At 60.6% G+C, this 113,657-nt stretch carries 107 protein-coding genes, 1 tRNA gene, 1 pseudogene and 1 riboswitch (2 of these 110 running past the window's edge); of the genes and pseudogenes, 69 read left to right on the plus strand and 40 right to left on the minus strand.

Annotation, left to right across the window (positions count from 1 at the left end; translation table 11 throughout):
• Positions 1–1,184: the 3' portion of a glycosyltransferase gene (locus DXT74_RS14645; RefSeq protein ID WP_194426317.1), read on the plus strand. It extends 136 nt beyond the left edge of the window; 1,184 of the gene's 1,320 nt are visible here — the last part of the coding sequence; its start codon lies beyond the left edge, outside the window; the stop codon is at positions 1,182–1,184.
• Between the two features lie 297 nt (positions 1,185–1,481).
• Here DXT74_RS14645 and DXT74_RS14650 read toward each other — a convergent pair whose 3' ends face one another.
• Positions 1,482–2,042: a C40 family peptidase gene (locus DXT74_RS14650; protein ID WP_019102279.1), complete on the minus strand. Its 561-nt coding sequence runs from the start codon at positions 2,040–2,042 to the stop codon at positions 1,482–1,484.
• Positions 2,039–3,949 carry an ATP-binding cassette domain-containing protein gene (locus DXT74_RS14655; RefSeq protein WP_043631800.1) on the minus strand — a complete coding sequence of 637 codons (1,911 nt, stop codon included), beginning with the start codon at positions 3,947–3,949 and terminating at the stop codon, positions 2,039–2,041. Before DXT74_RS14655 ends, DXT74_RS14650 begins: the two co-directional genes overlap by 4 nt.
• Before the next feature lie 123 nt (positions 3,950–4,072).
• On the opposite strand from DXT74_RS14655, the gene DXT74_RS14660 reads away from it, so the two are divergent.
• From DXT74_RS14660 to DXT74_RS14690, 7 genes are all read left to right on the plus strand, one after another.
• Entirely contained in the window at positions 4,073–4,426 is a 354-nt protein-coding gene (locus DXT74_RS14660; RefSeq protein WP_019102281.1) for a hypothetical protein, read from the plus strand.
• 3 nt (positions 4,427–4,429) lie between these two features.
• The gene (locus DXT74_RS14665; protein WP_194426318.1) at positions 4,430–4,873 is read left to right on the plus strand and encodes a protein YgfX; all 444 of its coding nucleotides are present in this window, start codon (positions 4,430–4,432) and stop codon (positions 4,871–4,873) included.
• On the plus strand, positions 4,870–6,138 hold the full coding sequence (gene folC / locus DXT74_RS14670) for a bifunctional tetrahydrofolate synthase/dihydrofolate synthase (protein WP_043631810.1): 1,269 nt from the start codon (positions 4,870–4,872) through the stop codon (positions 6,136–6,138). The genes DXT74_RS14665 and folC overlap by 4 nt, the downstream gene beginning before the upstream one ends.
• A gap of 7 nt (positions 6,139–6,145) precedes the next feature.
• Complete coding sequence (locus DXT74_RS14675; protein WP_114152927.1) at positions 6,146–6,967, plus strand: SPOR domain-containing protein; 822 nt, start codon at positions 6,146–6,148, stop codon at positions 6,965–6,967.
• A gap of 5 nt (positions 6,968–6,972) precedes the next feature.
• On the plus strand, positions 6,973–7,467 hold the full coding sequence (locus DXT74_RS14680; RefSeq protein ID WP_019102285.1) for a CvpA family protein: 495 nt from the start codon (positions 6,973–6,975) through the stop codon (positions 7,465–7,467).
• A 106-nt stretch (positions 7,468–7,573) separates the two neighbouring features.
• Positions 7,574–9,109, plus strand: a complete 1,536-nt coding sequence (purF, locus tag DXT74_RS14685; RefSeq protein ID WP_081555775.1) for an amidophosphoribosyltransferase — start codon at positions 7,574–7,576, stop codon at positions 9,107–9,109.
• A gap of 270 nt (positions 9,110–9,379) precedes the next feature.
• On the plus strand, positions 9,380–9,778 hold the full coding sequence (locus tag DXT74_RS14690; RefSeq protein ID WP_043631820.1) for a hypothetical protein: 399 nt from the start codon (positions 9,380–9,382) through the stop codon (positions 9,776–9,778).
• A gap of 126 nt (positions 9,779–9,904) precedes the next feature.
• On the opposite strand, the gene DXT74_RS14695 is transcribed toward DXT74_RS14690, so the two are convergent.
• Positions 9,905–10,321, minus strand: a complete 417-nt coding sequence (locus DXT74_RS14695; protein ID WP_196783766.1) for a hypothetical protein — start codon at positions 10,319–10,321, stop codon at positions 9,905–9,907.
• 201 nt (positions 10,322–10,522) lie between these two features.
• Here DXT74_RS14695 and DXT74_RS14700 point away from each other — a divergent pair, with 201 nt between their 5' ends.
• The 21 genes from DXT74_RS14700 (at position 10,523) to DXT74_RS14800 (ending at position 41,372) form a co-directional block, all read left to right on the plus strand.
• Entirely contained in the window at positions 10,523–12,142 is a 1,620-nt protein-coding gene (locus tag DXT74_RS14700; RefSeq protein WP_194426319.1) for a methyl-accepting chemotaxis protein, read from the plus strand.
• Positions 12,143–12,667: 525 nt separating this feature from the next.
• The gene (locus DXT74_RS14705; protein ID WP_162787937.1) at positions 12,668–13,804 is read left to right on the plus strand and encodes a DUF4158 domain-containing protein; all 1,137 of its coding nucleotides are present in this window, start codon (positions 12,668–12,670) and stop codon (positions 13,802–13,804) included.
• A 1,047-nt stretch (positions 13,805–14,851) separates the two neighbouring features.
• A complete protein-coding gene (locus tag DXT74_RS14710) occupies positions 14,852–15,787 on the plus strand; it encodes a type VI secretion system ImpA family N-terminal domain-containing protein (RefSeq protein ID WP_196783767.1) in 936 nt (311 codons plus the stop codon).
• A gap of 30 nt (positions 15,788–15,817) precedes the next feature.
• Positions 15,818–16,345, plus strand: coding sequence for a type VI secretion system contractile sheath small subunit (gene tssB / locus DXT74_RS14715; RefSeq protein ID WP_194426320.1), 528 nt, complete (start codon positions 15,818–15,820; stop codon positions 16,343–16,345).
• A complete protein-coding gene (tssC, locus tag DXT74_RS14720; RefSeq protein ID WP_231138187.1) occupies positions 16,342–17,853 on the plus strand; it encodes a type VI secretion system contractile sheath large subunit in 1,512 nt (503 codons plus the stop codon). Before tssB ends, tssC begins: the two co-directional genes overlap by 4 nt.
• A gap of 247 nt (positions 17,854–18,100) precedes the next feature.
• Complete coding sequence (locus DXT74_RS14725; protein WP_039755389.1) at positions 18,101–18,628, plus strand: type VI secretion system tube protein Hcp; 528 nt, start codon at positions 18,101–18,103, stop codon at positions 18,626–18,628.
• Positions 18,629–18,705: 77 nt separating this feature from the next.
• Positions 18,706–19,152 carry a type VI secretion system baseplate subunit TssE gene (locus tag DXT74_RS14730; RefSeq protein WP_043631825.1) on the plus strand — a complete coding sequence of 149 codons (447 nt, stop codon included), beginning with the start codon at positions 18,706–18,708 and terminating at the stop codon, positions 19,150–19,152.
• A complete protein-coding gene (gene tssF, locus DXT74_RS14735; RefSeq protein WP_194426321.1) occupies positions 19,149–21,011 on the plus strand; it encodes a type VI secretion system baseplate subunit TssF in 1,863 nt (620 codons plus the stop codon). Before DXT74_RS14730 ends, tssF begins: the two co-directional genes overlap by 4 nt.
• The gene (locus DXT74_RS14740; RefSeq protein WP_194426322.1) at positions 21,008–21,985 is read left to right on the plus strand and encodes a type VI secretion system baseplate subunit TssG; all 978 of its coding nucleotides are present in this window, start codon (positions 21,008–21,010) and stop codon (positions 21,983–21,985) included. The genes tssF and DXT74_RS14740 overlap by 4 nt, the downstream gene beginning before the upstream one ends.
• On the plus strand, positions 21,982–24,603 hold the full coding sequence (gene tssH / locus DXT74_RS14745; RefSeq protein ID WP_194426323.1) for a type VI secretion system ATPase TssH: 2,622 nt from the start codon (positions 21,982–21,984) through the stop codon (positions 24,601–24,603). Before DXT74_RS14740 ends, tssH begins: the two co-directional genes overlap by 4 nt.
• A complete protein-coding gene (locus DXT74_RS23145) occupies positions 24,594–27,005 on the plus strand; it encodes a type VI secretion system Vgr family protein (RefSeq protein ID WP_194426324.1) in 2,412 nt (803 codons plus the stop codon). The genes tssH and DXT74_RS23145 overlap by 10 nt, the downstream gene beginning before the upstream one ends.
• A 40-nt stretch (positions 27,006–27,045) precedes the next feature.
• Entirely contained in the window at positions 27,046–29,457 is a 2,412-nt protein-coding gene (locus tag DXT74_RS14755; protein ID WP_194426325.1) for a type VI secretion system Vgr family protein, read from the plus strand.
• Positions 29,457–31,673 (plus strand): DUF2169 domain-containing protein, encoded by a 2,217-nt coding sequence (locus DXT74_RS14760; RefSeq protein WP_196783768.1) that lies wholly within the window; start codon positions 29,457–29,459, stop codon positions 31,671–31,673. Before DXT74_RS14755 ends, DXT74_RS14760 begins: the two co-directional genes overlap by 1 nt.
• Complete coding sequence (locus DXT74_RS14765; protein ID WP_114152919.1) at positions 31,670–32,749, plus strand: pentapeptide repeat-containing protein; 1,080 nt, start codon at positions 31,670–31,672, stop codon at positions 32,747–32,749. Before DXT74_RS14760 ends, DXT74_RS14765 begins: the two co-directional genes overlap by 4 nt.
• Before the next feature lie 8 nt (positions 32,750–32,757).
• A complete protein-coding gene (locus DXT74_RS14770; RefSeq protein ID WP_194426326.1) occupies positions 32,758–33,345 on the plus strand; it encodes a DUF3540 domain-containing protein in 588 nt (195 codons plus the stop codon).
• A gap of 12 nt (positions 33,346–33,357) precedes the next feature.
• Positions 33,358–33,744 carry a DUF4150 domain-containing protein gene (locus DXT74_RS14775; RefSeq protein ID WP_043593253.1) on the plus strand — a complete coding sequence of 129 codons (387 nt, stop codon included), beginning with the start codon at positions 33,358–33,360 and terminating at the stop codon, positions 33,742–33,744.
• Positions 33,744–34,346, plus strand: a complete 603-nt coding sequence (locus tag DXT74_RS14780; RefSeq protein ID WP_194426327.1) for a type VI secretion lipoprotein TssJ — start codon at positions 33,744–33,746, stop codon at positions 34,344–34,346. The genes DXT74_RS14775 and DXT74_RS14780 overlap by 1 nt, the downstream gene beginning before the upstream one ends.
• On the plus strand, positions 34,343–35,704 hold the full coding sequence (gene tssK / locus DXT74_RS14785) for a type VI secretion system baseplate subunit TssK (protein ID WP_043634800.1): 1,362 nt from the start codon (positions 34,343–34,345) through the stop codon (positions 35,702–35,704). The genes DXT74_RS14780 and tssK overlap by 4 nt, the downstream gene beginning before the upstream one ends.
• A gap of 80 nt (positions 35,705–35,784) precedes the next feature.
• On the plus strand, positions 35,785–37,413 hold the full coding sequence (gene icmH / locus DXT74_RS14790; RefSeq protein WP_194426328.1) for a type IVB secretion system protein IcmH/DotU: 1,629 nt from the start codon (positions 35,785–35,787) through the stop codon (positions 37,411–37,413).
• Entirely contained in the window at positions 37,410–40,865 is a 3,456-nt protein-coding gene (gene tssM, locus DXT74_RS14795) for a type VI secretion system membrane subunit TssM (RefSeq protein ID WP_194426329.1), read from the plus strand. The genes icmH and tssM overlap by 4 nt, the downstream gene beginning before the upstream one ends.
• A 129-nt stretch (positions 40,866–40,994) precedes the next feature.
• Entirely contained in the window at positions 40,995–41,372 is a 378-nt protein-coding gene (locus tag DXT74_RS14800) for a DUF6277 family protein (protein WP_196783769.1), read from the plus strand.
• Between the two features lie 61 nt (positions 41,373–41,433).
• Here DXT74_RS14800 and antC read toward each other — a convergent pair whose 3' ends face one another.
• The 6 genes from antC to DXT74_RS14830 form a co-directional block, all read right to left on the minus strand.
• On the minus strand, positions 41,434–42,456 hold the full coding sequence (gene antC / locus DXT74_RS14805) for an anthranilate 1,2-dioxygenase electron transfer component AntC (protein WP_194426330.1): 1,023 nt from the start codon (positions 42,454–42,456) through the stop codon (positions 41,434–41,436).
• Positions 42,457–42,603: 147 nt separating this feature from the next.
• Positions 42,604–43,095: an anthranilate 1,2-dioxygenase small subunit gene (gene antB / locus DXT74_RS14810; protein WP_043634791.1), complete on the minus strand. Its 492-nt coding sequence runs from the start codon at positions 43,093–43,095 to the stop codon at positions 42,604–42,606.
• A gap of 2 nt (positions 43,096–43,097) precedes the next feature.
• Entirely contained in the window at positions 43,098–44,486 is a 1,389-nt protein-coding gene (gene antA, locus DXT74_RS14815) for an anthranilate 1,2-dioxygenase large subunit (RefSeq protein WP_114152913.1), read from the minus strand.
• A gap of 186 nt (positions 44,487–44,672) precedes the next feature.
• Positions 44,673–45,584 (minus strand): catechol 1,2-dioxygenase, encoded by a 912-nt coding sequence (catA, locus tag DXT74_RS14820; RefSeq protein ID WP_043634785.1) that lies wholly within the window; start codon positions 45,582–45,584, stop codon positions 44,673–44,675.
• Between the two features lie 73 nt (positions 45,585–45,657).
• Positions 45,658–45,948 (minus strand): muconolactone Delta-isomerase, encoded by a 291-nt coding sequence (catC, locus tag DXT74_RS14825; protein WP_043634782.1) that lies wholly within the window; start codon positions 45,946–45,948, stop codon positions 45,658–45,660.
• Between the two features lie 35 nt (positions 45,949–45,983).
• On the minus strand, positions 45,984–47,135 hold the full coding sequence (locus DXT74_RS14830) for a muconate/chloromuconate family cycloisomerase (protein ID WP_275888050.1): 1,152 nt from the start codon (positions 47,133–47,135) through the stop codon (positions 45,984–45,986).
• A gap of 93 nt (positions 47,136–47,228) precedes the next feature.
• On the opposite strand from DXT74_RS14830, the gene DXT74_RS14835 reads away from it, so the two are divergent.
• Both DXT74_RS14835 and DXT74_RS14840 read left to right on the plus strand, forming a co-directional pair.
• A complete protein-coding gene (locus DXT74_RS14835; protein ID WP_194426331.1) occupies positions 47,229–48,131 on the plus strand; it encodes a LysR family transcriptional regulator in 903 nt (300 codons plus the stop codon).
• A gap of 130 nt (positions 48,132–48,261) precedes the next feature.
• Positions 48,262–48,957, plus strand: coding sequence for an NAD(P)-dependent oxidoreductase (locus DXT74_RS14840; protein WP_196783770.1), 696 nt, complete (start codon positions 48,262–48,264; stop codon positions 48,955–48,957).
• A gap of 28 nt (positions 48,958–48,985) precedes the next feature.
• On the opposite strand, the gene DXT74_RS14845 is transcribed toward DXT74_RS14840, so the two are convergent.
• A complete protein-coding gene (locus tag DXT74_RS14845; protein ID WP_194426332.1) occupies positions 48,986–50,185 on the minus strand; it encodes an MFS transporter in 1,200 nt (399 codons plus the stop codon).
• A gap of 135 nt (positions 50,186–50,320) precedes the next feature.
• Between DXT74_RS14845 and DXT74_RS14850 the strand changes: the two genes are divergently transcribed.
• Positions 50,321–50,911: a TetR/AcrR family transcriptional regulator gene (locus DXT74_RS14850; protein WP_081555826.1), complete on the plus strand. Its 591-nt coding sequence runs from the start codon at positions 50,321–50,323 to the stop codon at positions 50,909–50,911.
• Positions 50,912–50,957: 46 nt separating this feature from the next.
• On the opposite strand, the gene pcaD is transcribed toward DXT74_RS14850, so the two are convergent.
• Positions 50,958–51,737 carry a 3-oxoadipate enol-lactonase gene (gene pcaD, locus DXT74_RS14855; protein WP_194426333.1) on the minus strand — a complete coding sequence of 260 codons (780 nt, stop codon included), beginning with the start codon at positions 51,735–51,737 and terminating at the stop codon, positions 50,958–50,960.
• Here pcaD and DXT74_RS14860 point away from each other — a divergent pair.
• A complete protein-coding gene (locus DXT74_RS14860; protein ID WP_194426334.1) occupies positions 51,730–52,191 on the plus strand; it encodes a hypothetical protein in 462 nt (153 codons plus the stop codon). The two genes, pcaD and DXT74_RS14860, sit on opposite strands and share 8 nt — an antisense overlap.
• A 67-nt stretch (positions 52,192–52,258) precedes the next feature.
• Here the strand turns inward: DXT74_RS14860 and pcaF are convergent, their stop codons facing one another.
• The 3 genes from pcaF to DXT74_RS14875 are packed head-to-tail and all read right to left on the minus strand — an operon-like array spanning position 52,259 to position 54,802.
• Entirely contained in the window at positions 52,259–53,461 is a 1,203-nt protein-coding gene (gene pcaF / locus DXT74_RS14865) for a 3-oxoadipyl-CoA thiolase (RefSeq protein WP_114152906.1), read from the minus strand.
• On the minus strand, positions 53,458–54,117 hold the full coding sequence (locus tag DXT74_RS14870) for a 3-oxoacid CoA-transferase subunit B (RefSeq protein WP_043634759.1): 660 nt from the start codon (positions 54,115–54,117) through the stop codon (positions 53,458–53,460). Before DXT74_RS14870 ends, pcaF begins: the two co-directional genes overlap by 4 nt.
• The gene (locus tag DXT74_RS14875; RefSeq protein WP_043634756.1) at positions 54,110–54,802 is read right to left on the minus strand and encodes a 3-oxoacid CoA-transferase subunit A; all 693 of its coding nucleotides are present in this window, start codon (positions 54,800–54,802) and stop codon (positions 54,110–54,112) included. The genes DXT74_RS14870 and DXT74_RS14875 overlap by 8 nt, the downstream gene beginning before the upstream one ends.
• Before the next feature lie 164 nt (positions 54,803–54,966).
• Between DXT74_RS14875 and DXT74_RS14880 the strand changes: the two genes are divergently transcribed.
• The 4 genes from DXT74_RS14880 (at position 54,967) to DXT74_RS14895 (ending at position 59,571) form a co-directional block, all read left to right on the plus strand.
• Positions 54,967–55,776, plus strand: a complete 810-nt coding sequence (locus DXT74_RS14880) for an IclR family transcriptional regulator C-terminal domain-containing protein (RefSeq protein WP_043634753.1) — start codon at positions 54,967–54,969, stop codon at positions 55,774–55,776.
• A 104-nt stretch (positions 55,777–55,880) separates the two neighbouring features.
• Positions 55,881–57,356: a PAS domain S-box protein gene (locus DXT74_RS14885; RefSeq protein WP_194426335.1), complete on the plus strand. Its 1,476-nt coding sequence runs from the start codon at positions 55,881–55,883 to the stop codon at positions 57,354–57,356.
• Positions 57,353–57,799: a response regulator gene (locus tag DXT74_RS14890; RefSeq protein ID WP_114152904.1), complete on the plus strand. Its 447-nt coding sequence runs from the start codon at positions 57,353–57,355 to the stop codon at positions 57,797–57,799. Before DXT74_RS14885 ends, DXT74_RS14890 begins: the two co-directional genes overlap by 4 nt.
• 5 nt (positions 57,800–57,804) lie before the next feature.
• Entirely contained in the window at positions 57,805–59,571 is a 1,767-nt protein-coding gene (locus tag DXT74_RS14895) for a bifunctional diguanylate cyclase/phosphodiesterase (protein ID WP_194426336.1), read from the plus strand.
• A 97-nt stretch (positions 59,572–59,668) separates the two neighbouring features.
• On the opposite strand, the gene DXT74_RS14900 is transcribed toward DXT74_RS14895, so the two are convergent.
• Both DXT74_RS14900 and DXT74_RS14905 read right to left on the minus strand, forming a co-directional pair.
• Positions 59,669–60,433, minus strand: a complete 765-nt coding sequence (locus tag DXT74_RS14900; RefSeq protein ID WP_194426337.1) for an EAL domain-containing protein — start codon at positions 60,431–60,433, stop codon at positions 59,669–59,671.
• Positions 60,434–60,718: 285 nt separating this feature from the next.
• On the minus strand, positions 60,719–61,600 hold the full coding sequence (locus DXT74_RS14905) for a LysR family transcriptional regulator (RefSeq protein WP_194426338.1): 882 nt from the start codon (positions 61,598–61,600) through the stop codon (positions 60,719–60,721).
• 96 nt (positions 61,601–61,696) lie between these two features.
• Between DXT74_RS14905 and DXT74_RS14910 the strand changes: the two genes are divergently transcribed.
• The 9 genes from DXT74_RS14910 to DXT74_RS14950 all read left to right on the plus strand — a co-directional run bounded on the left by DXT74_RS14910 (position 61,697) and on the right by DXT74_RS14950 (position 72,316).
• Complete coding sequence (locus DXT74_RS14910) at positions 61,697–63,196, plus strand: NADH-quinone oxidoreductase subunit L (protein ID WP_194426339.1); 1,500 nt, start codon at positions 61,697–61,699, stop codon at positions 63,194–63,196.
• Positions 63,189–65,558, plus strand: a complete 2,370-nt coding sequence (locus DXT74_RS14915; RefSeq protein WP_194426340.1) for a YbcC family protein — start codon at positions 63,189–63,191, stop codon at positions 65,556–65,558. The genes DXT74_RS14910 and DXT74_RS14915 overlap by 8 nt, the downstream gene beginning before the upstream one ends.
• The gene (locus DXT74_RS14920) at positions 65,551–65,883 is read left to right on the plus strand and encodes a hypothetical protein (RefSeq protein WP_194426341.1); all 333 of its coding nucleotides are present in this window, start codon (positions 65,551–65,553) and stop codon (positions 65,881–65,883) included. Before DXT74_RS14915 ends, DXT74_RS14920 begins: the two co-directional genes overlap by 8 nt.
• The gene (locus DXT74_RS14925) at positions 65,835–66,362 is read left to right on the plus strand and encodes a DUF6671 family protein (RefSeq protein WP_317647059.1); all 528 of its coding nucleotides are present in this window, start codon (positions 65,835–65,837) and stop codon (positions 66,360–66,362) included. The genes DXT74_RS14920 and DXT74_RS14925 overlap by 49 nt, the downstream gene beginning before the upstream one ends.
• A 539-nt stretch (positions 66,363–66,901) precedes the next feature.
• The gene (locus DXT74_RS14930) at positions 66,902–67,633 is read left to right on the plus strand and encodes a DUF1120 domain-containing protein (protein ID WP_162787935.1); all 732 of its coding nucleotides are present in this window, start codon (positions 66,902–66,904) and stop codon (positions 67,631–67,633) included.
• Positions 67,634–67,767: 134 nt separating this feature from the next.
• Positions 67,768–68,499, plus strand: a complete 732-nt coding sequence (locus tag DXT74_RS14935) for a fimbria/pilus chaperone family protein (RefSeq protein WP_196783772.1) — start codon at positions 67,768–67,770, stop codon at positions 68,497–68,499.
• A gap of 16 nt (positions 68,500–68,515) precedes the next feature.
• Positions 68,516–69,211 carry a DUF1120 domain-containing protein gene (locus DXT74_RS14940; protein ID WP_194426343.1) on the plus strand — a complete coding sequence of 232 codons (696 nt, stop codon included), beginning with the start codon at positions 68,516–68,518 and terminating at the stop codon, positions 69,209–69,211.
• A gap of 30 nt (positions 69,212–69,241) precedes the next feature.
• Complete coding sequence (locus DXT74_RS14945; RefSeq protein WP_194426344.1) at positions 69,242–71,704, plus strand: fimbria/pilus outer membrane usher protein; 2,463 nt, start codon at positions 69,242–69,244, stop codon at positions 71,702–71,704.
• A gap of 57 nt (positions 71,705–71,761) precedes the next feature.
• A complete protein-coding gene (locus DXT74_RS14950) occupies positions 71,762–72,316 on the plus strand; it encodes a hypothetical protein (protein WP_194426345.1) in 555 nt (184 codons plus the stop codon).
• A gap of 234 nt (positions 72,317–72,550) precedes the next feature.
• On the opposite strand, the gene DXT74_RS14955 is transcribed toward DXT74_RS14950, so the two are convergent.
• From DXT74_RS14955 to DXT74_RS14965, 3 genes are all read right to left on the minus strand, one after another.
• Positions 72,551–72,907 (minus strand): hypothetical protein, encoded by a 357-nt coding sequence (locus DXT74_RS14955; RefSeq protein ID WP_194426346.1) that lies wholly within the window; start codon positions 72,905–72,907, stop codon positions 72,551–72,553.
• Between the two features lie 483 nt (positions 72,908–73,390).
• Positions 73,391–73,924, minus strand: coding sequence for a hypothetical protein (locus DXT74_RS14960; protein ID WP_194426347.1), 534 nt, complete (start codon positions 73,922–73,924; stop codon positions 73,391–73,393).
• A gap of 540 nt (positions 73,925–74,464) precedes the next feature.
• On the minus strand, positions 74,465–74,839 hold the full coding sequence (locus DXT74_RS14965) for a hypothetical protein (RefSeq protein ID WP_194426348.1): 375 nt from the start codon (positions 74,837–74,839) through the stop codon (positions 74,465–74,467).
• A gap of 109 nt (positions 74,840–74,948) precedes the next feature.
• On the opposite strand from DXT74_RS14965, the gene DXT74_RS14970 reads away from it, so the two are divergent.
• From DXT74_RS14970 to DXT74_RS15020, 11 genes are all read left to right on the plus strand, one after another.
• Positions 74,949–76,412 carry a replication initiation factor domain-containing protein gene (locus DXT74_RS14970; RefSeq protein WP_194426349.1) on the plus strand — a complete coding sequence of 488 codons (1,464 nt, stop codon included), beginning with the start codon at positions 74,949–74,951 and terminating at the stop codon, positions 76,410–76,412.
• Between the two features lie 67 nt (positions 76,413–76,479).
• Positions 76,480–76,797: a hypothetical protein gene (locus DXT74_RS14975; RefSeq protein ID WP_194426350.1), complete on the plus strand. Its 318-nt coding sequence runs from the start codon at positions 76,480–76,482 to the stop codon at positions 76,795–76,797.
• A 186-nt stretch (positions 76,798–76,983) separates the two neighbouring features.
• Positions 76,984–77,271, plus strand: a complete 288-nt coding sequence (locus tag DXT74_RS14980) for a major capsid protein (RefSeq protein ID WP_231138188.1) — start codon at positions 76,984–76,986, stop codon at positions 77,269–77,271.
• Entirely contained in the window at positions 77,271–77,585 is a 315-nt protein-coding gene (locus DXT74_RS14985; protein WP_162787878.1) for a hypothetical protein, read from the plus strand. Before DXT74_RS14980 ends, DXT74_RS14985 begins: the two co-directional genes overlap by 1 nt.
• A 55-nt stretch (positions 77,586–77,640) precedes the next feature.
• Positions 77,641–78,996: a virulence factor TspB C-terminal domain-related protein gene (locus tag DXT74_RS14990; protein ID WP_194426351.1), complete on the plus strand. Its 1,356-nt coding sequence runs from the start codon at positions 77,641–77,643 to the stop codon at positions 78,994–78,996.
• Positions 78,993–79,268, plus strand: a complete 276-nt coding sequence (locus tag DXT74_RS14995) for a DUF2523 domain-containing protein (RefSeq protein WP_081549415.1) — start codon at positions 78,993–78,995, stop codon at positions 79,266–79,268. The genes DXT74_RS14990 and DXT74_RS14995 overlap by 4 nt, the downstream gene beginning before the upstream one ends.
• A gap of 2 nt (positions 79,269–79,270) precedes the next feature.
• A complete protein-coding gene (locus DXT74_RS15000; protein WP_194426352.1) occupies positions 79,271–80,317 on the plus strand; it encodes a zonular occludens toxin family protein in 1,047 nt (348 codons plus the stop codon).
• Positions 80,318–80,402: 85 nt separating this feature from the next.
• Positions 80,403–80,639, plus strand: a complete 237-nt coding sequence (locus tag DXT74_RS15005; RefSeq protein ID WP_194426353.1) for a hypothetical protein — start codon at positions 80,403–80,405, stop codon at positions 80,637–80,639.
• Between the two features lie 60 nt (positions 80,640–80,699).
• Entirely contained in the window at positions 80,700–81,344 is a 645-nt protein-coding gene (locus DXT74_RS15010; protein ID WP_194426354.1) for an H-NS histone family protein, read from the plus strand.
• A 275-nt stretch (positions 81,345–81,619) separates the two neighbouring features.
• Positions 81,620–82,084 (plus strand): hypothetical protein, encoded by a 465-nt coding sequence (locus tag DXT74_RS15015; RefSeq protein WP_194426355.1) that lies wholly within the window; start codon positions 81,620–81,622, stop codon positions 82,082–82,084.
• Positions 82,081–82,311 (plus strand): hypothetical protein, encoded by a 231-nt coding sequence (locus DXT74_RS15020; RefSeq protein WP_194426356.1) that lies wholly within the window; start codon positions 82,081–82,083, stop codon positions 82,309–82,311. Before DXT74_RS15015 ends, DXT74_RS15020 begins: the two co-directional genes overlap by 4 nt.
• A gap of 228 nt (positions 82,312–82,539) precedes the next feature.
• Here the strand turns inward: DXT74_RS15020 and DXT74_RS15025 are convergent, their stop codons facing one another.
• From DXT74_RS15025 to DXT74_RS15045, 6 genes are all read right to left on the minus strand, one after another.
• Complete coding sequence (locus DXT74_RS15025) at positions 82,540–83,094, minus strand: DUF2726 domain-containing protein (protein WP_194426357.1); 555 nt, start codon at positions 83,092–83,094, stop codon at positions 82,540–82,542.
• Positions 83,095–83,127: 33 nt separating this feature from the next.
• Positions 83,128–83,514 carry a hypothetical protein gene (locus DXT74_RS15030; protein WP_194426358.1) on the minus strand — a complete coding sequence of 129 codons (387 nt, stop codon included), beginning with the start codon at positions 83,512–83,514 and terminating at the stop codon, positions 83,128–83,130.
• A gap of 317 nt (positions 83,515–83,831) precedes the next feature.
• Positions 83,832–84,386: an alpha/beta fold hydrolase gene (locus DXT74_RS22715; RefSeq protein ID WP_196783773.1), complete on the minus strand. Its 555-nt coding sequence runs from the start codon at positions 84,384–84,386 to the stop codon at positions 83,832–83,834.
• On the minus strand, positions 84,374–84,754 hold the full coding sequence (locus tag DXT74_RS22720) for an alpha/beta fold hydrolase (RefSeq protein WP_196783774.1): 381 nt from the start codon (positions 84,752–84,754) through the stop codon (positions 84,374–84,376). Before DXT74_RS22720 ends, DXT74_RS22715 begins: the two co-directional genes overlap by 13 nt.
• Before the next feature lie 32 nt (positions 84,755–84,786).
• Positions 84,787–85,407 (minus strand): DUF2239 family protein, encoded by a 621-nt coding sequence (locus tag DXT74_RS15040; RefSeq protein WP_194426359.1) that lies wholly within the window; start codon positions 85,405–85,407, stop codon positions 84,787–84,789.
• Positions 85,408–85,510: 103 nt separating this feature from the next.
• Positions 85,511–85,810, minus strand: a complete 300-nt coding sequence (locus tag DXT74_RS15045) for a hypothetical protein (protein WP_194426360.1) — start codon at positions 85,808–85,810, stop codon at positions 85,511–85,513.
• A gap of 313 nt (positions 85,811–86,123) precedes the next feature.
• On the opposite strand from DXT74_RS15045, the gene hpaR reads away from it, so the two are divergent.
• Positions 86,124–86,573 (plus strand): homoprotocatechuate degradation operon regulator HpaR, encoded by a 450-nt coding sequence (gene hpaR, locus DXT74_RS15050; RefSeq protein WP_051002808.1) that lies wholly within the window; start codon positions 86,124–86,126, stop codon positions 86,571–86,573.
• 1 nt (position 86,574) lies between these two features.
• Here hpaR and DXT74_RS15055 read toward each other — a convergent pair whose 3' ends face one another.
• A complete protein-coding gene (locus DXT74_RS15055; protein WP_231138189.1) occupies positions 86,575–87,375 on the minus strand; it encodes a zinc-dependent peptidase in 801 nt (266 codons plus the stop codon).
• Positions 87,376–87,538: 163 nt separating this feature from the next.
• Between DXT74_RS15055 and DXT74_RS15060 the strand changes: the two genes are divergently transcribed.
• From DXT74_RS15060 to nudC, 3 genes are read left to right on the plus strand one after another with little or no spacing between them, the layout of a single operon-like run.
• A complete protein-coding gene (locus DXT74_RS15060; protein ID WP_231138190.1) occupies positions 87,539–88,735 on the plus strand; it encodes a cation:proton antiporter in 1,197 nt (398 codons plus the stop codon).
• Between the two features lies 1 nt (position 88,736).
• Positions 88,737–89,873, plus strand: coding sequence for a YbdK family carboxylate-amine ligase (locus DXT74_RS15065; protein ID WP_231138191.1), 1,137 nt, complete (start codon positions 88,737–88,739; stop codon positions 89,871–89,873).
• A gap of 27 nt (positions 89,874–89,900) precedes the next feature.
• On the plus strand, positions 89,901–90,704 hold the full coding sequence (gene nudC, locus DXT74_RS15070) for an NAD(+) diphosphatase (protein ID WP_043634693.1): 804 nt from the start codon (positions 89,901–89,903) through the stop codon (positions 90,702–90,704).
• Positions 90,705–90,898: 194 nt separating this feature from the next.
• Here nudC and DXT74_RS15075 read toward each other — a convergent pair whose 3' ends face one another.
• The 3 genes from DXT74_RS15075 to DXT74_RS15085 form a co-directional block, all read right to left on the minus strand.
• Complete coding sequence (locus DXT74_RS15075; protein ID WP_194426361.1) at positions 90,899–92,116, minus strand: YncE family protein; 1,218 nt, start codon at positions 92,114–92,116, stop codon at positions 90,899–90,901.
• 209 nt (positions 92,117–92,325) lie between these two features.
• Positions 92,326–92,562: a hypothetical protein gene (locus tag DXT74_RS22725; protein WP_196783775.1), complete on the minus strand. Its 237-nt coding sequence runs from the start codon at positions 92,560–92,562 to the stop codon at positions 92,326–92,328.
• Positions 92,563–93,210: 648 nt separating this feature from the next.
• The gene (locus DXT74_RS15085) at positions 93,211–93,528 is read right to left on the minus strand and encodes a hypothetical protein (RefSeq protein ID WP_162787882.1); all 318 of its coding nucleotides are present in this window, start codon (positions 93,526–93,528) and stop codon (positions 93,211–93,213) included.
• 1,207 nt (positions 93,529–94,735) lie between these two features.
• Here DXT74_RS15085 and DXT74_RS15090 point away from each other — a divergent pair.
• The 3 genes and pseudogenes from DXT74_RS15090 to DXT74_RS22900 form a co-directional block, all read left to right on the plus strand.
• On the plus strand, positions 94,736–96,199 hold the full coding sequence (locus DXT74_RS15090) for an alpha/beta hydrolase (RefSeq protein ID WP_194426362.1): 1,464 nt from the start codon (positions 94,736–94,738) through the stop codon (positions 96,197–96,199).
• A 138-nt stretch (positions 96,200–96,337) separates the two neighbouring features.
• On the plus strand, positions 96,338–96,607 hold the full coding sequence (locus DXT74_RS15095) for a hypothetical protein (RefSeq protein WP_194426363.1): 270 nt from the start codon (positions 96,338–96,340) through the stop codon (positions 96,605–96,607).
• A 67-nt stretch (positions 96,608–96,674) separates the two neighbouring features.
• Positions 96,675–97,476: pseudogene (locus DXT74_RS22900) on the plus strand (IS3 family transposase); the annotation flags it as partial.
• A 168-nt stretch (positions 97,477–97,644) separates the two neighbouring features.
• On the opposite strand, the gene DXT74_RS15110 reads toward DXT74_RS22900, so the two are convergent.
• The 3 genes from DXT74_RS15110 to DXT74_RS15115 all read right to left on the minus strand — a co-directional run bounded on the left by DXT74_RS15110 (position 97,645) and on the right by DXT74_RS15115 (position 99,434).
• The gene (locus tag DXT74_RS15110; RefSeq protein ID WP_194426366.1) at positions 97,645–98,238 is read right to left on the minus strand and encodes a hypothetical protein; all 594 of its coding nucleotides are present in this window, start codon (positions 98,236–98,238) and stop codon (positions 97,645–97,647) included.
• A gap of 424 nt (positions 98,239–98,662) precedes the next feature.
• Positions 98,663–98,797: a hypothetical protein gene (locus tag DXT74_RS23055; RefSeq protein WP_255524768.1), complete on the minus strand. Its 135-nt coding sequence runs from the start codon at positions 98,795–98,797 to the stop codon at positions 98,663–98,665.
• Positions 98,798–99,143: 346 nt separating this feature from the next.
• Positions 99,144–99,434, minus strand: a complete 291-nt coding sequence (locus DXT74_RS15115; RefSeq protein ID WP_194426367.1) for an SHOCT domain-containing protein — start codon at positions 99,432–99,434, stop codon at positions 99,144–99,146.
• 898 nt (positions 99,435–100,332) lie between these two features.
• Between DXT74_RS15115 and DXT74_RS15120 the strand changes: the two genes are divergently transcribed.
• On the plus strand, positions 100,333–100,737 hold the full coding sequence (locus tag DXT74_RS15120; RefSeq protein WP_231138192.1) for a site-specific integrase: 405 nt from the start codon (positions 100,333–100,335) through the stop codon (positions 100,735–100,737).
• Between the two features lie 41 nt (positions 100,738–100,778).
• On the opposite strand, the gene DXT74_RS15125 is transcribed toward DXT74_RS15120, so the two are convergent.
• Both DXT74_RS15125 and DXT74_RS15130 read right to left on the minus strand, forming a co-directional pair.
• A tRNA-Thr gene (locus DXT74_RS15125) sits at positions 100,779–100,854 on the minus strand.
• A gap of 45 nt (positions 100,855–100,899) precedes the next feature.
• Positions 100,900–101,427, minus strand: a complete 528-nt coding sequence (locus tag DXT74_RS15130; protein ID WP_194426368.1) for a hypothetical protein — start codon at positions 101,425–101,427, stop codon at positions 100,900–100,902.
• 200 nt (positions 101,428–101,627) lie between these two features.
• Here DXT74_RS15130 and DXT74_RS15135 point away from each other — a divergent pair, with 200 nt between their 5' ends.
• A complete protein-coding gene (locus DXT74_RS15135; protein ID WP_081555851.1) occupies positions 101,628–102,839 on the plus strand; it encodes a SpoIIE family protein phosphatase in 1,212 nt (403 codons plus the stop codon).
• A 206-nt stretch (positions 102,840–103,045) separates the two neighbouring features.
• Positions 103,046–103,711 (plus strand): epoxyqueuosine reductase QueH, encoded by a 666-nt coding sequence (locus tag DXT74_RS15140; protein WP_194426369.1) that lies wholly within the window; start codon positions 103,046–103,048, stop codon positions 103,709–103,711.
• 12 nt (positions 103,712–103,723) lie between these two features.
• On the opposite strand, the gene DXT74_RS15145 is transcribed toward DXT74_RS15140, so the two are convergent.
• Positions 103,724–104,509, minus strand: coding sequence for a ketol-acid reductoisomerase (locus DXT74_RS15145; protein WP_194426370.1), 786 nt, complete (start codon positions 104,507–104,509; stop codon positions 103,724–103,726).
• Positions 104,510–104,573: 64 nt separating this feature from the next.
• Complete coding sequence (locus tag DXT74_RS15150) at positions 104,574–105,311, minus strand: bifunctional 2-polyprenyl-6-hydroxyphenol methylase/3-demethylubiquinol 3-O-methyltransferase UbiG (protein WP_194426371.1); 738 nt, start codon at positions 105,309–105,311, stop codon at positions 104,574–104,576.
• Between the two features lie 93 nt (positions 105,312–105,404).
• A riboswitch (FMN riboswitch) is annotated at positions 105,405–105,567 on the minus strand.
• Positions 105,568–105,650: 83 nt separating this feature from the next.
• Between DXT74_RS15150 and DXT74_RS15155 the strand changes: the two genes are divergently transcribed.
• Positions 105,651–106,016, plus strand: coding sequence for a DUF5329 domain-containing protein (locus DXT74_RS15155; RefSeq protein ID WP_085951891.1), 366 nt, complete (start codon positions 105,651–105,653; stop codon positions 106,014–106,016).
• Between the two features lie 85 nt (positions 106,017–106,101).
• Complete coding sequence (gene hrpA / locus DXT74_RS15160) at positions 106,102–110,037, plus strand: ATP-dependent RNA helicase HrpA (protein ID WP_194426372.1); 3,936 nt, start codon at positions 106,102–106,104, stop codon at positions 110,035–110,037.
• 214 nt (positions 110,038–110,251) lie between these two features.
• On the opposite strand, the gene DXT74_RS15165 is transcribed toward hrpA, so the two are convergent.
• From DXT74_RS15165 to DXT74_RS15180, 4 genes are all read right to left on the minus strand, one after another.
• The gene (locus tag DXT74_RS15165) at positions 110,252–111,568 is read right to left on the minus strand and encodes an MFS transporter (RefSeq protein WP_194426373.1); all 1,317 of its coding nucleotides are present in this window, start codon (positions 111,566–111,568) and stop codon (positions 110,252–110,254) included.
• A 67-nt stretch (positions 111,569–111,635) separates the two neighbouring features.
• Positions 111,636–112,070, minus strand: coding sequence for a GNAT family N-acetyltransferase (locus DXT74_RS15170; protein WP_194426374.1), 435 nt, complete (start codon positions 112,068–112,070; stop codon positions 111,636–111,638).
• Positions 112,071–112,082: 12 nt separating this feature from the next.
• The gene (locus DXT74_RS15175) at positions 112,083–112,877 is read right to left on the minus strand and encodes a hypothetical protein (RefSeq protein WP_194426375.1); all 795 of its coding nucleotides are present in this window, start codon (positions 112,875–112,877) and stop codon (positions 112,083–112,085) included.
• Between the two features lie 80 nt (positions 112,878–112,957).
• Positions 112,958–113,657 carry the 3' portion of a helix-turn-helix domain-containing protein gene (locus tag DXT74_RS15180; RefSeq protein ID WP_194426376.1) on the minus strand. The gene runs 101 nt beyond the window's last position, so the window shows 700 of its 801 coding nt (coding positions 102–801); the start codon falls outside the window, past its right edge; its stop codon occupies positions 112,958–112,960.

Genomic DNA, 113,657 nt, shown 5'->3' on the forward strand with positions numbered 1-113,657 from the left:
CGTTGCTGATGGCGCCGGCGCTGCAGGAGGAGGCGGTGCGCGCCGCTGGGCTGCCGTATCGGCTGTTCAGCAGCCGCGAACAAGGACAGGCGGTGCTGGACAACCCGGATCTATGGCATGAGCGCAAGGGTTGGGATGTGATCTGGAACGGTTTGATTCCGGACCTGGGCGCTTTGTGCGAGTTGGCGCAAGACCTGCCGGACGCCGAGGATTGCGTGGTGCTGTGCCACCCCCTTCTGGTGCCGATGGCGGCTCTGGCGCGGGCGGCGAGGCCGGGTTTGCGTATCGTGACGGCGTATCTCGCGCCGTCCAATCTATGCAGCCGCCACGATTTGCGCACCATGGGCTCCCTGAGAATTCCCCGCTGCTTGCCGCCGGCCGGGGTTGGCTTGTTGTGGCGGGCGCTGCACCGCTGGTTCAACGCCAGAACGCTGCCCGGTTTGAACGCGGCGCGCGCCCTGCGCGGTTTGCCGGCGGAGCCGCACTTTTTCGAGCATGTGCTGAGGGCGCCCAACGCCTCTGTCAGTCTGTTTCCGCGCTGGTTCGCCGCCATGCAGCCGGACTGGCCGCGTCCGTTCTCGCAGGGCGACTTTGTGCTGCCCGCGGCGGCGGAGGGGCCGGGGCTGTCCCGCGAACTGGAGGCCTTTCTTGCCGCTGGCGACCCGCCCATCGTATTCACGCCGGGTACCGGTCATCGGCACGCGGCGGCTTATTTCGCCGCCGCGCTGCAGGCTTTGAAGCGGATGGGACGGCGCGGGCTGTTCATCACCTCGCATGCGGCTCAGTTGCCGCCGGCATTGCCGGAAAGCGTGTTGTGGCAGGCGCACGCGCCTTTCGCCGCGCTGTTGCCGCGGGCGGCGGCGCTGGCGCACCACGGCGGCGTCAGCACGATGGCGGACGCGATGCGCGCCGGGATTCCGCAGCTGATCGTGCCTTACGCCTACGACCAATTCGACAACGGCCAGCGAGCCAAGAGCCTGGGCGTGGCGGAAGTGTTGCCGGCGCGGCGCGTGTCCGCGGGGAGGATGGAGCGCTTGCTGGGCCGGCTGCTGGCGGAGCCGGGCGTGGGTCGAGCCTGCCGCGAGCTGGCCTTGAGAATGGCGGCCGAGGAGGGCGCGACGCGGGCGCTGGATGAGGTGGAGAAGGCCTTGCTGGGGCAAGCGTCCCATTCAACCTGCTCATAACGAGCCGTCAGTGGTCACTTTTTTCCGCGGCATTGGCCTTTAGAGCCCGTTCAAAGCCTCTCGAGCAAGAGCGAGACAAGGAGAAAACGGCTGAAGAAGCGGAATGTACATACGGTACATGAGCATTCTGAAGCGTTACTCACCGTGCCACGTCTCTCTACGCGCAGCAGATTATGAACAGACTCTAAAAGTGGCTAACAAACCCCTGATGCTGCGTTGCGCCGACTTGCCGTATCAAGTACCGCCTGCGTCGGCGCGCCTTGCCTCAGCCGTAAAACTGATTTCTGTTAGCCGCTCTTAGCTGAACAGCGTGCGCGCGCCTTCGTAACGGGCCGCGAAATAACTGTTGTCCAGCCGCGCCACGCGGATGGAGCTATTGGTGCGCGGCGCGTGCACGAACTTGCCGTCGCCTATGAAGATGCCCATGTGGGAGAACGGGCGGTTCATGGTGTTGAAGAACACCAGGTCTCCTACCCGCATCCGGCTGTCCGGGATGGGGCGCGCCACGCTGGCGATTTCGGCGGCGGTGCGCGGCAGCGTGACGCCGACGGCGTTCTGGTAGATGTAGCCGACCATGCCGCTGCAATCCAAACCGGCCTCGGGATTGGTGCCGCCGAACTTGTAGTCCAGGCCCAGCAGGCCCAGCGTGTAGATCAGGATTTCCCGGCTGGCGCCGTCGGCTTTCAATCCGGAGAGGCTGAGGTCGCCGGAGGGGCGGGGTTTTCGGCCGCCCGCCACCTTGGAGGGCGTGGTGCCGCAGGCGGCCAGCAAGCCGGCCAGCGACAGCAGCGCGGCGCCGCGCAGCAGCGCGCGCCGGTCCAGCGGCGAAGAAGGCGAAGGCGGCAGGGTTTTGCTCATTGTTGCTTTGACTCCAGTTCTTCCCAGCGCGCCAGCTTGTCCATCAGCAATTCGTCGATTTCCTCCACCCGGCGCTGCCAGGCGATGGCCTCCTTGGGCGTGTCGCGGTAGCAGTTGGGGTCCAGCAATTGCTGATTCAGGCTGGCTTGCTCGGTTTCCAGCGCGGCGATCTCGTCCGGCAGCGCGGCGAGCTCTCGCGTCTCATTGTAGGACAGTTTGTTGCGCGCGGATTTGGGCTTGTCCTTGGCCTTTTCCTGCGGAGCGGCGGCTTCCCGGGGCTTTTCCGTGGGTTTCATCGCCGCCATGCGCGCCTTGGTGTCGATCCAGTCCTGGTAACCGCCTGGATATTCTTCCAGCCGGCCGTTGCCTTCGAAGGCGATCACCTGGGTGACCACGTTGTCGAGGAAGGCCCGGTCGTGGCTGACCAGGAACACGGTTCCCGAATATTGAGCGATCACGTCTTCCAGAAGTTCCAGCGTGTCGATATCCAGGTCGTTGGTGGGCTCGTCCAGCACCAGCACATTGGCCGGGCGGGTGAACAGCCGGGCCAGCAACAGGCGGTTGCGTTCGCCGCCGGACAGAGAGCGCACCGGGCTGCGCGCGCGTTGCGGCGAGAACAGGAAGTCTTCCAGATAGCTCATCACGTGTTTCTTCACACCGCCGACTTCCACGAAGTCGTTGCCCTGGCTGATGATGTCGGCCACGCTGCTGTCTTCGTCCAGTTGCTCGCGGAACTGGTCGAAATAGGCGATCTCCAGCTTGCTGCCCTGCTTGACGCTGCCGCTGTCCGCGTCCAGCTGGCCCAGAATCAGTTTGAGCAGCGTGGTTTTGCCGGCGCCGTTGGGGCCGATCAGGCCGATCTTGTCGCCGCGCAGGATGCGGGTGGTGAAGTCGCGGATCAGGGTTTTGCCCTCAAAGCCCTTGCTGACGTGCTCCAGCTCCGCCACCAGCTTGCCGGAGCGCTCGCCGGCGTTAAGTTGGAAGTTGACTTGGCCAACACGCTCCCGCCGCGCCGAACGCTCGCGGCGAATGGCTTCCAGCCGGCGCACGCGGCCTTCGTTGCGGGTGCGGCGCGCCTCGATGCCCTTGCGGATCCACACTTCTTCCTGGGCATGGAATTTGTCGAAGATGCGGTTCTGCTCTTCCTCTATGGCCAGTTCTTCCGCCTTGCGCACATGGTAGCTGGAGAAGCTGCCCGGATAGCTGCGCAGAATGCCGCGGTCCAGCTCCACGATGCGGGTGGCGACGTTGTCCAGGAAACGGCGGTCGTGGGTGATCAGCAGCACGCTGCCGCCATAGCTCTTGATCAGGGTTTCCAGCCATTCGATGGCGGATACGTCCAGGTGGTTGGTGGGCTCGTCCAGCAGCAGCACGTCCGGCTTGGCGGCCAGCGCGCGCGCCAAAGCCACGCGTTTTTTCCAGCCGCCGGACAGTTCGCTGATCCGCGCGTCCGGGTTCAGGTTCAGATGCGAGAGCGTGGAGGAGATCAGCGCGTCGAACTGCCAGCCGCCGCGGGCTTCCAGTTCGTGCTGGATATGCTCCATCCGCGTCAGCGCCTGTTCGTGGTCCGCGTCCGCCTGGGTCAGTTGATGGGTGACCTGATGGTATTCGGTGAGCAGGCTTTTCAAGTCGCCCAGGCCTTCGGCCACGGCTTCGAACACCGTGTGCTCCGGGGCCAGTTCCGGCTCTTGCGGCACATAGGCTACCTTGACGTCGCCCTTGATGTTGACGCGGCCGTCGTCCAGCGCCACCGCGCCGGCCACGCTTTTGAGCAGCGAGGACTTGCCGGCGCCGTTGCGGCCGATCAAGCCGACCACTTCGCCCGGCTCCAGCGCAAAATCGACGTTATCCAGCAATGCGTGGTGACCAAAAGCCAGGCAGGCTTTTTCGACGGTAATCAGAGCCATGGTGCGTGTTGTTTTCTGTATGGAAAAATGCACGGATTGTAACATGCCGGTCACGCTTCCACGCTTAGCGCCGCGCGGTTTGTGCTGTTACAATGCCGGCCAAACTTGAATGAAAGGCATGCTATGTACTTCGTTGACCGCTCGGTGGCCGTGATCAAACCGAAACAACCGTTCCTGGATTGGCTGAACCAGGCTCCGGACAACGACATGGATCTGGCGCTGGACAGCCTGCGCACCGACTGCACCGTGATCCTGCTGCCGGAGTTCGACGAGCCGGAAGAGGGCGTCGCCTACATCGACGAAATCTATGAACAATTGTTCAAGATGGAACTGGCGTCCTGGTACGAGGACGAAGAAACATGGCCCAAGGATCTGTCCTTGAAGGCCTTCTGGGAGTGGTTCGATGTGGAGATCCATTCCACGGTGATAGACAGCGTGGACGCCGATATCAGCAACAACCCGGCGCTGGATCTCTAAGCAATGAGCCGGCGGCAGCGGCTGGAGCCTTTCGGCTTCGAGTTGAGGCCCTCCCGCCTCTGGCTGTCGCTGGCCGCCGCCGCCGGCGTGCTGCTGACCTGGGCGGTGGTCCGCTATCTGCCGACGCCCTGGCTGGCCTTGCTGCCGGTTGCGGCCTTCTTGCTCTGGCGGGCCTTGCACGCCGACGGCTGGGGCGACGCCGGCCGTTTCAGACGGCTGGAAGTGGACAGCCTGGGCCGTTTGACCTTATGGCGCGAGTCCGCGCTGCCGGCTAACCCGCTGGACGACTGCTTCGTCACCCCGTGGCTGACGGTGTTGAATGTGAGCATAGGCGGCCGCCGGCGCGCATTGATGTTGTGGCCGGATTCGGCGCCGGCGGACGGCCGCCGCCGCTTGCGGACTTATTTGCTGTGGTTTCAAGCCTCGGACGATACTGAGACGAAATGACTGGACACAAGACTCTGGCCGAGTGGCTGAGCTGGCAGGAAAGCCTGCACGCCACCGCCATCGATATGGGCCTGGCCCGCGTGGAGCGGGTGCGCGCCGCGATGAAACTGCAACCGTCGTGCCCTGTGGTGATGGTGGCCGGCACCAACGGCAAGGGATCGGTCTGCGCGATGCTGTCCGCGATGCTGCGTTGCGCCGGCTTCAAGGTGGGCACTTACACTTCTCCCCATATCCTGCGCTACAACGAGCGCATCGCCATTGATCTGGCCCCGGCCAGCGACGAGCGCATTGTCGCCAGCTTCGAGGCGATAGACGCCGCGCGCGGCGACACCTCCCTGACGTATTTCGAGTTCGGCACCCTGGCGGCGGTGCACAGCTTCGTTGCGGAAAAGGTGGATGTGATCGTGCTGGAAGTGGGGCTGGGCGGACGCCTGGACGCGGTCAACATCTTCGAGCCGGACGTGTCGGTGGTGGTCAGCGTGGATATCGACCACCAAGCCATCCTGGGCGACAACCGCGAGGATATCGGCTTCGAGAAGGCCGGCATCTACCGGGCCGGCAAGCCGGCCCTGTGCGCGGACCCGAATCCGCCGCGGCGTCTGATCGAGCATGCGCGGGCCATTGGCGCGGATTTGAAGCTGTACGGGCCGGATTTCGGCTATCAGCGCATGGACAACCAGTGGTCCTTCCATATGGGCGACGCCCACCGCCACGCCTTGCCTCTGCCGGCCTTGCGCGGAGGTTATCAGATGATCAACGCCTCCGCCGCGCTGGCGGCCCTGGAGTGCTTGAAGCCTCGTCTGCCGGTGAGCCTGGGCGCGGTTAAGCGCGGTTTGCTGGAGGTGGAGTGGCCGGGCCGCTTCCAGGTGCTGCCGGGGCGACCGGCGGTAGTGCTGGACGTGGGCCACAATCCGCACGCGGTCAAGGCGATGACGGCCAGCCTGAAACAGCTGCCGTTCGCCCGCAACCGGCTGGCGGTGTTCTCCATGCTGGAGGACAAGGATCTGGAGCAGGTGGCGTCTTTGGCGCGGGAGGAGTTCGACGCTTGGTTCGTCGGCGGCCTCGACATGCCGCGCGGGCAGAGCGGCGAGCGCATCGCCGCCAGGCTGGCGGAAATGGGCATCGCGCGGGTGCAATCCTTCGCCACGGTGGCGCAAGCCTGGTCGGCGGCCTTATCGCAGGCGGAGGAGAGTGATAGAATTGTCGTTTTTGGTTCCTTCCACACCGTTGCCGAGGTGATGGAAGCCCGGCAACACCCGGCTTGAGGAAAGCATGGCTTTATCCACACACGAGGAGTTGATCCTGTTGCGCAAGCGCGCCAGACGCCGTCTGGTGGGCGCTGTGGTATTGGTTACCGTCGCCACCGTCGTTTTGTGGAATGTAGTGGGCCGCCTGCCCGAGCAGCAGATGAAGCCGGAATCCATAGAAGTGCTGGGCGCGGGCGCTTCCGCGCCGGCGGCCAATCACGCCGAAGCGCCTGCGGGCGCCGTGCCGCCGCCGGCCCAGCCGGCCTCCGCGGCGCTGGCCGAAGTCTCGCCCGCGTCCAAGCCAGGCGCCACCGAACTGGCGGCCAACCTGTCTTCCGTGACGCCGGCCATGCCGGCGGCGCAACCCGTCCCAGCGGCGAAGCCGGAGCCCAAGCCGGAAGTCAAAGCCGAGCCGAAAGCGGAAGCCAAGCCCAAACCCGAACACAAGCCGGAGCCAAAACCGGCCAAGCCCGAAGCCAAGCCCGAGCATAAAAAGCCTGAGATCAAGCTGGATGAAAAGCCGGCGCGCAAGCCGGACCCGGCGGCCATCCTTGAGGGTCGCTTCGACTCGCTGGACAAGCCCGCGGCGAAGAAAGAGGAGCCCTCCGCCAAGAGCGAGGGTAAATCGGTCATCCAGTTGGCGGCGCTATCGGACCCGGAAAAGGCCGACGCCTTGAAATCCAAGTTGTCGTCGATAGGCGTGTCCGCCCATTTCAGCAAGGTGCAGACCAGCAAGGGCGAAGTGACCCGAGTGCGGGTGGGGCCGTTCAACAGCCGCGCCGAGGCGCAAGCCACTTTGCAGAAGCTGGCCAAGGCCGGCGTTAACGGCATTATCGTGACCAAGTAGCCGTCATGACCATCTTCGACTATATTGCCATCGCCATCATCGCCGGTTCCATTCTCGTGGCGATGATGCGCGGCTTGGTGGCCGAAGTGCTGTCGCTGGGCTCCTGGCTGATCGCTTTCTGGTGCGCCAAGCAGTTTTCGCCTGTGGTGTCGGCGTTTTTGCCCGGCGAACTCAGTTCGGAAGGCTTGCGGCTGGTGGCGGGTTTCGTAGCGGTGTTTTTCCTGGCCTGGCTGGCCACGGCCTTGCTACGGGTCACGCTGACCGGCATGCTGGACAGTGTGGGCCTGGGCGGGATCAATCGATTGTTTGGGGCGGTGTTCGGCCTGGCTCGCGGGCTGGTGCTGGTGACGGCCCTGGTTTTGGTGGGCGGCTTGAGCGATCTGCCGCGACAACCCATGTGGAGGAATGCCGTGCTCTCGGCGCCATTTGAATCGGTGGCCTTATCATTAAGGCCCTGGTTACCGGCGATGCTGGCCGATAACCTCCACTACACCGGGTAGCTGGTGAACAAGGCGGAATATCTTGATATCTTCACTTCAAGATTCCGCCTTTTTCTTTGTCTTGTTTTTTTGTCCGTTTCTTTAGTTGTAGGGAAGAGAGCAAAAGATGTGTGGAATTCTAGGCGTGGTCGGTCAGGCTCCGGTCAACCAGTTGCTGTATGACGGTTTGCAGGTGCTGCAACATCGAGGTCAGGACGCCGCCGGCATCGTGACCACCAATGGCAAGACCTTTCACATGCACAAGGGCAGCGGCATGGTGCGAGATGTGTTCCGCACCCGCAATATGCGCTCCCTGCTGGGCACCGCCGGCATCGCCCACGTGCGCTATCCCACAGCGGGCTCCGCCTCCTGCCTGGCCGAGGCGCAGCCGTTCTACGTCAATTCGCCGTTTGGCATTGTGCTGGCGCACAACGGCAACCTGACCAATACCGAAGAGCTCAAAGCGGACATGTTCCGCCACGATCTGCGCCACATCAACACCAACTCCGACTCCGAGGTGCTGTTGAACGTGTTCGCCCACGAGCTAACCCAGCGGCTCAGCGGCAACGAGTTGAACGTGGACGCGGTGTTCGGCGCCATCGAAGCGGTGCATCGCCGCGTGCGCGGCGCCTATGCGGTGGTGGCGATGATCGCCGGTTACGGCCTGGTGGCCTTCCGGGATCCCAACGGCATCCGCCCGCTGGTGATAGGCACTTGCGTCAACAACGGCAAGACCGAATACATGTTCGCGTCCGAGTCCGTGGCGCTGGACTGTTCCGGTTTCAACCTGCTGCGCGACGTACAGCCGGGCGAGGGGGTGTTCGTCGGCTTCGACGGCGAATTCCACGCCCGTAGCTGCGCCAGCGATACCCGTCACGCGCCTTGCCTGTTCGAATACGTGTACTTCGCGCGGCCGGATTCGGTGATTGACGGCGCCTCGGTTTACCAGGCGCGCATCGTGATGGGCGAGAAGCTGGCGGAGAAAATCCGCCGCGCCTTGCCGGAACTGGATATCGACGTGGTCATGCCCATCCCGGACACCAGTCGCCCCAGCGCTTTGCAGTTGGCCAACCACTTGGGCCTGCCGTACCGCGAAGGCTTCATCAAGAATCGCTATATCGGCCGCACCTTCATCATGCCGGGCCAGGCGGTGCGCAAGAAATCGGTACGTCAGAAGCTCAATCCGGTGGCCTGCGAGTTCAAGGGCCGCAACGTGCTGCTGGTGGACGACTCCATCGTGCGCGGCACCACCTCCAAGGAAATCGTGCAGATGGCGCGCGACGCCGGCGCCAAGAAAGTGTATTTCGCCTCGGCCGCCCCGGCGGTGCGTTTCCCCAACGTCTACGGCATCGATATGCCGACTCGCGCGGAACTGCTGGCAACGGGCCGCAACGAGGCCGAAATCGCGGAAGAAATCGGCGCCGATGCGGTGATCTATCAGGATTTGTCCGCGCTGGAAGAGGCGGTCAGCAGCGTCAATCCCAAGCTGAGCAGCTACGAAACCTCCTGCTTCAACGGCGAGTACATTACCGGCGATATCACGCCGGCCTATCTGGACGCGATCGAGGCCGATCGGCTGGACGGCAAGGCGGGAGCGGAGCGGAGCGGCAGCGAGCAGATGATTGACTTGAACCTGAACGTGGCCGAGCAGAATCTAATGTAATAGGGATTCAATTTCCGAATGGCGGCGGGCATTGCCCGCCGCTTTTTTGTTTGTCGCCGCGACGCAATTTGGCGACAGCCAGGCTGACAATGCCTGAGCCTTGCGGTATTTCGCTTGCCAAACCCGTTTCCCATATTGAATATTTGATGCCATAAGCCGATAAAAACCCGGCGTGATAAAGCAGATGCGTAAACTGGTCTAAATTAATATGTATTTAAAACTGTTTACTTGTTAGTCTGCCTTTGACGCGCCTGATATTGAGGAGTGGATATGGATGACATTCTGGAGATGCTGGTTGCGCGGCAAGCCGCGCTGGAGAGAATCATCGAAGGCCTGGTGCTGACCATGAGCCAAAGCGGCGCCATCAAGTTGCAGGACTACCTGAAAATAGGGCAGCTGATGCGGCTGAACAGCGCGGTCACGGATTCCATCGACGTGGCCGACAGCCTGCGCCGCATCAACGCGCGCTTGCAAACGCATGCTCAGGGTGGGCTGGATTCGATGAACGCCTTGCTGAGGGAGACCATGCTGTTCGCCCAGGCCGCGCCGCCGCAGCGCGACGCGCTGCAACAGGGGCTGGGCGTGAAGGCGTCGCTGGAAATCAGCGCTCAGTTGGAAGAACTATTGCAGCGGCGCGCCAGGCGGCCGCGAAAATCGACTCGGGCCTAGCGCCGCGTCAAACCCGATCTATCGGAACCTGTTTACGATCTGCCGTGCGTTGTGAAACGTGGCGCGCGTCGTTTTCTCAGCCGTTTCCGCCTTGTCTCGGCTTGGCACGAAAAATCGTAAACCGTTCTAGGGGAAACGCGTTGCCGGCGCGTCTCCCGCCGGCGCCAAGCGCAGATAAGAAGCGCGAGACGGATCATGGCGGTCCACCATGATTTCCACTTTCTCGCCTGCTCGCGGCATATTGCCCAAGTCTATCAGTTGTTCAATCGTCAGTTCCCGGCTAAAGCCGTCCTGCCATACTTTCAATTCCAAACGCATCATAGGCACTTGGTTGACCAGCAAGCCGGTTTGGCGGATCGACAGCACGTCGGCATTGAGCCGGATACCGTCTTTCACGCTTTCGCGCTGCCATGGACCGGGCAGGCCGCGCAGTTGCGAGGTCCAGTCGAAAGAACGAAACAGCAGAAAGCCGGTGATGGCCAGCGACAGCACAGTCACTCCTATAGATAGGAGCACGGAAAAACGGATCCAGGATTCAAACATTCGGTTCTCCCTTGAGGCCATGCGTCCGGATGAAACTGACTATATTAATCACTATTGGTGGGGTGAGATTGGTTGGCATGGACAGAAGTTCCCAAATGCATGAATCCGCGTTACCCGTCGGTTTGCCGGCTCAATCGCCTATAGTGATCGCATGGAAGCCGTCCATCCTGGCATGCGCGGTAAAAACAGAGGAGAGCGTTGATGACGATTGTGCAAAGAATAGTAATGCTGCTGTCGGCCAGCTTGCTGGCGGTGCTGGCGGTAGGCGGCTACGGCCTGTGGGAACAACAACAGGCCAAGCATCGTTTCGACGATGCCTTGGGCAATCTGATTCCCAGCGTGCGAGACCTGAACAAGGCGACTAGCGGCTTCATCGATATGCGTAGCGGGATTATCCGCCATGTATTGGCCAGCCGGCCGGAAGACAAGCGGGCGGCCGAGGACATGGTCAAGCAAGCAGACCAGGTACTGGACAGCGCCTTCGACACTTACGGCAAGAGCGACGTTTACGATGAGCGCGACCGCAAACTGCTGGATGAAGACCTTCGCACCTTGGCGCAACTGCGAGAAGGCAGACAGAAATTATTCGCCATCTCCAACACCAATGATATCGCCGCGACCAATAAGGAGTTCATCAGCGGAGCGATAGGGGTGAGCACCAAAGCGTTTCGCAAGGCGATTGACGCGCACGTTGCCTTCAATATGCAAGTGGCCGCCGAAATCCAGAAGGCGAACGAAGCCGCCTCTCAGCGCACACTCTGGATGATGGCCGGTTTCATTGCGCTCGTGGTGGCGCTGGTGGCCTTGTTGGGCGGTCAGGTGCTCTCGGTGATCCGCCGCGGCCTGGCGCAGATACAAGACACCATCCAACTGGTCAGCGCACAGCTGGATTTCACCCGTCGCGCTCCGGTGGCGCGCATGGATGAGATCGGCGTAACCGCCAGCGCCTTCAATGATTTGCTGGGCCGCTTGCAGCAAAATCTCGGCGCCATTCTGTCAGGCGCCCAGGAGGTGGCCGGCGCTTCTCAGGCGCTGAACCAGACTGCCGAGCAAGTGGCCACGGCGGCAGCGTCCCAAAGCAGCTCTTCGGCCAATGTGGCGGCCACCATCGAACAGATGACGGTCAGCGTCAACCATGTGGCCGACCGCGCACAGGAAACCCACAGCTTGGCCAGTTCCGCCGGCACCATGGCGATGGAGGGTTCCACCACCATCAGCCAGACCATCAACGATATCCGTCAAATCTCTCGGGCAGTGGACGAAGCCGCCGGCAGCATTCGCGAACTGGAAAAATTCAGCGGCCAGGTCAATGCCGTGGTCAGTGTGATCAAGGATATTGCCGATCAGACCAATCTGTTGGCGCTGAACGCGTCTATAGAGGCGGCGCGCGCCGGCGAGATGGGGCGTGGCTTCGCGGTTGTGGCGGACGAGGTGCGCATGCTGGCGGAGCGCACCACCAGTTCCACTCAGGAAATTTCCAGCACCTTGTCGGCGATGCAGGAGCGCTCGCGCCAGGCCAGCACCCAGATGCAAACCGCGGAAGATCTTGTGAAAAACAGTGTGGAGAGGGCGGATGACGCGGATACCGCCATCCGTCAGATAGGCGGGGCCACCGGCGACACCGTGCGCATGGTGAGCGAGATTTCCGCGGCGATCAAGGAGCAGGGCAGCGCAACCAACAATATCGCGGTGCAGGTGGAAAGCATTGCCCAGATGTCGGAGGAAGCCAGCTCAGCGGCGCAGGAAACCGCTAGCAGCGCGCAGCAACTGGACCGGTTGGCCAAGGAACAGATCGCCACCCTATCGCAATACCGCTTGTGAGATGCCTGACTCGGCGTTAAAACCGCCAGTCGCACAGCCCGCCGCCGGCGGGTTTTTTCATGGCCTGGCGCTGCTCTGTTAAACCCAATGTCATTTTATTCATGAATAAATAAGTGTCGAATGATTAATACATATCTCGCCATAAGAAAATGGCATAAGTTTGGGAACTCCGCCCGATACTAGCTATCACAAATGTTTGCTTACCATAGAAGAAAGCATATCTTCAAAATGTTTTAATTAGCCCTTTCGTCGCTGGCGTCATGCCCGCGACGGCGGGCGGTAAGAACCTGTTCAAAGGCCCGCGAGCTAGCGCGAGACAAGGCGGAACGGATGAGAATGCGGAGCGTACATCAAGATGCATGAGCATTTCGAAGCGGTTTTTACCGCCGTATCGCAGACGCGCAGCAGGCTTTGAACAGGTTCTAAGGGCTCCATACCGCCGCCAGAGCGGGGAGCATGGTGACACCGCCGGCGGGCTGCCTGTCCGGCGCAGCACACATCGGCCAAGGCCAGGGGAAGAGAATCATGCCAAGACGTCCGTTGCTCTCGCCATTGGAGCGCGCCAGCTTGCTGGAGCCTCCAGAGGACGAATACGAGCTAAATCAGTTAACCGCTTTCAGCGAACAGGATTTCGCCTTGATCCAGCAGCACCGCGGTAGCGCCAATCGGCTGGGGGTGGCTGTACTGCTGTGCTATCTGCGCCACCCGGGCATCGCTTTGGACGAGGGCTGCCAGCCGGCTCCCCGGCTATTGCGGCGGGTGGCGGCCGCATTGGGGGCGAAGGAGTCGGACTGGGATCGCTACGCCACCCGCGATCAAACCCGGCGCGAACATCTGGTCAAGCTTTACGCTTATCTGGGCTTGAGACCTTACCGAGCCGAGGACGGCCAGGCGGCATTGCGCCATCTGACCAGGCTGGCCAATCAAACCGACCAGGCGTTGACCTTGGCGCAAGCGATGGTGTCCTGGTTGCGCGAGCGCCGCATTGTTTTGCCGAGCATCGGGGTGATAGACCGCAGTTGCGCGGCCGCGCTGACCTTGGGCTCGCGTCAAGTCTACGCTCGGCTTAACGACGCTTTGAGCGCCAGCCAGCGCGAACGGCTGGATGCTTTGCTGGAGTTGAGGGAGGGCGGAAAGCTGACGACATTGGCCTGGCTGCGGCTGAATTCTGAGCGCGCGCGCGGCGCCGCGCCGCAACTGGAGCGCTTAAGGGTGGTGGAAGCCTTGGCCTTGCCTTCGAATTTGACTCAGTTGGTGGGGCCGAGACGGATGCTGGAGTGGGCGCGCTCGGGCGACGGCATGAGTTGTCATGATCTGGCTGAGCTTGAACCGCAGCGGCGCATGGCCATGCTGGTGGCCATTGTTTTGCAGGCGCGCGCGGCTTTGCTGCGGATGCTGCAGAATCTGGAAAAGCTGAAGGCGATAGATGCCTTATCGCTGCCTACTGGCTTGCAGAACCTGGTGTCGCAACAGCGAATGGGCAAGCTGGCGGCGGAAGGGCGGCAAATGAAACCCAAAGATCTGGCTAAGCTGGAGCCGCGCCGGCGCATGGCCACTTTGCTGGCTTTGGTACTGGAACTACGCGCGGCTCTGGTCAAGGAAATTCTCGATCTGCGTGAGCGCTTGGTGGGCAAGTCGCTGGAGGCCGGCGAGTTTGTTTGAAAAAACGTGATCGCGTGCTGGATTAGGTCTGAACGCAAATCTAATAGGCGATTGCTGGCAATAATAAACCCCGTCAATGACGGGGTTTATTATTTTGATCGCCGGCAAGAATTTTAATAAAAATATCTAAACACTTTCAAAATTAAACAATCGTTTATTTTATTGCGCAAGATTAGGGACAACCCTAATCTTGTTTTTGATTTATGCCGATAAGGCCTTAAGACGTGCCCAATCATCTAAATATGCTAACGTGCAAAAATGGCGCCATTCCCAGTCGGTGGGTTTTGTGTATCAAATGCAACAATGTTTGACCGGAATGTGAATTTGCACCTTGCGCTTTTGAGCGGGGCACAAGCTGGGGTACATCGATTTTTTAAGTATTGGCTTAATAAAACCGAAATGCGAGGCAAGTTTTCAGCAATCCGGGGGTTTATGCCAATTTACACTAAGTAAATCATAATATAAAAAACTTTTCTCAAAATTATACTAATAAGTATGTATTTTTCACATTGCCCAAGGCTGTCTCACCATTTTTTAGAGGGCCCGCAATACGGATGAAGATAAAGGCCGAGGCTATGCGGGCCGGCACGCAAGCATGCCGGGCCCGCGCAAGCGCGCGTCCGCCTTCCTCCGATGAAAGTGCAAATAAAATCCGCAGCTTGTGAACGAGGCGTATGTTTTTAAAGCCTCATTGAAAATAGACTGCGATTAAACTTTTCGCAGCATTCCTGTCTTGTCTTCTTTGTCTCTCGCCACCCCTTCGGCAAGCCTTGTCTTCAAGGGTCCGCTAAGCCATTCGCTGATGGAACGCATGCGCGTCTGTCATGAAAAGCGTGGCATGCATTTGTATTGCCGTGCGATTTTTTTCCATTTCCCCTCTGTTTTTCCGCAAGCCAATCGTTGGCCTTTTTGTTTGGACAGGCTCAAGCGTTTGCTTATAACTTTGTTCTCGAGTTTTTGAGAAAGAGGGCCAGGTATTTATCGGCGCCTTATTCAAAATATTGAGACTGTCCTATGCAGGGCAGCAGCCGGGATCAAACTTTCGCCATGAACGCTGAAACCATGAGTTACGCCATCGCTGATATCGCCTTGCCGGAAAGTCCGGTCTTGGACGAGTTGGATTTCGACGCCGATTTTGCCCGCGTCGATGCCGCGATCTGCGAATACGACGCGGTGGGCCACGTTCCTCTGCGCAAGGGCGCGGAACCCTTCCACTGGACCAGCGTGGAAAGCGCGTGCCGCACTTTGCTGAGCAAGGCGGCCGATGTGCGGGTAGGGGTGTGGCTGCTGCGCGCGGCGGTGGCTCAGAGAGGGCTGGCCGGCGCGGCGGAAGGCTTGGCGGCGTTGGGAGCGATAGCGGCGCAGCCGCTGGAAAATATCCGCCCGGCCGGTCAGCCGGACGCGCCGGCGGGCGAAACCCATGCTTTGCACCTGGCCTGGCTGTGCGGGCCGGCCTTCCTGCATCAACTGGCGCACAGCCGGCTAAGCGCGGACAGCGAGGTCAGTGTCGGTCAATTGGCCAAGGACCCCGCCGCAGCCGGGCCGGCGGCGCGGGAGCGTGCGCTGCGGGACCTGTCCCGGCTGCGCGTCGGCCTGGCGGGCTTGACGGCGCTGAGCGAGAGCGAAGGTTTTGCCGAGCAGTTTGACTGCGCTGGTCTGATCGCCTTGCTGGACGAGCTGGAAGCCGCGCTGACGCCGGCGTTAGCCGCGCCCCCCGATGAGGCGCCCGCCTTGAGCGAGGCGGTCCCGGCGGCAAGGGCGCTGCCTGCCGGCGCCTTAAAGAGCCGGGAGGAGGTGGCGGCGGCGCTGGACTTGATCGTCGCGTATTTCCGCGAACACGAGCCAGGACATCCGGCGCCGATTTTTTTGCTGCGCGCCAAGAGGATGTTGGGCGCGGGTTTTGAGGAGTTGATGGCGGAGTTGTTCGCCGAATCGGATGCGCTGGTGGCGAAATTGGATCGCCCCCGGTCTTCACAAGGGTAGTCAACCAATATCAGGGAAAGGACATATGCCATGGCGCGACAGAAGGATGCGCAGAAGTTCATTGGGGAAAGCCGTGCGCCCCGCGTGCAAATCGAATACGACGTGGAAGTTTACGGTTCGCAGAAAAAAGTGGAGCTGCCATTTGTGGCCGGGGTGTTGGCGGACTTGTCCGGCGACAACACCGAGCCGCTGGGCGCGGTAGAAGACCGTCGTTTTACGGAAATCGACGTGGAGAACTTCGACCTGCGGATGGCGCAGATTGCGCCGGAACTCAGCTACCACGTGAAGAACGTGATCACCGACGACGGAACCTTGATCCCGATCGACTTGAGCTTCGATTCCATGGAGTCTTTCGAGCCGGCCGAAGTGGTGAAAAAGATCCCTGAACTGGCGGTGTTGTTGGATGCGCGCAGCCAGTTGAAGGAATTGTTGACTTATATGGACGGCAAGGTGGCGGCCGAGGAGTTGATCGAGCAGCTGCTGAAAGACCTGCATTCGCCCGCGGACGACGCCGCCGCGCCGGGCGACGCGGTCCAAGCCGACGGGGAGGCGAAATGAGCACCCACGCCGAGATGCTGGCGCCGGCCGCGGCCGGGCAGACCGAAACGACGGTAGACGACGGATTGAAGGACATCCTGCGCCGTTCTTTCCGACCGCGCACCAATGAAGCCGCCGAAGCGGTGCAAAGCGCGGTACAGACCTTGCTGGCCTATGCGCGCCGCAGCCGGGTGGTGGTGCGCGAAGACGTGGCGCAGACGGTGGAGCAACTGGTGGCCGAACTGGATCGGAAGATCTCGGAACAGCTCACCCTGGTATTGCACAACGAGCATTTCCAGAGGCTGGAAGGCGCCTGGCGCGGCCTGCATTACCTGGTGTCCAACACCGACACCACGGAGAACCTGAAAATCCGCTACCTGAACGTGTCGAAGAAAGAGCTGGGCAAGACCCTGCGCCGTTATAAGGGCGTGGTGTGGGACCAAAGCCCGATCTTCAAGATGATCTACGAGCAGGAGTACGGGCAGTTCGGCGGCGAGCCCTTCGGCTGCCTGGTTGGCGACTACCACTTCGACCACAGCGCTCAGGATGTGGCCTTGCTGACCGAGATGTCCAAGATCGCCGCCGCCGCGCACACGCCCTTCATCTCCGCCGCCGCGCCCAGCTTGCTGCAAATGGACGACTGGAGCGAATTGGGCAATCCGCGGGACGTGTCCAAGATCTTCACCTCCACTGAATACGCTTTCTGGCGCCGGCTGCGCGAAAGCAACGACTCGCGTTACCTGGCTCTGACCCTGCCGCGCTTCCTGGCGCGGGTGCCCTACGGGCCCAAGACCCAGCCGATAGAGGAGTTCGGTTTCGAGGAGAAGGTGGATCCCAACCGCGCCAGCGATTTTTGCTGGGCCAACTCCGCTTACGCAATGGCGGCCAACATCACCCGCGCCTTCAGCACCTACGGCTGGTGCACCAAGATCCGTGGCGTGGAGTCCGGCGGCGCGGTGGAAGTGCTGCCCAAGTTCGTGCTGCCGTCGCAGGACAAGGAAGTGGAGCTGCATTGCCCCACTGAGATCGCCATCTCCGACCGTCGCGAACATGAGTTGTCCGAATCCGGCCTGATGCCTCTGGTTTACCGCAAGAACTCGGACATGGCCGCCTTCATCGGCGCCAAGACCGTGCACCGTCCGGCGGTGTACGAGGACGACGACGCCACCGCCAACGCCAATCTGTCCTCGCGCTTGCCCTACATCTTCGCCACCTGCCGTTTCGCCCATTACCTCAAGTGCATCGTGCGCGACAAGATCGGTTCCTTCAAATCGCGGGAAGACACTCAGCGCTGGCTCAACGACTGGTTGATGAACTACGTGGACGGGGATCCGAGCATTTCCAGCGAGATCACCAAATCCAAGCGTCCCTTGTCCGCGGCCGAGGTGCTGGTGGATGAACTACCGGACAACCCGGGTTATTACCGCGCTCAGTTCTTCCTGCGGCCGCACTTTCAGCTGGAAGGTTTGACCGTGTCGCTGCGGCTGGTTTCCAAACTGCCGTCGGCCAAGCAGGAGGGTGCCCGCTGAGAAGCCGCTCCAGGTTCGCCGCGTGTTGGTGAAGCCGCGTTGGAAGCCGTTTCCAAAGGCTCAAGCGTCGCTCGCGCATTGCGTTTTTTCAAGCGTTTTCGGCTCGTTTCTCCCCAGCTTTCGAAGCTGTGAGCGGGGTTTGACGGCGGCCGGTTTGGCGCGGGGCGGGAACGACCTGAGTCGCCCCGGCGCTTGCATTCCATTTCAGGTCTGACATGTCCATCACTTTTTTTCGGAGTATCGCAACATGGCAAATGCATTGGTTGACTACTTTCTACAAATTGAAGGAGTCGAAGGGGAATCAACTGACCAGCAGTACTCGGGCCTGATCCAGATCCAAAGCTGGCAATGGGCCGAGGAGAACTCGGGTAAATGGGGCTTCGGCAGCGGCGGCGGCGCCGGCAAGGTGGAAATGAAAGACTTCGAGTTCCGCATGGTTTCGAACAAGGCCTCGCCCAAGCTGTTCCTGATGTGCGCCACCGGCGAGCACATCCCGCGCGCCAAGTTGATCTGCCGCAAGTCCGGCAACGGGCAGCAGGACTTCATGATCATCACCTTCGCCAGCGGCCTGGTGTCCTCGTTCCGCACGCTGGGCAATATGCCCTACGCCATCATGGGCCACGGCAGCGGCGATGTGGAAAGCGTGCTCCCCACCGACGAGATCAAGATCAACTTCGCCAAGATCGAGTTCGAATATCGCGAACAGCGTAACGACGGAACCATGGGCGCGGTGATCAAGGCCGGTTACGACCTGAAGCTGAACGCCGCGGTTTAAGCCATTTGAGCCGGGTCTTTCCGGCCTTCTTCTCTATCACTATCGGGACGGCGCCGCTCAGGCGGCGCCGGGCAGCCATGACGCCACGATTATTCGACCAACTGTCCGCCCGCGCCGGGCGAGAGACGCTCGCCGTCAGCATCGCGCGCGATCTGGCGCACTTGATGAACGCCGCGCTGCGCGGCGCGCGCCTGCCGCTGGCGCCGGGCAGCCAGCTGGAGACTTCGGTGTGGAACTATGGGCGGCCGCCGCTGGCGGAGAGGAAGTCCAGCCTGATCGACCCGGCGCGTGTCTGCGCTCACATTCGCGACGCGATCCGCCGCTTCGAGCCGAGGCTGGACCCGGAGCGCGTGGAAGTGAGCGCGCGCGCCGGCAGCGGGCCGCTTGCGCGGCAACTGCTGTATTTCGACGTGGCCGCACAGACCCGCGAAGGCGGAGAAACATTGCGGCTTTGCCTGACGCTTAACTATCTGGACGGCTATTTTGGCCTGCCGCGCACGGCGGAGGCGGGGGTAGCCGGATGAATTTCCTCGATCACTACAATAATGAATTGCGCCATCTGCGCGAAGCCGGCGCGCGTTTCGCCCGCGAGCATCCGCAGATCGCTCCGGCGCTCGGCTTACGGCCAAATTCGGTAGCGGACCCCTTTGTCGAGCGTCTGCTGGAAGGCGTGGCTTTTCTGTCGGCCCGAGTGCAAACCCGGCTGGACTTGGAATGCGCCGAATTCGCGCGTCAGGCGCTGGCCCAGGTCTGCCCGCTTTATCTCAGCGCCACGCCGGCGATCAGCAGTTTCGCCTTCCATCCGGACTTTGCTTCGCCTGAGGCCTTTCGCGGCCGCAGCATGCCGCGCGGCACGCTGATCCAGGCGACGCTGCCGGGCGCGGCCCGGCCCGTCACTTTCTCCACCGGGCGCGAAGTGACGCTGTTGCCGCTTAGGTTGGAACGAGCGGAATGCGGCCGCGGCTTGGCCCGGATATCCGCCGAACTGGCGCGGCGGCTGGCCTCGTCCCAGGCCGCCTTGCGACTGAGCTTCAAGCTGGAGGGCACGGTGGCGCTGGGCGACCTGGCCGCCGTGGAAGGCGGCGCCAAACCCTTGCAATTGAGCTTGGCCGGCGATCTGCCGCGCGCTTACGCGCTGCACCGGGCCATGTTGGCCGACGTCGGCGCCTGGTACGCCACGGCCGACGACGGGCGCGGCGGCGAAGTCCTGCTGGAGTTGCCGCTCAGCGGCCTGCGCCTGTCCGCGGCCGACGAGGCCGAGGCGCTGCTGCCCGCCGACGCGGGCGGTTTGCCGGGCTTGCGGCTGCTGCGCGAATACTTCGCCCAGCCGGCGCGGCTGCTCAGCGTGGAATTGGACGCGCTGGCGGCTTTGGCGGCGCGGGCGCCGTCGGCGCGCGGCTTCGAGCTGATCCTGGCTTTGCGCCAGGCGCCGCTGGATCTGATAGGCGAAGTCGACGCGGACCAGTTCCGTCTGTTCGCCACCCCGGCAATCAATCTCTACCCCAAGCGGCTGGACCCGGTGCCTTACGACCCGAACCAGACCGAACAATGGATTCCGGTGGACCGGATGCGGCCGGCGGAGCACCACTTGTGGCGCTTGCTGGAAGTCAATGTGTGCGATAGCAACGGCCGTTCTCGCGAAGCGCGGCCGGCTCTGGACGCCGGCGGCTACCAGAGCGGCCCGGCAGCGGCGCGCTACTCGTTGCGCCGCGAGCCGGCGCTCCAGAGCGAGGGCCCGCGACAGGCGCGCCCCGACACACTGGGCAGCCACGATTTGATCACCATTTCCGCCTGCGCCGGCGACATCGGTCTGGACGACATCGCCACGCTGACCGGGCGCGCGCTGGTGGCGGACCGCGGTTGGCGGCCAGAGGACTTGCCTGCCGCGGAGCTGCGGGCCGAGGGCGGCGCGGTGGCGCGGCTGGAATGCCTGTGGCCTGCCAGCGCGCCGCGGCCGATCCCGGACCAGGAGCGCTGCTGGCAAGCGGTGGCCCATATCGGCTTGAATCCGCTCAGCTTGCGCGGCGCCGGCCGTCAAGACATCAGCGCTCGGCTGACAGAACAACTGCGGCTGGCCGCTCAGCCGGAGCTGGCGCTGGACCGGCAGCGCATAGACAGCCTGAAGGCCGCGCATCTGCAAGCCGGCTTTTTGCCCGCAGGCCGGAGCTCGCCGCAAGCCCTGGTGCGCGCCGCCCTGGTGGACATCGACATTGCCGCCGTGATGCACGCGGACCGAGGCGGCTGGCTGTTCGGCCGGCTGCTGGCGCAGGCCCTGGCCCAGGCGGTCACGCTCAACGACGGCATCGAGGTCAGCCTGCGGCTGGACGGCGAGCTGGTCAGCCGGCATGGCAATACCCTGCGCCCAGACGGAGAACTGCAATGAAACGGCAGCAGATGATCCGGGAGCTGAGCCCGCAGCGCACTTTCTTCGAACTGATGCGCCGCGTCGAAACCTGGCAATGGCGTTTGCCGGACGCGTCCGCGGCAAGCCGGCTGCGCCGCCGGCCGGACTGGCTGGGCCTGGAGCAGGCCGCCGACATGCACTTCGCCAGCAGCGAAATCAGCGGGGTGAGGGTGGAGGAAGCTGAGGACGACGCCGCGCCGCGCGTCAGCGTGGTGTGCCGCCATTTCGGTCTATTCGCGCCCTACGGCCCCTTGCCGCTGCACATCACCGAGCACGCGCTGCACGAGCGCCGGCTGGAGCGCAACGCCGCCTTCGAACGCTTCGTCAATCTGGCTTGCGGCGATCTGGCCTGGTTGCATTACGCCGCCCGCGCGGCGATGCACCCGGCGCTGGGCTACGAGCGCGGTCGCCACCCCTTCGCTGAACGCGTCGCCGCATTGGCCGGCGCCGCGCCGGACGCGGAGTCTCTGTTGGACCCGCACGCCGCCGCCTGCCGTCGCAGCCATCCCGGCGCTTATCACGCGCCGCGCCGTTCGTTGGCGGACTTGCGAAAAATCCTGGCCGGCTATTTCGGCGCGCCGGTGCGCCTGTCCCCGCGCCAGGGGCGCTGGATACCGCTGCGCGGCGTCGGGGGGCCGCGCCGGCTGGGAAACTGGCGCGTCGGCAGCCGGATCTGGGACGCCCAGCACGCGCTGGACATCACCATAGGGCCGATCGACGCCTCCGAGTTTGCCCGCTGGCGGCGCGGCTCGCCCGCGGTGCTGGCGATGTTCGCCGTCGCCGCCGATTTCGCCGATGGCCGGGCCGCTCCGGTCATCAAGGTCCAGGTCCGCACCCGGCCGGAACTGGCAGGCAAGGTGGGGCGCATGCGCCTGGGGGTGGACGCATGGTCCCGCCCCGGCGTCTCGCTCCGGACTCTCACCGTGTATGAATCATTCCAGGATCCGCTGTGAACCGAGAACGCATCTTCGGCCGCTTAGGCCCAACCGCATACGACACCTTGGTGGAAGCCACCGCCTTGGGGCGCTCGCGCCGGCACGCGCTGGTGGATTTAGATCATTGGCTGCTCTGCCTGCTGCGCCGAGGCGGCGGCGACGTCGCGCTCTTGCTGGAGGCGCTGGATTGCGATCCGGCCGCCGCGCTGCAACGCGTGGGCAAGGCGCTGGAGGCCGCCGAAGCCGGCGGAGAATCGCTGCGCGACATCTCGCCGGCGCTGGAGCGCAGCGTGGCGCCAGCCATCAGCTGGAGCCAGGTGGCCGCGCCGGCCGCCAAGGTGCGCAGCGGCCATCTCTTGCTGGCCTGGCTGGACGAAGAGCCGACGCGGCGCTGGCTGCAGCATAGAGTGGGCCAGGCGCTGGCGAAGTTGTCGCTGGACGATATTGTCGAGCGTTACGAGGCGCTGGCCGGCGCTTGGCCGGAAGCGTCCGACGCGCTTGTCTCGCAAGCCGCCGCCGGAGAAGCCGCCGACCCGGGCGCGGTGCTGCGGCAATGGGCGGTGAGCCTGAGCGAGCAGGCGGCCGCCGGCGAGCTGGATCCGGTGATAGGCCGCGACGCCGAATTACGCGCGGTGATCGACGTGCTGTCTCGGCGCCGGCAGAACAACCCCATCCTGGTGGGCGAGGCCGGCGTGGGCAAGACCGCGGTGGCCGAGGCGCTGGCTCAGCGCATTCATCGGGGCGAAGTGCCGCCCGGCCTGCGCGGCGCGCAAATCTGGGCCCTGGACGTGGCCAGGCTGCAAGCCGGCGCCGGCGCGCGCGGCGAGTTCGAGCAGCGGCTGCGCTCGGTGATAGACGCGGTGATCGCGTCCCCGGCTCCCGTGATTCTGTTCTGCGACGAAACCCATACCCTGATCGGCGCCGGCGGCAACGCCGGCACCGGCGACGCCGCCAACCTGATCAAACCGATGTTGGCGCGCGGCCAGCTGCGCATGGTGGCCGCCACCACCTGGGCGGAGTACAAGCAGTTCATCGAGCCGGACGCCGCCCTGGTGCGCCGTTTCCAGACCGTGGCGGTGGACGAGCCGGACGACGATACCGCTGTGGACATGCTGCGCATGATCGCGCCGCGCTTCGCAGGCCATCACGGCGTACGCATCGCCGACGCCGCCTTGCGCTCGGCGGTGACGCTGTCGCGCCGTTATCTGCCGGCGCGGCAGTTGCCGGACAAAGCCATCAGCCTGCTGGACACCGCTTGCGCGCGGGTGGCGATGAGCCAGAGCTGCCAGCCGGCGGCGCTGGACCGGCTGCGTCACCGCGCCATGACGCTGGAACAAGCGCTGAACTGGCGCGCCAGCGATGCGAGGCTGGGGCTGTCCACGCCGGAAGACACGGCGGAACTGGAGCGGGAACGCGCCGACACCGCCGCGCGCGCCGACGAACTGGACGCGGCCCTGAGCGAGCAGCGCGCCGAAGTGGGCGCCTGGCTGGGCGATCTGGAAGCGGGCGCCGGCGATTCTGAGCGGGCCGAAGCCCTGAGCGGGGCCGATCGGCTGGTGCGTCCTTGGGTGGACGCTCACGCCATCGCCGAAGTGCTGTCGGAGTGGACCCAGGTGCCGGTCACTCAGATGGCGCAAGACGAGGCGAGACGCCTGATGGCCCTGCGCGAAGGGCTGAACCAGCGGATACGGGGCCAGGAGAGCGGCCTGGACGCCATCGTGGAGGCGCTGCAAGTGGCGCACTCCGGCCTGGGCGATCCGCGCCGGCCGCTGGCGGTGATGTTGCTGGCCGGCCCCACCGGCACCGGCAAGAGTCAGACCGCTGCTGAGTTGGCGCAGGCGCTGTTTGGCGGCGAGCGCAATCTCTTGCGCTTCAATATGAACGAATTCCAGGAAGCCCACACTGTGTCCACGCTGAAAGGGGCGCCGCCGGGCTATGTCGGCTACGGCCGAGGAGGCCGGCTGACCGAGGCGGTGCGCAAGAAACCCTACAGCGTGCTCTTGTTGGACGAGTTCGACCGCGCCCACCCGGACGTGCACGAAATGTTCTACCAAGTGTTCGACCAGGGCTGGATGGAGGACGGCGAAGGGCGGCACATCAACTTCCGCAACTGCCTGATTTTGCTGACCAGCAATCTGGGCGACGCCGAAATCGAGGCTGCTTGCGCGGCGGAGCCCGAAGTCTCGCAGTCCCGGCTGGACGCGCTGGCGCGCGAACGCTTGCAGCGCCGTTTCGCGCCGGCCCTATTGGCTCGGATGCGGGTAGTGGCCTTCCGGCCGCTGGACGAACCGGCCTTGGCCGGCATCGCGCGCCAGGCTTTGGACGACATCGGCTTGCGCCTGAGCGCCAATGGCCTGGCTTGGCGCGCCGACGCCGAGGCCGCGGACTGGATCGCCCGCGCGGTGGCCAGGCACCCGGCCAGCGGCCGCGCGGTGGGCGACTTGCTCCGCCAGCGAGTGATGCCGGCCATCGCCCGCGGCGTGCTGGAAGCGCGCGCCGCCGACCGCGCCTTGCGCAGCGTGCGCTTGAGCGCCGCCGACAAGCTGGAATTGATTTTCGACGACGGGGAGGGCGTGCCGTTGCCGCCGCCCGCGCCGGCCGAATCCGCCATCCCGGGAGAAACCGCATGCGTTTGATCGAACTGCACAGCCCTTTGCTGGAGGCGGACAGCGTCGCGCTGAGCTTCAAGGCGGACGAACGTCTGTCGCAGGAACCCAGCTATCAGCTCGACATCGCCTGCGCCGATCCGGCGCTGGACCTGGACAGCCTGCTCGGCTCGCAACTGACCGTGGACATCGACCTGGGCGATGAAGGCGTCCGGCCCTTCCACTGCCAGGTGCTGGGCGGCTACGACAGCGGCCAGACCCAGGACCGCTACACCTACACGCTGGAACTGGGCAGCTGGCTGTCCTTCCTGGCCGAGAACCAGAACTGCCGGGTGTTCCAGCAACTGACGGTGCCGCAGATCGTCGAGCAGGTGTTCGGCGAGCATCAGCGGCCGGACTTCCGCTTTGAGCTGGAGCACGCCTACGAACCACGCGAATACTGCGTGCAGTTCCTGGAGTCCGACCTCAACTTCGTCAAGCGGCTGCTGGAGGACGAGGGCATTTACTTCTGGGTCGAGCACCAGCCGGAGCGCCATGTGGTGGTGCTGTCCGACACCCAGCGTTTCGACGACCTGGCCGCCGGCTACGGCCGGCTGCGCTTCCTGCCGGACGGCGACGAATTCCGCCCGGTGCCGGGCCGCGAAGGCGTGCAGCGGCTGCAACGCACGCGGCGGGTGAGGCCGACCAATGTCGCGCTGCGCGACTTCGACTACCACGCGCCGTCCAACCGCCTGGACAGCGACGCCCAGGAGACCCAGACCAGCCTGGACGGCATCCGGCTGGAGCACTACGACTACGGCGCGGGCTATAGCGATCAGGCTGGCGGCGACCGGCTGGCGCGGCTGCGGCTGGAGGCGCTGCAGGCGGATTCCCACCAGCTCACCGGCACGGCCAACGCCCGCGGGCTGGCCACTGGCGGCGCTTTCACGCTGGAGGGCCACCCGGATGCGGCGCGCAACCGCCGCTACTACGTGGCGGCCAGCGAGCTGACCTTTTTGCAAGACGGGCCGGACAGCAGCGGCCAAGGCCGCAATGTGATGTGCGTGTTCCGCGCGATGCGGGATGACCGGCCGTTCCGGCCGCTGCGGCTGACGCCCAAGCCGATTCTGCCGGGCATCCAGAGCGCGACGGTGGTGGGGCCGGTGAACGCGGAAGTGCATACCGATAAGCTGGGTCGCATCCGCGTGCACTTCCACTGGGACCGCTACAAGACGCAGGAGGAGGACGCCTCGTGCTGGATTCGGGTGTCGCAAGCCTGGGCCGGCAAAGGCTGGGGCGTGCTGGCGATGCCGAGGGTGGGTCAGGAAGTGCTGGTCACTTATGTGGACGGCGATCTGGACCGGCCCATGGTGACCGGCATCGTCTACAACGGCGACAACCCCACGCCGTATGACTTGCCGAAAGACATCCGTTACACCGGCCTGGTGACCCGCTCCTTGAAGCAGGGCCGCTACAGCAACGCCAGCCAGATCACTTTCGACGACCAGCGCGGCGCCGAGCGGGTGATGGTGCATGCCGAGCGCGACATGCAGCAGACCACCGAGCGCAACAGCTCGGAGGCAGTGGGCCAGGACAAGAACATCGATGTGAAAGGAACCACGACCTCGGTTACCGGCGCCTCGATCAGTTTCACGGGGGTGTCGGTGTCCTTCACCGGCCTGTCGGCCAGCTTTACCGGGGTATCGACCAGCTTTACCGGCCTGTCCACCAGCTTTACCGGGGTGTCGACCAGCTTTACCGGCGTTTCCACCGGTTTCACCGGGGTGGACACCAGTTTTATCGGCGTGTCCAACAGCTTCACTGGAATCTCGACGGGGTTCACCGGTGTATCAACCAGCTTTACCGGTGTGTCCACCAGCCTGACCGGCACCAGCACCTCGGTGACTGGCACCTCTCAGAGCATGACCGGCGTGTCCACCTCGATGACGGGCACCAGCGTGTCGGCCACCGGCATGTCGCAAAGCTTGACCGGCGTGTCTTCGTCCTATACCGGCACCTCTACTAGCGTGACCGGCAATAGCTGCTCGGTCACCGGCACCTCCAAGAGCGTGACCGGCACTTCGATGTCGGACACGGGCTCGTCCACCAGCATCACCGGCACCTCGATGTCCACCACCGGCTCGTCCACCAGCGTGACTGGCTGCTCGATGTCCACCACTGGTTCCTCCGCCAGCGTGACCGGTTGCTCTGTGTCCACCACCGGTGCTTCCGTCAGCGTGACCGGCTGCTCTGTTTCGGCCACCGGTTCGGCCACCGGCGTCACCGGTTCCAGCATGTCCACCACCGGCTCCTCGGTCAGCAGCACCGGCTCCAGCCTGTCCAGTACAGGCTCCAGTTGCTCAACCACCGGGGTCAGCTATTCCTATACCGGCGCGTCCTACTCGGACACCGGCGTGGATCTGAAAAAGCTGGGCATGCAGGTGAAAAGCTGATGACGCGCCCAAGCCTTGGACACCGAAAAGGAGAGCGGACATGCGCTTGATCGAACTGCACAGCCCTTTGCTGGAGGCGGACAGCGTCGCGCTGAGCTTCAAGGCGGACGAACGTCTGTCGCAGGAACCCAGCTATCAGCTCGACATCGCCTGCGCCGATCCGGCGCTGGACCTGGACAGCCTGCTCGGCTCGCAACTGACCGTGGACATCGACCTGGGCGATGAAGGCGTCCGGCCCTTCCACTGCCAGGTGCTGGGCGGCTACGACAGCGGCCAGACCCAGGACCGCTACACCTACACGCTGGAACTGGGCAGCTGGCTGTCCTTCCTGGCCGAGAACCAGAACTGCCGGGTGTTCCAGCAACTGACGGTGCCGCAGATCGTCGAGCAGGTGTTCGGCGAGCATCAGCGGCCGGACTTCCGCTTTGAGCTGGAGCACGCCTACGAACCACGCGAATACTGCGTGCAGTTCCTGGAGTCCGACCTCAACTTCGTCAAGCGGCTGCTGGAGGACGAGGGCATTTACTTCTGGGTCGAGCACCAGCCGGAGCGCCATGTGGTGGTGCTGTCCGACACCCAGCGTTTCGACGACCTGGCCGCCGGCTACGGCCGGCTGCGCTTCCTGCCGGACGGCGACGAATTCCGCCCGGTGCCGGGCCGGGAAGGCGTGCAGCGGCTGCAACGCACGCGGCGGGTGAGGCCGACCAATGTCGCGCTGCGCGACTTCGACTACCACGCGCCGTCCAACCGCCTGGACAGCGACGCCCAGGAGACCCAGACCAGCCTGGACGGCATCCGGCTGGAGCACTACGACTACGGCGCGGGCTATAGCGATCAGGCTGGCGGCGACCGGCTGGCGCGGCTGCGGCTGGAGGCGCTGCAGGCGGATTCCCACCAGCTCACCGGCACGGCCAACGCCCGCGGGCTGGCCACTGGCGGCGCTTTCACGCTGGAGGGCCACCCGGATGCGGCGCGCAACCGCCGCTACTACGTGGCGGCCAGCGAGCTGACCTTTTTGCAAGACGGGCCGGACAGCAGCGGCCAAGGCCGCAATGTGATGTGCGTGTTCCGCGCGATGCGGGATGACCGGCCGTTCCGGCCGCTGCGGCTGACGCCCAAGCCGATTCTGCCGGGCATCCAGAGCGCGACGGTGGTGGGGCCGGTGAACGCGGAAGTGCATACCGATAAGCTGGGTCGCATCCGCGTGCACTTCCACTGGGACCGCTACAAGACGCAGGAGGAGGACGCCTCGTGCTGGATTCGGGTGTCGCAAGCCTGGGCCGGCAAAGGCTGGGGCGTGCTGGCGATGCCGAGGGTGGGTCAGGAAGTGCTGGTCACTTATGTGGACGGCGATCTGGACCGGCCCATGGTGACCGGCATCGTCTACAACGGCGACAACCCCACGCCGTATGACTTGCCGAAAGACATCCGCTACACCGGCCTGGTGACCCGCTCCTTGAAGCAGGGCCGCTACAGCAACGCCAGCCAGATCACTTTCGACGACCAGCGCGGCGCCGAGCGGGTGATGGTGCACGCCGAGCGCGACATGCAGCAGACCACCGAGCGCAACAGCTCGGAGGCGGTGGGCCAGGACAAGAACATCTCGGTCAAGGGCACGTCCACTTCGGTCACTGGGGCTTCGATCAGTTTCACGGGGGTGTCGGTGTCCTTCACCGGCCTGTCGGCCAGCTTTACCGGGGTATCGACCAGCTTTACCGGCTTGTCCACCCGCTTTACCGGGGTGTCGACCAGCTTTACCGGCGTCTCCACCGGTTTCACCGGGGTGGACACCAGTTTAAAGGGTGTTTCCACCAGCTTCACCGGAATCTCGACAGGGTTCACCGGGGTGTCCACCAGCTTTACCGGTGTGTCCACCAGCCTGACCGGCACCAGCACCTCGGTGACCGGCACCTCTCAGAGCATGACCGGCGTGTCCACCTCGATGACGGGCACCAGCGTATCGGCCACCGGCATGTCGCAAAGCATGACCGGCGTGTCTTCGTCCTATACCGGCACCTCCACCAGCGTGACCGGCAATAGCTGCTCGGTCACCGGTACCTCCAAGAGCGTAACCGGTACTTCGATGTCGGACACGGGGACTTCAATCAGCGTGACCGGCACGGATATGTCGACGACTGGCTCGTCCACCAGTGTCACCGGCAGCAAGATGTCCACCACCGGGTCCGACGCTAGCGTCACTGGCTGCTCGATATCCACTACCGGCGTGTCGGTGTCCCTGACAGGCAGCGACACCTCGCTGACCGGTTCTGAAATCAAAGCGGTGGGCAGCAAGATGTCCAGTACAGGTTCCAGCATCAGTTCCGTGGGCTCGGAAGTCAGCTGCAAGGGCTTTAGCAGCTCCACCACCGGTTTCGAATACTCCTACACCGGCGCCTCCTACTCGGACACCGGCGTGGATCTGAAAAAAGTCGGCATGGAGGTCAAAAGCTGATGCCCTTGCGTCATATCAAACCCCAGGCGGCGCTTGTTTCCTCGTCGCGCACCCAGATCGGTTCCCAAGCCATGTTGCGCATCGGCGTCGGCATCGGTTTCCGCCTGAGCGATCCCTTCATCCTGGCGCACGAGGCCGCGTGCTGGGAGGCGATCAAGGCGGCCAAGCCGGCGCTGCCGCTGTTCGAACCGGCAATGCCCAAGCTGCGCGCCGAATGGCTGCTGCTGGGCAGCGCGCATTATCGCGGCCCGGCGGCCGGCGTCGGCGTATTGGACTGGCTGGCCGAGGCCGAGCTGGGCGGCGTGCGCAAGATCGCGAGCTGCCGGGCGCAGCCGCGTATGGACGGCGGACGCGTCGAGGCCAGCCTGGCGCTGGACCCGCGCCAGGCGGCGGCCGGCCTGCAAGGCGAAAATCCTTTCGGCCAACGCCACGCGTCGCCGCCTTTGCAACGGGTCCGCGGCTTGAACGTGAGCCCGGCGCCGCTGGCGGCGATGGGGCCGTTGGGCAGCGATTGGCCGGAGCGCCGCCAATGGCAGCCGCGCTTCGCCGGCTCGCCGCAAGCAATGGCGGACGACGGCAGCCATATGGGATGGCCGGCGGCCACCGATCTGCGCTTTTTCCAGCAGGCGGCGCCGGACCAGTGGTCGGACCAGGCCTGCTGGCCGGCTCAAGCGCCGTTCGCGCTTAGCGGCTTTCGCGGCGGAGAAGTCCAGGGACGGTTGCCGGCTGTGCGGCCGCTGTTGCTGGCGGGGCGGGGGGACGGCCCGCTGGACGAACGGCCGGAACTGGCATTGCAAACCGTGTGGCTGCTGCCGGACGCGGACCTGGGCGTGATGTGGTGGAACGGCTTTCTACCGCTGGATTATGTATTGGACGACGGCGTCGGCCGGCTGGCGCTGGGCTTCAAGGACGCCGCCGAACCTGAACGGCCGGCGGAGCTGGCCGCCTTCGCTGAGCGCCGCTCCCGCTTGGACGATCAAGACCCCTTGCTGTTGGCCGATCACGCGCTGATGCCGGATCCAGCGCGCGGCTGGGTCTGGGAGCAGATACTCGACTCCGCTGACCATCCGCGCTTCGCGCCGCCCGCGCGCGACCGCGCCGAGATCCGCGCGCGGCTGGAACAAAATCACAAGGCCTTGCGCGAGGCGCAGGCGGCGCAAACCCGGCTGCAGTCCTTTGTTCGCGCCAATGAAAACGCCTTGGCCGGCCTGCCGCAAGCGGCGGCCGACGGGGAGAACTGGCGCGAGCGGCTGCAAGGCGAACGCGGCCCCTGGAGCGAGTTGACCATATGCGACGCCGACCTGAGCGGCCTGATTTTCGACGGCCACGAGCTAAGCCAGGTGCGCTTCGAACGCTGCAAATTGGACCACGGCCGTTGGCGGCAATGCCGGCTGGAACAGGTGCAGTTCGTCGATTGCTCGCTGGCCGGCACCGTGCTGGACGCGGTGCGCTGGACCGGCGGCGGTCTGAACCGCTGCAATCTGGGCGCCAGCGTTTGGAATGGCGTCGAACTGGCGCAGTTGGGCATAGAGGATTGCCGGCTGGACGACATCGCGATTAACGGCGGCGCCTGGCGCGCGGTCACGGTGCAGGGCGAGGGCGGCGCCGGCGGCCGGGTTGGCCAGCTGCGTTGGGACCAGGTCAATTGGTGCCGGGTTCGCGCGGAGGATTGGCATTTCACCGGGGTACAAGCCGACGGACTGGGGCTAGTGGAGTGCCAACTGCCGCGTAGCGGCTGGCGGCAATGCCGGCTGTTGAAGTTCAGCGCGCTGGACACGGACCTGTCCGCCAGCGTCTGGCAGCGCTGCCAGCAGCGTTTCGGCGTGGTGTCCCACGGCAGCTCGCTGCGCCAGGCGCGGCTGGAAGACTGCGAGCTGCTGTCTTGCAGTTGGCAGGATCTGGACGCTGCGCAACTGCGGATTGAGCACTGCGCCTGCCCGCAACTGCACGCGCAACGCTTGCGGGCGCCGGATTCGTTGTGGCGGAGCTGCGCGCTGGACGGCCTTAACGCCACCCACGCCAAGCTGGAACGAGCCCGCTTCGAAGCTTGCGCGTTGAAGGACGCGCTGTTCTACGGCGCAAGCCTGAGCGAGAGCCGGATGGAGGGCTGCAATCTGATCGACGCCAAAACCGCCTGGATGCAGCCGCCGTCCAGCGGGGGCTGGCGCGGCAATTTGGAAACCGGGCGCCAGGATTGGCCGAGGAGGGCGCAATGAGCGCGGCGCGGGAGGCCTCGTTGCGGGAGCTGGCCGGAGCGTTGCCCGCCGTGGTGGAAGGGCGGCGATTCGACGCGCCGCCGGCGGAGACGCTGAGCCGCGTGGTCTACATCGATTGCAGTTTCGAGCGCGTGCACTGGCGACAGTGCCGCTTTAAGGAAGCGCGCTTCGTCAATTGCCGCTTCGAAACCAATCGTTTCGAGCGTTGCGTCTGGCATGAGATGGGTTGCGCCGACAGCCAGTTCATCGACTGCGTCTGGGAGGAGTGCGAGCTGGAGCGGGTGGGCTGGCAGCGGGTGATTGCGTCCGGGGCCCAGTGGCGAGGCGGGCGGCAACGGGATTTTTCCTGCGTGGAATTGGACGCCGCTGGCTGGCGCGTCAGCGATGTTCGCAGCGAGCACGGCTCTTTCGTCGACTGCCGGCTGCGGGAATGGCGGCTGCAAGGCGGCTGCTGGTCGGACAGCGCCTGGATACGCAATCAGCTGGACGGCTTTAGCGTGGAGGAGGCCGAGCTGCACAACTTCATTCACGGCCAAAGCCAGGCGCGGCGCGTGGCGCTGAGCGCCTGCCGCGGCTTGAACGCGCGCTGGATAGATTGCGAACTGGAGCATATGGCGCTGGACCACTGCGAACTGAAACAGGCGGCCTGGTCGCACAGTGTCTGGAACGGCGGCGCCATCCGCTCCAGCCGCCTGGTCGGCGCCAGTTTCGACCAGGCCCGGCTGCGCCGAGTGCAGACGCGCGAGGCGGATCTGGAGCAGGCCATGTTTGACGGCGCGCGCTTGGAGGATTGCGCTTTTGAGCAATTGAACGCGCCGCGGCTATCGCTGCGGCAGGCGCGGCTGGAGCAGGTCAACCTGTCAGGCGCCAATCTGCGCGGACTGGACGCCAGCGGCGCCGCGCTGCAGTCGGTGAAGTTGTCCGGCTGCGACTGCCGCGGGGGCCGGCTGGTAGGCCAGCCGCGCGGCGCATGGAGCGCGGCCGACACCGCCGGCGCGCTGTTCGACGATAGCAAACTTGAGCAAGACCGGGCTTGGCGGCAACAGGCGCAGCCCGGACCTAGAGGAGCCGCATGATGACATGGATGCAAGAAAGCGCCCTGGCCTGGGCCGAAACTCCGGCCGAGTCCGATCCAGTGCTGCGCGCGCTGCGCGTGGGCACGCCTACGCAGCGACCCAGCCAGGAATGGCTGCCGGCGCGGGTATGCGCGCAAGGCGAGAAGGACGGCGAATGGCTGGTCCGGCTGCCGTCCGGCGCGCTGCGCCAGGCGCGCGCCGCCTTCAGTTGCCTGGTGCGGCCGCAACGCGGCGATCTGGTGCAACTGGCTGCGGCGGATGAGGCTTGCTGGGTGTTGGCCATCCTGGAGCGCCCGCAGCCGGGCGGGGTTTGCCGCTTGGAACTGGGCGCGGCCAGCGTGCAACTGCACGCCGCCGAACTGCATCTGTGCGCCGACGGCGAGCTGAGCCTGAGCGGCCGGCAGCTCAACAGCCGCGCCCAGGCCATCGCCACCGCGGCGCAGGAGCGGCAGACCCATATCGGCGGCACCGACGCCGAGCACTGCGGCAGTCTGTTGCTGCACGCGGACCGCCACATGGGGCTGCACGCCAAGAGCACGGCGCTGAGTTCGGCTTCGCTGTTGAAGCTCGACGCCGGCCAGATTCACGTTGCCTAAAGGAGAAATGCGATGTTCGCCAATTGTTCCGCCGGCGGCATGGCCCTCGCGGCTTCCGACGTCTGCAAGACCCCGCCGCTGGGGATTCCGTCCACCTACGCCAATATCGCCAACAAGCCGGAGGCGGTGCCCAATGTGCCGACCATCATTTACGCCGGCGGCCCGGTGCACAACCTCAACACCATCATTCCGATGACTCACGGCGACGAGGGTGGCTCCATGGGTGGGGTGGCCTCCGGCACGGTGGCGGCGCTGTCCCGCCACGTGACCGGCTCCGGCAAGGTGCTGATCCAGGGCGCGCCGCAGACGCGGCTGACCGACACCAATCTGCCCAATAACCAGAACACCGCCGGGCAGACGGTGGCGCCTTCCCAGACCATCACCATGACCTTGAGCTAATGATCTCTTTTCCCTTTGTCCGGCGCGCGCTGCTGCTGTGCGCGCTGGCTGGTCTGGCAGGCTGCTCTTCGCTGTTTTCCTCGCGCGGAGACGACGGGCCGCGCCAGTTGCACGTCACCCTGGTGGGCGGCGGCCAGCTCAACAACAGCGGCGGCGGACCGCGGCCGGTGCAGGTCTGCCTGTACGTGGTGCGAGAAGCCAACTGGCTGCCGCCTGCCGGGCTGGAGGATTCCAGCTGCGCCCAGCGCGGCCGGGAAGTGGCGGCCGAATCCCGCCACGTGGTGGCGCCCAACCAGGTGCAGCAAGTACTGCTGCCGGCGTCCGGCTCGGACCCGGTCTGGCTGTTGGCGGACGCCGATTTCGCCAACAAGCCGCCCGGCTACGCGCCGCTGCGCATCCGGGTGGACGGCCGCCAGCTGATCCATTTGGCGGTGCTGCTGGAGCGCAACCGCATTGTCGACGCTCTGCGGCCCGCCGCCGCCCCATTGGCGGACGTCTCCGCGTCGGCCCCGGCCACGTCGCCGACGCCGGCCAAGCCCTCCCGCAAGCCTTGGCGCAAGACGCGCAAGGCGCCCATCGCCCATTTGGAGGAAAGCCCATGAGCGCTTTGCCAGTAGGACCCGTCGCCTGGAGCGACGGCATGTTGATAGAAACCCAGCATTTTCAGCAGCAGGAACGCCACTTGGCTCATCAGTTCGGCCTGCGCCTGCGTCAGACCTCCAACCATGGCTGGGGCTTTTCCCTGCTGGATGTGGACAGCGACGGTTTGGGGCTCGGCCGCTTGGGCCTGCGCGCGGCCGAAGGCATTTTGCCGGACGGCACCCCGTTCGCGCTGCCGGCTCACGACCCTTTGCCGGCCCCGCTGGACACCTCGGACGCCCAGGCCGGCGACATTGCCTGCCTGGCGCTGCCGGCCGCCGGTTGCGGCGGCCCGGAAATGGCCTTTGGCGACGCGTCTGCGGCCGCGCGCTACCGCGCCGCCGCCACCGAGGTGCCCGATCTCAGCGTGGGCCTGGACGCGCCGGGCTCGCCGCGCCGCCTGACGCTGGAAACCGGCCGCATGATGACGCGGCTGTGCTGGCAATCGCAATTGCGCGCCGAGGAAACCGCCTTGCCCTTCGCCCGGGTGGCGGGGCGCAGCAGCGCGCTGACGCTGTTGCTGGACCCGCGTTTCATCCCGCCGCTGTTGGACAGCCGCGCCCACCAGACGTTGCGAGCGCTGATCGAGGAGTTGCAAAGCACGCTGCAAGTGCGGCTGGCCGGCAGCGCCGGCTTGCGAGTGCTGTCCGCCGGCGGCGGCCTGGCGGACCTGGTGGAGTTGATGCTGCGCCAGGGCATCGCCGAATACCGGATGCGCTTGGCTCACCTGGACGCCTTCAACCCGCTGCCGCCGGCCTTGCTGTTCCAGGAGTTGATCGGCCTGCTGGGCCGGCTCAGCGTGCTGCCCGGCGTGGACGAGGCATTGGCCGAGCGGCAGTTCGCCTACCGCCACGATGAGCTGCAAGCCAGCTTCGAGCCGTTGGCCGCCACCTTGCGCTACGCGCTGGCCAGGGTGATCGAAACCCCGGTGCTGCCGCTGAAGTTTGAGGACCGCGGCGACCAAGTGCATGTCTGCGTGGTGGACCGCCAGTGGAAGCTGCAGAAGATGGTCTTCGCCTTCTCCGCGGCGATGCCGGCGGACAAGCTGCGCCAGCTCTTGCCGCAGCAGGCCAAACTGGGCGCGGTGGAACAGATCCAGAAGCTGGTGGACTTGCAATTGCCGGGCGCGCGGCTGATCCCGACGCCCAACCCGCCGCGCCAGGTGCCGTACTACGCGCAGAGCGTGTACTTCGAAGTGGAGTCCAGCGACCCGTTTTGGGCGCAGGCCTTCGCGGGCTCGGCGCTGGCGCTCCGCATCGTCGGGGACTTCCAGGATATGCGGTTCGAGGCCTGGGGGCTGCGCGAAGGCAAGGTCGCTTAGAACCTGTTTGCGACCTGCCGCGCAGCTTAGCGGGGTCGTAAAACAGGCTCAAAACCAAATAGCCGAAAGAGTGAACGAAAATGAATCTGCTGCACAATTTTTCCTCCATCTTCCGCCGGGCCTCCGCCGCGCACCTGAACAGCGGCATGCTGGAGGGCGCGATGCGCAGCCGGCTGGAAAACCTGCCTTTGCTGATGCCCGGCCAGCAAGTGTCCACCTTGGAGGCCGAAGCCGAACCGGAAGCCTTGAACGCCTTGCCGCTGGCCCTCCCGCCCGCCGCGCCGCCGACGGCGGGCGCGGGCAGGGCGCAGGCGGAGACCGACGACGCGCCGGTGATCTATCAGCGCTCCGGCGCGCGCGGCGGCCTGCTCAAGGCCGGCTTGCAACAAGCGCAATGGGACAATCCCTTCATCTCCCATGCCTTGCCGGCGGTGCTGCAATTACAGCGGCTTCAAGGCGGCGCGGCGGAGAGCCAGGCGCAGATCCGCGCCCAATTGGGCCTGGAACTCAAGCTTTACCGAGAACGGCTGGCCGCGTCCGGCTGCGAGTGGCAGCAGGCTCAGGACGCCTCCTATCTGCTGTGCACCTATCTAGACGAAGTCTGCAACGATGCGGCGCGCGGCGCCGGCCAACAGCCCTACGACGGCGAGCGCAGTCTTTTGGTGGAGTTCCACGATGACGCCTGGGGCGGGGAGGACGCCTTCGCCGACCTGCAGCGCTGGCTGCGCCACGAGCCGGCGCCCACCCCTTTGCTGGAGCTGTACGAGTTGGTGCTGGCCTTGGGCTGGCAGGGCCGCTACCGGGTGCTGGAGCGCGGCGAGGCGTTGCTGCAGGATTTGCGCTCGCAGCTGCATGCCGCCATTTGGCGCCAGCGGGAGCCGGAGCCGCTGGGGGCGGAATTGATCGAGCCCCCGCCGCCCCCGCCGCCGCCGGAGCCCGAAGCGCCCCCTCGCCAGCGCTGGCTGACGCCCTTGCGCGGCGGCGCCATCGCGCTGGGCGTGGTGGCGCTGGCCTACGGCGCGGCCAACATCAGCCTGGATCTGCTGGGCCGGCCGATACGCGAAGCCTTGGCGGCCTGGACCCCGCCGCTGCGGGCCATCAATCTGGCCACCACCTTGCCGCCTCCGCTGCCGCAGCTGCTGTCCGAAGGCTGGCTGGTGGCCTATAAGCACCCGCAGGGCTGGCTGCTGGTTTTCCGCAGCGACGGCGCCTTCGACGTGGGCAAGGCCGAGGTGCGGGCCTCCTTCCAGAAAAACATCGAACGGCTGGGCCAGGCTTTCGCGCCGTGGCCGGGCGATCTGGAGGTGATAGGCCACACCGACCGCCAACCCATCCAGACCAGCGCCTTCCCCAGCAATCAGCGCTTGTCCGAGGCGCGCGCTCGCTCGGTGGCGGACTCTCTGCGCCAGACCGCGATCCCCGGCGGCGCGCAAGCGCCCGACAACGCGGTGGCGCGCCGCATCGACTCCTCGGGACGCGGCGACAGCGCGCCGTTGGACGCGGCGCAGACCCCTGCCGCCTATGAACGCAACCGCCGCGTCGACGTGTTGTGGAAAGTGGCCGACGCCGCCAAGGGCGCACAGGCCCAGCCGTCCGTCCCCCAAGCCCAATCCCCGCAGACGCCCGCCCCGCTGGCGCTGGCGCCCGGCGTCGGCATAGGCAACGGACCCAGCCCGCTTGAGCCCGGCTATAAGGAGCAACAACCATGATCCGGCAAAGTATGCGCGTGTTGATCGCGCTGTTGATCGCGCTAGCGATCTGGTGGATAGGACCGCTGATTTCCATCGGCGTCTACCGGCCGCTGGGCTGGGCGCTGCTGCGGCAAATCTTAGTCGCGGCAGCGTTGATCTGGGGCTTCTGGCCGCTGCTGAGCTGGCTGTGGGGCCGGCTGACCGCCGCGCCGCGTTCCTTCCGCCGCGCGCCCAAACCGGCGCCCGAGCCTGAGCCGGACCCCGGCCCGCCGGACTACATCAGCGACACTTTGCAGCAACTGGAACGCCAGCTGAGCCGCCGCGGCGGCGCGCCGCTGCCGTGCTATCTGCTGTTGGGCGCCGCCGGCAGCGGCAAAAGCAGCTTGTTGTCCTGGACGCTGCGCGATGGAGCGGAGCCGGCGGCGGCGATAGGGCAGGGCCTGGGACTGGACTTCCGCCTGTCCTCGGACGCGGTGTGGCTGGATACCCAGGGACAGTGGAATATCGGCGAAGGTTACGACCAAGAGGCCGCGGCGGCCTGGGACAAGCTGCTGGCCGGCCTAGTCGCTTTGCGCGACAAGATCCGCGTCAGCGGAGTGGTGCTGTGCGTGGGCGGCGACGATTTGATCTCGATGGCGTCCAAACGCCGTCAGCAAATGGCCGCCACTTTGCGCCAACGCCTGCTCAAGCTGCGCGACGGCCTGGGCCGCACCCCCAACGTCTACCTGGCGCTGACCGGGACGGACCGGCTCGACGGCGCGTTGGCGATGCTGAACCAGATGCGGCCGGAGCGCTGGGCGCGCGGCATCGGCTTCCCCTTGCCGCTGGACGCCGGCGCGGACGCTTCCGGCGCTTGGGCGCCGGCCTTGCATAGCCTGGAACAACGGGTGCAGCGCCAAGTATTGTTTGCCGCGCCCTTGGCCGGCGAGGTGGAGGCCAACCACGCCCAGCTGCGTTTCGTGGAGGCGCTGGGCCGGTTGCGCCAAGCGCTGCAAGGCTTGCTGCCGCCGCTGTTCGCCCGCGACGGCGACGAAGACGCCGCCCATTTGCGCGGGCTGTGGCTGGGTTCGGTGGCGGAAGTGGCCGACATTGAAATCGACGGCCCGGAGCCGACGACGCGGCCCTTGGGCGAGCTGTGGACGCCCTTGCTGCGGCAGGTGGCCGTGGAACGGCAATTGATGGAGCAGAACCTGACCGCGGCCGAACGCCAGGCGCGGGAACGGCCGGCTCCGCCCGCGCCGCCATCGCGCAAGCGCCGGTTGCTGAACGCGCTGCGCTGGGCGGCTTTGCCGGCGCTGGCGCTGGCCTTGCTGGTCTGGGTGGCCTGGGGCTATTTCGCCGAGCGCAACTATCTGGAATACGTCTGGGCTCAGTTCAGCGAGGGCAAGACACTGGCGCGGGAACAGGCCGGCAGCGCGCCCAGCGCCGGATCGCCGTTGCTGGCGGTGGCGGCGCAAATGCGCTACGCGCAGGCCCAGGCTGAAAGCGCCGAGCGCGGGATGAGGACGCCGTACTTCGAGCACCGCCGCGTGGCTGAAACCGCCACCGCCACCTATCACCGCCACTTGCAGAAAACGCTGATGCCGGAACTGTACAACGAGGTGAAGCGCACCTTGCAGGCGCAGACCGAAGGCAGCCCCGGCGACATCTTCCTGACGCTCAAGGTCTATCTGATGTTGTGCCGGCCGCAGTACCGCTCCGCCAGCGCGGTGGAGCGTTGGATCTCCGGCCGCTGGGAAGCGCTGTCCGAAGGGCAGTACAACGACGAGGACCGGCGCATGCTGATCGCCGACGCGCGCGCGCTGATCACGCTGCCCGGCCTGCCGGCGGCGCCGGAGGACGCCAACCTGGTGCAGACCGCCCGCGCCCGCGCTTCGCAGATTCCGGTAGTGACTCGGGTGCTCAACCATGTGCGGGAGCAGGGCCTGCCGTCCCAGATACAGGACATCTCGCTGGCGCGCGCGGCGGGCTTTGGCTCGGCGATGAGCTTGCGCATGCGCAACAACGTGCCGGACACCGACAGCGCCGTTTCCGGTTGGTACACCCGCGCAGGTTATGTGGATGCCTTCCTGCCTCGGCTGGAGCCCAGCGCCCGCGCCATGCTGGAGGAGCAGAGCTGGGTGCTGCGCAACGAGCCGCTGCGCGGCAATGGCTTTGAGATCGACAGCCTGGTGCAGAAGCTGGCCGACAGCGCCCGCAATCAATATCTGCAGGACTACATCACCGCCTGGCAAAGCTTTTTGGCCAATGTCAGCGTGCGCTCCGTCACCGGCCTGGACGACGCCGCGCAGTTGGCGGCATCGATGATGAACTCGCAATCGCCGCTGGCCAATCTGCTGCGTTTCGCCGGACGCGAAACCATGTTGACCGGCAGCTACGACGGCGGCATGGATAGTTGGATAGATCGCCAGAAGGCGCGGCTGGAAAAAAGCCGCCGCTCTCTGGTGGGCGAGATCAACGGCGAGCGCTACCGCACCACCTTGCTGCCGGAGCACGCGGTGGAGGAGCACTTCCAGGCCTTGCGCCAGATCGCCAAGCAACTGGAGAAGAACGACAACAGCGGCAGCAATCCGCTGGCGCGGCTGTTCGATTCTTTGTACCGCCAGCTGGGCCTGGTCAACGGTGCCCTGCAAACCGGCCAAGTGCTGCCGGCGCAATACGATGTGTTCACCAAGCTGCGCGGCGACGCCGGCCTGCAGCCGGAGCCGGTGCGCGGCATCATGCTGGACCTGATCAACAACGGCAGCGCCGCCACCTCCAGCCAGACCCAGGCGGTGCTGAACAAGGGCGCGGCCGGCGCCACGCGCAGCGCCTGCGATCAGGGCTTGACCGGCCGCTACCCGTTCCGCCGAGGCGCCGGCGCGGACGCCAGCGTTGAGGGCTTTGAGCGGCTGTTCGCCCCCCAGGGCGCGATGGCGGTGTACTTCCGCGAGCATCTGGCCGCCTATGTCGATACCTCGGTGACGCCGTGGAAGGCGCGCAGCGTGGACGGCGGCAAGCAGGCGCTGCTGAGCCAAGAGGTGATTGGCGCTTACGAAAGCGCCAGCCGCATCCGCGATGCGATGCTGGACGACGGCGGCCGCTTGCGGGTGCCCACGGTGTTGCGCTTCCTGGACATGGACCCGCAACTGGCCGAGGTGCAGTTGGACCTGGCCGGCCAGACTCTGCGTTTCGCCCACGGCGCCACCACGCCGCAGCGCATCGACTGGAACGGTCAGAGCCAGAAGTTGGCGATACGGCTGCAAATGAAGTCGGTGGACGGCCGCGTCAACACCTTGCAATACGACGGACCATGGGCGCTGTTCCGCTTCTTCGACGCCGGCCGCGGCGTGGGCGGGAGCGCGGACCGCCGCGAGCGCCTGTATCAGGGCAGCCTGGGTTCGGTGCGCATAGAGTGGCAGTCGCTGTCCTCGCCGTCGCCGCTGTGGTCCGGGCTGATCCAGTCTTTCCGTTGCCCGCAAGGCGGCTGACGACGGTTCAGGGGCCGGCATTGCCGGCCCCGACAAGAGGGAGCCCGTTCAGCACGGCGGATTTTGAACGGGCCCAGGCGGGTTTTTCCGCTGTTTGTTTCGTTCCATTACCCACTGAAAGGAAACACCATGACCAAGGCTGCAGAAAACATGATCAACCCGGCGGAAATCCTCAAGGCGTGCAGCGCCGCCCACCAGTACGGCCAAAGCGCCGGCGGCTCCATGGCCGAGCCGTTCATGAACGCGGTGCCGGGCATGAATATCGCCTCCGGCAGCAACGCCAGCAATTTGATAGGCAATGTGCAGGACGTTGGCCGCCAGATGCTGGACCACATGACCGCGATCAAGTCCTCGGTGGACAAACAGGTGGCGGTGCATCAGGACCAGCAGCGCCGGCAGAAGACTTATGATTTCCAGCCGGACATGTCCGACCTGCGCCCCAGCGACGCCAAAGGCTTCCCCACCGAAATGCCGGAAGCCTTCTTCGCGCCTTTCATGAAGAAATAGGCGCGACGGACAGGCAAGCGCCCGGGACGCGCGCATCCCGGGCGTTTGCGCCGACGCTCGTTTAGCCGCCGCTATCGGCGAATTTTTCCAGATAGAGATTGAGATGCTCGCAACCATGACGGCGCAGCCAGTCGCGCACCGCGTCCACCATCGGCGGCGGGCCGCATAGATAAATGTCGGCGGCCTGGGCGCGCAGCGCGTCCGCGTCCAGGTGCTCGGGGATCAGCCCGCGTTTGCCGCTCCAGCCGTCTTCCGCCGCCATCACCACCGGATGCCAGGCAAAGCCGGGCAGCCGTTCGGCCAGGCCGCGCAGCCGCGGCTGCTCGCATAGGTCGCCTTCGCGGTTGACGCCGTAGTACAGAGTCACCGGCTGGCCGCAGCCGCCTTGTTCGGCCAATTGCTCCAGCATGCCCAGAAAGGCGGACAAGCCGGTGCCGCCGGCCAACATCAACACCGGCTTGTCGATGTGGCGCAGGTAGAAACTGCCCAGCGGCGCTTCCAGTTCGATGCGATCGCCGGCCCGCCAGCCACTGCGCAGATAATTGCTCATCGCGCCGTCCGGCAACAGCCGCACCAGGAAGCGCAGCTGCTTGTCCGCGGCAGGGGCGTGGGCGAAGGAGTAGGCGCGCCATTGCTCGCCGCCGGGCACGCGCAGCCGCGCGTATTGGCCGGGCAGGAAGGATAGCGCGCCCTCGGCGGCCGAGGCGTCCAGACACAGCACGGCGCAACTGTCCGATACCGGCTCCACCCGGCTCACCACGGCAGAGATGCGGGCTGCCGGCGCGCTCCGGCACAGGCTGGAGTCGAAGTCGAAGGAAAAAGCGGCGTTGGACAACACCCTGGTCTGGCAGGACAGGATGCGGCGCTCCGCCAGCTCCTCCGCGGACAGCGCCTCGGGATCGACGTAGTCCTGGCTGTAATCGCCGCGGTCGCAGCGGCCGCGGCAGGTGGCGCACACGCCTTCCCGGCAATCCATCGGGATCTTGATGCCTTGGCGCAGCGCGGCGTCCAGCAGCAGTTCGCCTGGCTTGGCCTCTAGAAACAGGGTATGGCCGTCGATAAAATTCAAAGCCACTTGATGCATTTCGGTGTTTCCGCTTGGAGATTTCGAACAGGTTCACGATCTTGCGAGCTAGAGGCATTGCGGCAGAGAAAGCGGAATGTGCTGACGGCACATAAGCATTCCGAAGCGCAACCCGCTCTCGGCGCGCGGCAGATCGTAAACAGGTTCTCAGAGATGGTAGAAATCCAGCACCGCGTTCACGGTATCGTTCAACAGCAGCACATGCTGACGCCGGATCCGCCACCCGTCGCCGTGCCGCTCCAGCGTGTACGCGGCGCGGCCGTAGAAATAGCCGGTCTCGCCAAAGCGGGTGTAGAACGTGGCCCAGTTGACGCGGGCTTCCACCAAACCGTCTGCGCCGCGTTCAACGCGTATATTGGTCAGCTGGTGCAAAGTGCGGGGCATCGGGTTGCAGGCGGCGGATTTGCCGGTGCGTATGCGGAACACCCTGTCCTCCAGGCCGGCGCGGCTGGCGTAGTAGATCAGCGACATCTCGCGCTTGGGGTCGGTGGTATAAACGTGTTCGGAGTCCCATTGCGGCACGTGGTATTCGCAGTCCGGCGCGTAATCTGCCAGGTAGGCGTCCCAGTCCTGGCTGTCGCACCGCTCGGCGTGACGGTAGAGAAACTGTTCCACTTGGTAATGAAGTTCGATGTTCATCGCTAGGCTCCCTCGGCGGCGGCGCGCCGCGCCAGCCCTTGCAGCAGGAACTGCCGCCAGGCGCTGTGCTGGTTGACGTACAGGCCTTCATGGGTGATTTCCGTCCCGGTCAGGCAGGGGGCGATGCCCAGGGTTTCGCTATTGGGCGTGGCGCCGGTCTGCCAGCGCGGGTGGCCGCGTGAGATGTCGCTCCAGCGCTCCAGCCGCGCCTGGAAGCCGCGTTGCGCTTCGCGGAACTCGGTCAGATCATCCGGCGTGCCCATGCCGGACACATTGAAGAAGTCCTCGAACTGACGGATGCGGTTCTCGCGGTCGGCGGCGGATTCGCCCTTGACGCCCAGACACTGGCTTTGCACCAGAGTCTTGTTCCAGGCCAGCGGGCGGATGATGCGCAGCTGGGAGCTGATCTGGTCCATGAAGAACAAGCTGGGATAGATATTGAGGTTGCGCAGCCGGTGCATCATCCATTCCGCCTTGGCCTGACCGTGCTCGGCCACCAGGCGCGGCATGATGCCGGCGTAGCCGGGCCGCACCGCCGGGTTGGGCATGTCGCTGAATAGCACGCTGTGGCCGTTGGGGAAGGAGAACCAGCCGTCGTCGGTGGCGGCGTCGCCGGCGCCCAGCTTGCTGTAGTCCAGCGTGGCGGCCTGCGCCTCGCCTTGCTGGCGGCAGACCTCCTGGCGGTGCTGCACAGTGGCCACGTAGTTGTAGTGCACGGTGCTGACGTGATAACCATCCAGGCCGTTTTCGTTTTGCAGCTTCCAGTTGCCATCGTAGGTATAACTGGATTTGCCGGGCAGCACTTCCAGCTCGCCGTTGGGAGACTGCGCCACCATCATGTCGAAAAAGACCTTGGCGTCCCCCAGATAATCTTCCAGCGAGTCCGCGCCGTCCGGGTCCAGGCTGACGAAGACGAAGCCCTTGTAGCTGGCGACCCGCGCCTGTTTGAGCGACCGGGCGGCCTTGTCGAAGTCCGCCGGGTATTCGCCCGGGGCCTTGACCTTGAGCAGACGGCCGTCGTTCTTGTAACACCAGGCGTGGAACGGGCAGGTGAAGGTGGATTGATTGCCCTTGCACTGACGCACCAGGGTGGCGCCACGGTGCTGGCAGGCGTTGATCAGCGCGTGCAGCCCGCCGTTGCCGTCTCGGCTGACGATTAGCGGCTGACGGCCCGCCTGCACGGTGATGAAATCGTTGGGTGCGGCGATTTCGCTTTCATGGCAGGCGTAAATCCAGACTTTCTCGAAGATCAGCTCCATCTCTAGATCAAACAGCTGCGCGTCGGTGAACATGTCGCGGGCGATGCGGTAGATGCCGTCGTCCGGGCGAAAGTCCAGGCAGCCGCTGACGAAGCTGCGCCATTGCTCCGTGGTGCGGAAGGTTGTGCTCATCGTAATGTCCTTATCTGAGAACCCGTTCAACGTCTGCTCCGCGTCGGCGGTGCGGCATTAACCACCCGCGCATTCCGCTTTCTCAGCCGTTTTCGCTTGTTTCGCCTTGGCTCGCGAGACTTTGAACAGGTTCTGCGTTCCGGCTGGCTCGCCGCGCGAAGCGGCGAGCCGCGGTTTCAATCGGCGTTAGACTTGGGCGCGGGCGCGGCTTACCTCGGAGGAGGGGACCGGCGCCGCTTCGCGGTGCAGAGTGAAGTTGAACTCGATGCGGGCGAAAGGCTTGCCGACGCCGCTCTGACGCAGTTCCTCCGGCGCGCTGACGCGTTGAATGTCAGGCACCAGCCCTTCCCGCGAGCCGAAGGCGAAGTCATCCCACAGATACGGATCGTCCTGGATGTTGATCTGGGTGGTCAGTTTGCGAAAGCCCGGTGCGGAAACGAAGAAATGCACGTGAGCCGGGCGGTGGCCGTGGCGGCCCAGCTGCCGCAGCAGGCGGTCGGTGGGGCCGTCCGGCGGCACGCTGTAGCCACAGGGCATGATGCTGCGGAAGCGGTAGCGCCCCTGGTCGTCGGTGCGGATGCTGCGGCGCAGGTTGAAAGCGCTCTGGGTCTGATCGAAATAGGAGTAATTGCCCAGGCTGTTGGCGTGCCACACTTCCACCAGAGCATGCGGCACCGGTTGGCCGGCGCTGTCCAGCACCTGGCCGCGCATGAACAAGGGCTCGCCGTCGTCCGTGCCGTCGTCCAGCCGCGCTTCGCATTCGCACAAGGGCGCGCCGGCCACGTAGAGCGGGCCTTCTATGGTGCGCGGCGTGCCGCCGAGCAGCCCGGCCTTGCGCTCCGCCTCGTCGGCGCGCAGGTCCAGGAAATGTTCCAGCCCGAGCCCGGGCACGATCAAACCCAGTTCTCCGCTGCGGCCGGCGTCGGCCAGCAGTCCCACCGCGCTCCAGAACTCCGACGGCTGGATGTCGAAGTCCTCGATCGCGTAGCACAGGTCGCGCATTAAGCGATTGACGATGGCGCGGGTGCGCGGGTTGGCCTGCTCGGTGGCGGGTTGGTCGAAGCGTTGCAGCAAGGCGTCGATTTCGGCGCGTTCCATGGTGTTTCTCCTTTGTTGACGGGCGGGGATGTTGTGTTTTGATTCCGCCGTGGTGGACCAGCTGGGCGGGCGCCTAGCGGTCGTCGGCGTGGATGCTCGACGGATGCCGGTTCATGGGCCGAACCTCAATGCGCATGAAGGGGAACAGCGGCAAGCTGGACAGCAGTTGATGCAGCTCCTCTGCGTCGGCGACATCGAATACGCTGATGTTGGCGTACTGGCCGCTAAGCCTCCACAGATGGCGCCACTGGCCGCTACGCTGCAGAGCCTGGGCGCGTTCGCGCTCGTCCAGTTTCAAGGCCGCGGCCCGTTCCGGGTCCAGGTCGTGGGGCAGGTTAACTTGCATTTCCACATGAAACAGCATGAAGGTCTCCTTGGCTTTTCAAAGGCTTGTCGGGTTCAGACCGCATGCAGCCGCGGCGCGGTCCGGTCGCGGCGCAAGGTCGCCAGCTTGTCCGGGTCCGGTCGTACGCCCAGGCCGGGTCCGGAAGGCAGGTGCAGTTCGAAATCCCGGTAGCAAAGAGGCTCGGTCAGCAGTTCCTCGGTCAGCAACAGCGGGCCGAACAGTTCGCTGCCCCAGTCCAGTTTTTCGAAAGTGGCGAACAACTGGGCCGAGGCGATGGTGCCGATGCCGCCCTCCAGCATGGTACCGCCGTAAAGGCCCAGACCATTGACGGCGGCGATCTCGGCCACCTGCCGCGCGGCGAACAAGCCGCCGGACTGAGCGATTTTCACCGCGAACACGTCGGCGGCGTCCAGGCGCGCCAACTGGTTGGCGTCCGCCGGGCCGTGCAGGGATTCGTCCGCCATGATCGGCACCTCGAAACGCCGCGCCAGCCGGGCCAGCGCGGCGGGGTGTTCGCGCGGCACAGGCTGTTCGATCAGTTCCACGCCGCCGTCCTGCAGCCGGGCGATGGCGCGCTCGGCCTGCATCTCGCTCCAGGCCTGATTGACGTCGACGCGCACGCTGGCGCGGCCGTCCAGCGCGCGGCAGATGGCCAGCACATGGGCCACGTCGTCTTCCGGCGCGCGCAGGCCTATCTTCAGCTTGAACACGCGATGGCGGCGCCGTTCCAGCATGTCCTCGGCCTCTGCGATGTCGCGGCCGGTGTCGCCGCTGGCCAGGGTCCAGGCCACTGGCAGGCTGTCTCGCACCCGGCCGCCCAGCAAGTCGCTCATCGGCACGCCCAATCTTTGCGCCTGGATATCCAGCAAGGCGGTTTCCAGCGCGCATTTTGCGAAACGGTTGCCGCGGGCGCCGCGACGCAGCTTGACCAGCAGTCGGCCCACGCCGCGGGCGTCCTCGCCCAGCAGCAGCGGCGCCAGGTGGCGGTCGATATTGGTTTTGACGCTTTCCGGGCTTTCCTCTCCGTATTGCAGCCCGCCTATGGTGGTGGCTTCGCCCCAGCCTTCCCGCCCGTCGCGGCAGCGGATGCGCACCAGAGCCAGCGTCTGGCTGCGCATGGTGGCCACCGACAGCTGGTGCGGGCGGATGGTGGGCAGATCGACCAAGATGGTCTCCACCGTGTCTATCGCGGTATCAGGTATCAAGATTGCGCTCCCGTGGTTTCGGATATCATGCAAGCCTGTAGAGCCGCGGGTCCAACACCGTTTTCGTCTGCTTTCATACCTGTGAGGTATTGAATGGAATTGCGCCATTTGCGCTACTTCGTCGCCGTCGCCGAGGAACTCAACTTCACCCGCGCGGCGGAAAGACTGCACATCGCCCAGCCGCCGCTAAGCCGACAGATCCAGCAACTGGAGGAGGAACTGGGCCTGTTGCTGCTGGACCGCGGCGCGCGGCCGCTGCAGCTGACCGAGGCCGGCCGCTTCTTCTACGCCCAGGCGCGCAATCTGCTGGCCCAGGCCCAGGGCATGCGCGCGATGACGCGCAAGATCGCGCTGGCGCGCCGCCAGCTGGTGATAGGTTATGTCGGCTCCACTCTGTACCGGCCGCTGCCGGAGGTGATACGCCGTTTTCGCGCCATCCATGCGGACATTGAGCTGTCCTTGCTGGAAATGACTTCGTTGGAGCAGGTGGAGGCCTTGAAAGCCGGGCGCATCGACGTCGGCTTTGGCCGGCTTTTGTTTGACGATCCGGCGGTGGAGCGTGAGGTGCTGGCCGAGGAAGCCCTGTGGCTGGCGCTGCCGCTGGAGCATCCGCTGGCAAGGCTGGAGGCTCCGTTGCACCTGCGCGACGCGGCGGAGGAAACGGTGCTGATCTACCCGCGCCAGCCTCGCCCCAGTTACGCCGACCAAGTATTGGCCGCCTTCCGCCAGCGCGCGCTGGAGCCGGCTTACACGCTGGAGGTCCGCGAACTTCAAACCGCGCTGGGCCTGGTGGCCGCCGGCATGGGCGTGTGCGTGGTGCCGGCGAGCGTGTTGCGGCTACGCCGAGACGATGTGGTTTACCGGCCGCTAACGGACGAGGGCCTGGCGTCGCCGCTAATCATGAGCGCGCGGCGCGGAGACTGTTCAGAAGAACTGGCCCTGATCCGGCGCTTGCTGCGCGAGCTGTTGCCGCGCGAGGAGGCTCTGGAGAAATAGAGGGTGGGCTACTGTTTCGACATTCATTTGCAGGGCGAGAGGGAGAGTGTGTTTTTCGTTTCGTGACGGTGAGCGGTCCGCAATAAGCGTTCGCGCGGCGAGGTTTTTCAATTCAATGACAGGGGGAGCCATGAAGAAAATATGCATCATAGGCGCGTCCGGCAAACTGGGCCAATACATGGTTCAGCATGCGCTGGACCGGGGTTACGAGGTGGTCGCGGTTTGCCGCGCGGTCAGCGCACCCAAGCTGGAGCGCTTCAAGGACCGCATCACGATCATGCCCGGCGCCAGCGACGATCGTCAGCTCATACAACGGGCCGTGGCCGGCTGCGACGGTGTATTAACCGTGCTGGTGCCTTGGGGTATGAAGCATTACTCGTCGGGCACCGCTCGGGCTGTGCTGGATTTCGCCCCGGTCGGCGCGCGGCTGGTATTTTCCTGCGGCTGGCACATCAGCCGCGACGGCCAGGATGTCTACCCATTGTCCCTTAGGTTGGCGGTGTCGATAGGCGGCTGGCTGCTACGCTTGTTTCGCGTCGGCGAAATCGAGGATCAAGTTCGGGCTTGCAACTTGATCTTCGCCAGTGACACCCAGTGGACCGTGGTGCGCGGCAGCAATCTGGAAGAGGGTGTCAGCCAGGGCCTGCCTTTGTGGAGCGAACATGTTGGCGATGCCGTGTTGAACAGCAATCTCACGCGCCGAACAGACTTCGCCCTCTTCATGGTGACGGCGCTGGAAGATGAGGCTCTGATCCGGCGGGCGCCGGCCATCGTCGGCCGCCAAACTCCATCGGCGCAGGCCGCCATCGCCGCAGCGGCGGACTGACGCGTCCTTGCCGTTGGATGCTAGCCGGCTAGGCTGCTTTCTCTTGCAAATAGTGAGAGGCTATCCGCTTCTGTCCGACCACCGCAATCAACGCCATCAGCGCGCCGGCGGCCAGAGTCACGCCGAAGCCGGCGCGCACGCCGGCATGATCCACTACCCAACCCGTCACCGCCGCGCCCAGCGCCACGCCGCTGGCGAGACCGGTGATCAGCCAGGTCAGGCCCTCGGTCAGTTGCGTCGGCGGGACCATCTCTTCCACCAAACCCATCGCAACGATCATGGTGGGAGCGAAAAACACGCCTGCCAGCAAAACGCCGGCGGTCAGCAGCCAGAGATTGGAGACCAGCAGCAAAGGCAGGGTGGCCAAGGCGGTAGCGGCGGCGGCCCGAACGAAGAGCCGCGGCAGCGGCATGTTGAGCTTGCGCGCGCCAAACAACAGGCCGGCCAGGCAGGAGCCGATCGCGTACACCGATAAGACGATGCTGGCCGCCGCCGGCTGCCCCTGCTGCTGGGCGAAAGCGACGCTGATCACGTCCACGGCCCCGGCGATGGCGCCCAGCGCCACAAGGGCCAGGATCAGCACCTGCATGCCGGCCAAGGAAGCGACCGAGCCGTGGCGCTCCCCCGTCTCTGGATGCACCGGCGGTTCGGTGCCGGCTTGCGCGCAGAAGGCGGCGACGCCGCCCGCCAGCAGCACAGCGGCCAGCAAGGGCCCGGCCTGTGGAAACGCGGCCACGCTCAGGCCGACGGCGATGGGCGGGCCGACGATGAAGCAAACCTCATCCAATACCGATTCCAGGGAAAACGCGGTGTGCAGTTGCGGCGAGCCGCGATAGATCTCGGTCCAGCGCGCGCGAGCCATCGCCGACATGCTGGGCATGCAGCCGGCGAGGGCGGCGGAAACAAACAAGGTCCACACCGGCCATTGCGCCCAACTGCAGAACAACAAGCCCAGCATGGCCGTCACGCTGAGCGCGGTGGCCGCCGGCAGCACCCGGCGCTGGCCGTAGCGGTCCACCAATCTAGAGACCTGAGGCGCCAGCAGCGCCATTGAAAAAGTGAAGGTGGCGGCGACGGCGCCGGCCAGCCAATAGGAACCGGAGGTTTGCGACAACATGGTGATGATCCCGATACCCGTCATGGAAATCGGCATCCGCGCCACCCAGGCGGCGGCTGAGAAAGCCAGGCTGCCGGGATGGGAGAACAGGCTAAGGTAGGGGTTGGCCATCGGGTTTCCTTGTGACGGGCGATGTGAATACAGCTCGTCTGCTGTTTTAATATACGCGACGTATGTTAAACTAATCGACATACATCCCGTATGTCAAATGCGGTGTGACGACCCAGGCGGAAACAGGAGAACACAATGGCAGGCAAAACGCGCAGCGAAACCATGGAGGAAACCCGGAACCGGCTGCTGCAGTCTGCGCGCCGCAGTTTTGGCGCCGATGGCTACGCCGCGACGGTGATGGACGAGTTGACCGCCGCCGCCGGCGTGACCCGTGGCGCGCTCTACCACCACTTTGGAGACAAAAAAGGCTTGCTGTTGGCGGTGGCCCAGGCGTTGGACGCCGAGATCGAGGCCGGCCTCGCGCGCGTGGAGCGCGAGGCGGCAGACCCATGGCAGGGTTTCAAGCGACGTTGTCGCGCTTATCTGCAAGCGGTCACACAGCCGGAGGCGCAGCGCATTTTGCTGCGCGATGCGCCGGCTGCGCTGGGCGCCGCATATGTACAGGCCGGTCAGCGGCAGTGCGTCAGCGCCATCGCCGAGCGCTTGCGCGCGCTGATGGACGCCGGCCTGATTCGCCACGCCAATCCCCAGGCGCTGGCGCGCTTGATCAACGGCGCGCTGCTGGAAGGCGCCTGCTGGGTGTCCGGCGCCGAGCAGCCGGAGGCGCTAGCTCAGACGCTGGACGCGCTGGAGACCTTGCTGGAGGGGCTGCGACTAAAGGCGTAGGGCACCCTGAAGAGCAGTCTTGGCAGGTTCTATAGACAGCTTCGTTTCAGCGCGCGTCTAGAAAAGCCAGCACCGCCTGTTCGAAGGCGAGCGGGGCTTCCAGATTGGACAGGTGGGAGGCGGGCAGCAGCGCCAGCCGGGCGTTCGGCATGCACTCGGCCATGGCTGCCGCTTCCGCCGCGGTGGTGACCGGATCATGCTGGCCGGCGATCAGCAAAGTCGGCGTGGCGATGCGCGGCAAGTCCGCGCGCAGGTCGGCGTCGGCCAGCGCCTCGCAGAAGGCGGCGTAGCCGCTCGGCGAGGTGGCCGCAAGCCAGGCGCGCGCCTGCTCGACGGTGTCCGGCGCCTTGGCGCAAAAATCGGGGCTGAACCAACGCAGATGGGCGCTGGAGGCCAATTCCGCCATGCCGTCGGCACGCACTTGGGCGGCGCGCTGCCGCCAGGCTTCGCTTTTACCTATCTTGGCCGCGCTATTGCTGACAACCAGGCATTGCAGGCGTTCCGGCGCGTACGCGCCCAACCACAGGCCGGTGAGGCCTCCCATGGAAATGCCGCAAAAGTGCGCGCGTTCGATGTCCAGCGCATCCAGCAGCGACAGTGCGTCGCCGGCGAGGTCTGCCAGCCCGCACTCGGCGCTGGCTGTGCTGGCGCCGTGGCCGCGGGTATCGTAGCGCAGCACGCGGTAACGCCGGCTCAAGGCCGCCAGTTGCGGCCGCCACATGTCCAACGTGGTGCCGAGGGAGTTGGACAGCAGCAATGCCGGCGCGGACGCAGGGCCGTCCAGTTGGTAGTGCAGCGAATGGCTGGCGAGTTTCAGCATGGGCATGACGGGCTCCTTTACCTATGTCTGGGATTTCAAAACCGCAGGCGCCGCATCCAGCCGCGCCATCGCGAACAAGGCTAGCGCGCCGGCCAGCACCGGCGCGGCGGCCCAAGCGAAGAAACCGTGCGCCGAACCCGCTGTGGAAAGCAGCAGAGCGCCGGTCATCGAGCCGATGATGGAGCCGGCCCAGCCGGTCCGCCACCGGACCGAAGGCGAAATTGCCTACCAGCATGCCAAACAAGCCGGCTCCGAAAGCCGGAGCCAATTGATTGCGGGTAATACCCCATTGGCCAATCAGCTCCGGCGCGATGTAACCGATGGCGGCGGTGTCGAAACCGTCCAGCAGCACGATGAGAAAACACAGCGTCAGCACCATGACTTGATAGCGGGACAGCGGGCTATCGTCGATGAACTCGCTGATATCCATAGGCTTGTTCTGCATGGGAGGCTCCTATGAGAGTGGGCGCGCGGTCGGCTCTCGCCGTGTAGCGCTAGCCGACGCGCGGTGGACGGCGAACAGGTTTTCAGACGCGCTCGATGATCAGCGCGATGCCTTGCCCGACGCCTATGCACATGCTGCACAGCGCATAACGACCGCCGTTGCGTTGCAATTGGTACAGCGCGGTGGCGGCCAGGCGCGCGCCGCTGGCGCCCAGAGGATGGCCAAGGGCGATGGCGCCGCCGTTGGGATTGACGTGTTCGGCGTCGTCCGGCAAGCCCAGGTCTCGCAATACAGCCAGCGCCTGGGCGGCGAAGGCCTCGTTAAGTTCGATTACGTCCATTTGGTCGAGGCGCAGCCCGGCCAGAGCCAGGACTTTGCGGATGGCCGGGGCCGGGCCGAAACCCATGATGCGAGGCTCGACGCCGGCGCAGGCCATGGCCAGTACGCGCGCGCGCGGCGTCAGCCCATGGCGTTTCAGCGCGTTTTCTCCGGCCAGCAGCAGCGCCGCCGCGCCGTCGTTGATGCCGGAGGCGTTGCCGGCGGTGACGCTACCGTCGGTCCGCACTACGCCCTTGAGCCGGGCCAGCGCTTCCAGCGAGGTGGCGCGCGGGTGTTCGTCGCGCGTGAAACTCAGCGGCTCGCCCTTGGCGCGCGGAATCAGCACTTCCATCAATTCATCGTCCAGCCGGCCGGCTTCCTGCGCGGCGGCGGCTCGCAGCTGGCTGCGCAGCGCGAAGGCGTCCTGATCCGCGCGCGAGATGCGGAACTGCTCGGCCACGTTTTCCGCGGTTTCCGGCATGGAGTCCACGCCATAGCGCTCGCGCAGCAAGGGGTTGACGAAACGCCAGCCCATGGTGCTGTCTTCTATGCGCAGATTACGGGCGAAAGCGCTGTCCGCCTTGCCCATCACATAGGGCGCGCGACTCATGCTCTCCACGCCGCCGGCGATCAGCAATTCGGCTTCGCCGCTCTTGATGGCGCGCGCGGCCTGGCCGATGGCGTCCAGGCTGGAACCACAGAGGCGGTTGACCGTGCTGGCAGGGGTGGACGCCGGCAGGCCGGCCAGCAGCGCGGCCATGCGCGCCACGTTGCGGTTGTCTTCGCCGGCCTGGTTGGCGCAACCATATAGCACATCGTCCAACAAGGCCCAGTCCGCGCCCGGATTGCGTTGTTGCAAGGCGGCCAAGGGCAGGGCGGCCAGGTCGTCGGCGCGCAAGGCTGACAACGCGCCGCCGTAGCGGCCGAAGGGCGTGCGGATGGCGTCACAGATATAAGCCTGTCTCATTGGACATCTCCTTGGCGAGCGTCGGTCAGCCGAACCGGAGTCAGCCGCTGCAATTCATCGAAATCCAGGCCAGGCACGCATTCGCGCACCAGCAACTCTCCGTCGCGGAGGTCTATCACCGCCAGGTCGGTGTACACACGGTGTACGCAAGCCACGCCGGTCAGAGGGTAGCTGCAGGTTTCCACCAGTTTGCATTCGCCCTGTTTGTTCAGATGCTCCATCATCACGAACACTTGCTTGGCGCCGATGGCCAGGTCCATCGCGCCGCCCACCGCCGGGATGGCGTCCGGCGCGCCGGTGTGCCAGTTGGCCAGGTCCCCGCGTCTGGATACCTGAAAGGCGCCCAACACGCAGATGTCGAGATGACCGCCGCGCATCATGGCGAAAGAATCGCCATGATGGAAAAAGCAGCCGCCCGGCAATAGCGTGACCGGCTCCTTGCCGGCGTTGATCAGATCCGGGTCCGCCTGACCTGGAGCCGGCGCCGGCCCCATGCCCAGCAGGCCGTTTTCACTGTGCAGGAAGATGTCCAGCTCCGGCGGCAGATAGTCGGCCACCCGGGTGGGCAGACCAATGCCCAGGTTGACGTAGGCGCCCTCCGGGATGTCGCGCGCCACCCGCGCCGCCATCTGCTCGCGATTCAGTCGTTTATTCATGCCGGCCTCCTTGCGTTAACTGGCCACCGACGCAAACCAGCTTGTGAACGAAGATGCCCGGCGTCACCACGGTTTCCGGGTCCATTTCGCCTAGCGGCAGCAACTGCCCCACCTGGACGATGGTCTGGCGCGCGGCGGCGGCCATGATGGGGCCGAAGTTGCGCGCCGCCTTGCGGTATTGCAGATTGCCCCAGCGGTCCCCTCGGCAGGCCTTGATCAGCGCGAAGTCCGCGTGGATGGGGAGCTCCAGCACATAGTCGCGGCCATTGATCCGGCGGGTTTCCTTGCCTTCCGCCAGCAGAGTGCCGTAGCCGGTGGGCGTGAAGATGGCGCCCAGCCCGGCGCCGGCGGCCTGGATGCGCGCCGCCAGATTGCCCTGCGGCACCAATTCCAGTTCGATGTCGCCGGCGCGGTAGAGCGCGTCGAACACCTGTGAGTCCGCCTGGCGCGGAAACGAGCAGACGATCTTGCGAACCCGGCGCGCCCGCAGCAAGGCGGCCAGCCCGGTTTCGCCGTTGCCGGCGTTGTTGTTGACGATGGTTAGATTGCGCGCGCCATGGTCTATCAGCGCGTCTATCAATTCCGCCGGCTGGCCGGCGACGCCGAAGCCGCCAATCATTACCGTGGCGTCGTCGTGGATGTCGGCAATGGCGGCGGCGGGCGAGCTTACCGTTTTATCTATCATCGACTGTCCTTTGCGGGCTGCGTGCAGCCATAAAAGAGATTGTGCGATTATCGAACCAAATAACTTTAATCGCGCATTCAGCATGCTTGCCGGCCAGCCGCGGGGTCAATACGATGATCGCAATAGTGTGCGGTAATCGCTCAACATGAAAAAAAGGAGACAAGATGCAACAACGGCAAGACCCCATTTCCGAAGAAGGCGTGGAAGAGACCTTTAGCGGCGACCCCAACTACATGGCCTCGCTGGCGCGGGGCTTGGCGGTGATTCAGGCGTTCTCCGCACAGCGGCGCCTGCTGTCCACTTCGCAGATCAGCCAGCGCACCGGCATTCCTCGCGCAGCGGTGCGACGCTGCTTGTACACCTTGAACAAGCTGGGTTTCGTGGACAGCGAGGACGGCCGCCATTTCGCCCTGCGGCCGCGCATTCTGGCGCTGGGCCACGCCTATCTGGGCTCAACGCCGTTGGCGCGCGCCGGCCAGCCTGTGCTGCGCCACGTCAGCAGCAGCGTCAACGAATCCAGCTCTATCGCCATCCTGGACGGCGACGACATCCTCTATATCGCGCGTGCCTTCACCAGCCGAATCATGACGGTGGATCTGGATATAGGCAGCCGTTTGCCCGCGACGTGCACATCAATGGGCCGAGCGATGCTGAGCCGGCTGCCCGCCGCCGAGCTCGCTCAACTATTGGACCGGGCGAGGCTGGTCCAGCACACGCCGCACACCATCGTAGAGCGGCCGGAGTTGGAGGCGGAGCTGGCGAGGGTGGCGGAGCAGGGCTACGCCTTGATAGATCAGGAACTGGAAATCGGTCTGCGTTCCATTGCCGTGCCCATCATCGGGGGCGATGGCCGCGCCGCGGCGGCGATCAATGTCGGCGTGCAGGCCGCGCGCGTCAGCCGCGAGGATTTGTTGCTGCGCATCTTGCCGGTGCTGCGCGAGGCGGCGGCGGAACTGGCCTTGCTGCTTGCCTGAGCAAAGCGTTGTCGATGAAGCGGATAGGACATCAGAATTAACAGCGCTTGAGAAAACCCTATGCTAAACCTACAGCAATAAAACATAGGTGAAAGCAGGGCGAGATGTCGTTCAAATTTCCGGAAAAGGTTCCTGCCGCGGGCGCCGCCGGTAATGCCGGACTGGCTTCCGTCGTAGAGGCCGCCCCGGTGGGCGTGTTGGTGGTGGCGGCCGATGGACGCATGCTCTACGTCAACAGCGCGCTGGAAAACATGTTTGGCTACAGCAAGGCCCAGCTTCTTGGACAGCCGGTGGAAATGCTGTTGCCGGCGGATATTCGCGAACGCCATCTAGATTTTCGTCAGCTGTTTTTTGCCAATCCCACCCCCAGAACCATGGGCAGCGGCCGCGAGCTGTTTGCCCAACACGCAGATGGACGCCAGTTCCCGATTGAAATCGGCCTGGGTTCGATGCCGCACGACGACGAAGTCTGCGCGGTGGCCTTTGTCAGCGACATCACGCCGCGGCGCCGGCTCGAGCATCGCTTTTCCAAAGTGGTGTCTTCACTGCCTATCGGCCTGCTGATGGCGGGCGCGGATGGCAGGATTTCAATGACCAATCAAGCACTGGACGCCATGTTTGGTTATCCGCCAGGCGAGCTGGTCGGCAAGCCGGTGGAGGTGCTGCTGCCGCAGCGCGTGAGAAACGGCCACCCGGCTTTGCGCTCCGCCTTCGCCAAGGCGCCGGAAGTGCGGGCGATGGGCTCCGGGCGCGACCTGCTGGCCCAGCACCGGGACGGCAGCGAATTTCCGGTGGAAGTGGGGCTGACCCCGCTGGAAACCGAAGGGGAGCGGCAGGTGTTGGCCGCAATCACCGACATCTCTTTGCGCAAGAAATTTGAGGAAACGCTGCAGCAGGCCAATGCTCAACTGGAGGAGTTCACTTATGTGGCCTCCCATGATTTGCGCTCGCCTTTGCGCGGCATCGCGGATCTGATTTCGTGGATTCGCGAAGATTTGGATCCGTCCCAGCTCAGCGCGGACATAGAGAAAAACTTTGCACGGGCCGAAGAGCGCATCGCCCGCGCTGAACGCATGATAGAAGACTTGTTGGAATACGCGAGGGCAGGGCGCCAGGATGAACGAATCGAAGAGATCGACCCCGGCAAACTGGTGCGCGAAACCCTGGAGCTTCTCGATATTTCCCCCGATTTCCGGCTGGATGTTGAAATCAACGCCAGGCCGTTTCCCGCCGCCCGCACGCCGCTGTCCTTGGCGATCCGCAATTTGCTGTCCAATGCCTGCAAGCATCACGGGGGAGGCAAAGGCGTGATTCGCATCACGGTGGAGGAAGAAGGGCGCTTTAATCTGTTCACTGTGGAAGACGACGGCGTTGGCGTGCCGGAGGGCTCTGAAGAGCGTATTTTCAAGTTGTTTCACCGCGCCAGCAGCCAGGCGGCGGGGCATGGCGTTGGACTGGCGGTAACCCGCCGCATGGTCAACAGCAATGGCGGCACCGTGGTTCTGGATCGAAACGGCACGCTGGGCGGCGCTTGTTTCCGTATCCGCTGGCCGCGGTTTCCGCTCAAGGAGATGGAATGATGGCAAGCGCGGTGATATCAAGCGACATTACGGTTCTACTGGTGGATGACGATGACGTGGCCATTGAAGGCGTATTGCGCGGCGTGCGCCGCCAAGGGCTTGAGTGCAATATGGTGACCGCCTGCGATGGCCTTGAGGCCTTGCAAATCCTGCGGGGAACGCACGACAGCAAGCGGATCACCAGCCCCTTTCTGATTTTGCTGGATCTCAATATGCCGCGGATGGACGGTTTTCAATTTCTCGAAACCGTCCGCGCCGACAACCAGTTGCGCAATTCGGTGATCTTCGTGCTGACCACCTCGTCGCGGGACACGGACCGCATGCGCGCTTACGAGGAAAACGTGGCGGGCTATATGATGAAATCCGCCGTGGGTCCGCAGTTCGTGAAACTGATGGATCTACTGCATTCTTACGCCCAGTCCGTGGTTTTGCCGGCCCGGTAATCGCAATGATCGACGATGTCGAGTGCCTGCAAGAGGCGCCGCAGCAAGTCAGCGTGCTGGTAGTGGACGACGACGACGTCGACCGCGAGCGCATCATCCGCCTGCTGCACAGAAACGCCTTATGCTCTCAAATCCTGGAAGCGGACTCCAAGGCCAGCGCCTTGAGTCTGCTGGGCCGGGAGCTGTTTGACTTTGTTTTTCTGGATTTCAAACTGGACGACGGCGACGGGCGCGAACTAGTGCCCTCAATCCAGCAACGCAATCAATCCTGCCTGATCGTGGCGGTCACCGGCACCGGCAATGAGCGCATTGCCGCCGAGGCCATCAAACTGGGGGTATACGAATACCTGCCCAAGTTCGAGCTGACCGAGGACCGGCTGCGCCAAACCATCAGCGACGGCGTGCGGGTGGCGGCGATGCAAGCCAAGCTGCGTGAAACCGAGCTGCTATTGCAACACCGCAGCCTCTACGATTCGCTAACTGATTTGCCCAACCGCAATCTGTTTCTTGATCGCCTGGAGCAGTTGTGCGCATTGCACGCTCGCAATCAGTTGCCGTTTGCCGTGTTGATGATAGATCTGGACCGCTTCAAGGAGGTCAACGATAAACTCGGCCATCAGACCGGCGATTTGGTACTGCGGGAAGTGGGCACGCGCTTCGCCAGCCTGCTAAGAGGCTCGGACACCATCGCTCGCCTGGGCGGCGATGAGTTCGCCGCCTTGCTGCTGGAGGTGGATGGAGCGGAATGCGCGTTGGCCTTGGCGGAGAAGGTGGGGCATACGCTGGACGCGCCGATTCTGGTGGGCGAACACGCCTTGTCGATAGGCGCCTCCTTCGGCGTGGCAATGTGCCCGCAACATGGCTGCGACCCTGTCCAGCTGTTGTCTTGCGCCGATATCGCGATGTATCAGGCAAAAAGCAATCTCGGCTCAGTTGCCTTGTACGCGGGCGAAAACGACAAACCCTGGCCCAAATCGGGGCAAACCACTCAGGCCTTGATTACCCAGCTAACCCGGGCGCTCCAGCACAAGGAACTGGAAATGCATTACCAGCCCAAGGTCCGGCTGGACACCGAGGAAGTGGTCGGCTTCGAAGCCTTGGTCAGATGGAATAGCCCGATACAGGGACAGGTAAACCCCGATGACTTCATGCCCACGCTGGAATCTTGCAATCTACTGAGCCGTTTCACTTATTTGACGCTGGAACTGGTGCTGTCCCAGCAACAGATATGGATCAGCCAGCTGCGGGAACCCTTCAAGGTGGCGGTGAATATTTCCGCGCGGATGCTGGAAGATAGTCGGTTTGTGGAAGAGGTGATGGCGCGGCTGGCCAGCTACAAGATCCCACCCAGTCTGCTGGTGTTGGAATTGACGGAAACCGCGCTGGTCATCAACCCGGTCAAGGCTAAGGCGATGATAGAACAACTTCACGCCCATGGCGTGTCATTGTCGATAGACGATTTTGGGGCGGGCTTCACTTCTTTTACCTACCTGAAAAACTGTCCAATCACCGAGATCAAGCTGGACAAAGCCTTTGCGCAGGGGCTGGAACCGGGTTCCTTCAACGCCTCGTTGATTCAGTGCATGGCGGTATTCTGCCAGAGCCGCGCCATTGACTTTATTGTCGAAGGCGTTGAGCGCAAGAAATATTGGCCAGTCTTGATGCGGCTAGGCTGCTATTTGGGTCAGGGCTACAGCATTGCCAAACCCATGCCTGCGGCTAAAGTGTTGCCGTGGCGGGAAATGTGGGAGCGCGGCAAGAGACGAGCTTGATTGGCGTTCACAACGGAAGCCGTACTCGTTGGGAACGCTGAAAAACAAAACAATGTCGATTTTATTGTTAAAGTAAAGCTCTTGCAAATTGCCTTGCTCATTTAAACAAGGGCAAAGCTTCTATCTCTGGCTTGGCGTAGTAAAATCCTTGGTGCCAGTTTATTCCAATCGTCGAAAGAAACTCAGCTTCTCCTTGGGTTTCTATTCCTTCGGCTATTATATTTATATTTAACTTTTTACATGCAAGCGCAATGGCCTCCACAACCACCTGCCTGGTGTTGTCCAAGTGGATGTCTCTGGTGAGCTCCATGTCGAGTTTTATTATGTGGGGTTGAAATTGCACAAGAAGATTCAAGCCTGAATAGCCCGCCCCAAAATCATCAATGGCCGTCATCATCCCTATGCGACGATACTCGTCGAATATTCTTTTTAGGTGAGCGCTGTTTGAAACCTTTTCCCCTTCAGTGACTTCAAATATCAACCTGGAGTGGGGTAGGCCAAATTTTTTCGTGGCCTCCATGGTGGCGCGAATGCAAGCGGATGGGTTGTAAATTGCGTTTGGCAAAAAATTAATGCTTAGCTTGCAGCTTGAATCTTTTGCCAGGCCTAGGCGAGAGGCCAGTTCAATAGCTTTTACTCGGCAAGATTGATCGAATCGATATCGATTCGTATCATCAATTTTTTCCAAAACGCTTGATGCGGATTCACCATTTATGCCTCTCACAAGGGCTTCAAAAGCAATCGGCCTCATAGTCTTGGCATCTAAAATTGGCTGAAAAGCCATGGTGAAATCAAAAGAAAGAGCGGTAAGGCTTTTACAATTCGAACAACCAAAATCATCGAGCATTTCGGTACTTCCCATGGATTTTTTCATTGAGCTTGATATGATATTTTTCCTGCAACAGTGGCTAAATTTTTTGCACGCAAACCCATGCAGGACTCTCTATAAATACTGGCGACTGTAGCGGTTACTTGGCAATCAATATCAGTATAGTACCCGGCGGCATAATTTCAATTTTTTATAATGACAAATGGGATTTATGTTCTTGAAAAATATAATTTTTGCCTTGTAAACCCAATAACTTGTTCAAAATTTAGGGTCGCTTTTGCAGGCGACAATTTTTGGGGGCGGTGTTTTTAAATGCACTTAACCCGTTTTTGCGACAGTTTCTAATAATTTTTTTAGCAATGGCGACAATGAGCGCCGCTGCACGGTAATGGCATAAAAGGTTTCTTCAACTTGCGGTACTTCACAATATTGCTGTAGCAGCCCTTTTTCCAGTTCGTCTTTGACCACGATGGCAGGCAGCAAAGCTACGCAGCCCGCGTCACGCGCGAGTAGTCGCAACATGGCCATGTCATCTACTTCGGCGCGGATAGCGGGCTGTAGGGTCAGCTCTTCGCACAGTAGGTCAAAGCGCAAGCGAATCTCGCTCTTGCGGCTAGGCACCAGCAGAGGCAGCGTCGGCAGGTCGCGCTCGAAGTGGAAGGGCAGCCCCTCCGGCCGAGGCGGCCCCACCAATACTACCGGCTGGCGCGCCAGCGTGCGGCAGCGCCAAGATTGTTTGTCGTCGCCAAGCACCGGCCGGTTGGACAGCACCACGTCCAGTTCGTGGCTCTTGAGCCGCTGAAGCAATTCATTCAGGCTGCCAGACTCAAGTACTAGCCGCACATCGGCTTCTTTCAGCACCGGCTGTAAAAACCATTCTTGGAAATTACGTGACAGCGTCGCCACGCTGCCTATGCGCAAGGTGCCACGCCCTTGGCCTGAAGCCGCGACGGCCAATAGTTCGTTGCCCAGCGCGAAAATCTCCTCGGCGTAGCGCAGCACCACCGCACCTAGCTCCGTCAACTGCAGCTTGCGGCCTTCGCGCAGAAACAGCGGCTGGCCTAGTTGCTCTTCCAACTGACGGATTTGCGCCGATAGCGCCGATTGCGAAACATGCAGTCTCTCCGCCGCACGCGTCAGATGCCCTTCGCTGGCAACAGCCCAGAAATAATGAAGATGGTGGTAGTTGAGCCGGCTCATCGTTCTAAAATAAAGAATAAAAAGTGATATTTAATCTATTTTACTGAACACAATTCGCCAGGCAAAGTGCAATCAGCTTAAACAACGGAGCTCATCATGCCCCAAACCCTGCTGGCCGCGCTGCCGTTCGCTATCGCGCTGGCCTGGTTGTTGCCCACCCTGTGGCCTGGCCGCGCATTGCCTCGCCACTGGCGAGCAGCCGAATTTGCCGCCATCGGCGGCGGTCTGTTGCTGCTTGCTCCGATATTCATGTCACAGCCTGCGCCCTGGTTTTCCGCCGCTTGGCTCATGCAGGCGCTGATCCAGTTGCTGGGTTGGATGGTACTGCGCTATTCGCGCCGCTATATGCAAGGCGAGCCGGGTCAGGCGCGCTTTTTGCGCGCCATCGGCAGCCTATTGGCGGCAGTGACGGTGGTGGTGCTAGCCAACCATCTCATGCTGATGGCGGCGGCCTGGATAGCTTGCAGCCTGTCTTTGCAGGCGCTGCTCACTTTTTATCCTGATCGTCCAGCCGCACAACTGGCCGCGCGCCGTGAATGGCGCGCAAGCCGGCTGGCCGAACTGCTGTTGTTTGGCGCGCTGTTGTCATGGTCCTACGCCGGGGGCAGCTTGAGTTTGTCGCCGGACGCGCAGACGCCGCTGGCAAGCGACGCTCAGGGTTACGCGGCGGCGGCTGGATTGCTGCTGGCCTCGGCGGTAGTCATCAAGGCCGCCCAGCTGCCTTTTCATGGTTGGCTCACTCAGGTGATGGAAGCCCCGACACCGATTTCGGCGCTGCTACACGCCGGAGTAGTCAATTTGGGAGGCGTGGTGTTGATTAAAGCGGCGCCGATACTGCAGGCCGCGCCGCAAGCCAATATCCTGCTGATGCTGTGGGGAGGCGCCAGTGCGCTGCTGTGCTGTGTGGTCATGCTTACGCGCATCAGCATCAAGCTGCATTTGGCCTGGTCCACCTGCGCGCAGATGGGCCTCATGCTGCTGGAAATTGGCATGGGTTGGTATTCGCTGGCCTTGCTGCATCTGCTTGCTCACTCGTTCTATAAGGCTCACGCGTTTCTATGCACGGGTGAGGCCGTGCGCAACACCACAACGCAACATATGCGAGGAGAGAAAGCCGCCGCAAGTCTTTGCGCCTACTTGGCAAGGGGACTGCTGGCGGTGCTGTTGCTGGGCGTCTCGCAATGGCTGTGGCAGCGCTGGATATCCGTCGCGGCGTTGCCTCCGTTGTTTTGGTTGGTGATAGGGCTGGGCATGGGTGCGCTGCTGCGCGGCTGGGCTGGCTGGATAACCGCCATAATCTTGACCCAGTTTTATCTGTTTCTACACATCCTGGCAGCCCAAATCCTGCCGTTACATGGCCCGACTCCGCCGGAGTGGGCCCAAAGCTTGCTGGCCGGGATGTTCCTTTTCGTTTTTCTGTTGCAAGGCTGGCTGCTGCGCCATCCGCAAGGCGCGCTGGCGCGTCGGATCTACCCGCGGGCTTTCGCCGGTTTTTACTTGGATGAATGGTGGTGCATGCTGGGCCGCCGCCTTCAAGGTCCAGCCGCTCCCTTGCTCCTGAAATGGCCCCAATTGCAGGAGAGCCGCCGTGACTGAGCATGAACAAGCCATAGCCCGAGCCCTGGCCGCTATCGCGCCGGCCTGGCCGCTGGATAGCCTGGTGGCCAGTTCGCCCTACTGGGGTCTGCGAGACCAGCCCTTTCACCAAGCTGCCGATACCTTGCGCCAGGCAGCGAATAGTCCGCTGCACCTGCCTCAAAATGAATATATGGATGCTTGGCGACGTGGTGAAATCAGCCCAGACGCATTGGAGGTTGCGCTATCGGAAACGGGGTGGACCGACGGCGTGCAAGCCTGGCTGGACGCCGCGCCCCCCCAAAGCGACAGCGATTCGCTCTCGTCGCCGGGTGCGCTGGCCACTTATCACCGCGAAGCGGCCGGGCCGCTTAATGTGCAAAGCTGGACAGATGTCGTTATCCAGCAAATCAGCCAGTATTGTGCGGCTTGGTTTGATCGCGATCAGGCCAACTGGCACCTTGACCATGAGCATGGCTTTTATGCGGCTTGGCTGGAACAGATACGCCAACCTTACGGTCTGAGCGTCTTGCCGGAACGGCGGGAACAGATCCGCCTGCGTGCCAAGCAGCTGCCTGGCGACGCGGAAGCCATGCTGACGGTTGGTCTCACGCAGCTGCAACCGGAGTCATCATGGCTGACGACTTGGCTGCAGGCTTTATTGATGCGCAATAATGGCTGGGCGGCTTGGTGCGCCTATCTAAACTGGCAGGCAGGGCTGAACGGCGAAAGCGACGGCCACCTGCGCCAGCTGTTAGCCATCCAGATAGCCTGGGAATGCTTGCTCGACGACGGCATGCGCGCCCCGGACAGCCCCTGGGCGGCCTGGCGCCGCGATTGGGATCGGTGCCGGCATGGCCGCGCCGACGCGCGCTTGCTGATCTGGCAGCGAGCCCATGAGCTGGCGCTGCATGGTCCGTTAACCCAGGCGTTGTGCCGTGAATCGTCTATGGAAGACGCCATGCGTCCGGCAATGCAAGCGGTGTTTTGCATCGATGTGCGTTCCGAACCGCTGCGCCGCGCACTGGAGGAAACCATTCCTGAAAGCCGCACTTATGGTTTCGCCGGATTTTTCGGTCTGCCGCTGGCTTACCGTGTACCAGGCAGCGAGACGGCCCAGCCGCGCCTGCCGGTGCTGCTAGCGCCGGGTTGGGAGGCGAGCACGCCGCTTGAGCCTAAGTCCCTTATAACGCGACACGGCTGGCAGACCTTCCAACGCTTGCCTCTCTCCGGCTTCGCCATGGTGGAAAGCGCCGGTCTTGGCAAGCTGGCCGCGCTGATCCGACGCAGCAAAACGCGCAGCTATCAAGCCACGCTGCCTCAGCTCGACCCCTGGCTTACGACAGAGGCGGCCAAACCAGTGCCGCAAGACCAACTGGGCCTGGAAAAACGCGTGGAAATTGTCTCTGGCCTGCTGCCCGCCATGGGGCTGTCCGGCGTGCTGGCGCCTTGGGTGCTGCTGACCGGCCATGCCAGCCACGCCAGCAATAATCCGCAAGCGGCGGCGTTACAATGCGGCGCTTGCGGCGGTCATGGCGGTCACCAGCATGTGCGGCTCCTGGCCAACTGGCTCAACGATCCCGCCTTGCGCGCGCGGCTGGCGGAGCAGGGCCAGCCCATCCCCGCCGACACGGTATTCCTGCCCGCGCTACATCTTACCCACAGCGACGAAATCCTGTTGCTGGATACCGACGCCCTGCGCGCGGAGGCGCACGCGCGCCTGCCCGAGCTGCAGGCGAAGTTGCGGGCGGCCTCTGCCTTGGCGCGGCGGCGTCGCGCGCCGCTATTGGGTCTGGAGCCGGCGGCGAGCGACGCCATTTTGCTGAAAAAAATGCGACAGAAGGGCGACGACTGGGCGGAAACACGGACCGAATGGGCGCTGGCGGGCAATGCGCTGTTCATCGCCGCATTGCGGGCCAAGACGCGGAAGCTGGACCTGGGCGGCCGAGCCTTCCTGCATGAATACGACTGGCGCGCCGATCCGGACGGCAAAGGACTGCAAGCTATCCTTGCCGCGCCCATGGTGGTGGCTCACTGGATCAATATGCAATACTTCGCCTCCACGGTAGACCCGCGCCGCTTTGGCAGCGGCAACAAGCTGCTTCACAATGTGGTGGGCGGCCGCATCGGCGTGTTCGAAGGCAATAGCGGCGATTTGCGCATTGGCCTAGCCTGGCAGTCCGTCCATGACGGCCAGCGCCTGCGCCACGCTCCGCTGCGGCTGGCCGCTTGCATAGACGCGCCGCCGGACAAGCTGGCGGAAGCGCTGGCGGCGCAGCCCATCCCGCGCCAACTGGCGGAAAACGGCTGGCTGCACCTGTATTGCGTGCACGGCGACACGCCGCTGCGCTGGCATGCCGACGGCGAATGGAAACATGACTGAATGTCACGCCGCCTTGCTGACCCGGCACGGCAAGCATGCCGCCATCGCCCCCAAACTTGACGGTATTGGCTGGGGCCTGACGCTGGTGGATAGTTTCGACACCGACAGCCTGGGCACTTTTACCGGCGAAGTTCCGCGCGCAGGCAGTCAGCGAGACGCAGCGCTGGCCAAGGCCAAGTTGGCTTGTGAGTTCAGCGGCTTGCGCTATGGCATTGGAGCGAAGGCAGCTTCGGCGGCGACCCGTGGCTGGGTGCTTGCGGCTGGGGCGCCGAATTATTGCTGTGCTGGGACGCGCAGCGCCAATACGCGGTGGAAGCCTGGGTGAACGGTCCAGAAACCAATTTCTGCCACTGGACGCTGAGCCATCTGGCGGCTTTGCCCGACATTCTTCGCCTATCAGGCTTTCCGACACACGGTTTGATTGTCGGCCGACCCGGCGAGGCAACCTTCCATAAGGGGTTAGTAGAAGAAGCGGCGCTGCGAGAGCATCTTGCCCTGTATCTCGTCGACGGGCCTCTGCATCTGGAAAGCGATATGCGCGCCCATCGCAATCCAACGCGCATGGCGATGATCGCACGCTGCGCCGCTGTATTGGCGGAAAGACTGATCTGCACATGTCCAGCGTGCAAGGCGCTGGGTTTTGGCGAAATCTCCCCACTAGCCGGCACCCCATGCAAAGACTGCGGCGCGCTCACCAGCCAAGCCAGTGTTCGCCGCTGGCAATGCCCATGCTGTCAATACCGGCGTGAACAGCGATTACATGCAGCGGTTTCACCGCAATACTGCGACAACTGCAATCCCTAGCCTTATAAAACCTGTTCACGATCTGCTCCGCACCGTTAGAGACCTTGTGCGATAAGTGCCGGCATTCAAAATGCCCGCGTGCCGCGCGAACATTCCACTTCCTCAGCTGTTTTCGCCTTATCTCGCCTTCTACGACTTTTTTGGCTTGACTGCTGATTGCTCGTGGCAATGGAAGGCAAGAGGCGGTTGCCGTTCGCCTCTCATGTTAACCGCATATGACTGTCAAATAATAATGCCTTTCGTTTTCTTGATGCACATGGCAAGTCATTTGTATTTATTTTTATTTTTGGAATAATTTTTCAATGGATTAATGTGACGAAGGATCAGTAATTGCGATTGGGTAATGTTGCTTGAGGCATAAAAAGTTATCGCTTTAAGGAAATCCTTATAGATGCATTTGTTTTAAATACGTATTCTCGACGCCACTTGCTGCGGTAGTGAAGCGGGATTTGCTGCTGGTGACAGCAAGCTTTTTGCAATAACAAAGCATCATCTGAGGTGACGCTGAATTATTGCCAATTTTTCATGTGGAGGTTTTTGTGAAATATAAAAGTTTGCTTTTGGTGTTGGGGGTTGCATTTTCTGGGGTGTCGCAATTGGCTTCGGCAAATAGCGCGGATTTGCTGATTACCGGCAAATTGGTGCCGCCTTCGTGCACGCCGACTTTGAGCGGCGGTGCGGTCATCGATTATGGCGATATTCAGGTATCCGAACTGGGCACTAACGCGGCGACCACGCTGGAGGATCGAAAAGTCAGCCTGACAGTAACCTGCCTGGAGGATACCGCGCTGGGCATTCGCATCACCGATGCACGCTCGGAGAGCAAGCCCTTGTTGATAACCGAAATTCCTATGCCAACTAATCCTGCCGGCAGCCATGCGGTAGCCTTTTCCAACAATCAAACCATGGGTTTGGGGAACGATGTGGCAATGGGAAAGCTGGGCGTATGGTGGCTGAGCATGGAGTTCGGCAAGCTGAAGGCAACCAATAAAGCTAATGATGAAGTGGGCGAAACCGGAAAACTATTGTACTCAATTAATAATGGCGTTTCTTGGGGAGAGACGACTACCACCCCACTTGATCCGCATTACGGCGGCAACAATGTCACCACTTTTGCCATCAAAGGAAAAGCGACTAATACCCCTGCGGTAGCCACCGTGCATGAGTTCCCCATGGTGGTGGCAGCGGCATTGAACATCAAGGGACGCTTGAATGTGAAGGACGACACCAAACTGGATGGCAAAGGTACTTTCACTATTTATTACCAGTGATTTGCTTGAGCGAATCAGCGCTGAATAAGTCTTGAGTCAGCGCGCTTGAATACGGGCCGGTGGCATGCTTGCCGGCCCGGTTGATACGGTTTGGCGCGGTGAATAAACGCCGTCCTTGATAAAAAGAGTTTCATATGATGCATGCGCTGAATGTATTTGCCGTTGCGGTCCGCGGCGGCGCAATGGCCGGCGCCTTGGCGCTGACCCTGCTGCCCGCGGCGGCCTGGTCCGCCGGCGTGGTGCCGGAAACCTCGCTGGTGGTGGTGGAAGAGGGCGATGGCGAGGGCGTGATCAACGTCAAGAATACCGACGCCCACGCCAGCCTGATGTATGTGCGGCTGGAAAACCTGCCAGAAGACCCGGAGCAGCTATTGCTGGCGACGCCGCCAATTTCCAGGGTGGAGGGTGGGGAGAAACAACTGGTCCGTTTTTTGTTGAAATCGCCGCAGCCGCTGCGGACCGAACGGCTGATGCGGGCGTCTTTCGAGGGGATTCCTGCGGTGTCCGCTGATAAGGGACATCGCATTCAGATGACTTTCAATCAGAACCTGCCCGTGCTGATCCGCCCCAAGGGTCTGCCGCGTGAAAGAGAGCCATGGACCAAGTTGCAATGGAGCCAGGCGGAGAACGGCAAGTTGGAAGTCAAGAACGACAGCCCCTATGTGGTGCGGCTGTCCACGCACAAGGTGGAGTTACAGCCTGGCAAGCAAGCGCTGGAGCTGCCCAAGGCCTATATCCTGCCCGGCGAGCGGCTGCAACTAGAGTCGGCAGACCAGGCGCTGCCGCTGGATGCCACTCACGTCAAGTTATGGCCGGCAACTAGTTACGGCTATGCGATGGATTCATTCACCGCGTCCTTGAACTGAACGGTGAGGCCTGGCCATGAACATTAGCCAAGCGATTACCGCGGCGATGCGCGTTTCCATGCTGGCCGGGCTGCCGTGCATACCGGCCCTGGCGGCGAACGCGCCATTCGCGATGACGGCCGAGGTGGTGCCCCCCAGCTGCACGCCCAGTTTTTCCCATAACGGCGTGGTCGATTACGGCCTCATCCCCTGGTCGGCCTTGAATCCAGGTGCGACGCTGCTGGGCGAGCGGGAGATCAGCTTGCATGTGCAGTGCGATCAGCCGGCGTTGGTGGGTTTGAGCATACGGGACAACCGCGGCGACAGCCGCGCCACCATCGCCGTCATGGGCCGGCTTCAGCCGACGGGAGGAGGGGCGTTGCCGTCGCTGCCGGCGGAGGCGGAACAGACCCTGGGGCTGGGCCTGGATAGCCGAAAGCAAGCGTTGGGCTATTGGTGGCTGAGCCTGATCGAGGCCCATGCGGACGAGCATCCAGCGACGCTGATGCGCAGCGCTGGCCGGCAGGAGGGCTGGTTGCAAGCCAACGCCGAACCGTTGGATTTGCGTTACGGCTATGCACTGGGCTCGCCGCAGCGCCAGACCTTACAACCGGCCCGCTCCCACGCGTTCAAGCTGCGCGTCGGCGCGGCGCTCAGGGGGCGGCAGACACTCAGCGCGCGCGAACCGGTTAACTTGGACGGTCACGCCACCATCACGGTCTTCTATCCCTGATCTCTCCATCCAAATCTTGGGTCCTGTTAGATGAAGTATTCAATTGAATGGCTGCTCAGGCCCATCCCGTTATTGCTGTGGCTGGCCGGAACGTTCCCGACGGCGGCACTGGCGAAGAACGAAGCCCGCGACATAAGCGGCGAGGGCGTGCAGTTTGACTTGGGCGTGTTGAAGGCGAGCGGCATCGACCCTGGGGTGGCGGAGTACTTCAGCCTGGGCGCGCGCTTTGTGCCGGGCAGGAATCGGGCGTCCTTATCCGTCAACGGCGCGGATCGCGGCAGCGCCGAGGTGCGCATAGACGAGGGCGGCCGCCTGTGCGTCGACGACGGATTCTGGACGGCGGCCGGTTTGCAGCCCACGGCCGGGCCGCCGCCGGCAGAGGCCGGCTGCCGGGAGTTGACGGCCTTTTATCCGCAGGCGGTGGTCAAGCTGCGGCCAGAGCTGGCACGGGTGGATATCCTTGTGCCCAGCGGCGCCTTGCGGCGCAAGCAGGAGCAACTGGGCGCTCACGATAGCGGCGGCACAGCCGGCGTGTTCAATTATGAGGTGTTGGCCATGCGCAGCAGCGGAGGCGGGCGGAGCCAGCAGTATCTGCAAGGTTTTACCGAAATCGGCTTCAATTGGCAGGACTGGATGGTGCGCAGCCGGCAAAGCTTCGCGCACAACGGGGCGAGCAATCGTTTCCAGTATCTCTACAGCTATGCGCAGAAGACCCTAGTGGGCAGCAAGGCTATCCTGCAAGTGGGCGAGTTATCGCTGAACAACCCCTTGTTTGCCGGCGTGAACTTCTCCGGCGCGCAGTGGCTGCCGCAAGGGGCCTTGCTGCCGCGCGGCAATCTGCCGCAGGTCAGGGGCATCGCTCAGAGCGAGGCTCGGGTGGAGGTGAGGCAGGCAGGTGCTTTGGTGTACAGCACGCTGGTGCCCCCCGGCGCTTTCGAACTAAATGATGTGCCCATCCTTTCGGCGGGCTTCGACCTGAATGTCACCGTTACCGAAAGCGATGGCGGCCAGCACGCCTTCACTGTGCCGGTGGCGGCGTTTTTTGCCAGCCCGGGCGGCGATGTAGAGGGTTTCAATATGGCGGCGGGCAAACTGCGTCAGTTCAGCGGCCAGGATGGCGACACGCCTTGGTTGTTCTCCGGCAGCCGCAGCTGGCGGCTGGGCCGGGAACTGGATCTCAGTTTGGGAGGAATGTGGTCCGAACGCTTTCATTCCATCGGAGGGGCCTTGTCTTATCTGTTAAGCCCTGGAATGGTGGCCGGCATGCGTGCCGTGACCTCCCGCGACGGCGAGGCGGGAAGGAGCGGCGCGCAATACAGCGCGTCCTTGAGCGCGAGCTGGAGCGAGCGCCTCTCCGGCGCGCTGAACCTGAGCCGGCAGAGCGCCCATTTCCGCACGCTGTCGGATTATGCGGCTCGTCGGCAAGAGGCGCCGGCCGCGCTGACGCAGTACGGTCTATCCCTGTCCTATAGCCATGAGTTCTTGGGCGTGTTCAGCCTGAGCGCCACGCGCTCGCATAACGGAGGCGATGCTTCCCCGCGCTTGAATGGAGGCTGGTCACGGCGAGTGTGGGACGCCAATATTTCCTTGAACGTGGGCCGAGATCTGAGCCAGGGCTCTGGCGCGCATCGTAATCAGTTTTACTTGAACGTCGATCTACCGCTGGAACGCGCCAGCTTAAGCGCTTATCTGCAACGCTATGGTCAAAGCCAAACTTTGGGGACCAGCTACCGAGAAATCGTCAGCGACAGCTTGAATTACGGCGTGGCGGTGGATCGCGACGCCGACCAGAACAGCACCGGCTTCAGCGGCAATTTGCACTGGATTCCGCGTTACGCACAGCTGGGCCTCGGCATGAGCCAGCGCGGCGGCACCCAGTCGTACAACGCCAGCCTGCGCGGCGGAGCGCTGCTGCATGAGCGCGGCCTGACCTTCTCGCCCTATCCGCTGCGCGACAGCGTCGGGGTATTGTCGGTGGGCGGCTTGCCCGGCGTGAAGTTCAGCACGCCCAGCGGCCCGGTGTGGAGCGATAGCGAAGGCCATGCGGTATTGGCCAATCTGAACGCTTACGCCGACACCCGAGTGGAGTTGCAGACGCCTAGCCTGCCGCGCAATGCGGATGTGAAGAACGGCTTGAAAGTCGTGCGCGCCGGGCATGGCTCGGTCAGCCGGGTGGACTTCTCGGTGCTCAAGACCCAGCGTTTGCTGATCCAGATCGCGACAGAGGACGGCGAGGCCTTGGCATCCGGCCTGAGCGTGGTGGATGGGGAAGGGCGCTTCATCACGATCACCGGGAGCGGGGGCGAGGTGTTTCTGGATCAAGCCACGGTGCAAAACGGGCTGTATGTGGAATCTCCGCCAAGACGGCGTTGCCGCTTGGACTATGCCTTGCCGGAGGAGGACATTTCCGTGATCTACCAAACCATCAGGGCGCGATGCGCGCCGGGCGCGCAGCTCGAAGTGGACGCATCGGACCGCAGGCTCGCTGGCTGAGATGCTGTTCACCGCCAGCGACAGGAGTAAGTATCCATGTGCCGAAGGAATAAAGACATGAGAAGGAACAAGTGGATTTTCATCGTGCTGACACTGCTGAGCACCGGCGTCGCAGCCGAGGAGCCGCCGTGTGTATTGACGTTGAGCACGCCCAGTCTGGACTATGGCGCGGTGCCGTTGGCCGCACTGCGCGAGGATTTTGATCGGAGTGCGCCGAGCGGGGGCCTAGAGGCGCGGATTTTGAGTTTGCAAGCCGTCTGCGAGCGCCCCCAGGCGCTGGCCCTGCGTTTCAATGGTCCGGCGGCGGATGCGGCATCCTATCGTTTCGGACCTCAGGGCGTGGTGCGCCTGATCCTGCGCTCGGCTACGCTGGATGGTCGTGACGCTTACTTCCTTGATGAAGGGGGGAGCGGCGGTGAGCGCTTGCGCTCCGTACAGTTGCGTCCTGGTCAACTGGTGCATATCCATCCCGACAGCGGCGGCTTGGGCCGGGCTTTGCAGTTGGAACTTGAGGTCCTGCCGGCCTTGCCGATTGGTACGGCGCATGCCCGCGAACGTGAGCGCTGGCAAATGAACGGGGTGTTCGAACTACAGGCCTCCGCCGCGGAATGAAGCGCTGGCCTCCGCCGTTTACGGTAAGTGCTGCATTGCGCCGGTTAGCATCGAATAAGGTCCCGACGCCACCTTCTGCGACCGCATTCTGGTAACGGTAAAACGTCTAGCCATGGGGTTACTCCTGCGTTTGCGCGCTGTTTTGATGAAGATTCGCACCTCTATCAAAACGGGTAATCCCACCTTCCGGCAAGGCCTGACTGTCAGATCAAGTCTGAACTTCTACATTTTTTACTACCCGATGGGCGTGAATGTCACTGTTGCCGATCCCGTATTGTCAGCAGAATTGACTTGATCGACAATAAATGCATAGACCGGTTGGTTTTCTTCCGCCTTAATAATACAACCTTCAGTTGTATTCAGCACATAAAACCACTTTTCGTAGTCGCCCGTATTCAGGGGCGCACAATTGAACAAGATGGCTTGCTGGCAAAAAACCGGGCTGCCGTCGTGGTAGTTGACATCCGAAGTCAAGGTTACCGCATATTTCCCAGATGGCAATTTAATACTCGGCGCACTGCCACCAGCAGAAATATTGCTCAGGTTGATAGCGCCCGTACCCTGGATCGTCAGTTGTTTTGCTGCACTCATATTTCAATCTCCAAGATCATTGTGTAGCTACAAGTTTGGGATGTATCTAAAAAAAACACCCCCTCCCTTGAGCAAAATTAACCATGTCAAATCGCCCAAGGAGCTGGCTTCAGCCCCCAATCACCCGATCTGAGCGAGTAAGGAATCACCCACTCAAGGCACGTTATAGATCAAAATATTGCTTTGTGATACCAATTTTCATTTTTATTGAAAATTGCATATCTCGATCACATGCTCACGTTATGTAGCCCCGCGCAGCGCCTCTAGCCTTGGTATTTTGGGTCACTCTTGAGCCTGGCTTGCGCACATTGGCGTCTTGCTCTCTGTCCCGATACGCCCAATTTTCTGGCGTTTTGCTCGCTACCTGATGCGAAAGCATCTGATGCCTAAACACGAAAAATCATCACCGTAACGAAAAAATCACTACTCAAAAATAAACCCGGGCATAACCCCGGGCTTTGATGCAAAAACATCTGTTTAATCCTAGATTCGACATCCATTTTCATGCATTTCTTTCTGGACGTCCCTGAGCTTTTGCATCGTATCTGGTTCTTTATTCATCCCAGGCTCTAGCATTCGATCGTAGTAGTTCCGTATTTGCTTGAGCATTTCACAGCTTCTTTTCACCTGGATCACTGGCGCTGAATTTTGTGACCCTTGTGCCGCAGCGATACTGGGATCTCGCGTGTTGAAGTTAATGCCCTTGAAACGTGTCCCGGCCGGGCAAAACTGCGCGGTCGTATACATGATTTGTGATTCGCTAACATAGCACTCCAGAACCCCCGCCTGCAGATTGGGGCGTCGAGTAGGCTGCTGTGCAGCTCTGGGCGCTATGGGCCTAAGCAAGTCGTCCCCTTGAGCTTGGCCCTGAGTCATCTGTCGTTTAAATGTTGTGCCAGGAGGGCAGGTGGCCTCATTGGTGAGGTGGCTTTTCCCGTCCTTTGTTTTGCACTCAATCACGCCAGCCTGCGCCGTGGCGGCCCATGTCACGATCAACACAAGACTCATTCGCTTCATGCCTTTGCTCCAGCTATCACCCGGGTTCATGCTAAACAAATTTTTCACTGAAGGGCTAGCGGCAGGGCATGAAAATACCTCCCGGTAACAACCGTCAGGATTTTGCATTTAATCGTTACCGTAACGAAAAATCTTCTGCGGAGCCGTGGACCGGGCGAGGATCTGAGCCCTTGACGCCATGACCACGTAAAACCCTCCGGGCTGTGCCCGGGGATTGAGGGCTTGCCCGAGCATCCCGGGGACTGCCTCCCGGCGAGGGGCTTTGTCTTTTTTGGCGCTGAATGCCATAGGGCAAGCCTGCGAGCTAATATCCGTCTTTTGTTTCATTCTGGGCTGCTAGGCGTCACGCATTGCGGTACTCGCTCAGGAAGGCGACTCTGATTCTTCATAAACAAACATCCAAGCTCGTCAGGGCTGCATTTAAACTCACACCACGGATTGCTGCGTTTCATTTCTTGAACTGAATGTTGTTGTCGGAACATCCAAAAGACAGGTATTTGAGTGCCTGGAGCAGGCCGATGGCCCTGCGTCGCATATTTGCTAATTTGACATAATATACATTGCCTCAGGAAATTTGAGGCTCATCAGGGCCGTTCCTATCATCAGAATCATGATCAACATTGGCACGAGTACCAGCCCTTTTTCGCGTTCTCGTGCTGTCCGAAAATCCCGCCAGAACTCCTTTTTCTCTTCCGATTTTTCCCGCTCTTCTTGAGCGGCAGCAATGATTTCCATCGGATCGATGCCAAGAACTTGGGCGACTCGGATGCAGTGATAGTCGTCCATTTGGCTTTTGCCGTTCATGTAGTTCGAGATGTTAACTGTGCTCGTTTTGAGTTCTTTTGCCAGCCTGTAGTCGCTGCTGCATCCGAGTTTTTCTTTTGCCTCTAGCAAGTACTCTACCGACCTTTTCATGACTAAACCCCTTGAATGGTTCAATGCCTTGAGCTAGCCTCCGAACAAATAGTTCAAGGTCTTGAGCGTTTCAGGCCTTTACGTATCGGATTATAGCTAGAGGCAACCCATGGCACGCAAGTTCCGACAGCAGGAAGCTGTGAATCTTCGTAAAGAGAAGGGCGATGAACCGCGCTATCGCGCCGTTTATGACTACGGTGTGACTGTCGTTGTTGGTCCTTCTGATGACGAACTGCGTCCCATCGTTCGGGATTTGCGTTACTGGCTGTCGATGCCTCGTTTTGCCAATCTGTCCCGTCCGGCCTTGTATCCGGCGGGAAGCTGCGCGGCCAGTGGTGACGCGCGCCAGCGCGGCACGCTGGCGGCGCTGCTCCCCCCCACTAGTAACACGGGGGGAAAGTTGCCGCAGGCGGCCCAAGCTACAGATCGACCGGATTTAAAAAATATCGAACTCGTGATGGAAAACGGTGAGTTGAAAATTGTCACGGTACGGGCTTATGGCGTTGGCGATGATCTCGCGCATGTCGATCAGGTGTCGTTCACGGTCCACGAGTCAACGTGTCATGTGATTGCCGGTCACCGGATGGTTGCCGACGATGACTACATCGTGACGATGTCCCGCAAGCTCATGCAAATCTTTGGTTTCGGCATTGCCACGAAACGTCCGAAGGGTATGAACTTCTACAGGGATACATGGGTGCTCGGTCAGGAAGATGTGTGTTATGGCCATCTGAGCTTTGGCGGTCAGCGCAATACGATTCTTGTCCAACTCACTGCAGTGGGTTGCCTAGCTGCAAATCCTGGTTGGGAGCAACGTCTCTACGATTTCCTGACTACTGACGCCGAAAATCCGCGGTTGACTCGTGTTGACTGCGCGTTTGATGACTTTGAAGGCTTGTACAACGTCGATTTGATGAATGATGACGTTAAAGCGGGTCTTTTCAATTGCGGTGGCCGCAATCCTTTTGTTGAGCGTCGTGGCGATTGGGATCATCCGGACGGCTCCGGCCGGACGCTGTATATCGGCAAGCGGCAGAACGGCAAGTATACGCGGGGCTACGAAAAGGGTAGGGAACAGGGAAGCCCAACTTCTGAATGGTTTCGCGTTGAAACCGAGTTCAAAGCCGTCGATCGCATCATCCCATTCGATATTTTGCTCAATGCCGGTGCTTATCTGGCCGGGGCCTATCCCGCTTTTGATCGCTTTGCGGGTAAGAAAACACCTGAACGCATCCAGACAATCGTCAAACAGCAGGAATATGCGTTTGATCACTACGTCCACTATGCGGCGCTTCAGGTCGGTCGCTTGGTCAACTACATGCAAGAGGTTGCCGGCTGGACTGCCGACAGCATCGTATCCCACCTGGCTCGTCCTGATGCCGGCTATCCCCAGCGCCTGAAGCTCGCGAATGTCTCTTGCGAACTGGCGAATCAAGATTTTGTTCATGACTACGCCTGCGTTGATTACGACGCTGACGAATTTGCGCGTGTAGCCGCAGAGCCTGCGCCTGTTGATCTGCCGACTACGTCGGACGGCTGGCGCCAGTTCTGCATGAAAACAGCGTTACGGTAACGAAAATTCATCCCCCGGAATTAAGGCGGATTTCGGAAAACGGGACAAACGCCATTGGAGAACTGACATGCAATTCGAATCGAATCTGAAAATCATCGGCGCTAAGCGCTTCAAGGACACCGTGGACGGCACGCTCTACGACAACACTAAGTTGTTTGTAGAGGTGCAACTGAATGACCAAAACGGCAATGCCGTTGGTTCTGCTGCGTCGGAAATGCAATGGGGTACGTCCGATAACTTCGCCAAGATTCAACACCTTTCCTATCCGTTCGTTGCGAAATGCACGTTGGAAATGGTCACGAACGGCAAGACGACGAAAACCGTCGTTCTTAATGTTCAGCCAGTTCAGGCTCCCCAGTCCGCAAAACCGGCTCAGCAGGGTTAATCATGATCGGGCCTGTGTGGGTGGTACAGGACCGCGACACGGGCCTTTTCCTGTGTCCCGATCCGAATGGCGATGTCGGTTTTACTCGGTTTCTAGGTGACGCCGGTCGGTTTGATAACGCTGAATCTGCGATTGATACCGCTCGGTTTGTTTTGGGCAATTCCTTTGTTGTATCGAACTTTTTCGATGATTTGGAGCGTTGCCATTGATTTATCTGGGTGTTGCGTTGGCTACGCGCTGCATCTGGTTCTTGTTGTAGCCATGGAGATTGAAATGAAACACATGAATGTTGCCCGCAAGTTCGCCCTGGGTCTGTTCGCAATGGCTGCTGCTGCATCGGCCAACGCTGCTGTCTCCGAGGAGATTACCAAGGCCATCAAGGATTCCGGCGCTGACGCCGCTGTCGTTGGTGGCTTGGTGCTCGTTGTGATGGTTGGCATTGCCGGCTTCAAATGGCTGCGTAAGGCGGTGTGATGGGCTTCGCTGTCGGCTATGCCTGCTATTCGGATCAGGCGTCGGCAGCGGACGCGCTTTATACGTCTACTGCTCCGCGCATTACTGAGACTGGCTATCAGGCTTTTGAGAAGAGCGGGCATAGCTGGCAGCTAAATAACTACCGTAACAGCCCCGATGGGGCTGTTTTAGTTTCTAGCTCGCTTGTTGTGCCTAAATTTGCTGAATGTGATCCTCAGCAGCTTATTTTTGATGGTGTCGCATTAGGTTGGCTGGTTTTGACGCCGGCAATTATTGTATGGGGCATTCTTGTTTTAAAAAGGGCGCTGACATGATTTATTTTGCTGCCGGTTTCATTTCTATTTTGTTTGTAGGAATGGTGCTATTCAAATGAATATAATGCGCCTGTTTCTTTATTTTCTAGTGGGCGTCATGATTTCGGCGGCGGCTAGTTTTTCTTTTGCGGGAAGCTATAGGGTTGGCACCTATTATCGTTACGGTGATTCAATTACTCGCAAAGTGACATCCGCTTCTGACGCCCAAAAGCTATCTGATACCGTAATGAAGGTTGCTTTAGACGATGCTAAAAATGCGCGGGTGACTACGCAAATTGCTGTCAATATGGAGTCCAATCTAGTTCAGTCACGTATTCTTGATCAAATACCTATTCCCGCCGCTGCGGCTGCTGCTGCGGCTGCTTCAGCGCTTAAAAAGGGCCGCATTAATCCCGGTGCCATTGTTGCTAACCTTTTAGCTGATTATGCTGTTCAAAAAGGTTGGGAGATGATGAAAGATGCTCAATGTGAAATGAAGGCTGGCGGATGCTGGAATGCGCCTGCAAGCGGCATTAATGAGTCTAATGCTTCTGATTGTGATATGTATTCACTCGCTTGGGGTCAAAAGGGTACTTTTATAGTACATATTCCAGGTTGGGTTTGTATTCAAACTACGGGCGGCGGTCCTTCTTTTAATCCTGATAAATGTTTCTACAGAAACAACATTCCTGTCGGTGGCGGAGAGTATGCGGGTTATTACTGGTGCAGAGAAACGACGCCCGTCAAATATTCACAGAGTTCACCCGCCACTCAAAACGATATCGATAATTTAGCCAAAGAATATTATTACAACTACACGCAACCTCTTTTTGAAGGATTTATGAAAGAGGGGACTATTTTTGAATTGGATGACAATACGCCTACAACGACTTCCGGCGATCCAGTAACTGGCCCTAAATCTGTTTCAGCTTCAGGCTCTACTAAGAATGCTGATGGCACTGAATCGCAATGGCAGACTGAAAAGCAAACGACTTACACGCCTAAGGGAGATGGCAAAGCCGGTGGCGAAATCAAGATAGACAAGTCTACGACCACGACCACAACGACAAATACTTGTACTGGTGAAGGCTCTTGTCGCAGCAGTTCGAATACGACTACAACAAAGCCGCCAGAAGAACAAAAGACCGATTGTGACAAGCACCCCAATTCTATTGGTTGTTCGGAATACGGAGACCCTCCGACAATTACCATTCCGGAATCCACACAAAATGTCTCATTTGAATGGAATCCTTTTTCGCTTCCCGCTTTATGTCCGCCCGATTATGTTTTTACGCTATCGAACGGGATGACGTACCATTATTCTTTTGAGTGGTTTTGTCGATATGCTTCGGCGATGAAGACGGTTATTCTTTTGGCTGCATTTGTTGCTGCTTATTACATTTGCTTTGGCGCAAGGAAGGGTGAGTCATGAATCTTGCAAGCTTTTTAATTTCGATGGTGAAGCCGCTTATTGCTCAGATTTTAGTGAGTCTTGGCTTGTCGATAATTACTTTTGGTGGCATTCAAATGATTTTGACGCAACTAAATGGCTATATTCAAAATAGCTTGAATGGCCTGCCCGTTGTTGTATCAAATTTATTTGGCTTGGCCGGTGTAGGCGAAGCGTTAGGCATTATTGTCGGTGCTTTTGCTTTTCGCTTGTCTATGGGTTCGTTTAAGCGCATTGACTTTAAGAGCAAATAATTATGTTGACTCTAATTACTGGTGATCCTGGCACGGGCAAATCAGCGTTAGCTGTTTCTATGATGCTTGAAGAGCAGGGCGAGCGTCCTTTGTTTGTGATGGGTATTTCAGATCTAAAGATACCGCATGAAGTGGCACCGCCGGTTGCAGAGTGGACAAAGCTCGTGCCTTTGCCGGAAGACCCTTCAATCCAGCGTCCTGTTTTCCAATTTCCGCCTAATGCAATTCTTTTAGTCGATGAAGCGCAGACCGTATATAGGCCGCGTGCGGCGGGTAGCCGCGTTCCTGACCATGTTGCGGCGATAGAAACCCATCGCCATACCGGCATTGATATTTGGCTCATTACACAAGGCGTTCACTTAATTGACTCAAATGTACGTCCGCTTGTTGGGCGACATGTTCACATTCGTGCACTGCCTTTTGGTCGCAAGCTTTATGAGTGGTCAGAGTGTGGAGACCCAAAGAGCAAGACGTCTCGTGACATTGCCGCAAGGCGAAACTACAAATTACCCAAGAAAGTATTTGGGCTTTATAAAAGCGCTAGTCTTCACGTTAAAGTTGATAAGCGAATGCCTACTTATGTGTGGGTTATTGGCTTTTCTATTGTTATTGCTTTGCTTTTGGCCTTTTTTGCGTATCGTTCTATTAATCGAAAGATGCACCAGGGTGAGCAGGCTCAGCCCAGTTTAACTCAGCCGGATCGGACGCCTGGGGTGGCGACGACGGCTCAGCCGGCGGCGCGTCCTCAGGCGGATGTGACGGCGGTTTCGATTTATGAGGCTGAGCATCCGCGTATCGCTGGACGTCCTGAGACAGCGCCGCTATATGATGCTCAGCGCTCTGTAAAAGCTATGCCTATGGTTGTGGGTTATATCGCCAGCAAAGGGCGTTGTAGGGCGTTCACACAGCAAGGGACGGTAGTTGCGATGTCGAATGAGCAGTGCTTGTCTGAGATGGAGCAGCCTCGCTATAACCCGTATCTTGATCAACAGGTTTCGCCGCCACAAACGACAAACATCAAAACCCAACAGATAGAGGTTAAGAAATGACTTATTTGTTTTGGTTATTAATGCTAGCTTTTTCAGCGTATGGTCTAGTTCTTATTTTTAAGTTTTTCCTACGGGGTTAACTAAAATGCAAACGATTGAAATTTTTGACATTCTTAAGCTTTGTTTAATTGTTTCTTTTTTTGCCTTTTTCTCTGGTTTTGGAGTTTCTAGCTTTGCTGGAATGTTATTTAATTCTAGGCGAATAGAAAGATTCTTCGACGGTTTAATTAATCCGCCTTCAAAAGATTTAATTGCCAGGGCTTTAAAAATAAGAGTTGTTAAATTGCAACGGAGAATAAAAGAATTGGAGAATTCCAATTAAACGACTTCCATTATTCGTTACTATAACGGATAATGAATTATCTAAACGGAGGTTACGCAAATGGCTAAAGACATGAATGACAGCGCAACGCTTGAATTGATTCCGGCTGCTAAGAAACGTGGCCGTCCTGCTAGTGCCAATGCATTAACTAATGCTCAGCGTCAGCGCCTGTTTCGTGAAAGAAAAAAGGACAGGGTTCAAATAGATTTGTCTGTAGATGATTGGGCCAAGCTTTCCGCATCGCTTCAAGTCCTTTATGAATCTGACTCAGGTTCTATCCGTCAGCTTCAATACGCGCACCTTGTTGAGCACATTTACCGTGCTGGCGTTAAGTGCAATAAAATGCCGGACTGGTTTGAAAAAAATCGTTATAAAGAAACCGTTACCGTAACGGAAAATCAACCCGTTCAAGAAAGCGTTACCATAACGGAAATTGAGGATGTTGAGGACAAACCCGTTACCGTAACGAAAAAGCCCCGCGTCAAGAAGTCGCTGGCCCAGATTCAGGCCCCGTCAAAAGAACCCGTTACCGTAACGGAAATTCCCGATGCACCTAAAGTCGTTACCGTAACGAAAAACAATTTTCAGGTGCGCTACGCTCATCCGGATGAACCTATGTTGACCTGGACGGGTAGGGGACGTCAGCCTGTGTGGGTTAAAAACTGGCTTGATGGTGGCGGCCAGCTTGCCGATCTGGATGTTTGAGGGCTTATCCATGAACACTATTGTTATGGTTTTGATGGCTGTATCGATTATCTCTTGCCTGCTTGCCGCTACTCTTTTACTTATCCTTTTGGTAAATATTAAAGTTACGTAACGGAATTTCTGCTCGTAAAAATGTCCAGGTGTGCGCCCTGGGCTTTTTTGTGTCTTTACTTATCGTTACCGTAACGAAATTATTTGGCTACGGGATTATTTTCTTGCATTTTTGATTTATGTGTTGCATAATTCAAGTAACAAAACGCCGCATGGAGCAGAACATGGAACTGTTTCACACCTCGCCGCAAGCCATCAGCCAGATCAATACCCACGGTCGCTATGGCTCGTTCCTGTTCTTCTCCAGCCATGTTTATGCAATGACTGCCGGCAGCTTCAAGGCTTACTCCATCGAACTGGACGAATCGGAATGCATCGCCGCCGGTGAACTGTTCTGTCACGACGCCGCCGCTAAGTTGGAAGGCCTGGTAGCAGAGCTTGCCACCCGCTACGGGATTGACGAAGACACCGCCGAGGCGCTGATTGCTGAATCGAAATCCATCTACGACATCGAATCCAACGTAGAACCGGAAGACCTGGGCGACGCCTCTTGGGACATCCAGTACGCCACTGCCCGTGCCGCCGCGCAGCTGGGCTTCCGCGCGGTACGCGTGTCCGACGAACAAGGTGCCAGTTATATGGTGGAGATGCTGGGCCGTGAGCATGAGCTGAAGGAGGTGGAAGCGTGAAAGCCAGTGAGTCCCAATCGATCCGCCGTCCAGCAGATAATGAAACAGGCGCGGTTCTTCATGGCGGCGCGCGCCCAGGGGCAGGTCGCAAGGCTTCGAAGAATCCAGCCAAGTCCGGCAGCATCCGCTTGACCCCGGAACGCTGGGATAAGCTGAGGGCGCTGGGAATGGAATGGCTCAGCGGCCAGATCGACGCGGCCACATTGCCGGAAAGCGGACGAAAATGAAGGCTGCATGGACGCCGGTTTGTTCCTTACTTTAATGTCACTGTAACGAGAATCATCAGCCAAGATCGATGCGCTCCTGCTTTCCTGCAGACTTCCCTTAGCTTTCTCACTCGCTCGTTTCCGTAGCCCCGCGCTCGCGCGCCCCTAGGGGCCCCGCTGTGGCGTTTTGTGCCACAGAAGGGGGTAGGGGGACTAGCCCGGCCAGCGAGCCGGGCGTAGTAGGGCGTCTTATGCTGTGGTCAGTGCAGGTTTTTGGGGTTCTGGTCTGGGGTGCGCTTGCTTTAGTGCTTGTGCGAGATTGTCGATGATTGTTTGATCGGGATTTGGCTTGAGACGTATTGCCATTAGCCCGGCCTCCTGGATGATGTTGTCTCGGATTTTGTCATCTTCCTTTTTCTTGTTGTGGGATCTGTCGTCCAGTTCAATAACCGCGATCATAGACATGTCGATCTTGCAGACGACAAAGTCGGCTACCTTTTGCTTGATCTTGCTGCGTGCGCTTTGATTTTCGCCGTAACTGCCGCCGGTTGCGTCAATGACTTGGCTTAGTGCGACTTGAGGGAAAACCAAGAAATCGGGCGCTAGGCTGCGTCTGAGCTTGTGAAAGCATTCTTCTTCGTGCTTTGTGAGTAGTGTTTTGCGCTTGAGAGTGTATTTTGTCTTTGATGATGTGGGCGCTTGTTCCTGCGCTGGTTCGGTCTTTTGCTTCGCCTTCTTTGATTTGCTCGTGATTGCAAGTACTGCGATCAGCCCAAAGAAGAGCAGGACGGCGATAAAGGTCATGTCTGTCTTTCGAGTTGTTACTGTGCCGCAATGCTAACGGAATAGACGATTTAGCATCAGTCCGAATTTGGCTTGCCGGTGGCAGTTTTCTTTGTAGAAGTCGCGTTCTGCCATCAGTCGCTCAATCAGATCGGCTTGTTCCTGTGCGAGTCGATGGGCTCGCCGGTACTCTCTCAGCTCGTGCCATTCGTTGACGTGTAATGACTCGCCCCAGGGGGATATGATGCGTTCGCCGTCGACTTGATAGCCTTTCCACGGCCCCATGTCTTGGATCTGTTTTCTTTGCTTGAGATAAAGCCAAACTAGCTTTGGCACTGGCTCTGCGCCCGTTTTCCACGCCCGCCATTCCGTTACGGTAACGCCAATCTCCTTTGCTGTTTTGTCGTCGTCGTGTGTGAACATTAGCTTGGCCAGTTCCAAGCTGTCGCATGCGAACTTTGCCCATGGGCTGAACTTTTGTTTTGACATTGCCGAATGAGTAGAGGCCCTTGCGGGCCTCTCTATAGTTGTTGTTGGCGTTGTCATATTACGTGTTCGGCATGAGTGCATGACTGTTGCAAATCAACGACAGTTTTTTCTTCTTTCTGCGATTTGACATAATATACATTATGCGAACATTGGTTCATTGAGTCTGCCCGTACTCTTGAGTTAAGTTGGCTCATGGATTAGTTTGGCTAGGCCTTTGCCAGATTTGTGCAACAACGCCTTCTCTGCCGTACGCTTGACTCTTTTAATCTTCAGAGCACTTCAATTGTTGCGGCTTGCCGGGCCTTTTGGTCTATCGCCCCAACAATCAACTGATAGAGCGCGGGTGGCAAGTCGTGCCCCATCCCGTCAAGCAGCATGAGGTCTGCATTCGGGATCGAAGTGGCGGTGTCCTCTCCGCAAGCTGGAAGAATGAGCGGATCTTCTGTTCCGTGCACGATGAGCGCAGGCATCCTAATAGTAGCCAGTCGTGAACGTCGATCCCCTGTGACGGCCATTGCCGCGATCTGTCGCCCGGTTCCACTAGGGTTGTATGCGCGCCGGGCTTCTTCTAGAGCAAGAAGACAGTAAGCTTCTTTATCCAACGGGTATCTAGATCCGGCGATGCGTTGTGCAAAGGTGAAGGTGTGCGTTAAAAATTCCGATTCGTCGGTGAAAGGATTGGGTGCGGGACGTGTCAACATCGCCATAATGTCAGGCTCGGCCTGCGGAAGCGCAGGATTACCCGAGCTCGACATGATCGAGGTCATGGATAACACTCGGTCAGAATAGTCGCTTGCCATAATCTGCGCGATCATGCCGCCCATGGACCGACCAACGACATGTGCCCGATCAAATGTGCCCGATCAATGGAGAGAGAATCAAGCAGACTGATTGCATCTGCAGCCATATCGTCGAGAGTATAAGGAACGTCCGGTCGCTGTCCTGCCATTAGCGTAGCTGCCAACACGCTGAAATCCAGTGGAGGATATTGGCTGAAATGGGTCGAACAACCGGTGTCACGGTTGTCGAAACGAATCACGCGGTAGCCTCGCGCGGCTAGTGCTTCGCAGAATGGCCCCGTCCATCGAATCATCTGCGTTCCCAACCCGGCAATGAGCAGGATCGTGGGGCTGGCTTCGTCGCCAAAGCTTTCGTAAGCCAGCTTAATGCCGTTTGCTTGTATGGTTTTCATCGTCCTGACCCGGATCAAGTTGGGAGCTGAAGCTAACTCAATGGTGTGCTGCGCCAGCCAAGTGCTACTGCGTGGTCGCGCACATCTTCAGGCCAATTCGCGGTAATTTCGTTAAATCGTATGTGGTCATCGGCAAATAGCGCACGCGTAGATTCTTCAAATCCGGGGAGATCCCCAGCGATCGCGGAGATGAAGTGATACGCTCGTTCGTGCGCAGCGCGGCGATTGTCCCGTGGATTATGCGCACGTCTGGCTTCCTCGACGAGCTTCCGCAATGCCACTGACGCTCCTCCTGGCTGCGCCGAGAGCCAATCCCAATGCCGTGGCAACAGCGTGATCTCACGCGCCACGACTCCCAGTTTTGGACGACCCCTGCGGCGAAGCACGCCATGTTCTGACTCTCTGCTAGATCCGTTAATACAGTTGGAGTCTGTCGCTGTCTGTGTGATGCGTGAAATAATTTCATCGTCTGTGCCACGGAGATCGACATCGGTTGTGCGGCCCGTCGCGTTGTCGAAGATCAAAATGGGCTCCGTAGAGCCATTCTCCATCACGCGCTTTACCGCCAGTGCGACTGATGCGAGCAGGCCGGATGCGATATGTCGATGCCCATCAAACGCGGTATAGGACGGCAATGTGGTAGCTGAGTCCATATATCAGTCACCAGAGTTAAGATGCGGCCAATTTACACCCGGGTAAAATTTCTGTCTATATTACCCGGGTAAATATCGCCATTGTGCGGCACTGCGCGTTGTTCTATCGCTTGGCCTCTGGCTTGTGAAAGCAGTCCGGCGGCGGGTTGCCTTTGATGGCGGCTCTGTAAATTTTCCTGGCCAGCGCGAAATCGGGTTCGCCATAACGCGCCGGATCGGCCTTTAGCGCCTGCTCCAGCATATTGGTCAGGTGTGCCCACTCTTTATCATTTAACGTAACGGTGACGGTATTTGCCCGATACTTGCGCTGCCGTTCAGCACCGGACATCGCTAGGCCTGTGGTTGGCCGGCCGCGTTTTTTGACGGTAACGTCGGACTTTTCTTGCAACGGCTCCGTGTTCATCGTGTGCCCTCCTCTGCTTGTCTGAGCTCATTATGCGTTACGGTGACGGAAATTAAAAATTACCGTCACCGTAACGTAAAATATCTGCTGAGTTGCTCCGCCACGTAGCGCTTGTGCCAGTCACTTCGCCCTGTATGCATAATTAATTCGAAGGATATATGGTATTGAGATGCTATTTTTTTTGTTTTTGGATTAAAATTTGGAATAAAGTAAATATGTGACAGGTATTTGCATGGCATTTTATTTGTCGAGTTCGCCCGCTAGAGCGATAACCAGCAACACTGGCTGCGCGCAGCCGGAAGCAACGATCTAAATGACCAACAAAAACATAAAACTACATAATCAACGGCTGCCCCAGCACCTGCTGCGGGCACGAGAATCGGTGATGGCCTACTTCCGTCCGATCCTCAACCGTTACGGGGTGACAGAGCAACAGTGGCGCATTTTGCGAGTTCTGGAGGACTTTGGAGATCAAGAAGCCGGCGTGATCGCGGACCGGGCTTGCATCTTGCCGCCAAGTCTGACCGGCATCTTGGTCCGCATGGAAAAAGCGGGGTTGATCCATCGCCAGCGTGATCATATTGACAGCCGGCGGCTGATCATTTCAATGTCGCGGGACGGGCGCGAGCTGATTCAACAGATCTCTCCGTTGGCGGAAGACTGTTATCGGCAGATCGAAAGCCACTTGGGCCAGGAAAAACTGACGCAGCTGCTGGGCTTGCTGGATGATCTGGAGAAACTGCCGGCTCCGCGGGTCGGCTGAGTCAGCGCTCGGGCTCTGGGGTGGGCACCCCCTCGGGTTCGGGCAATCTCCTTGCCGGGTCTTGCCGATAGAACAAGGCAAGCTGCTCATAAAGCTCCGGGTAATCCAGCTTGAGATGATGCGGCAGCTCGAAAAAAGCCTCGCTTAACACGGCGAAGAACTCCGCAGGGTTCTCTGCCGCATACGGATCCAGCCAACCAGGATCGATTCCGCGATCCAGCATGCGGCACAATAAACGATAACTTTGAGACCAGGCGCGGCTCCATTGCGCCTGGTTCATTCCTTTGTGCAAAGGTGGCGACCCGTTGGCCGGACCGCTTAACATGTCCAGTTTGTGCGCCACTTCATGGATCACCACATTCCACCCGTCCAGTTGCTCAGAGGCTCGCGCGTCCGGGAGCGACAGCACTACCGGGCCGTCCTGACGAGCCTGGCCTATCAGCACGCTCTCGCTTTCATGCTGCAGGCCAATGCCATCCATCCAGATGTCGCGCGCGACAAACGGAGACGGGTACAGCACCACATCGCTCCATCCGCTCAAGGCGGATTTGCCCAGGTTCATGGCAGGCAGCGCCATTTGCAAGGCCACGCTGGCGCAAGAACGGGCGCCTAGCCGCACCCCATCCTGTCCGGAAAAGCTTTTGCTGCGCAAAATCCAGGCGGCCAACTCTATCAAGCGCAACAGCTCCGCTTCGTCCAAACCGGACAGCAGCGGCATGCGCGTAGCCTGTTCTCGCAGCACGGCCATCGTTTCCGGAGCGGTTTTGCCGGATAACGCGCGGCGAATCCACTCAATCGCCATGAACTCTCGTCCCGTTTTATCGTCTCTCCTACTCTGAGGGCGATTTTGCGCATTTCAATGCGCGCCCCATCCGATCTGTCGCAAGACGTCAATATTCCGCTTTCGCTGCGCCGGCCCAAGCTGGCGCAACAGTCAAAATCATAAAATAAACGGGGGAATTATCATGAGCCTGCCTTGGCAAACGCTGGCGCTCAATCCTTTGGCGGCATTCGGCGTGCTGCTGTCGCTGGGGGTGATAGGCGGCCAGATCGCTGTGCGGGTGGCGCGGCTGCCCGCCATCGTCGGCTATGTGTTGACCGGCTTGCTGATTGGGCCGCACAGCCTGCGGCTGCTGGACGAGCAGCTATTGCAGCAAGCGTCCATTTTCGTGCACTTGGCTTTGGGCATCGCATTGTTTGAAGCCGGCCGCCGCGTGGATCTACGGTGGCTGCGGGTAGAACGCACCTTGTTGCTGACCACCTTGTTCTATTGCCTATTGACCCTGCTCGGCCTGTTTGCCGCTTTGCAGTTGTTTGGCCTGGGGCTGGCGGCCAGTCTGATGTTGGCGGCGCTGGGCGTGGCCACTTCTCCGGTGGTCACTCTGGAAATCGTACGGGAATCTAACGCGGACGGTCAGGTCAGCGAGCGTCTGTTGGTGGCCACCGCGCTGTCCAATCTGCTGGCGCTGCCCTGCTTCGCACTGGCCTTGTCTTATGGACACCTCTCCGGCAACAACGGAGTGGAAAGCGGTATTTTGCTGCCGGGCTGGCTTACGCTGGCCTCCTGTGCGCTGGGCTTGCTGGCCGGCCTTGCGGCAATCCAGCTTAATCGTTGGCTGGGCGGCCGGCAGCGCGAATCGCAAAAGGTCATGCTGTTCGGCTTGATCGCGCTGGTGGTCGGGGTGGCGGACATGCTGCAGGTTTTGCCGTCTCTGGCCTTGCTCACGGCGGGCCTGGCCACTCGCAATCTCAAACACGGCCACACTGTGACCGAACGCGGCATCATGTCGTCGGCCCATATCTTTACCGTGGCGTTCTTCGTGGCCGCCGGCGCGCAATTGGCGCCGCAGTCGCTGGCGCAATTTTGGCCGGTGGCTGCGGCCTGCCTGCTGCTGCGAACCGGCTTTGCCGTATTGATTTGGTGGCTGGCCGCCGGGGCCAACGGCCTACCCAAGCGCCATGGCGCTTGCCTGGGGCTGGCGCTGAACTCCTGGTCCGGAGGCACTTCGCTGCTGATGAGCCTGGGCGCGATTTCCCTGGGAGCCGCCGCGGGCAACTTCAGCGGTGTGATGATGGCCATCTTGGTGATCAATGAGCTGTGCGCGCCGGTGTTGACCCGCCTGGCCTTGAAGCTGGCCGGCGAAACCCGGCCGCAGGAGTAAGATGATGCTGGAATTCAACCGCAGTCAGCCGCTAACCCTGGGGGTGGAGCTGGAGCTGATGATTCTCAATCGGCGAGATTACGATTTGACCCGCGGCTCGGACGATTTGCTTCTGCAGGTGAATCGTCAGCAGCACGGTTTCGACATCAAGCCGGAAATCACTCAGGGCATGATAGAGATCGGCACCGCTGTGCACAGCGACGTCAACATGATGCTGGAGGAAATTCTGGCTATCCGCGAGCTGCTGGTCAACAGCGCGCGCAAACTGAACCTGGGGCTGGCCGGTGGAGGCTCGCATCCGTTTCAGCATTGGGACGAGCAGCGCATCTACCCCAAGGAGCGTTATCACCTGGTTTCCGAGCTGTACGGCTATCTGGCCAAGCAATTCACTGTCTACGGCCAGCACATTCACATCGGCTGCCCGGATGGCGACAGCGCAGTGCGGCTAACCCATTATCTGGCGCGTTACATTCCGCACTTCATCGCACTGTCCGCCTCCTCTCCTTTTTACCAGGGCGTGGATACGCTATTCCAAACCTCGCGACTAACTAGCGTCAACGCTTTTCCGTTATCCGGCTGCATGCCTTGCGTCAATAATTGGGAGCAGTTCAACGACTATTTCCGGCGCATGGCCAATCTGGGCATTGTCGCCAGCATGAAGGATTTCTACTGGGACATCCGACCCAAACCGGAATACGGCACGGTGGAAATCCGCATTTGCGATACGCCCTTGTCGGTGGAGACCCCGGTATTGCTGGCGGCTTACGCGCAGATGCTGGCGCATCGCTGCCTGGGCGAGCAGCAGGACGAGGTGTGTCAGGAACATTATCTGACCTATAGCTACAATCGCTTTCAGGCCTGCCGCTTCGGTTTTGACGGCATGTTGGTGGATGCCGGCAACAATAGTCAGATCGGACTGCAAGAGGATTTGCTCAACACGCTGAATCAGTTGGAACCGCAGGCCGAGGCTTTGGGCAATCAGGCGCAGCTGGTCGCCTTGCGGCAACGGGTGCTGAAGCGACAGTCCGACAGCGCTTGGCTGCGTCAAGTGTTCGACGGCAGCGGTTCTTTATCCGAAGTTGTGCGGCAACAAAGCGAACACTGGATGTACGCGGCGCCGGGAGTGGGCGTAAACTAAGCGGCTACGACTTTATCACTAGCCGCCATGCCATTCGACCTGCCCGCCCTGCCCGACCCCGCCCTGCCTGCCCGTTACTGCATTTTCGAAGGGTCCAAGATTCTGCTATTGGATCAGGCCTTGCCGGATGAGCGCGCGCGCGGCTGGCCTCTGTCCCAGCAACTGTTCATCGGCGTACATGATGGTCACAATCTTTATTTGGCGGAACTAGTGGGCGCGCCGCCGGCCGGCTGCAACTGGCTGGCTCTGCGGCCGGCCTTGCTCAGCCTGCCCTCCGGGCTGACGCCCGCCATCGCCCGCGCCGCGCAGATCCGCCAGTTTCAGCGCACTCATCGCTATTGCGGCCGTTGTGCCGGGCCGCTGCTTCAGCGGTCCGGAGATAGCGGCAAACGCTGCTCCAGCTGCGGCCAGCTTTACTATCCCAAGCTGTCGCCGGCGATGATGGTGGTGATTCATCGCGGCCGAGAATTACTGCTGGCGCGCAGCCCTCACTTCGTTCCCGGCGTCTACAGCGCGCTGGCCGGCTTTGTCGAACCCGGCGAAACACTGGAGGAATGCGTGCACCGCGAAGCCTTCGAGGAAGTGGGCGTTCGCATCAAAAATCTGCGCTATGTCTGCTCGCAATCCTGGCCCTTTCCGCACTCGCTGATGTTGGGCTTTACCGCCGAATACGACAGCGGCGAGATCCTGCCGCAGGAGGGGGAAATCGAAGACGCCGGCTGGTTCGACATCGACGCCCTGCCGCAAACCCCAACGCCCATCTCCATTGCCTATCAATTGCTGAACCATACCGTGGCTTGGTTGCGCGAGAGGAATGAGGGACGGGGCTAGCTGGATAGCCCCATGGTGGACCCTGCCCGCCCCTCCGCCACACGACATTCATCCTTCCATGGCAAGCAGGTCGACGCGCCTGCTTGCTTCCATGCTTCGTTTTTGTGACAAAGACGACAGTCCTCTCCTGGCGCCAGAACGGCGGCAACCCTCACTTTCTGATTTTGCCAAGAACGCAGACATCCTGGCCCAAGTTAGTTTCGCGAGGCGGCAAGCAAGTTTGACACGAAGACCCGCGCCAACACATTTGAACTGTATTCGCCTAGGTAAAGAGAGCGCTCGTCAGGTGAAAGGATTATTTCACGGGGAAACTCTCCAGCACGGAATGAACGCAGAACGGCGGTAGAGCCTTTGCCGGCCAACGCAGAGGGGGCGCTCACCACACTTAGGCTCCCTATCTGCCCCGTCGTGAATCGGTTGCTATTGGCAACGGCGATATAGCGGCCGTGGTCGAATAAAGCCAAGCCTACAGGGGAGGTTCCAACTGGCGTCGTTGAGATCAATGCTTGCCTGCCTTTGTCTGCCAAGCGGCCGGTACGCAACGCCAGAACCGTATTGTCACCTCGCGCCGTAACCCACGCGACGTCTTCGTCTTTGGATAGCACAACACGTACTGGCTGGCAGCCTGCCGCCAATTGGGTTTGCACTGCCTGCTTCGGAAAACTTTGAGCAAGGCGCAGGTCAATCACGCTCAGGCTTCCCTGTCGCTCCCTTTGAGTAGGCGAGCCAAGGCGTGGGCATGCATTCGGACTGCTGCCGTGCAAAGACGGATCAGCAACTTGGCTTGTGACATATAGAAGGTCGCCATCATTGGAAACTGCCATACCGACAGGAGCCGTCCCAACCCTGATCGACGATATCAATGCATCAGTGCCCGCCAAGGCCTTTCTGAGGTCCACGATGGCAACCTGGCCCGAGGTTTCCTCCGCCACAGCCAGCAAGTCCCCGTTCGGCGTCCATACCACGTTGATGGGCCCGGACTTGGGCGGCAAGCTCACGGAAGCCACCGGGGCCAACAACTTGCCGGCCGCCAATTGGCCGGCATCAAAAATCAGCAAGGCCGGCGCGTTGTGGTCATTCACCACCGCCGCCAAGTAGCGCCCGTCTCGACTTAACGCTACCCCGAATATCGGCCCATTGGTCTTCACTACTCTTGCAAGTTGAAGGCTGCTAGTACGTGTGTTCACGATGGCAATGCCATTGACCGCGCCACTCAAACCGACAAATAGCCAATGAGAATCAGTGCTGGCTGTAATCCCAAAAGGTGAGCCAGGCAGTGTCAGCAACTGTGCTTGTGGCAGCGTTGGCCCAGCTTGCACAACGGCTTGGCAAGCAGCCATGCCAAGCGTAGTTGCGATGATTGAAAACGTGCTCGTCAGGCGAACTTTGCGCCAGGCATGTTTGAGTTTCATAGCATCACTCCTCTTGTTGCGGCATCCCGACGCCCGAATAGCGTCAGCAATGAACTAAGCACCTGCGATCTTGGCAAAACGGTTTAGAACCTGTTTGGATACGCTGCGCGTTGACGGGATAGTCAGACAAATGCGTTGCAACCGTCTTCGAAATGCTCATGCACTGAGGCGTACATCCCGCTTCCTCAACCGTTTTCGCCTTGCCCCACTTAGCGGATCAAACACACCGCAGCCGGGGAAGCATTCACGCCGGAGGCGCTGCTCGCGTTGGCAAAGGTCGGCCTCGCTCTAGACGCGTCGGTGTCGAGCACCGGCACGTGCTTGTGCAGCTCATCAAAGTAGGCGCAAGCCTTGGCCTTGTTGCCGCCGGGCTGTTTCAGCACATCCCCCGGCCGCCAGATAGTTCCAGCATGCGCCGCCGAGGTTTTGGGGTTGGGCGTGATCACCTAGACGCCGGGCTTGATCAGGTTGTCCCAATCGCGAACGCTCTTGAGGTTGCCCTTACGCACTAGGAGCACGATGGTGGAGGTATATGGGGGTGCGTCATGGCATGGCGACATCCTGAAGCTGCAAGTGATGTTTGCATCTAATCAGAAATGTCATATCGCCAAAAGTGATTATTTATTATCTTTAAATTCCAATTGGATCTATATGGATATGATTTTTAAATAGATGTGTGAAATAGCATTTTCGTTAGAAATCATTTCTGGAAATATAAAAGTCGGCATTACAGTGCGAGCCCCCCCCTTGAGGAGCTCAACGCACAGACCGCACCAGCCTTGCCGTTTCCGGTAAGGATGGCCACAAGCAACATTCCGCGCCAAAAACGTCGGGGGGCTGCATCAATGCTGAGCCGCCAGTCTTTTGGTCAGTTCTAACGGGCATATCCCATGCCTATAACAGGCTGTAGCTGGCACCCTCAATGTCAGCCTCCTGTTATGACCATGCCCCAGCCAACTTTGGCTGGGGTCTTTTTATGTCTTTGAACCTGTTTACGATCTACTACACGTCGTGGACGCATTACACGGTGAGCACGTCAAAGCTTCGCGAGCCGAGGCTCGCGAAGCTCTAGTTACAGATTAAGATCTGAGCAATTACAAATTACTGCATTGTCCAGTCACACCACTCCGCCAAGATTTGCCGCCGGCATTCTTGCAGTTGTGGGCATGCTGGTGATTTCCAATAACCTTACCTGTGCAGTTCTTTGCGGAGAAGCATTGCCCTGGTTTCCTTGGTTGGATTTGATCCATTAGAGCACTTGGGGATAGATTGCTATCATTCTTGCTGGCTTGTTGGGTGGCAGAAGTGACTTGGTTGGCTTGAGTGGAGCCGATAGATGATGCGCTGGCAATAGAGGAAGCCAGCAGAAGAAAAGCGGCAAAAGGAATGGTTAGAGCGTTGATGGTCTTCATGACTCAAATCCTTTAATGTGCGAGAAAAATGCAGCAAAACCGCAAATTTCTATAGTGACGATAAAATTTAGGCAACAGGAATAGTTAAAGGCTCTCGCCTCAACACCCACATTAAGCCTTGATTAAGAAAGTCAAAATAAAAATAATATTAACAATGGAGTTAATATCAATGCGGCCGCACACTGTAGGGACTTTATGAGGCAACTACAGTTCACAGACCTTTTTAGGTATTATTCACATTATTTGGAAAACTTAGGGACGGTCAAGCATTGCTAATTAGAAAATAATGAAAAATATTCAGACGATTTGACTATGTGTCGGCGCTCATTTTCCCTGTGACCTAATCTAGAGATTTCCGGCCTCAAGGTGAGAAATTCGGAACTCGATCGGAGTTTGGTAGCCCAGCGAACTTCCTTTCCACAGACTCGTATCTTTGCGCGAAGGCAAAATTTGCGCACACACTGAACTACTGTCCATCACTTCAATGGAGTAGATTTGCTGGGTTTCCGAATCGATGCCCTAATGTACCCTTACGCAATTGCCTGCGATATTCCGCTCAGTGCTTCCTGGTTTTTCACTCACCTTCGCCCAACATATTGATGCCGGTAGCTCAGCGCGCCTGAATTTTTCTGGTAGTGAATTTGGACCTGCAGCATCTGCTATCCCTTGGACAGCGTGCAGTAGCCCGGGACGGCCCTGCCAGCTTGAACAGGCTTTGCATGATACCGATGGCCTGTCGCAACCCCGGCCGGAGTAGGTTCGTGACGGTTAAAACGAAGTGACCGACAACCTGTGTTCATCAGTGGCGCAGCTTCAGATTTAGCGCACGGGAGACAGCGTGTAGCGCGCAGGATCGGTCGCGCGTGCGCCGGCGACCGAGCAGAAGGCCGCCTAATCCACGTGCCCAGATTATTTGCCTAGGCACGTTCTCGTGCGCGGACGTCGCCTAGCTCTTGTTCCTGGGTATCGAGTTGGTGCAGTAGATCTACACCGAAGCTGTTAACACCGGACTGCTGCGGTTTGTATGTACAAATTGACAGCAAAAGATACACAAGAAAGTGGGGAAGTAGCATAAATCAAACTGATATAGTCTCGACGGCAACTATCAATTGCCCGGCCGCCAGAGGCAAGCATATATAACGCGCAATAAGCGTATGGCTACTTCTGGCACTTGTACATGTCAGACAACTACACTGGGGATGGCTAAATGAATTATTTCATGTCCATACTAATATTGATGAGCGTCATATCATTTAGCACCGAGGCTTCAACAATCCAATGGCAAAATTGCTCAGGCTTAAAGTTCCGTCACTGGTTTAAAGACCCTCCTAATTCCGAACTGCAGTGCGGGTACCTAGACGTCCCATTGAAATACATCAGTGGAACAAGTCTTAATGAACAGGGTGCCGGAAATGTAGTCAGGCTTGCTCTGACCCGGCTTCCTGCCAAAGGGGTGAGTAAGGGTTCTCTTTTGGTTATCAGCGGAGGACCTGGTTATTTTGGCCTTAACCCATGGGTAGATATAGAAGGATCCGCCAAGAAAATACATGAATCTTGGGACGTCGTGGGATACGACCCTAGAGGGGTTGGGCAGTCTAAGCCCATAATTGACTGCACAATGATAGAAGAGCCTTCTACCCCCGAAAATTACAACAAAGACCTGATCAATGCCTGTGTTAAATATACAGGCATTGATGTTCTAAAACATATGGGTACTGACGAAGCTGCAAGTGATGTGGATCGTATTCGGCAAGCTATAGGCGATAAAAAACTAACAGCACTAGCATACTCATATGGAACTCAAGTCGGCTTGATTTATGCAGAGCGTTTTCCCAATAACGTCCGGGCCATGGTACTTGATGGTGTTGTAGACATTGATGAAGCAAAAGATAGTTATCTCATGCGAGAGAATCAGGAAAGAGGATATCAGGCGACTTTTGAACGATTTGCTGCATGGTGCGCAAAAACCAAAAAATGCCCGCTTTCTGCCGATAAAGCTGTAGCAACTCAACAGTACATTGATCTGCTAAACAAGTTGCATTCTTCGCCACTATCCAGGTCAGATGGTCAGCAGGTATCAGCCAATGAGCTGAGATCGCTAACCGCATCACTCCTAATATGGCATTCATCCTGGCCCGATTTGGCCACAGTAGTAAGACAGCTAAGTAAAGGCGTTGTCGGAAAAAAGGTAGAAAAAATTTTGAGCCAGCAGGAATCTGATTCAATTTCAAACCTATCGGAGGATGCTCTTAATGTCATATCTTGTGTCGATTTTTCTCCCGCTGGACTCAGTCGGGATGATATCCTTTATCGGAGACGAAAAATAAAAGAAGCGTTCCCTGCAATCAATTTCCAGCCCCAAGAACAAGATCCTGTTGAACTGTGCGATATGTGGCCTTGGAAGAGCAACTTTCATTCGAGACGTCCTGCTAGCACACCCGTCTTGCCTCAGTTGCTTTTTGTAGCCCAGCGATATGACCCTACGACTCCATGGCAGAATGCAAAAAATATGGCGACTCAATTTAAAGGTAGATTAATTACTCTAGAAGGAGATGGGCACACTCTAGCATTATCGGGAAAGGAAAAATGTGTGGACAAGGCGATTATCGACTATCTGAATGCGCCTGATAAAAAACAAGATGATATGACTTGTCATAGGCAGCGTCATTAATCGCAAAGGTTGTCTATAGCGCCCCTTTAATGTGCCAATCTTAAATTTTTCTTTCTCGTTACTTACCATTTAACCCCCGTTCATGAAAAATGACAGGGGTTTTCTTTTTGGAGAAACGAATGGGCCCGCAACGCCTGCATGACTAGGCGTGAGCTTCCTCTTGGGCCAGGTTATGTTTTAGCAGTGCAGCGCTGGGCAGAGCTTGAGAAAGCAAAGATACCGGCCATGGCGCTTCCTACTTTCAAGGATCTGGCAGATAAGTACATGCAAGATGCCATTCCATTAAAATCTCCGAGGACGCAAATTGAAAACCTACGGCAGATGAAAAATTTGCTGGAGTTCTTCTGCAGTTCTGAACCTGCTCAGCTTGAGGACATAGAACCCGTACATGTGCGTCAGTATATGTGATCTGCTCCTCTTAGGCCTTACCAATCAAAAGTAGAGAGAAGTCCGTCACTGAAGGAGAATGACGGACATGAAGAAGAGCAGATTCACCGAAGAACAGATCATTGGCTTTCTCAAGCAGGCCGAACTGGGCATGGCCATCAAAGAGGTCTGCCGGCAGGGCGGTTTCTCCGAGGCCACCTTCTATAAGTGGCACAGTAAATACGGCGGCATGAATGTCGCCGAGCTTCAGCGCGCCCGAGATCTGGAGGCCGAGAACGCCCGTCTCAAGAAGTTGCTGGCCGAGGCCCATCTCAACATCGAAGCCCTCAAGGTCGCCTTCGGGGTAAAGCGTTAGCCCCGCAGGCCAAGCGGCAGGCCATTAGCGTGGATTAGCGCTCTCAGAGCGCCGCGCCTGCCGGCTTGTGGGGCTCTCCCGAGATGCCTGGCGACATCCGCCACAGGCGGATGCGCTGACGTGTCAGCTGACGGCTCGCATCGTTGAGATCGCGCAGACACGCCGCCGTTTTGGCTACCGGCGGGTGCATGATCTGCTGCGTCACGAATTCCCTGGCATCAATCACAAACGGGTTTACCGCTTGTACCGCGAGCAGGGCCTGGCCGTCAGGCGACGCAACCGCCGGCGCAAGCTCACTGGCGTGCGTACGTCACTGCAGGAGGCCACGCAGTTGAATGAGGTGTGGAGCATGGATTTTGTCAGCGACCAGTTAGCCTGTGGCCGACGCTTGAAATGCCTGACGGTAGCCGATGACTTCAGTTACGAGGCGGTGCAGGTTGCGGTAGATTTCTCGATGTCTGGCCAATACGTCACGCGCATGCTGGAACAGGTGGCGCAATTTCGCGGCTATCCGTTGGCAGTCAGGACGGATAACGTACTAACTGCAAGTGGTTTGTCCATCGCCAGGCAACACTGATCCTCAGACGAGCAATCGTCTGTAAAAACACTTTTCGACGCACACAGTGCCCCCCGTGCTTCCACCCTTTGACGGGAATCCCGCTGACCATAATAAACATAGGATCCAGCCACCCGCAATGGATGATTAGGCCTGAGCACCGGCAAGGAGCAACTGAGCGAAGTTGAAGGTGAGTATTAAAAAGACTAACGCAAGCATTCCAGCGCCAATCGCCTTTGTAATGCTTGCCTGGAAGTACTTTCGGTAGGCATTCCAGCAGGCAATGCTCCAAGCGACCATTACGAAAAAGGTAATAAATCCCCAAGCCCAGTAGCCGTGAACCCCATACGTCGTTTGCATTCCCTTCATGAGAAAGATTGAAACGGGAACGATTGGCAAAAATGCTCCGAAGAAATACAACAAAAGGAGCATTGTGGGTTTGAAACTCGCCTCGACCCGGACAATTTTCCAAGCCAGTGTGAGTAATCCCGCAAGCGGCATGAGGATTACAAGTTGAAACAGGAGATCACGAGCAAGCTCTAGACTGTTCTCGATGACCGCAAAACCTATGACCATAGTTACTAAGAAGGCGCCGGCAAAGAACTTTAGAGACTCCTTCGTGCTTGACGGAGATGTCAATGCTTTTGACATGGCAAACTTCGTAGGATCCGACACGACGACTAGGTACCGGTTGAAGAACCACGGAAACACCTTAATGTATTCCTTCACTACTTTGTACATCGGTACCGCTCCTTAGGATAGTCGTCAAAGACTTTGTGGCGTGATAATCAAACAGAATTGAACAATCGTAGCTCTATTGTCGATTTTTCCTACATCAATCTTTATCTCTCCGAACAATCCACCCGTGAAGGCAAGATTAGGCAAAGCAATAAAAATGGAAAACAATAAATATCTCGTAAAGCTCTCCCACATGGCTTCAGCGACCAATCCTATAATTGACTATTAATGTTTACATTACTAATAACTTGGATTTCAATACGGATGAATACTTAGTTTCTTGTAGATTGCTTCCTTATGATTGCTTTGATTTTTGCTCGAACAAATACAAATATGCATTCTTTATTTCGCAATCTTTTTTGAATATCTATACGAATATCAATATCAACGTGGGCGCGTACAATTTCTTTTTATGAATTGCTATGATCTAGCTAATTTCTGATAAATAAGTCGGAATTTTGGCTTCGAAATCAACTAAACCGTTTTCTTGACTCACGACCTCATTCCGCAGCCAACCAATAGTCTTTGCCAGCGGCACCTCCAGCGTGAAATATGCTTGCATCGGCAGCTCCAGCAGGCGGGTAGTGGTCTTGCCGTAGCGGTGCTGGGTGGCATGGTGAACGCCGTGGCGGTCACCCAGGTCAAGACAGCCGGTCCCTCGCCGGTCGACCACTTGCGGACGATGTCCAGGTTGGTCTTGTAGCCGTATATGCAGGGCGTGTGCGTGGTCAGGTAGACCATCTCGTCTCGCACTCGACGTGCAGAGCCCACAGCAAGGCACGCGGCACGAACACCGGCGCCAGCGTCTCGCCGGCTTTGGCTCCGCGTTGGGCCATTGCTCACCTCATTTTCTTTGCCGTAGAAATGAAAAAAGCCGCATAAGCGGCCTTCCCGGGTTCTTGCAACAGTCACAACTTTGACAAAATGCTCTGTTTCTTCTCTGCGTATTCTTCATCTGTTATCAGGCCCTGCTCATGTATTTGCTTGAGCTGTGCCAACTTACTCCCCAACGCATCACTTCCTTGCTGTGCGCCTGTAGGTGGCGCGATGCTGACCACGGGCGGCGCCGATCCTCCTTTAAGCGTTGTGGCGGCAGCCAAGATGCAACCCACCAGTGCCCCGCCAACCGCGCCCCAAAATCCGAATATGATATAGCCAACAAACCCACCAGCTAACCCAAAAATGGTTCCTGCTACCATGTATGCTTGGTCTTTTGATTTATCTCTTTGGCAGTAAGGGCACACATTCCCCGAAAACGGTATGTCTTTTCCGCATCCAGAACATCGCATCTATCTCTCCAGGTGAATTGATAACCTACTTCCTGATGAGATTCTACCACTAATATTCTGTCTGGCTGGCGCCAACCTCGACACCACAGCATCCACTAGTTAATACCACTTGGTCGTTTTGATGCTTTTTTGCCGGGGGAATACCGGTCCCTGTTAATACCAGTTGCGTTTCATGAGCAAGTGGTTTCACTCGGAAGGCTTATGGACACCTATTGCAATTCAAACCCGACTCGACAGATAATCATTACTCGCATGGCATATGCAACAAGCGCCCACGCTTTGGGCATTTCATGGGGGTAAAATGGAAGATACAGATGTAGCGGTAGTTTCGATTCCGGCAGGCAACAGTCTTCGCGCCTTTGATAGCTTAGGCAATGTATGCGCTATCGCGTCGGGGGCATATAGCCACCGTGGAAGTTTGGCCGGAACAGGACACTCCTCTCCTCGCGCTTCTCCCTCATCCGGGGTTCCTGCCAGCTGATGGGAGCTTGCCAGCAGCGACGATTTTCGTTCCATTTGGCCCGAATCAGCTCGAACTAAGGCACAAGAAACTCCACCCTGACATCTACATTGAGCACTTCATCACACAAACCATAAAAACTGCCTGAGTAGGCAGCCTACACTATCAGAACTTGCATGCACTCCATCGCGATGGTCACGGCGCGCTTATGAATCACTTCCATCCGGCGCAAGCTGATAGGCTGCTCGGCGTACTCGGCCACCAGGGCCTTGATCCGCTCATCCGCGGTCGCGCTGTCGAACTGGACGCAGGCTGTGATGGTGCCTGCGCGGATGGGTTCGAAACTGGGTGAACAGCTTTGCCATCTTCATCGCTGATTGTGAGTACCTTGGCTTCCATCCTTTAAATGACTCCGCCGTCGCCATCGTGCGTTCGCAAATGGGCAAGAATCAGGAATATGTTTTCGCTTACAAGGGAAGCCCTATTGTTCAAGTCAATACTAAAGCATGGCGTGCGGCGCTCGTTCGTGCGGGCATCGAAAACTTTCGATGGCATGACTTAAGACATACGTGGGCGTCTTGGCTCGCACAGGCAGGAACGCCTATGCATGTTTTGCAGGAGCTGGGGGGCTGGGAGTCGCCGGAGATGGTGCAGCGCTATGCCCACTTATCCAAGGAACACTTGGCAGAGTACGTGGGGAGGCTTCACGGTACAAATTCACCTACATCGGAAGCAGAAAGGAAAACGGGCTAGACGCCAGAGGCATCTAACCCGTTGTTTTCCTTACTAAATTCTGGTGCCGGCGGCAGGAATCGAACTCGCGACCCCCTGATTACAAGTCAGGTGCTCTACCAACTGAGCTACACCGGCGAAGAGAGGCGTATTATGTCGCGCCTCAATGGCTTTGGCAAGCCGTTAACGCGTCTTTTTCTGCACTTTTTTATGCGGCTTTTTGGCGCTCTTGCCAACCACTTTGTTTTTGCTGGTTTTTTTGGCCGAAGCTTTATGCGCAGGGCGCTTTGCGGCTTTGGCTGAGTGACGCGGCTTTTTGATTGTCGATTTTTTAACAGTCGATTTTGCCGCTGGCTTGGCTGCCGCCTTGCCGTGGCGCGCTTGTTTGGCGCTGATAGCCTTGGCTTGGCGCTTGCCGTGCTTGCCGGGCTTGCCTTTGGCCTGACGCGCCGGCTTGGCTTGTTGGCTGGAACGCACCGGTTCGGCCGTCTGAACGGTTTTAGCGGGAGCCGCCTTGCGCGCGGGCTTGCTCACCGGGGCCATCTGCACATCGCCCGGCAGCGGCATGTCTTCTGGTTCGGCCAGGCTGGCCGGGCTGATCAGCGCCAGGCTTAAGGCCAGCGCAATGGTGTGCGTTGCGAATTTCATGATAAGGGATCTAATGCTCTCTGGAATGAAACGGGCCGCGCGTTGCGCCGCCAAAACCCGCATACTAGCACGGTGTTTCCCGCGTTTAGGCGGAAATTGATCGCAACGGACTGCTCTCACCCACGAGGCGGACTGATTTTTCTTGCCGCAGCGCGCCATCGGCGCGCCCCGTATGCTATACCCACAGTGCAATGCCAGTGTAATTGGCCCTGCCGTCGCTTTCTCCGCTCGCTTTCCCTTTCCTGACACGCAATGGAAACAGCATGCCTCAACCCAAAATTTTGTTGGTGGACGATAGCGCCACCAATAGCCTGATGGTCCGTACCTTTGTTGAAGACCTGGGGTATCAATGCGACCTTGCCTGCAATGGCCGGGAGGCCGTCTCCATATGCAAGGAAGTTGGTTACGACCTGATTTTGATGGACATCATCATGCCGGTGATGAACGGACTGGAAGCCACGAAGGAGCTGCGGACACTCTTCGGCGAACACTGGGTTCCCATCATTTTCCTGACGGGCCTGAGTCAGCAAAAAGATCTGATAGAGGGGCTCAAAGCCGGCGGCGACGACTACCTGACCAAACCGGTCAGTCCGGACTTATTAACGGCCAAGATCCAGGTATTCTTGCGCATCGCCCAAATGCAGCGACAGATCAACCAGGACGCTGTGCGCCTGGAACGCTACTTCCTCGACAATGAACGAGAACAAAGCTACGCGCTGGAACTGATTGAGCGCCTGAACCGGCAGCAATTGGAACTACCCTCGCATGTCTGGCGCCATTTGCGGCCCGCCTCGCAGTTCAACGGCGATCTGGTCTGCTATGCGCGTTCCGGCGGACGAGAATACTTGATGCTGGCCGACTGCACCGGCCACGGCTTGACCGCCGCGATCAGCGCCATTCCCGCAGTGGAGTGCTTTTACGATCTTGCTCAGGAACAGGCCGCGCTGGGCGATATTGCGGCGGCAATCAACGACAAGTTGCACCGCCTGCTGCCCTTTGGCCGCTTCGTGGCCGGCATTATCATTGCGATCGACGCGGCCTCCCAATGCCTGCAAGTCTGGAACGGCGGCATTCCTTGTGCATTGATGTTTGATCCGCAGGGCCGCAAGATCAAACAGTTCCGCTCCGAGCACCCTCCTTTGGGGATTTTGGCGGCGCGGCAGTTCGATCGTTCGTTGGAAACCAGCGTGCTGCGTCCGGAGCATGCGTTGATCGTTTGCTCGGACGGAATTACCGAGGCCCAGGCTGAGAATGGCCGAATGTTTGGTCTGGACGGAGTCATCAAAGCGGCTGAGGCCGGCTGGCCGGGCCGGGTTGGCAATACCATACTGCAAGCGCTGCAGCGGCATCGTCAAAACGAAGCCATGCTGGACGATGCATCGTTGTTGGTGGTTCGTTCCCCCGTGCAAGCAAGCAAACCTGAGGGGGAGACCGGACACGAGACAAAGGACCGCTCTCGCTGGCACGATGCCTAAAAACCAGCTCAAATCTGCCGCGTTTCGGCGATGCGGCATTAAAAACATACTCAAAATGCGCCTGTAGCACCCGCGCATTCCTCTTTTGCACTTTTTGCATTTCCCTCGCTCGCGCGGCTTTGAACAGGCTAAGAGCCCCTCCCCGCCTTGATTCGATGGCGTTATGGCAACATAATCCGCTTTTTCATAAACGGCTTCTCATTTATATGACCAAGGAATTTGAGCGCCAACCGCTGCCCTTGCCGGGCGGCCATGAAAAAGTGCTGCTGCACTCCTGCTGCGCGCCCTGCTCCGGCGAGGTCATGGAGGCCATGCAGGCTTCCGGCATAGACTTCACTATTTTTTTCTACAACCCAAACATCCACCCGCTGAAAGAGTACGAGCTGCGCAAGAACGAGAACATCCGCTTTGCCGAACAGTTCGGCATTCCTTTCGTGGATGCGGATTATGACCGCGACAACTGGTTCGCGCGCGCCAAGGGCATGGAAAACGAGCCGGAGCGCGGCATCCGCTGCACCATGTGCTTCGACATGCGCTTTGAACGCACCGCTCTGTACGCGCATGAGCACGGTTTTCCGGTGATCACCAGTTCTTTGGGAATTTCGCGCTGGAAGAATATGCAGCAGATCAACGACTGCGGCGTGAGAGCCGCCGCGCGCTACCCCGGCCTGATCTATTGGGAATACAACTGGCGCAAGGGCGGCGGCTCCGCGCGCATGATAGAAATCAGTAAGCGCGAACAGTTCTACCAACAGGAGTATTGCGGCTGCGCCTATTCCCTGCGCGATAGCAACCGCCAGCGCCGCGAAGCCGGCCGCGCGCCCATCCGTCTAGGCGTCAAATACTATGGCGATGAAGACGACCAGGCTTGAAGCGCCGCTGCCTCATTCCTCAATTTCACGCGCATAGCGCACCAGCGCCTGCAAGAGCTGGGCGAAGCGGTGCGCGGCCAGGTTGCCGTCCGAAGGCGTGAGCCAGGTGCTGCTGATTTCCAGTTGGATGGCCGGCACGCCCAGCCGGGAAGCGAACTTGGCGATGGTCTGGTGCTTGGACGCGGCAAAGTAATTGTCCGAAACATTCAGCACGCCCTGTTGCCGCAGGCTTAGCTCCAGTCGTTGTTGCAATTCCGGCTTGCCTAGCAACGAGGCCCCGTTCAAGGTGCCGAAGTCCACGTCGTAAGGCCGGTATGGATGGCTGCCGTGCAGGTCCAGCACCAGCAGCGGGCGTCGATCCGCAATCAACGCAGCCAGCTTGCGCTTGAAGGCGTTGTCGTCGTCGTAATTGGGATCGGCCGGCGCGGCGCGGGTGGTATAGATCGCGGTGGCGCCGGCCAGTTGATGCAGCATCGCCGCCAAGGCCGCGGTGCCTCCGCCATCGGAGAAACGGTATTGTCCTTCGCGGAACGGGCTGGTGGCGTGCGGCGCGGTCACGATGATGGGACGAGCGCCTTCCCGCACCACAAACCAAGGCTCGTCGTTTTGCGGCGGTCTGTCCTTGGCGGCGTCCGCCTCCTGTTGCAACTGGATGGCCTCTACAATATGAGCGGGTTCGATGATGGCCCGCGCAGGCGGCGATTTGCCGATGGCGGGCGCCATCGACAGCGCCAGGACCAGAACCCCTACTGCCAGCTTGACTCTCACCGCTCCCCTCCCCGTGAATACGAGCCGCATGCTCGACCTTTGCTGGACCGGGCCGGCGCCGCTTGGTTCTGCGCACCGGCCCGGAATAGCGGCGCTAGAGCACAGGCTTCCGCGCGGTGAGCAGCAACAGGGCCGGGCGGCGCGCGTGCGGGCGCAAACCGTCCTGCCGCGCCATCGCCCCCTCATCCGGCGCGGGCTCGCCCAGATGAAGCAATTGGAAACCGGCGCCTGACAAGCCGGCCACATAGCTTTCCACCGTGCGGTGATGCTTGATCACGCCGTCGACAAACCAGCGGGTTTCGCGCGCGCCCTGCTGAAAATACGCGTCCAGCGTCCAATGCGCCTGCCGCCCGGCCTCGTCCAGCGCCCAACCTTGCGAGCTCGCCGTGCAAACCGGATGCTCCACCGTCAGCGCGAACACGCCGCCGGGCCGTAAAGCGGCGAACACGCGCGCCGCCACGGCGGCGTAATCCGCCACGTAATGCAAGGCCAGCGACGACACCGCCAGATCATAAGCGCCCGCAGGCGGCTGAAAGTCCTCGATGCCGGCGCACAGGTATTGAATGCCGGAATCCCGAGTGCGCGCTCGCGCCTGCTCCAGCATGCGTTCGGACAAATCCACCGCGGTGACGCTGGCCGCGCCTTGGGTGCGCGCCCAACGGGCGAAATCGCCAAAGCCGCAGCCCAGATCCAGCACGTCGGCGCCGGACAGCGGCGGCAGCGCATCGCGCAAGGCGGGCTGTTCCAAGGCGCCGTTCAGGCCGCTATCGTTGTCGCGCAAAGCTTGATATTGGGAGAAAAAGACAGGATGGTCATAAATGTTTTGCTGCATTTGGAGGCTCCGTAAAGACTTAAGGGAAGCGCTCCAGGGCGACGCGCGGCTATGCCGACGCGCAAAAGCGAGCCCAGCCGTTCACGGCTTGGCGCGCGTCTTCTCTCATCCGGACTTTCACCGTCGGCTTCGGCTTCGCACCGAATCTGCTGACCCGCGCATCGTGGAAACGATGGCGCGGCGCTCGCGGGCTCGCCGCCGGCATGCGCCGCGGCTTACCGCCGGTGGGGAGTTTCACCCCGCCCTGAAGACGGGCACAGGATAAAGGCGGGGCCAGGGTTGGACAAGCCCGGCCGCATCGCGCATAGTCTGCGCATTCTGATTGCGATGGAGCAAGGCATGACCCTGAAACCGCCAGTCTGGCTGGCTTTTGTCCTGAGCGCCGGCACCGCCTTCGCCGCGCCCGCGCCGGCAGCCCAAACCGAGATCAATCACCTGCTGGACTATCTGGCCAAATCCGGATGCGAGTTCAATCGAAATGGCAGTTGGTACGGCTCCAAGGAGGCCCGCGACCATCTGAACGACAAATACCAGTATCTGCTGAAAAAAGACTGGGTCAGCAACACGGAAAGCTTCATCGAACGTGCCGCCACGCAGAGCAGCATCAGCGGCAAGGCCTACCAAGTGCGTTGCGGCGCGGCGCAGCCGGTGGCCAGCGCCGCCTGGCTCAAAGCGGAGCTGAGCCGCTATCGTCAGCGGAAATAGCGGGCAGGCCGGGAATCCCGGCCTGCCGCAGCGCCACGCAGCTGTTATAATCGCCGCTTTCCTGTAATCCAGTGTTCTTTTCCCGATGACTGCTGCCCAGCTGCTGGCCCAACTCAAGGCCGACCTGCCCTCCTGTCTGATCCGCGATCGCCACGTTTTGCGCCGCAAACTGAGCGACGCCGCCGAGCGACTGAAGAAAAACCAGCCTGCGGACAAGCAACTGGCCGATATTCAGGCTCAGATCGAACGCTCCGCCGCCAAGGTGGCCGCGCGCCGCGCCCACCTGCCCAAGCCCGACTTCGACGACGCCTTGCCGGTCAACCAGAAACTGGCCGACATCAAAACCGCGATCGAGCGCCACCAGGTGGTGATCATCTGCGGCGAAACCGGCTCCGGGAAAACCACCCAACTGCCCAAAATCTGCCTGGAGCTGGGCCGCGGCGTGCACGGACTGATCGGCCACACCCAGCCGCGTCGTCTGGCCGCGCGCTCAGTCGCCAGCCGCATCGCTCAAGAGCTGAAATCCACGCTGGGCGAACACGTCGGCTTCAAGGTGCGCTTCACCGACAAGCTCTCGGAAAAGTCCGTGATCAAGCTGATGACCGACGGCATCATGCTGGCGGAAACCCAGACCGACCGTTACCTGGAAGCCTACGACACCATCATCATCGACGAGGCGCACGAACGCAGCCTCAACATCGATTTCCTGCTGGGCTATCTGAAACAGCTGCTGCCGCGCCGGCCGGACCTGAAGGTGATCGTCACCTCGGCCACCATCGACGCCGACCGCTTCTCCCGCCATTTCGACGGCGCGCCCGTGATTGAAGTCTCCGGCCGCACCTATCCGGTGGAAGTGCGTTACCGCCCGCTGGCGCAGCGCGACGAAGACGAGCGCGAAGTGGAAATGGAAGGCGCCATCGTCGACGCCGTCGACGAACTGTCGCGCCAGGGCCCGGGCGATATGCTGGTCTTCCTGCCTGGCGAGCGCGAGATCCGCGAAACCGCGGAAAAGCTGCGCAAGGCCGGCATTCGCGGCTACGAGATCCTGCCCTTGTTCGCGCGGCTGTCCAACGAGGACCAGCAGAAGATATTCAAACCGTCCGGCGGACGCCGCATCGTGCTGGCCACCAATGTGGCCGAGACCTCGCTAACGGTGCCGGGCATCAAATACGTGATCGACACCGGACAGGCGCGCATCAACCGCTACAGCCCGCGCGCCAAGGTGGAACAGCTGCAAGTGGAGAAAATTTCCCAGGCGGCGGCGCGTCAGCGCGCTGGCCGTTGCGGCCGTGTCGAGGCCGGCATCTGCGTACGCCTGTACAGCGAAGACGACTTCAATCAACGCCCGGCGTTCACCGATCCTGAAATCGTCCGCTCCAACCTGGCCGCGGTCATTCTGCGCATGGCCGCGCTGCGGCTGGGCAAGGTGGACGCCTTCCCCTTCCTGGAAGCGCCCAGCAGCCGTCTGATCGCCGACGGCTACCAAGTGCTGACCGAGCTGGGCGCGGTGGACGACAAGGGGGAATTGACCAGCGTGGGCAAAGAGCTGGCGCGGATTCCGGTGGACCCCAAGGTGGGCCGCCTGCTGCTGGCCGGCCGCGACTTCGGCTGCGTGCGCGAAGTACTGATCATTGCCGCCGCCTTGAGCGTGCAGGACCCGCGCGAGCGTCCGTTCGAAGCGCGCGAAGCGGCCGAACGCGCCCAAGCGCGTTTCAACGACGAGAAGTCGGACTTCCTGTCCTTCCTGCACCTTTGGGATTTCTTCTCCGACGCGCTCAAGCACAAGAAATCCAACCGTCTGCTGATCAACACCTGCCACGAGCACTTCCTGTCCCACCTTCGCCTGCGCGAGTGGCGGGAACTGCACGCGCAGCTGGCCGACATCGCCAGTGAGCTGGGCCTGATCAAACGCGAGCAGGCCCACGCCGACGCCGAACAGCCGGATGCGCAAATGACGCAGAAGAAGCGCCAGCAGCTGGACGCCGTCGCTTATGAAAACCTGCACAAGGCGCTGGTAACCGGCTTGATCGGCAATCTGGGCATGAAAAACCAGGAAAGCGACGACTACCAAGGCACTCGCGGCGTTAACTTCCACGTGTTTCCCGGTTCCGGCCTGAAAAAAGCCAAGCCTAAATGGCTGGTGGCGGCGGAACTGGTGGAAACCACCCGCCTTTACGCCCGCTGCGTGGCCAAGATCGAGCCTGAGTGGGTGGAAAAGCTGGCGCCGCACCTGATCAAATACCACTATTTCGACCCGCACTGGGAAAAGAGCCGCGGCGAAGTAGTGGCCAGCGAGCGCGTCACTCTCTATGGCCTGACCCTGGTGCCGCGCCGGCCGGTGAGCTATGGCCGCATCGCGCCGGTAGAAGCGCGCGAGCTGTTCATCCGCGGCGCGCTGGTGAACATGGAGTACGTCAGCAACGCGCCCTTCTTCCAACGCAATCAGCAACTGATCCGCGAAGTGGAGCAGCTGGAACACAAGGCCCGCCGCCAGGACGTGCTGGTGGACGAGGAAGCGCTGTTCGCTTTTTACAGCGAGCGGATCCCGGCGGAGGTGGTGGACGCGGCCAGCTTCGAAGCCTGGCGCAAGGAAGCGGAAAAGACCGACGCCAAGCTCTTGCATCTAACGCGCGAAGAACTGATGCGCCACGCCGCGCAGCATGTCACCGAAAACCAGTTTCCGGAATGGCTGGAGCTGGAAGACGGCCGCCTCAAGCTGCGTTACCGCTTCGAACCCAATCACCCGCTGGACGGCGTCACACTGGACGTGCCTCTGGCCATCCTCAACCGCTTGCAACCGGCGGCTTTCGAATGGCTGGTGCCCGGCATGGTGCGCGAAAAGCTGCAACAGCTGATCAAGGGCCTGCCCAAGCAAATCCGCCGTTGCTGCGTGCCGGTGCCGGACTTCGTCACCCGTTTCCTTAGCGGCAACCCGGACCCACAACAGCCTATCGCGCCGCAGCTGGCGCGCTTCATCCTGCGCGAGACCGGCGGCGTCAAGGTGGACATCGACGATTTCCGCGCCCAGGAGCTGCCGGCTCATCTGCTGTTCAACTTCCGCGTCATCGACGACGGCAAGCAGGAAATTGGACTGGGACGCGATCTGCTGGCGCTGCAAAAGCAGTTCGGCCAGGCCGCCCAACTGACTTTCCGCGATACGAGCGCGGAATTCGAGCGCGACGAGGTCAGCAGCTGGGACTTCGGCGAACTGCCGGAAAGCATACAGTTTGCCCGCGGCCGCCAGCAGTTGACAGGCTATCCGGCCTTGACGCTGGAACAAGATAAGGTGGCGATTCGACTGTTCGACACTCAGTTGGTAGCCGAGCGCCATCACCGCCAGGGCGTGATCCGCCTGCTGCAACTGCAGTTGAAGGAACAAATGAAGCAGCTGTCCAAGGGCCTGCCCGGCATGACCCAACTGGGCCTGCAGCTGCGCGCAGTGGCCAATGTCGACGAATTATTGGCCGACGCCATCGCCTGCATCTGCGACCGCGCTTTCATTGGCGACGACGCGCTGCCGCGCAACGAGAAAGCCTTCAACGACCAGAAAACCCGCGCCCGCACTCGCTTGCCGGCTGTCATTCAGGCGGTGACCCAGTACCTGGGTCAAGTGGCCGCGGAATACGGCCCCCTCAGCGTCAAGATGCAGAAACACAAGCTGGGTTACGAGTTGCAGCAGCAATTGGCCAAGCTGGTTTACAAGGGTTTCCTGGCCGCCACGCCGTGGAGCCAGCTGCCCCATTTGCCGCGCTATATGCGCGCGATGGGCCTGCGCATGGACAAGCAGCCGGCCAACCCGCAGCGCGACGGCCAGCGCGGCGCGGAAATACGCGATCTATGGCAGAAATGGGAAACCCGGGTGGCAGAGGAAAACGAGGCGGAAGGCGCGTCTCAGGCCCTGCTCGATTTCCGCTGGCAGATCGAAGAACTGCGCGTCAGCCTGTTCGCCCAGGAGTTGAAAACGCCCTACCCGGTATCCGCCAAACGGCTGTTGAAGCTGTGGAGCGAGCTGCCGCGCTAAGAACTTGTTCAAGGTCTGCTGCGCTTCGGCGATACGGCGTTGAAAACGGCTTCGAAATGCTCATGTACCGTATGTGCATTCCGCTTTCTCAGCCGTTTTCGCCTTGTCTCGTCCTTGCTTGCGAGACTTTGAACAGACTCTGAGCCCCAGAACCCGAACTCGCACGACAAAACGGCGGCGTCGATAAGGACGCCGCCGTTTTTCCATGCGCGCTTCAATGCACCGGATGGGACAAGCCCGGCTTATCGCCCCAGGCCAGCAAAAACAGGCCCATCGCCAGGCCAATCAGGCAGAAAATCATCAGATAGCCAGCCAGCGCCAGCGAACTCGCCTCCATCCACACCGACAGCAGCACCGGCGTGAAGCCGCCCACCACCGCGTAGGCCACATTGTAGGAAAAAGACAGGCCGCTAAAGCGGATGGGCGCGGGGAAGGCGCGCACCATCAGATAAGGCACCGCGCCAACGATGCCGGCGGCAAAGCCGGTCAGCGTGTACAGCGGGCGCAGCCAGCTCGCGTCCTGCCCCATGGTCTGATAGAAACACCAGCTGCTAACGCCTAACAGCAGGCTGCCCACGGTAAACACCGGCCCGCCGCCAAAACGGTCCGCCGCCAGGCCGGCCACAATGCATCCCACGCTCAGCGCGACAATGGCCAGGCTGTTGGCGAACAGCGCCTCCACCGGCGGCACGCCAAACTGTTTTTGCAGAAAAGTGGGCGTCATCAGGATCACCACCACGATGGTGACCGACAGCATCGCGGTGGCCGCCATGGACAGAGCCATGCCAAGCCGATGACCCCGCAGCGCCGCCTTCAGGGGCAGCTCGGCGGACAGCGCCTTGCGCGCCTGCATTTCGCTGAACACCGGAGTCTCGTGCAGCCAGCGGCGCAGATACATCGCCACGAGGCCGAACACCCCGCCTATCAGGAAGGGAATCCGCCAGGCGCCGTTCTCCAGCTGCTGCGGCGTGAAAGCCAGGTTCATCGCCATCGCGATCAGCGAGCCAAACAGAATACCTATGGTCAGCCCCGAGGTGATGATGCCGCAAGCCAGACCCGTGCGGCGCGACGGCGCGTGCTCCGCGACGAAAACCCAGGCGCCCGGCACCTCCCCGCCAATGGCCGCGCCCTGCAACACGCGCAGCAGGAGCAGCAAGATCGGCGCCCACACCCCTATGCTCTGATAGGTGGGCAGCAGGCCCATCGCCAGCGTAGGCAGCGCCATCAACACGATGCTGAGCGTGAACATGCGTTTGCGGCCGAACAGGTCGCCGAAGTGCGCCATGACGATGCCGCCCAGCGGACGCGCCAGATAGCCGGCGGCGAAGATGCCGAACACCTGCAATTGACGCAGCCAGCCCGGAATGTCCTGCGGGAAGAACAGCTTGCCCAATACCAGGGCGAAAAACACGTAAATGATGAAATCGTAAAACTCAAGCGCCCCGCCCAGCGAGGCCAGGCCCAGCGTCTTGCAGTCGTTGCGGTTCAGTTTTCGCGTGTGCGCCGCTTCGGCGCTCGCGGTTTGAGTCATATCGGGTCCTTTCCGCGACCAAGATCGCAATCGCCCTCCCCGCCGCGCGGCGCGAAGGGCTGCGCGTTTATTTTTTGAAGGGGTTGATCGTCGGCGCGTCCTCGTGCTGGACAATGCCGAAGCTGCTGCGGATCAGCGAATTGAGCATGGGCTGGCGATGGCGTATCCACAGCGAAGTCGGCACCGGCCGGCAGCCCATTCTCGCCTTGGGCTCCAACGCGGTGCGCCCGAAAATCACCCGCCGTCCGCCGGCGGCCAGCGCCGACTCAATCGCCGAATGCAGCAGGCGCAGATAGAGCGGCAGCTCCTTGGCCGCGGCGCGATCGAAACCGATCTGCGCGGCGGTGATCTCCTCGCCATTTTTCAGGATCAGCAAAAAGCCCAGCAGCGCGCCGTCGCGCCACAGCCCGCGCAGCTCCGCCCGCTCCGGCCCCAGCGCGGCCATCCGCCGCCAGTATTCCGCACTCACCGTGACCGGCCGCAATGTGGCGTTGTCTTGCACCGCCAGGTAGAGCTACTGCATCCGCTCCGCCTGCGCGTCCACCTGCTGCGGCGTCATCACGCCGATTTCGCAACCGGCGGCTTCTATCGGTTTGAAAATCTGCTGACGGATGCCGCTGCGGTATTTGGAGGTCATGCCGGCCAAGTAGTCGTCGTAAACGCGCCAGCCCTCGGCCAGCGGCAGCACCATATTGGGCTCTGTTTCCAAGGTACTGTAGCTGAGCTTGCCCAGCGCCCGACTGTCTTCTCGCGCTGTTTCGTCCATGTCCTTGACCAGCACGAAGTCGATCTGGCCGTTGAGCTTCTCCGCGCGGCGGATGCGGTAGAGCATCTCCGCCACCGCCTGCCAACGGGTCTGCAGGTCCAGGTCCTCGGCGAAAGCCGCGCCGTCCAGGCCGTAGCTGAGCATATTGCCGCAGACCAGCAGCCGTTGCCGCAGCTTGGGCTTGAGATTTTGCGCCAGCGTGGCGCGCAGCGAACCTTCCGGCCGCGGTCCGGGGTGAGCGTGCATGGTTTCCAGGCTCACTTCCAATAGCTGCATCGCCACCGCCGCCACCGGCTCGCCGTCGCGATAGGCCAGCGCGTAGCGCAGGTCGAAGTTGGCGAGCCCGGACTGCTCCAGCGCGCGCCAGTAATCGCGGGACATCAGCAGCCCGTGCCGGGCCGCCAGTTGATCCCAGTGCTGTCCGTTCAGGAAATCTATACGTTCGGAAAAGGCGAAATTCAGCGCGCTGGCTTGCCGCAAACGGCGGCGCAGCGTCCAGCCGTCGCCCAGTTGGCGGGCCAGTTGTTTGATTTTCTTGCTCATGGCTTGGGGCGTAGAAGACTGGTTCTATGATTGACAATCATTCCAGTGTGCCGCAATGCCAAAAGGGCAACAAGCATTCCTCAACGCGCGCCATCGGCCAGCAAGCGTCGGTAGCGCTCTGGGGAATAGCCCAGTTGCTTGTTGAACATCGCGATGAAGGCCGACGCGGTGCCATAGCCCAGATCGGCGGCGATGTCCTGCACCGGACGCCCTTCGCGCAGCCAGGCCAGGGCCCTGAGCAAGCGCACCCGGTTGCGCCACTGGACAAAGCTCATGCCCAGTTCGCGTTGAAAATGGCGCGCCAGCGTGCGCTCGGTGCCGTGCACGCGCTGCGCCCACTGCGCCAAGGTGGCCGCATCGGCCGGATTGTCCCGGATGGCGGCCAGGATGGGCGCCAATTGACGATGGCGGCTATCCGGCAGATAGCTATCCTGGTGGCCGGCCTGGGACAGCCGCGCCAGCAGCAGCTCGGCCTGGCGCCGATCCCACGGATCCTGGATCGAAGTGACGCCGCGCTGGCAGAAGTCATCCAGCAGCGCTCGCAGCAAGGGCGTTTGCGGAATCAGGCAGGGATGGGCGGGCAAGCCGGCGGCCTGCTCGGCGCCGACGTAGACCGAGGTGTAGCGCATGGCCTGGCGCACCGAAGCGGAATGGCGAATCCCGGCCGGCACCCAGATCAGGAACTCCGCCGGCGCCGCCAACGCGCGCTCGGCCTGACCAGGCTCGATCAAGCTCAGCTCTATCACGCCCAGACTAATGCAGTTCAATTGCCCCCAGGGA

Origin of the sequence: Chromobacterium sp. Rain0013, from assembly GCF_015291765.1 — a bacterium.
Classification (GTDB): domain Bacteria; phylum Pseudomonadota; class Gammaproteobacteria; order Burkholderiales; family Chromobacteriaceae; genus Chromobacterium; species Chromobacterium haemolyticum.

Coding starts and splice junctions, on each gene's coding strand:
- DXT74_RS14650 (WP_019102279.1), bottom strand. CDS start 2,042: ATGAGCAAAACCCTGCCGCCTTCGCCTTCTTCGCCGCTGGACCGGCGC.
- DXT74_RS14655 (WP_043631800.1), bottom strand. CDS start 3,949: ATGGCTCTGATTACCGTCGAAAAAGCCTGCCTGGCTTTTGGTCACCAC.
- DXT74_RS14660 (WP_019102281.1), top strand. CDS start 4,073: ATGTACTTCGTTGACCGCTCGGTGGCCGTGATCAAACCGAAACAACCG.
- DXT74_RS14665 (WP_194426318.1), top strand. CDS start 4,430: ATGAGCCGGCGGCAGCGGCTGGAGCCTTTCGGCTTCGAGTTGAGGCCC.
- folC (WP_043631810.1), top strand. CDS start 4,870: ATGACTGGACACAAGACTCTGGCCGAGTGGCTGAGCTGGCAGGAAAGC.
- DXT74_RS14675 (WP_114152927.1), top strand. CDS start 6,146: ATGGCTTTATCCACACACGAGGAGTTGATCCTGTTGCGCAAGCGCGCC.
- DXT74_RS14680 (WP_019102285.1), top strand. CDS start 6,973: ATGACCATCTTCGACTATATTGCCATCGCCATCATCGCCGGTTCCATT.
- purF (WP_081555775.1), top strand. CDS start 7,574: ATGTGTGGAATTCTAGGCGTGGTCGGTCAGGCTCCGGTCAACCAGTTG.
- DXT74_RS14690 (WP_043631820.1), top strand. CDS start 9,380: ATGGATGACATTCTGGAGATGCTGGTTGCGCGGCAAGCCGCGCTGGAG.
- DXT74_RS14695 (WP_196783766.1), bottom strand. CDS start 10,321: ATGTTTGAATCCTGGATCCGTTTTTCCGTGCTCCTATCTATAGGAGTG.
- DXT74_RS14700 (WP_194426319.1), top strand. CDS start 10,523: ATGACGATTGTGCAAAGAATAGTAATGCTGCTGTCGGCCAGCTTGCTG.
- DXT74_RS14705 (WP_162787937.1), top strand. CDS start 12,668: ATGCCAAGACGTCCGTTGCTCTCGCCATTGGAGCGCGCCAGCTTGCTG.
- DXT74_RS14710 (WP_196783767.1), top strand. CDS start 14,852: ATGAACGCTGAAACCATGAGTTACGCCATCGCTGATATCGCCTTGCCG.
- tssB (WP_194426320.1), top strand. CDS start 15,818: ATGGCGCGACAGAAGGATGCGCAGAAGTTCATTGGGGAAAGCCGTGCG.
- tssC (WP_231138187.1), top strand. CDS start 16,342: ATGAGCACCCACGCCGAGATGCTGGCGCCGGCCGCGGCCGGGCAGACC.
- DXT74_RS14725 (WP_039755389.1), top strand. CDS start 18,101: ATGGCAAATGCATTGGTTGACTACTTTCTACAAATTGAAGGAGTCGAA.
- DXT74_RS14730 (WP_043631825.1), top strand. CDS start 18,706: ATGACGCCACGATTATTCGACCAACTGTCCGCCCGCGCCGGGCGAGAG.
- tssF (WP_194426321.1), top strand. CDS start 19,149: ATGAATTTCCTCGATCACTACAATAATGAATTGCGCCATCTGCGCGAA.
- DXT74_RS14740 (WP_194426322.1), top strand. CDS start 21,008: ATGAAACGGCAGCAGATGATCCGGGAGCTGAGCCCGCAGCGCACTTTC.
- DXT74_RS23145 (WP_194426324.1), top strand. CDS start 24,594: ATGCGTTTGATCGAACTGCACAGCCCTTTGCTGGAGGCGGACAGCGTC.
- DXT74_RS14755 (WP_194426325.1), top strand. CDS start 27,046: ATGCGCTTGATCGAACTGCACAGCCCTTTGCTGGAGGCGGACAGCGTC.
- DXT74_RS14760 (WP_196783768.1), top strand. CDS start 29,457: ATGCCCTTGCGTCATATCAAACCCCAGGCGGCGCTTGTTTCCTCGTCG.
- DXT74_RS14765 (WP_114152919.1), top strand. CDS start 31,670: ATGAGCGCGGCGCGGGAGGCCTCGTTGCGGGAGCTGGCCGGAGCGTTG.
- DXT74_RS14770 (WP_194426326.1), top strand. CDS start 32,758: ATGCAAGAAAGCGCCCTGGCCTGGGCCGAAACTCCGGCCGAGTCCGAT.
- DXT74_RS14775 (WP_043593253.1), top strand. CDS start 33,358: ATGTTCGCCAATTGTTCCGCCGGCGGCATGGCCCTCGCGGCTTCCGAC.
- DXT74_RS14780 (WP_194426327.1), top strand. CDS start 33,744: ATGATCTCTTTTCCCTTTGTCCGGCGCGCGCTGCTGCTGTGCGCGCTG.
- tssK (WP_043634800.1), top strand. CDS start 34,343: ATGAGCGCTTTGCCAGTAGGACCCGTCGCCTGGAGCGACGGCATGTTG.
- icmH (WP_194426328.1), top strand. CDS start 35,785: ATGAATCTGCTGCACAATTTTTCCTCCATCTTCCGCCGGGCCTCCGCC.
- tssM (WP_194426329.1), top strand. CDS start 37,410: ATGATCCGGCAAAGTATGCGCGTGTTGATCGCGCTGTTGATCGCGCTA.
- DXT74_RS14800 (WP_196783769.1), top strand. CDS start 40,995: ATGACCAAGGCTGCAGAAAACATGATCAACCCGGCGGAAATCCTCAAG.
- antC (WP_194426330.1), bottom strand. CDS start 42,456: ATGCATCAAGTGGCTTTGAATTTTATCGACGGCCATACCCTGTTTCTA.
- antB (WP_043634791.1), bottom strand. CDS start 43,095: ATGAACATCGAACTTCATTACCAAGTGGAACAGTTTCTCTACCGTCAC.
- antA (WP_114152913.1), bottom strand. CDS start 44,486: ATGAGCACAACCTTCCGCACCACGGAGCAATGGCGCAGCTTCGTCAGC.
- catA (WP_043634785.1), bottom strand. CDS start 45,584: ATGGAACGCGCCGAAATCGACGCCTTGCTGCAACGCTTCGACCAACCC.
- catC (WP_043634782.1), bottom strand. CDS start 45,948: ATGCTGTTTCATGTGGAAATGCAAGTTAACCTGCCCCACGACCTGGAC.
- DXT74_RS14835 (WP_194426331.1), top strand. CDS start 47,229: ATGGAATTGCGCCATTTGCGCTACTTCGTCGCCGTCGCCGAGGAACTC.
- DXT74_RS14840 (WP_196783770.1), top strand. CDS start 48,262: ATGAAGAAAATATGCATCATAGGCGCGTCCGGCAAACTGGGCCAATAC.
- DXT74_RS14845 (WP_194426332.1), bottom strand. CDS start 50,185: ATGGCCAACCCCTACCTTAGCCTGTTCTCCCATCCCGGCAGCCTGGCT.
- DXT74_RS14850 (WP_081555826.1), top strand. CDS start 50,321: ATGGCAGGCAAAACGCGCAGCGAAACCATGGAGGAAACCCGGAACCGG.
- DXT74_RS14860 (WP_194426334.1), top strand. CDS start 51,730: ATGGGCATGACGGGCTCCTTTACCTATGTCTGGGATTTCAAAACCGCA.
- pcaD (WP_194426333.1), bottom strand. CDS start 51,737: ATGCCCATGCTGAAACTCGCCAGCCATTCGCTGCACTACCAACTGGAC.
- pcaF (WP_114152906.1), bottom strand. CDS start 53,461: ATGAGACAGGCTTATATCTGTGACGCCATCCGCACGCCCTTCGGCCGC.
- DXT74_RS14870 (WP_043634759.1), bottom strand. CDS start 54,117: ATGAATAAACGACTGAATCGCGAGCAGATGGCGGCGCGGGTGGCGCGC.
- DXT74_RS14875 (WP_043634756.1), bottom strand. CDS start 54,802: ATGATAGATAAAACGGTAAGCTCGCCCGCCGCCGCCATTGCCGACATC.
- DXT74_RS14880 (WP_043634753.1), top strand. CDS start 54,967: ATGCAACAACGGCAAGACCCCATTTCCGAAGAAGGCGTGGAAGAGACC.
- DXT74_RS14885 (WP_194426335.1), top strand. CDS start 55,881: ATGTCGTTCAAATTTCCGGAAAAGGTTCCTGCCGCGGGCGCCGCCGGT.
- DXT74_RS14890 (WP_114152904.1), top strand. CDS start 57,353: ATGATGGCAAGCGCGGTGATATCAAGCGACATTACGGTTCTACTGGTG.
- DXT74_RS14895 (WP_194426336.1), top strand. CDS start 57,805: ATGATCGACGATGTCGAGTGCCTGCAAGAGGCGCCGCAGCAAGTCAGC.
- DXT74_RS14900 (WP_194426337.1), bottom strand. CDS start 60,433: ATGGGAAGTACCGAAATGCTCGATGATTTTGGTTGTTCGAATTGTAAA.
- DXT74_RS14905 (WP_194426338.1), bottom strand. CDS start 61,600: ATGAGCCGGCTCAACTACCACCATCTTCATTATTTCTGGGCTGTTGCC.
- DXT74_RS14910 (WP_194426339.1), top strand. CDS start 61,697: ATGCCCCAAACCCTGCTGGCCGCGCTGCCGTTCGCTATCGCGCTGGCC.
- DXT74_RS14920 (WP_194426341.1), top strand. CDS start 65,551: ATGACTGAATGTCACGCCGCCTTGCTGACCCGGCACGGCAAGCATGCC.
- DXT74_RS14935 (WP_196783772.1), top strand. CDS start 67,768: ATGATGCATGCGCTGAATGTATTTGCCGTTGCGGTCCGCGGCGGCGCA.
- DXT74_RS14940 (WP_194426343.1), top strand. CDS start 68,516: ATGAACATTAGCCAAGCGATTACCGCGGCGATGCGCGTTTCCATGCTG.
- DXT74_RS14945 (WP_194426344.1), top strand. CDS start 69,242: ATGAAGTATTCAATTGAATGGCTGCTCAGGCCCATCCCGTTATTGCTG.
- DXT74_RS14950 (WP_194426345.1), top strand. CDS start 71,762: ATGAGAAGGAACAAGTGGATTTTCATCGTGCTGACACTGCTGAGCACC.
- DXT74_RS14955 (WP_194426346.1), bottom strand. CDS start 72,907: ATGAGTGCAGCAAAACAACTGACGATCCAGGGTACGGGCGCTATCAAC.
- DXT74_RS14960 (WP_194426347.1), bottom strand. CDS start 73,924: ATGAAGCGAATGAGTCTTGTGTTGATCGTGACATGGGCCGCCACGGCG.
- DXT74_RS14965 (WP_194426348.1), bottom strand. CDS start 74,839: ATGAAAAGGTCGGTAGAGTACTTGCTAGAGGCAAAAGAAAAACTCGGA.
- DXT74_RS14970 (WP_194426349.1), top strand. CDS start 74,949: ATGGCACGCAAGTTCCGACAGCAGGAAGCTGTGAATCTTCGTAAAGAG.
- DXT74_RS14975 (WP_194426350.1), top strand. CDS start 76,480: ATGCAATTCGAATCGAATCTGAAAATCATCGGCGCTAAGCGCTTCAAG.
- DXT74_RS14980 (WP_231138188.1), top strand. CDS start 76,984: ATGATTTGGAGCGTTGCCATTGATTTATCTGGGTGTTGCGTTGGCTAC.
- DXT74_RS14985 (WP_162787878.1), top strand. CDS start 77,271: ATGGGCTTCGCTGTCGGCTATGCCTGCTATTCGGATCAGGCGTCGGCA.
- DXT74_RS14990 (WP_194426351.1), top strand. CDS start 77,641: ATGAATATAATGCGCCTGTTTCTTTATTTTCTAGTGGGCGTCATGATT.
- DXT74_RS14995 (WP_081549415.1), top strand. CDS start 78,993: ATGAATCTTGCAAGCTTTTTAATTTCGATGGTGAAGCCGCTTATTGCT.
- DXT74_RS15000 (WP_194426352.1), top strand. CDS start 79,271: ATGTTGACTCTAATTACTGGTGATCCTGGCACGGGCAAATCAGCGTTA.
- DXT74_RS15005 (WP_194426353.1), top strand. CDS start 80,403: ATGCAAACGATTGAAATTTTTGACATTCTTAAGCTTTGTTTAATTGTT.
- DXT74_RS15010 (WP_194426354.1), top strand. CDS start 80,700: ATGGCTAAAGACATGAATGACAGCGCAACGCTTGAATTGATTCCGGCT.
- DXT74_RS15015 (WP_194426355.1), top strand. CDS start 81,620: ATGGAACTGTTTCACACCTCGCCGCAAGCCATCAGCCAGATCAATACC.
- DXT74_RS15025 (WP_194426357.1), bottom strand. CDS start 83,094: ATGACCTTTATCGCCGTCCTGCTCTTCTTTGGGCTGATCGCAGTACTT.
- DXT74_RS22715 (WP_196783773.1), bottom strand. CDS start 84,386: ATGGGCGGCATGATCGCGCAGATTATGGCAAGCGACTATTCTGACCGA.
- DXT74_RS22720 (WP_196783774.1), bottom strand. CDS start 84,754: ATGAAAACCATACAAGCAAACGGCATTAAGCTGGCTTACGAAAGCTTT.
- DXT74_RS15040 (WP_194426359.1), bottom strand. CDS start 85,407: ATGGACTCAGCTACCACATTGCCGTCCTATACCGCGTTTGATGGGCAT.
- DXT74_RS15045 (WP_194426360.1), bottom strand. CDS start 85,810: ATGAACACGGAGCCGTTGCAAGAAAAGTCCGACGTTACCGTCAAAAAA.
- hpaR (WP_051002808.1), top strand. CDS start 86,124: ATGACCAACAAAAACATAAAACTACATAATCAACGGCTGCCCCAGCAC.
- DXT74_RS15055 (WP_231138189.1), bottom strand. CDS start 87,375: ATGGCGATTGAGTGGATTCGCCGCGCGTTATCCGGCAAAACCGCTCCG.
- DXT74_RS15060 (WP_231138190.1), top strand. CDS start 87,539: ATGAGCCTGCCTTGGCAAACGCTGGCGCTCAATCCTTTGGCGGCATTC.
- DXT74_RS15065 (WP_231138191.1), top strand. CDS start 88,737: ATGATGCTGGAATTCAACCGCAGTCAGCCGCTAACCCTGGGGGTGGAG.
- nudC (WP_043634693.1), top strand. CDS start 89,901: ATGCCATTCGACCTGCCCGCCCTGCCCGACCCCGCCCTGCCTGCCCGT.
- DXT74_RS15075 (WP_194426361.1), bottom strand. CDS start 92,116: ATGAAACTCAAACATGCCTGGCGCAAAGTTCGCCTGACGAGCACGTTT.
- DXT74_RS15085 (WP_162787882.1), bottom strand. CDS start 93,528: ATGAAGACCATCAACGCTCTAACCATTCCTTTTGCCGCTTTTCTTCTG.
- DXT74_RS15090 (WP_194426362.1), top strand. CDS start 94,736: ATGAATTATTTCATGTCCATACTAATATTGATGAGCGTCATATCATTT.
- DXT74_RS15095 (WP_194426363.1), top strand. CDS start 96,338: ATGACTAGGCGTGAGCTTCCTCTTGGGCCAGGTTATGTTTTAGCAGTG.
- DXT74_RS15110 (WP_194426366.1), bottom strand. CDS start 98,238: ATGTACAAAGTAGTGAAGGAATACATTAAGGTGTTTCCGTGGTTCTTC.
- DXT74_RS23055 (WP_255524768.1), bottom strand. CDS start 98,797: ATGCAAGCATATTTCACGCTGGAGGTGCCGCTGGCAAAGACTATTGGT.
- DXT74_RS15115 (WP_194426367.1), bottom strand. CDS start 99,434: ATGGTAGCAGGAACCATTTTTGGGTTAGCTGGTGGGTTTGTTGGCTAT.
- DXT74_RS15130 (WP_194426368.1), bottom strand. CDS start 101,427: ATGCGGGTTTTGGCGGCGCAACGCGCGGCCCGTTTCATTCCAGAGAGC.
- DXT74_RS15135 (WP_081555851.1), top strand. CDS start 101,628: ATGCCTCAACCCAAAATTTTGTTGGTGGACGATAGCGCCACCAATAGC.
- DXT74_RS15140 (WP_194426369.1), top strand. CDS start 103,046: ATGACCAAGGAATTTGAGCGCCAACCGCTGCCCTTGCCGGGCGGCCAT.
- DXT74_RS15145 (WP_194426370.1), bottom strand. CDS start 104,509: ATGCGGCTCGTATTCACGGGGAGGGGAGCGGTGAGAGTCAAGCTGGCA.
- DXT74_RS15150 (WP_194426371.1), bottom strand. CDS start 105,311: ATGCAGCAAAACATTTATGACCATCCTGTCTTTTTCTCCCAATATCAA.
- DXT74_RS15155 (WP_085951891.1), top strand. CDS start 105,651: ATGACCCTGAAACCGCCAGTCTGGCTGGCTTTTGTCCTGAGCGCCGGC.
- hrpA (WP_194426372.1), top strand. CDS start 106,102: ATGACTGCTGCCCAGCTGCTGGCCCAACTCAAGGCCGACCTGCCCTCC.
- DXT74_RS15165 (WP_194426373.1), bottom strand. CDS start 111,568: ATGACTCAAACCGCGAGCGCCGAAGCGGCGCACACGCGAAAACTGAAC.
- DXT74_RS15175 (WP_194426375.1), bottom strand. CDS start 112,877: ATGAGCAAGAAAATCAAACAACTGGCCCGCCAACTGGGCGACGGCTGG.